General features: G+C 38.8%; 110 protein-coding genes and 1 tRNA gene (1 of these 111 running past the window's edge). 74 read left to right on the top strand and 37 right to left on the bottom strand.

Annotated features, from left to right (window positions below):
* From sufD to DEU42_RS13115, 5 genes are all read right to left on the bottom strand, one after another.
* A protein-coding gene (sufD, locus tag DEU42_RS13135; RefSeq protein ID WP_114758767.1) for a Fe-S cluster assembly protein SufD crosses the window boundary here: on the bottom strand, nt 1–845 show its 5' portion. It extends 472 nt beyond the left edge of the window; the window shows 845 of its 1,317 coding nt (coding positions 1–845); it begins with the start codon at nt 843–845; the stop codon falls past the left edge of the window.
* A gap of 1 nt (nt 846) precedes the next feature.
* The gene (gene sufC, locus DEU42_RS13130) at nt 847–1,593 is read right to left on the bottom strand and encodes a Fe-S cluster assembly ATPase SufC (RefSeq protein ID WP_114758766.1); all 747 of its coding nucleotides are present in this window, start codon (nt 1,591–1,593) and stop codon (nt 847–849) included.
* Between the two features lie 142 nt (nt 1,594–1,735).
* Nucleotides 1,736–3,184, bottom strand: a complete 1,449-nt coding sequence (gene sufB / locus DEU42_RS13125) for a Fe-S cluster assembly protein SufB (RefSeq protein ID WP_114758765.1) — start codon at nt 3,182–3,184, stop codon at nt 1,736–1,738.
* Between the two features lie 48 nt (nt 3,185–3,232).
* Nucleotides 3,233–3,457, bottom strand: coding sequence for a four helix bundle protein (locus DEU42_RS17645; protein ID WP_233506681.1), 225 nt, complete (start codon nt 3,455–3,457; stop codon nt 3,233–3,235).
* A 180-nt stretch (nt 3,458–3,637) separates the two neighbouring features.
* Nucleotides 3,638–3,967 carry a HesB/IscA family protein gene (locus DEU42_RS13115; RefSeq protein WP_114758764.1) on the bottom strand — a complete coding sequence of 110 codons (330 nt, stop codon included), beginning with the start codon at nt 3,965–3,967 and terminating at the stop codon, nt 3,638–3,640.
* A 160-nt stretch (nt 3,968–4,127) separates the two neighbouring features.
* Here DEU42_RS13115 and DEU42_RS13110 point away from each other — a divergent pair, with 160 nt between their 5' ends.
* The 3 genes from DEU42_RS13110 to DEU42_RS13100 all read left to right on the top strand — a co-directional run bounded on the left by DEU42_RS13110 (nt 4,128) and on the right by DEU42_RS13100 (nt 8,861).
* Nucleotides 4,128–4,985, top strand: coding sequence for an MBL fold metallo-hydrolase (locus DEU42_RS13110; protein ID WP_114758763.1), 858 nt, complete (start codon nt 4,128–4,130; stop codon nt 4,983–4,985).
* Between the two features lie 303 nt (nt 4,986–5,288).
* A complete protein-coding gene (locus DEU42_RS13105) occupies nt 5,289–6,899 on the top strand; it encodes a S8 family peptidase (RefSeq protein WP_114758762.1) in 1,611 nt (536 codons plus the stop codon).
* Nucleotides 6,900–6,962: 63 nt separating this feature from the next.
* Nucleotides 6,963–8,861 carry a M1 family metallopeptidase gene (locus DEU42_RS13100; RefSeq protein WP_114758761.1) on the top strand — a complete coding sequence of 633 codons (1,899 nt, stop codon included), beginning with the start codon at nt 6,963–6,965 and terminating at the stop codon, nt 8,859–8,861.
* Between the two features lie 134 nt (nt 8,862–8,995).
* Here DEU42_RS13100 and DEU42_RS13095 read toward each other — a convergent pair whose 3' ends face one another.
* The 4 genes from DEU42_RS13095 to DEU42_RS13080 form a co-directional block, all read right to left on the bottom strand.
* Nucleotides 8,996–9,442 carry a GNAT family N-acetyltransferase gene (locus tag DEU42_RS13095; RefSeq protein ID WP_114758760.1) on the bottom strand — a complete coding sequence of 149 codons (447 nt, stop codon included), beginning with the start codon at nt 9,440–9,442 and terminating at the stop codon, nt 8,996–8,998.
* Entirely contained in the window at nt 9,439–10,422 is a 984-nt protein-coding gene (locus DEU42_RS13090; protein ID WP_233506678.1) for a DUF4837 family protein, read from the bottom strand. Before DEU42_RS13090 ends, DEU42_RS13095 begins: the two co-directional genes overlap by 4 nt.
* A gap of 23 nt (nt 10,423–10,445) precedes the next feature.
* Complete coding sequence (locus tag DEU42_RS13085; RefSeq protein ID WP_114758758.1) at nt 10,446–12,224, bottom strand: lytic transglycosylase domain-containing protein; 1,779 nt, start codon at nt 12,222–12,224, stop codon at nt 10,446–10,448.
* Between the two features lie 98 nt (nt 12,225–12,322).
* Nucleotides 12,323–13,510: a phosphoglycerate kinase gene (locus DEU42_RS13080; RefSeq protein WP_114758757.1), complete on the bottom strand. Its 1,188-nt coding sequence runs from the start codon at nt 13,508–13,510 to the stop codon at nt 12,323–12,325.
* Nucleotides 13,511–13,892: 382 nt separating this feature from the next.
* On the opposite strand from DEU42_RS13080, the gene DEU42_RS13075 reads away from it, so the two are divergent.
* Genes DEU42_RS13075 through DEU42_RS13060 form a run of 4 tightly spaced genes read left to right on the top strand, consistent with a single transcriptional unit; the run spans nt 13,893 to nt 16,640 of the window.
* Nucleotides 13,893–14,462 carry a peptidylprolyl isomerase gene (locus tag DEU42_RS13075; RefSeq protein WP_114758756.1) on the top strand — a complete coding sequence of 190 codons (570 nt, stop codon included), beginning with the start codon at nt 13,893–13,895 and terminating at the stop codon, nt 14,460–14,462.
* A gap of 14 nt (nt 14,463–14,476) precedes the next feature.
* Nucleotides 14,477–15,049, top strand: a complete 573-nt coding sequence (locus DEU42_RS13070; protein ID WP_114758755.1) for a hypothetical protein — start codon at nt 14,477–14,479, stop codon at nt 15,047–15,049.
* Nucleotides 15,050–15,103: 54 nt separating this feature from the next.
* The gene (locus DEU42_RS13065; RefSeq protein ID WP_114758754.1) at nt 15,104–16,252 is read left to right on the top strand and encodes an ATP-binding protein; all 1,149 of its coding nucleotides are present in this window, start codon (nt 15,104–15,106) and stop codon (nt 16,250–16,252) included.
* Between the two features lie 4 nt (nt 16,253–16,256).
* Nucleotides 16,257–16,640, top strand: coding sequence for a DoxX family membrane protein (locus DEU42_RS13060; protein ID WP_114758753.1), 384 nt, complete (start codon nt 16,257–16,259; stop codon nt 16,638–16,640).
* A 96-nt stretch (nt 16,641–16,736) separates the two neighbouring features.
* Here the strand turns inward: DEU42_RS13060 and DEU42_RS13055 are convergent, their stop codons facing one another.
* The 7 genes from DEU42_RS13055 to DEU42_RS13025 all read right to left on the bottom strand — a co-directional run bounded on the left by DEU42_RS13055 (nt 16,737) and on the right by DEU42_RS13025 (nt 27,086).
* A complete protein-coding gene (locus DEU42_RS13055) occupies nt 16,737–19,019 on the bottom strand; it encodes a helix-turn-helix domain-containing protein (protein ID WP_114758752.1) in 2,283 nt (760 codons plus the stop codon).
* Between the two features lie 106 nt (nt 19,020–19,125).
* On the bottom strand, nt 19,126–19,713 hold the full coding sequence (locus tag DEU42_RS13050; RefSeq protein WP_114758751.1) for an OmpH family outer membrane protein: 588 nt from the start codon (nt 19,711–19,713) through the stop codon (nt 19,126–19,128).
* A gap of 238 nt (nt 19,714–19,951) precedes the next feature.
* Entirely contained in the window at nt 19,952–20,806 is an 855-nt protein-coding gene (locus DEU42_RS13045; RefSeq protein ID WP_114758750.1) for a class I SAM-dependent methyltransferase, read from the bottom strand.
* Complete coding sequence (locus tag DEU42_RS13040; protein WP_114758749.1) at nt 20,806–21,288, bottom strand: hypothetical protein; 483 nt, start codon at nt 21,286–21,288, stop codon at nt 20,806–20,808. Before DEU42_RS13040 ends, DEU42_RS13045 begins: the two co-directional genes overlap by 1 nt.
* Before the next feature lie 41 nt (nt 21,289–21,329).
* Nucleotides 21,330–23,201, bottom strand: coding sequence for a tRNA uridine-5-carboxymethylaminomethyl(34) synthesis enzyme MnmG (mnmG, locus tag DEU42_RS13035; protein WP_114758748.1), 1,872 nt, complete (start codon nt 23,199–23,201; stop codon nt 21,330–21,332).
* A 146-nt stretch (nt 23,202–23,347) separates the two neighbouring features.
* Entirely contained in the window at nt 23,348–23,767 is a 420-nt protein-coding gene (gene ybeY, locus DEU42_RS13030) for an rRNA maturation RNase YbeY (protein ID WP_114758747.1), read from the bottom strand.
* Nucleotides 23,760–27,086 carry a DUF4175 family protein gene (locus DEU42_RS13025; RefSeq protein ID WP_114758746.1) on the bottom strand — a complete coding sequence of 1,109 codons (3,327 nt, stop codon included), beginning with the start codon at nt 27,084–27,086 and terminating at the stop codon, nt 23,760–23,762. Before DEU42_RS13025 ends, ybeY begins: the two co-directional genes overlap by 8 nt.
* A gap of 191 nt (nt 27,087–27,277) precedes the next feature.
* On the opposite strand from DEU42_RS13025, the gene gltX reads away from it, so the two are divergent.
* Together gltX and DEU42_RS13015 are read left to right on the top strand one after the other, a co-directional pair.
* Nucleotides 27,278–28,786, top strand: a complete 1,509-nt coding sequence (gene gltX / locus DEU42_RS13020; RefSeq protein ID WP_114758745.1) for a glutamate--tRNA ligase — start codon at nt 27,278–27,280, stop codon at nt 28,784–28,786.
* 79 nt (nt 28,787–28,865) lie between these two features.
* Nucleotides 28,866–29,858 (top strand): SPFH domain-containing protein, encoded by a 993-nt coding sequence (locus tag DEU42_RS13015; protein WP_114758744.1) that lies wholly within the window; start codon nt 28,866–28,868, stop codon nt 29,856–29,858.
* 36 nt (nt 29,859–29,894) lie between these two features.
* Here DEU42_RS13015 and DEU42_RS13010 read toward each other — a convergent pair whose 3' ends face one another.
* From DEU42_RS13010 to DEU42_RS12995, 4 genes are all read right to left on the bottom strand, one after another.
* Nucleotides 29,895–30,131 (bottom strand): DUF6327 family protein, encoded by a 237-nt coding sequence (locus DEU42_RS13010; protein ID WP_114758743.1) that lies wholly within the window; start codon nt 30,129–30,131, stop codon nt 29,895–29,897.
* A gap of 2 nt (nt 30,132–30,133) precedes the next feature.
* Complete coding sequence (locus DEU42_RS13005; RefSeq protein WP_114758742.1) at nt 30,134–30,490, bottom strand: competence protein; 357 nt, start codon at nt 30,488–30,490, stop codon at nt 30,134–30,136.
* An 8-nt stretch (nt 30,491–30,498) separates the two neighbouring features.
* On the bottom strand, nt 30,499–30,828 hold the full coding sequence (locus DEU42_RS13000) for a YtxH domain-containing protein (RefSeq protein WP_114758741.1): 330 nt from the start codon (nt 30,826–30,828) through the stop codon (nt 30,499–30,501).
* A 702-nt stretch (nt 30,829–31,530) separates the two neighbouring features.
* On the bottom strand, nt 31,531–33,216 hold the full coding sequence (locus DEU42_RS12995; protein ID WP_114758740.1) for a glutamine--tRNA ligase/YqeY domain fusion protein: 1,686 nt from the start codon (nt 33,214–33,216) through the stop codon (nt 31,531–31,533).
* A gap of 143 nt (nt 33,217–33,359) precedes the next feature.
* Here DEU42_RS12995 and folB point away from each other — a divergent pair, with 143 nt between their 5' ends.
* Nucleotides 33,360–33,719, top strand: a complete 360-nt coding sequence (folB, locus tag DEU42_RS12990; protein ID WP_114758739.1) for a dihydroneopterin aldolase — start codon at nt 33,360–33,362, stop codon at nt 33,717–33,719.
* 20 nt (nt 33,720–33,739) lie between these two features.
* Here the strand turns inward: folB and DEU42_RS12985 are convergent, their stop codons facing one another.
* Nucleotides 33,740–35,692, bottom strand: coding sequence for an LTA synthase family protein (locus tag DEU42_RS12985; RefSeq protein WP_114758738.1), 1,953 nt, complete (start codon nt 35,690–35,692; stop codon nt 33,740–33,742).
* Nucleotides 35,693–35,849: 157 nt separating this feature from the next.
* On the opposite strand from DEU42_RS12985, the gene DEU42_RS12980 reads away from it, so the two are divergent.
* Nucleotides 35,850–35,920, top strand: a tRNA-Cys gene (locus DEU42_RS12980).
* Between the two features lie 53 nt (nt 35,921–35,973).
* Here DEU42_RS12980 and DEU42_RS12975 read toward each other — a convergent pair.
* The 4 genes from DEU42_RS12975 to rnr form a co-directional block, all read right to left on the bottom strand.
* Entirely contained in the window at nt 35,974–36,657 is a 684-nt protein-coding gene (locus tag DEU42_RS12975) for a LysE family translocator (protein ID WP_114758737.1), read from the bottom strand.
* A gap of 127 nt (nt 36,658–36,784) precedes the next feature.
* Entirely contained in the window at nt 36,785–37,426 is a 642-nt protein-coding gene (locus tag DEU42_RS12970; RefSeq protein ID WP_114758736.1) for a GIN domain-containing protein, read from the bottom strand.
* 135 nt (nt 37,427–37,561) lie between these two features.
* Complete coding sequence (locus DEU42_RS12965; RefSeq protein ID WP_114758788.1) at nt 37,562–38,233, bottom strand: head GIN domain-containing protein; 672 nt, start codon at nt 38,231–38,233, stop codon at nt 37,562–37,564.
* 53 nt (nt 38,234–38,286) lie between these two features.
* Nucleotides 38,287–40,473 (bottom strand): ribonuclease R, encoded by a 2,187-nt coding sequence (gene rnr, locus DEU42_RS12960; protein WP_114758735.1) that lies wholly within the window; start codon nt 40,471–40,473, stop codon nt 38,287–38,289.
* A gap of 116 nt (nt 40,474–40,589) precedes the next feature.
* On the opposite strand from rnr, the gene DEU42_RS12955 reads away from it, so the two are divergent.
* The 3 genes from DEU42_RS12955 (at nt 40,590) to DEU42_RS12945 (ending at nt 42,899) form a co-directional block, all read left to right on the top strand.
* Nucleotides 40,590–40,829, top strand: a complete 240-nt coding sequence (locus DEU42_RS12955; protein WP_114758734.1) for a DUF2007 domain-containing protein — start codon at nt 40,590–40,592, stop codon at nt 40,827–40,829.
* A gap of 717 nt (nt 40,830–41,546) precedes the next feature.
* Nucleotides 41,547–41,978 carry a ribose 5-phosphate isomerase B gene (gene rpiB / locus DEU42_RS12950; RefSeq protein ID WP_114758733.1) on the top strand — a complete coding sequence of 144 codons (432 nt, stop codon included), beginning with the start codon at nt 41,547–41,549 and terminating at the stop codon, nt 41,976–41,978.
* Nucleotides 41,979–41,993: 15 nt separating this feature from the next.
* Nucleotides 41,994–42,899 (top strand): cation diffusion facilitator family transporter, encoded by a 906-nt coding sequence (locus tag DEU42_RS12945; RefSeq protein ID WP_114758732.1) that lies wholly within the window; start codon nt 41,994–41,996, stop codon nt 42,897–42,899.
* A 173-nt stretch (nt 42,900–43,072) separates the two neighbouring features.
* Here the strand turns inward: DEU42_RS12945 and DEU42_RS12940 are convergent, their stop codons facing one another.
* Together DEU42_RS12940 and DEU42_RS12935 are read right to left on the bottom strand one after the other, a co-directional pair.
* The gene (locus DEU42_RS12940; protein WP_114758731.1) at nt 43,073–43,468 is read right to left on the bottom strand and encodes a hypothetical protein; all 396 of its coding nucleotides are present in this window, start codon (nt 43,466–43,468) and stop codon (nt 43,073–43,075) included.
* 4 nt (nt 43,469–43,472) lie between these two features.
* On the bottom strand, nt 43,473–44,237 hold the full coding sequence (locus DEU42_RS12935) for a TIR domain-containing protein (protein ID WP_114758730.1): 765 nt from the start codon (nt 44,235–44,237) through the stop codon (nt 43,473–43,475).
* A gap of 164 nt (nt 44,238–44,401) precedes the next feature.
* Here DEU42_RS12935 and DEU42_RS12930 point away from each other — a divergent pair, with 164 nt between their 5' ends.
* Nucleotides 44,402–46,525: a Tex family protein gene (locus tag DEU42_RS12930; protein ID WP_114758729.1), complete on the top strand. Its 2,124-nt coding sequence runs from the start codon at nt 44,402–44,404 to the stop codon at nt 46,523–46,525.
* 228 nt (nt 46,526–46,753) lie between these two features.
* On the top strand, nt 46,754–47,149 hold the full coding sequence (locus DEU42_RS12925) for a DUF5684 domain-containing protein (RefSeq protein ID WP_114758728.1): 396 nt from the start codon (nt 46,754–46,756) through the stop codon (nt 47,147–47,149).
* 75 nt (nt 47,150–47,224) lie between these two features.
* On the opposite strand, the gene DEU42_RS12920 is transcribed toward DEU42_RS12925, so the two are convergent.
* Nucleotides 47,225–47,419 (bottom strand): twin-arginine translocase TatA/TatE family subunit, encoded by a 195-nt coding sequence (locus DEU42_RS12920; protein ID WP_114758727.1) that lies wholly within the window; start codon nt 47,417–47,419, stop codon nt 47,225–47,227.
* A 194-nt stretch (nt 47,420–47,613) separates the two neighbouring features.
* Here DEU42_RS12920 and DEU42_RS12915 point away from each other — a divergent pair, with 194 nt between their 5' ends.
* The 16 genes from DEU42_RS12915 (at nt 47,614) to purD (ending at nt 65,539) form a co-directional block, all read left to right on the top strand.
* Nucleotides 47,614–48,483 (top strand): M23 family metallopeptidase, encoded by an 870-nt coding sequence (locus DEU42_RS12915; RefSeq protein WP_114758726.1) that lies wholly within the window; start codon nt 47,614–47,616, stop codon nt 48,481–48,483.
* Nucleotides 48,483–48,833 carry an SdpI family protein gene (locus DEU42_RS12910; protein WP_114758725.1) on the top strand — a complete coding sequence of 117 codons (351 nt, stop codon included), beginning with the start codon at nt 48,483–48,485 and terminating at the stop codon, nt 48,831–48,833. The genes DEU42_RS12915 and DEU42_RS12910 overlap by 1 nt, the downstream gene beginning before the upstream one ends.
* 3 nt (nt 48,834–48,836) lie before the next feature.
* Nucleotides 48,837–49,187 (top strand): SdpI family protein, encoded by a 351-nt coding sequence (locus tag DEU42_RS12905; RefSeq protein WP_114758724.1) that lies wholly within the window; start codon nt 48,837–48,839, stop codon nt 49,185–49,187.
* A gap of 12 nt (nt 49,188–49,199) precedes the next feature.
* Nucleotides 49,200–50,681 (top strand): GH3 auxin-responsive promoter family protein, encoded by a 1,482-nt coding sequence (locus DEU42_RS12900; RefSeq protein WP_114758723.1) that lies wholly within the window; start codon nt 49,200–49,202, stop codon nt 50,679–50,681.
* Between the two features lie 103 nt (nt 50,682–50,784).
* Nucleotides 50,785–52,491 (top strand): DUF6909 family protein, encoded by a 1,707-nt coding sequence (locus tag DEU42_RS12895; protein WP_114758722.1) that lies wholly within the window; start codon nt 50,785–50,787, stop codon nt 52,489–52,491.
* Nucleotides 52,475–53,479 carry a hypothetical protein gene (locus tag DEU42_RS12890; RefSeq protein WP_114758721.1) on the top strand — a complete coding sequence of 335 codons (1,005 nt, stop codon included), beginning with the start codon at nt 52,475–52,477 and terminating at the stop codon, nt 53,477–53,479. Before DEU42_RS12895 ends, DEU42_RS12890 begins: the two co-directional genes overlap by 17 nt.
* A 24-nt stretch (nt 53,480–53,503) precedes the next feature.
* Nucleotides 53,504–54,769: an oligosaccharide flippase family protein gene (locus DEU42_RS12885; protein ID WP_114758720.1), complete on the top strand. Its 1,266-nt coding sequence runs from the start codon at nt 53,504–53,506 to the stop codon at nt 54,767–54,769.
* On the top strand, nt 54,766–55,755 hold the full coding sequence (locus DEU42_RS12880) for a glycosyltransferase family 2 protein (RefSeq protein ID WP_114758719.1): 990 nt from the start codon (nt 54,766–54,768) through the stop codon (nt 55,753–55,755). The genes DEU42_RS12885 and DEU42_RS12880 overlap by 4 nt, the downstream gene beginning before the upstream one ends.
* The gene (locus DEU42_RS12875; RefSeq protein ID WP_114758718.1) at nt 55,755–57,056 is read left to right on the top strand and encodes a hypothetical protein; all 1,302 of its coding nucleotides are present in this window, start codon (nt 55,755–55,757) and stop codon (nt 57,054–57,056) included. Before DEU42_RS12880 ends, DEU42_RS12875 begins: the two co-directional genes overlap by 1 nt.
* Nucleotides 57,046–58,215 (top strand): glycosyltransferase, encoded by a 1,170-nt coding sequence (locus tag DEU42_RS12870; RefSeq protein ID WP_114758717.1) that lies wholly within the window; start codon nt 57,046–57,048, stop codon nt 58,213–58,215. Before DEU42_RS12875 ends, DEU42_RS12870 begins: the two co-directional genes overlap by 11 nt.
* Nucleotides 58,193–59,437 carry an O-antigen ligase family protein gene (locus DEU42_RS12865; protein WP_114758716.1) on the top strand — a complete coding sequence of 415 codons (1,245 nt, stop codon included), beginning with the start codon at nt 58,193–58,195 and terminating at the stop codon, nt 59,435–59,437. Before DEU42_RS12870 ends, DEU42_RS12865 begins: the two co-directional genes overlap by 23 nt.
* A complete protein-coding gene (locus DEU42_RS12860; RefSeq protein WP_114758715.1) occupies nt 59,434–60,546 on the top strand; it encodes a glycosyltransferase in 1,113 nt (370 codons plus the stop codon). Before DEU42_RS12865 ends, DEU42_RS12860 begins: the two co-directional genes overlap by 4 nt.
* Nucleotides 60,547–60,567: 21 nt before the next feature.
* Nucleotides 60,568–61,896, top strand: coding sequence for a hypothetical protein (locus DEU42_RS12855; protein ID WP_114758714.1), 1,329 nt, complete (start codon nt 60,568–60,570; stop codon nt 61,894–61,896).
* A complete protein-coding gene (locus DEU42_RS12850; RefSeq protein ID WP_114758713.1) occupies nt 61,893–62,876 on the top strand; it encodes a UDP-glucuronic acid decarboxylase family protein in 984 nt (327 codons plus the stop codon). Before DEU42_RS12855 ends, DEU42_RS12850 begins: the two co-directional genes overlap by 4 nt.
* Nucleotides 62,877–62,878: 2 nt before the next feature.
* A complete protein-coding gene (locus DEU42_RS12845) occupies nt 62,879–64,243 on the top strand; it encodes an undecaprenyl-phosphate glucose phosphotransferase (RefSeq protein ID WP_114758712.1) in 1,365 nt (454 codons plus the stop codon).
* Between the two features lie 24 nt (nt 64,244–64,267).
* A complete protein-coding gene (purD, locus tag DEU42_RS12840; RefSeq protein ID WP_114758711.1) occupies nt 64,268–65,539 on the top strand; it encodes a phosphoribosylamine--glycine ligase in 1,272 nt (423 codons plus the stop codon).
* Here purD and DEU42_RS12835 read toward each other — a convergent pair.
* On the bottom strand, nt 65,534–65,764 hold the full coding sequence (locus DEU42_RS12835) for a DUF6341 family protein (RefSeq protein ID WP_114758710.1): 231 nt from the start codon (nt 65,762–65,764) through the stop codon (nt 65,534–65,536). The genes purD and DEU42_RS12835 overlap by 6 nt on opposite strands.
* 48 nt (nt 65,765–65,812) lie before the next feature.
* On the opposite strand from DEU42_RS12835, the gene DEU42_RS12830 reads away from it, so the two are divergent.
* From DEU42_RS12830 to DEU42_RS12810, 5 genes are all read left to right on the top strand, one after another.
* Complete coding sequence (locus tag DEU42_RS12830; RefSeq protein ID WP_114758709.1) at nt 65,813–66,742, top strand: DUF6427 family protein; 930 nt, start codon at nt 65,813–65,815, stop codon at nt 66,740–66,742.
* Between the two features lie 113 nt (nt 66,743–66,855).
* Entirely contained in the window at nt 66,856–67,320 is a 465-nt protein-coding gene (locus DEU42_RS12825) for a hypothetical protein (protein ID WP_147278120.1), read from the top strand.
* Nucleotides 67,321–67,423: 103 nt separating this feature from the next.
* Entirely contained in the window at nt 67,424–68,029 is a 606-nt protein-coding gene (locus DEU42_RS12820) for a DUF4254 domain-containing protein (protein ID WP_114758707.1), read from the top strand.
* Between the two features lie 10 nt (nt 68,030–68,039).
* Nucleotides 68,040–69,080 carry a glycosyltransferase family 9 protein gene (locus DEU42_RS12815; RefSeq protein ID WP_114758706.1) on the top strand — a complete coding sequence of 347 codons (1,041 nt, stop codon included), beginning with the start codon at nt 68,040–68,042 and terminating at the stop codon, nt 69,078–69,080.
* 95 nt (nt 69,081–69,175) lie between these two features.
* A complete protein-coding gene (locus tag DEU42_RS12810) occupies nt 69,176–71,911 on the top strand; it encodes a fibronectin type III domain-containing protein (RefSeq protein ID WP_114758705.1) in 2,736 nt (911 codons plus the stop codon).
* Between the two features lie 65 nt (nt 71,912–71,976).
* Here the strand turns inward: DEU42_RS12810 and DEU42_RS12805 are convergent, their stop codons facing one another.
* Nucleotides 71,977–73,029, bottom strand: a complete 1,053-nt coding sequence (locus DEU42_RS12805) for a ferredoxin--NADP reductase (protein WP_114758704.1) — start codon at nt 73,027–73,029, stop codon at nt 71,977–71,979.
* A gap of 130 nt (nt 73,030–73,159) precedes the next feature.
* Between DEU42_RS12805 and DEU42_RS12800 the strand changes: the two genes are divergently transcribed.
* The 25 genes from DEU42_RS12800 to DEU42_RS12680 all read left to right on the top strand — a co-directional run bounded on the left by DEU42_RS12800 (nt 73,160) and on the right by DEU42_RS12680 (nt 95,365).
* Nucleotides 73,160–73,507 (top strand): PadR family transcriptional regulator, encoded by a 348-nt coding sequence (locus DEU42_RS12800; RefSeq protein ID WP_169520736.1) that lies wholly within the window; start codon nt 73,160–73,162, stop codon nt 73,505–73,507.
* Nucleotides 73,508–73,509: 2 nt separating this feature from the next.
* Nucleotides 73,510–74,118 carry a hypothetical protein gene (locus DEU42_RS12795; RefSeq protein WP_114758702.1) on the top strand — a complete coding sequence of 203 codons (609 nt, stop codon included), beginning with the start codon at nt 73,510–73,512 and terminating at the stop codon, nt 74,116–74,118.
* On the top strand, nt 74,111–74,740 hold the full coding sequence (locus DEU42_RS12790) for a hypothetical protein (RefSeq protein ID WP_147278119.1): 630 nt from the start codon (nt 74,111–74,113) through the stop codon (nt 74,738–74,740). The genes DEU42_RS12795 and DEU42_RS12790 overlap by 8 nt, the downstream gene beginning before the upstream one ends.
* Before the next feature lie 2 nt (nt 74,741–74,742).
* Nucleotides 74,743–75,357: a hypothetical protein gene (locus DEU42_RS12785; protein WP_114758700.1), complete on the top strand. Its 615-nt coding sequence runs from the start codon at nt 74,743–74,745 to the stop codon at nt 75,355–75,357.
* A gap of 36 nt (nt 75,358–75,393) precedes the next feature.
* The gene (locus tag DEU42_RS12780) at nt 75,394–76,005 is read left to right on the top strand and encodes a hypothetical protein (protein ID WP_114758699.1); all 612 of its coding nucleotides are present in this window, start codon (nt 75,394–75,396) and stop codon (nt 76,003–76,005) included.
* Nucleotides 76,006–76,042: 37 nt separating this feature from the next.
* A complete protein-coding gene (locus DEU42_RS12775) occupies nt 76,043–76,660 on the top strand; it encodes a hypothetical protein (RefSeq protein ID WP_147278118.1) in 618 nt (205 codons plus the stop codon).
* Nucleotides 76,653–77,342 (top strand): hypothetical protein, encoded by a 690-nt coding sequence (locus DEU42_RS12770; RefSeq protein WP_114758697.1) that lies wholly within the window; start codon nt 76,653–76,655, stop codon nt 77,340–77,342. Before DEU42_RS12775 ends, DEU42_RS12770 begins: the two co-directional genes overlap by 8 nt.
* 70 nt (nt 77,343–77,412) lie before the next feature.
* Nucleotides 77,413–78,885: a DUF5687 family protein gene (locus DEU42_RS12765; protein WP_114758696.1), complete on the top strand. Its 1,473-nt coding sequence runs from the start codon at nt 77,413–77,415 to the stop codon at nt 78,883–78,885.
* A gap of 26 nt (nt 78,886–78,911) precedes the next feature.
* On the top strand, nt 78,912–79,607 hold the full coding sequence (locus DEU42_RS12760; RefSeq protein WP_114758695.1) for an ABC transporter ATP-binding protein: 696 nt from the start codon (nt 78,912–78,914) through the stop codon (nt 79,605–79,607).
* 137 nt (nt 79,608–79,744) lie between these two features.
* Nucleotides 79,745–82,573 carry a tetratricopeptide repeat protein gene (locus DEU42_RS12755; RefSeq protein WP_158537881.1) on the top strand — a complete coding sequence of 943 codons (2,829 nt, stop codon included), beginning with the start codon at nt 79,745–79,747 and terminating at the stop codon, nt 82,571–82,573.
* 3 nt (nt 82,574–82,576) lie between these two features.
* The gene (locus DEU42_RS12750; RefSeq protein ID WP_114758694.1) at nt 82,577–82,972 is read left to right on the top strand and encodes a polymer-forming cytoskeletal protein; all 396 of its coding nucleotides are present in this window, start codon (nt 82,577–82,579) and stop codon (nt 82,970–82,972) included.
* Nucleotides 82,953–83,171 (top strand): AtpZ/AtpI family protein, encoded by a 219-nt coding sequence (locus DEU42_RS12745; protein ID WP_114758693.1) that lies wholly within the window; start codon nt 82,953–82,955, stop codon nt 83,169–83,171. Before DEU42_RS12750 ends, DEU42_RS12745 begins: the two co-directional genes overlap by 20 nt.
* Entirely contained in the window at nt 83,172–83,564 is a 393-nt protein-coding gene (locus tag DEU42_RS12740) for a hypothetical protein (RefSeq protein ID WP_114758692.1), read from the top strand.
* A gap of 120 nt (nt 83,565–83,684) precedes the next feature.
* On the top strand, nt 83,685–84,887 hold the full coding sequence (atpB, locus tag DEU42_RS12735) for a F0F1 ATP synthase subunit A (protein ID WP_114758691.1): 1,203 nt from the start codon (nt 83,685–83,687) through the stop codon (nt 84,885–84,887).
* Nucleotides 84,888–84,934: 47 nt separating this feature from the next.
* A complete protein-coding gene (gene atpE, locus DEU42_RS12730; RefSeq protein WP_114758690.1) occupies nt 84,935–85,129 on the top strand; it encodes an ATP synthase F0 subunit C in 195 nt (64 codons plus the stop codon).
* A 93-nt stretch (nt 85,130–85,222) separates the two neighbouring features.
* A complete protein-coding gene (locus tag DEU42_RS12725) occupies nt 85,223–85,723 on the top strand; it encodes a F0F1 ATP synthase subunit B (RefSeq protein WP_114758689.1) in 501 nt (166 codons plus the stop codon).
* A gap of 7 nt (nt 85,724–85,730) precedes the next feature.
* On the top strand, nt 85,731–86,264 hold the full coding sequence (gene atpH, locus DEU42_RS12720) for an ATP synthase F1 subunit delta (RefSeq protein ID WP_114758688.1): 534 nt from the start codon (nt 85,731–85,733) through the stop codon (nt 86,262–86,264).
* A 39-nt stretch (nt 86,265–86,303) separates the two neighbouring features.
* Nucleotides 86,304–87,878 carry a F0F1 ATP synthase subunit alpha gene (atpA, locus tag DEU42_RS12715; protein WP_114758687.1) on the top strand — a complete coding sequence of 525 codons (1,575 nt, stop codon included), beginning with the start codon at nt 86,304–86,306 and terminating at the stop codon, nt 87,876–87,878.
* A gap of 80 nt (nt 87,879–87,958) precedes the next feature.
* On the top strand, nt 87,959–88,825 hold the full coding sequence (gene atpG / locus DEU42_RS12710; RefSeq protein WP_114758686.1) for an ATP synthase F1 subunit gamma: 867 nt from the start codon (nt 87,959–87,961) through the stop codon (nt 88,823–88,825).
* A gap of 172 nt (nt 88,826–88,997) precedes the next feature.
* Nucleotides 88,998–90,467, top strand: coding sequence for an oligosaccharide flippase family protein (locus DEU42_RS12705; RefSeq protein WP_114758685.1), 1,470 nt, complete (start codon nt 88,998–89,000; stop codon nt 90,465–90,467).
* A gap of 17 nt (nt 90,468–90,484) precedes the next feature.
* On the top strand, nt 90,485–90,919 hold the full coding sequence (dut, locus tag DEU42_RS12700) for a dUTP diphosphatase (RefSeq protein WP_114758684.1): 435 nt from the start codon (nt 90,485–90,487) through the stop codon (nt 90,917–90,919).
* Between the two features lie 27 nt (nt 90,920–90,946).
* Nucleotides 90,947–91,957, top strand: a complete 1,011-nt coding sequence (locus DEU42_RS12695) for a sugar phosphate nucleotidyltransferase (RefSeq protein WP_114758683.1) — start codon at nt 90,947–90,949, stop codon at nt 91,955–91,957.
* A gap of 5 nt (nt 91,958–91,962) precedes the next feature.
* Nucleotides 91,963–93,327, top strand: coding sequence for a tetratricopeptide repeat protein (locus tag DEU42_RS12690; protein WP_114758682.1), 1,365 nt, complete (start codon nt 91,963–91,965; stop codon nt 93,325–93,327).
* Nucleotides 93,327–94,103 carry a DUF4292 domain-containing protein gene (locus DEU42_RS12685; RefSeq protein ID WP_114758681.1) on the top strand — a complete coding sequence of 259 codons (777 nt, stop codon included), beginning with the start codon at nt 93,327–93,329 and terminating at the stop codon, nt 94,101–94,103. The genes DEU42_RS12690 and DEU42_RS12685 overlap by 1 nt, the downstream gene beginning before the upstream one ends.
* A gap of 14 nt (nt 94,104–94,117) precedes the next feature.
* Nucleotides 94,118–95,365, top strand: coding sequence for a murein hydrolase activator EnvC family protein (locus tag DEU42_RS12680; protein ID WP_114758680.1), 1,248 nt, complete (start codon nt 94,118–94,120; stop codon nt 95,363–95,365).
* 32 nt (nt 95,366–95,397) lie between these two features.
* Here DEU42_RS12680 and DEU42_RS12675 read toward each other — a convergent pair whose 3' ends face one another.
* Both DEU42_RS12675 and DEU42_RS12670 read right to left on the bottom strand, forming a co-directional pair.
* Nucleotides 95,398–95,907, bottom strand: a complete 510-nt coding sequence (locus tag DEU42_RS12675; protein WP_114758679.1) for an acyl-CoA thioesterase — start codon at nt 95,905–95,907, stop codon at nt 95,398–95,400.
* Between the two features lie 70 nt (nt 95,908–95,977).
* Nucleotides 95,978–96,922, bottom strand: a complete 945-nt coding sequence (locus DEU42_RS12670) for an SPOR domain-containing protein (protein WP_114758678.1) — start codon at nt 96,920–96,922, stop codon at nt 95,978–95,980.
* A gap of 99 nt (nt 96,923–97,021) precedes the next feature.
* On the opposite strand from DEU42_RS12670, the gene dprA reads away from it, so the two are divergent.
* Nucleotides 97,022–98,125, top strand: a complete 1,104-nt coding sequence (gene dprA, locus DEU42_RS12665) for a DNA-processing protein DprA (protein ID WP_114758677.1) — start codon at nt 97,022–97,024, stop codon at nt 98,123–98,125.
* Between the two features lie 200 nt (nt 98,126–98,325).
* On the opposite strand, the gene trpS is transcribed toward dprA, so the two are convergent.
* Nucleotides 98,326–99,297, bottom strand: coding sequence for a tryptophan--tRNA ligase (gene trpS / locus DEU42_RS12655; protein ID WP_114758676.1), 972 nt, complete (start codon nt 99,295–99,297; stop codon nt 98,326–98,328).
* A 77-nt stretch (nt 99,298–99,374) separates the two neighbouring features.
* Between trpS and DEU42_RS12650 the strand changes: the two genes are divergently transcribed.
* Complete coding sequence (locus DEU42_RS12650; protein ID WP_114758675.1) at nt 99,375–100,127, top strand: lysophospholipid acyltransferase family protein; 753 nt, start codon at nt 99,375–99,377, stop codon at nt 100,125–100,127.
* Nucleotides 100,128–100,203: 76 nt separating this feature from the next.
* Here the strand turns inward: DEU42_RS12650 and DEU42_RS12645 are convergent, their stop codons facing one another.
* The 4 genes from DEU42_RS12645 to recA all read right to left on the bottom strand — a co-directional run bounded on the left by DEU42_RS12645 (nt 100,204) and on the right by recA (nt 104,276).
* Nucleotides 100,204–102,177, bottom strand: coding sequence for an outer membrane beta-barrel protein (locus DEU42_RS12645; RefSeq protein WP_114758674.1), 1,974 nt, complete (start codon nt 102,175–102,177; stop codon nt 100,204–100,206).
* Nucleotides 102,174–102,716 (bottom strand): RNA polymerase sigma factor, encoded by a 543-nt coding sequence (locus DEU42_RS12640; protein WP_114758673.1) that lies wholly within the window; start codon nt 102,714–102,716, stop codon nt 102,174–102,176. Before DEU42_RS12640 ends, DEU42_RS12645 begins: the two co-directional genes overlap by 4 nt.
* Before the next feature lie 18 nt (nt 102,717–102,734).
* Nucleotides 102,735–103,166, bottom strand: coding sequence for a membrane lipoprotein lipid attachment site-containing protein (locus tag DEU42_RS12635; protein ID WP_147278117.1), 432 nt, complete (start codon nt 103,164–103,166; stop codon nt 102,735–102,737).
* Between the two features lie 105 nt (nt 103,167–103,271).
* A complete protein-coding gene (gene recA / locus DEU42_RS12630; protein ID WP_114758671.1) occupies nt 103,272–104,276 on the bottom strand; it encodes a recombinase RecA in 1,005 nt (334 codons plus the stop codon).
* 149 nt (nt 104,277–104,425) lie between these two features.
* On the opposite strand from recA, the gene DEU42_RS12625 reads away from it, so the two are divergent.
* From DEU42_RS12625 to DEU42_RS12575, 10 genes are all read left to right on the top strand, one after another.
* Nucleotides 104,426–105,988 (top strand): hypothetical protein, encoded by a 1,563-nt coding sequence (locus DEU42_RS12625; protein ID WP_114758670.1) that lies wholly within the window; start codon nt 104,426–104,428, stop codon nt 105,986–105,988.
* Nucleotides 105,989–106,069: 81 nt separating this feature from the next.
* Nucleotides 106,070–106,306 (top strand): hypothetical protein, encoded by a 237-nt coding sequence (locus tag DEU42_RS12620; protein WP_233506675.1) that lies wholly within the window; start codon nt 106,070–106,072, stop codon nt 106,304–106,306.
* Nucleotides 106,297–106,605, top strand: coding sequence for a type II toxin-antitoxin system RelE/ParE family toxin (locus tag DEU42_RS12615; RefSeq protein ID WP_114758668.1), 309 nt, complete (start codon nt 106,297–106,299; stop codon nt 106,603–106,605). Before DEU42_RS12620 ends, DEU42_RS12615 begins: the two co-directional genes overlap by 10 nt.
* Nucleotides 106,606–106,701: 96 nt before the next feature.
* Nucleotides 106,702–108,054 carry a rhodanese-related sulfurtransferase gene (locus DEU42_RS12610; protein ID WP_114758667.1) on the top strand — a complete coding sequence of 451 codons (1,353 nt, stop codon included), beginning with the start codon at nt 106,702–106,704 and terminating at the stop codon, nt 108,052–108,054.
* 451 nt (nt 108,055–108,505) lie between these two features.
* Nucleotides 108,506–110,044 (top strand): stage 0 sporulation family protein, encoded by a 1,539-nt coding sequence (locus tag DEU42_RS12600; protein ID WP_114758665.1) that lies wholly within the window; start codon nt 108,506–108,508, stop codon nt 110,042–110,044.
* Entirely contained in the window at nt 110,004–110,516 is a 513-nt protein-coding gene (locus DEU42_RS12595) for a gliding motility lipoprotein GldH (protein WP_114758664.1), read from the top strand. The genes DEU42_RS12600 and DEU42_RS12595 overlap by 41 nt, the downstream gene beginning before the upstream one ends.
* Before the next feature lie 8 nt (nt 110,517–110,524).
* On the top strand, nt 110,525–112,861 hold the full coding sequence (locus tag DEU42_RS12590; protein WP_114758663.1) for a penicillin-binding protein 1A: 2,337 nt from the start codon (nt 110,525–110,527) through the stop codon (nt 112,859–112,861).
* A 69-nt stretch (nt 112,862–112,930) separates the two neighbouring features.
* Nucleotides 112,931–113,632, top strand: coding sequence for a CoA transferase subunit A (locus DEU42_RS12585; RefSeq protein ID WP_114758662.1), 702 nt, complete (start codon nt 112,931–112,933; stop codon nt 113,630–113,632).
* A gap of 1 nt (nt 113,633) precedes the next feature.
* Nucleotides 113,634–114,293 carry a 3-oxoacid CoA-transferase subunit B gene (locus DEU42_RS12580; protein WP_114758661.1) on the top strand — a complete coding sequence of 220 codons (660 nt, stop codon included), beginning with the start codon at nt 113,634–113,636 and terminating at the stop codon, nt 114,291–114,293.
* 11 nt (nt 114,294–114,304) lie between these two features.
* Nucleotides 114,305–115,093: a hypothetical protein gene (locus DEU42_RS12575; protein ID WP_114758660.1), complete on the top strand. Its 789-nt coding sequence runs from the start codon at nt 114,305–114,307 to the stop codon at nt 115,091–115,093.
* Nucleotides 115,094–115,343: the final 250 nt, after the last annotated feature.

Raw genomic sequence — 115,343 nt, 5'->3', positions numbered from 1 at the left:
AGCGTACTTTCGACGCGCTCACCCTGATGGTAAAAATTCAGGTTATTACGGGTAATATTACCTCCAAAAGAGAAAGTGTGTACCGATGCATTACTGTTTGCTTTTTGAGCGATATAAGTGTTATCCACTAAATTAGCGCTTTGCAGGTCGTTCTGAATCTTGTAATAATCAACAACTGCTCTTTCCTGTACAAATATCTCGGTTACAGCATTTGTAAGCACCGGATTCCCGTTAAGGCTCTGGTGTCTTTCAATAATTTGTACCTGAGCATTCTCACCCACAATTACAAGGTTACGTGGCTGAACCATAAGCGCAGCCTCATTTCCTGTAGAGAAACACATGATCTCGATAGGCTTATCTACAATCTTTCCTTTAGGAATGTTGATGTAAGCGCCTTCGCTTGCAAATGCTGTATTTAACGAAGTAAGGCTGTCTTCAGTATTTGCGATCTTGTTGAAGTAAGTATCAACAATCTCTTTATATTTTGGTTTGGTAAGTGCCGATGACATAAGGCAGATATCAACCCCTTCATGCGTCGTAGACGACAGGAACGAACTGAAAACACCATCAATAAGCACCACTTTGTAAGTGTCGATTTCGTGGATGAAATACTTCTTCACATCAGCATATTCTACTACGTTTTCCTTTTTAGGGAAAACGCTGAAATCGTTCTTTAGCACCGCATTAAGCGATGTATATTTCCATGCTTCCTCCTTTTTGGTAGGAAAGCCTTTGGTTTCAAAATTCTTTATGGCTTCAGTACGTACTTCGTGTAAATCGGAATCCACATCAACACGCTCCTCAAAAGCCATGAAAGAAGATAATAGCTTTTCTTTCAAATCCATCTTAGTTCTCCGATTTAATCCAGTCGTAACCTTTTTCTTCAAGTTCAAGGGCAAGTTCTTTACCTCCCGATTTCACGATCTTACCGTTGTAAAGTACATGTACAAAATCAGGAACAATATAGTCAAGAAGCCTTTGGTAGTGCGTGATTACGATAACCGCGTTGTCTTCGCTGCGAAGCTTGTTCACACCGTTTGCAACAATACGAAGTGCATCGATATCAAGACCGGAATCTGTTTCGTCAAGAATAGCAACTTTTGGTTCAAGCATTGCCATCTGGAAGATTTCGTTACGTTTCTTCTCACCGCCTGAAAATCCTTCGTTAAGCGAACGGGAAAGGAATTTACGGTCTATCTCCAGCATTTCGCTTTTCTCACGGATAAGCTTAAGCATTTCGTTAGCAGGCATTTCATCCTGTCCTTTTGCTTTACGGCTCTCGTTGATAGCAGTTTTCATGAAGTTAGTAACCGATACTCCCGGAATTTCTACAGGGTACTGGAACGAAAGGAAAACACCTTTGTGCGCTCTTTCTTCAGGAGCCAGTTCGCCAATGTCTTCACCTTCAAGGATGATCTCACCATCAGTTACTTCATAATCCTCTTTACCGGCAATTACTGATGAAAGCGTACTCTTTCCTGATCCGTTAGGACCCATGATAGCGTGTACTTCACCAGCTTTTACTTCAAGGTTAATCCCTTTCAGGATTTCTTTATCTTCAACACGAGCGTGTAAATTCTTAATACTTAACATTACTATTTGTTTCGGGTTCAGGGTTTTGGGTTCTGGGTTCTACTCAAACCCAATTCCTCATTCCCTTATTTATTATTGTTTGTATATTCTAAATTCTTATTGTCGGGCGCAGTTCAACACTAAACTCAAAACCCGAAACTCTTTATCCCACTGATCCTTCTAACGAAATCTCAAGTAGTTTTTGCGCTTCAACGGCAAATTCCATCGGCAGTTTGTTCAGTACATCTTTACTGAAACCGTTTACGATAAGCGCAATCGCTTTCTCAGTAGGGATACCCCTCTGGTTACAGTAGAATACCTGATCTTCACCAATTTTACTGGTAGTAGCCTCATGTTCTATCTTAGCCGTAGTATTTTTAGACTCGATGTACGGGAAAGTATGCGCACCACAGTTGTTACCCATCAATAATGAGTCACACTGCGAGAAGTTACGTGCGTTTTCTGCCCTCGACCCTATCTGTACAAGACCACGGTAGCTGTTTTGCGATTTACCTGCCGATATACCTTTAGAAATGATCGTACTCTTAGTGTTTTTACCAAGGTGAATCATTTTTGTTCCTGTATCTGCCTGCTGAAAGTTATTAGTTACCGCAATAGAATAAAACTCTCCAATAGAGTTATCTCCTTTAAGCACACAGCTTGGATATTTCCATGTCACAGCAGAACCTGTTTCTACCTGTGTCCATGAAATTTTAGCGTTCTTTTCGCAAAGACCACGTTTTGTTACAAAGTTGAATACACCACCTTTACCCTCTTTATTACCAGGGAACCAGTTTTGTACTGTGCTGTATTTAATTTCTGCATCATCCATTGCAATAAGTTCCACGACTGCAGCATGCAGCTGGTTCTCATCACGCGATGGTGCAGTACAACCTTCAAGGTAACTCACATAACTGCCTTCATCGGCAATTACAAGCGTACGTTCAAACTGTCCTGTACCCGCCTGGTTAATACGGAAATAGGTTGAAAGCTCCATTGGGCAACGTACTCCCTTAGGGATATAACAGAAAGAACCATCAGAGAATACCGCCGAGTTAAGCGCTGCATAAAAGTTATCTTTTTGCGGCACTACCGAACCTATGTATTTCTTAACCAACTCCGGGTGTTCTTTTATAGCCTCAGAAATCGGGCAGAATATGATGCCTTTTTCAGCAAGTGTTTTCTTGAATGTTGTAGCCACTGATACCGAGTCTACCACAATATCCATTGCTATGTTATTCATTTTTTTCTGCTCATCAAGAGATATTCCAAGCTTTTTGTACATCGCCAATAGCTCTGGATCTACATCGTCAAGCGTTTTATTAGGATCAACCGTTTTTGGCGCAGAATAGTATGATATTGCCTGAAAATCAGGCTTCTCATAATGTACGTTAGCCCATTCCGGCTCAATCATTTCCTGCCAGGCACGAAAAGCCTCAAGCCTCCACTCCGTCATCCATTCAGGCTCTTCTTTCTTTTTAGAAAGTGCCCTTACGACGTCTTCGTTAAGCCCAATAGGAAATGTTTCAGATTCAATGTCAGTATAAAAACCGTACTCGTATTCTTTGTTCTCAAGTTCGATCTTTAATTCCTCTTCAGTGTACTTACTCATTATTAGTTTATTAAAAGATTTAAAATTTAATAATTTAAAGATTGCTCCTTAAACCCTCGATTTTAAATACTCTATAAATTTTGATAGATTCTTAGAAATTTCAATACTTAATTCAATTGCCTTTTTAGTCTCTTCTTCATTACAAAACTCGAGCTCCTTACACAAAATCAACATACTTCTCACTTCAGCACAGCTCCCTTTGGAATGCCTCAAAAACCTAATGAATTGCTTGTTGTTATTATATTCAGAGCCTTCGGCAATATTATTACTTATAGAAACTACCGCTCTTTTAATCTGATCCTTAAAGCCATATTCCTTTTCAAAACTCTGTGTATCCTAATCTGAAAATTTCTTTTGCAAGAACTATCGATTTCTGATATACTTCAAATTCCGTAAAGGTTTTTGTCACGCCTTTTAAATCTTTAAATTTTTAATTCTTCAATCTTTAAATTATTAAAGAGAGAAACTTTCCCCGCATCCGCAGGTTCTTTGCGCATTTGGATTGTTGAATACAAAACCTTTACCGTTAAGCCCGCCTGAATATTCCAGGATTGTACCTGCTAAATACAGGAAGCTTTTTTTATCTACGGCAATTTTTATATCGTTATCTTCAAATACTTTGTCATTTTCGCCCAGTTCCTTGTCAAATTTAAGATCATAAGACAAACCTGAACATCCGCCGCTTTTCACACCTACCCTTACATAGTCGGTAGCAGCATCAAAACCATCATCCTCCATAAGAGAAATTACCCTCTTTCTTGCTGTGTCAGATACTTTTATCATGATTTATAAACGTATAATTAGTCTAAATTTAGTGCAAAGATACCACATTTTTAGATAATGCAATAATAGCGCTGATTTTTATAACAATAGTGCTATAACGAAAGCTTATGGCTAATCTTTGCAGCAAAATTGTTAATTTGGCACCACTAAATTTACTCTGATGAAATTATACCCTATAGAAAGCGGTAACTTTAAGCTTGATGGCGGTGCCATGTTTGGAGTGGTTCCTAAAACCATCTGGAACAAAACTAATCCTGCCGACAATAATAACCTGATTGATCTTGCCGCGCGCTGCCTGCTTGTTGAAGATGGTAACCGCCTGATATTGATTGATACAGGAATGGGCAACAAGCAAAGCGAAAAGTTCTTTGGTTTTTACTCGATGTGGGGAGACCATAGCCTTGATAAGTCATTGGCAAAACATGGCTTTAGTCGTGATGATGTTACCGATGTATTTATGACACATCTTCATTTTGACCATTGTGGCGGAAGCGTTCAGTGGAACAAAGACAAAACCGGATATGAGCCGGCGTTTAAAAATGCACATTTCTGGACTAATGAGAACCACTGGGAATGGGCTACAAAACCAAATGCGAGAGAAAAGGCATCTTTTCTTAGCGAAAACATATTGCCAATGCAGGAAAGCGGTCAGCTAAAATTCATACAAAGGCCGGAAGCCGGTTTTCTGGAACAAAGCGAACTTGGCTTTGGGATACTGTTTGCAGACGGCCATACCGAAAAGCAAATGATACCTCATATCAATCACAATGGCAAAACCATTGTTTTCATGGCCGATTTACTTCCAACTGTAGGGCATATTCCGCTTCCTTATGTTATGGGTTATGATACACGCCCTCTTTTGACGATTGACGAAAAAGCAACATTTTTAAATGAGGCTGCCGATAAAGGGTATTACCTTTTCCTTGAACACGATGCACATAACCAGATTATTACTGTTGAGCATACCGAAAAAGGTGTACGCCTGAAAGAACTTCATTCTTTTGAAGACATCCTCTAATTATCAGAATAATTCGAGGAATAAATAATAATTTAATTTTTTAATAATTTTCTGTAACGTTTTCGGTTTTTGCGAGTCTATTAATGACCCGCGGGAGCTATTGAAACAGATTGAGTTAGTAGACAATCCGCCAAATACTATACTGCGGGTTCCTTTTTTTACCATCAGTCCTTCCGGTTGTAAAATCCTACATCTTCATTTCAGAATACGTTTATACATCTTAATTTAATGTTAAGTGTTACGATTTGTGTAACAAAACGCGTTTAAATTAGACCTATCTTAAAATATTGTAATTTAGAAAATATGAAATTCAAAGCAATTTACCTTTCGGCAGCACTGGCACTGGCCCTTGCAAGCTGTGGTACAGCAAAAATAACGGCTGAGCCAATTACCATTACGGCGCCGATAACCGCTAAAAAAGCACCGCTGACAGAAACTCAGGAAAAAAGATGGAGCGACCTTGACCTTGTTAAAGACACGATTCCGGGAATGAGTGTAGACAGAGCGTATGAGCTTCTTAAAGGTAGAAAAAGCAAAAAAGTAATTGTTGGTGTAGTAGATTCCGGTGTAGATGTTAAACACCCGGACCTTGCACCGGTAATCTGGAATAACCCAAAAGAGATTGCTAATAACGGTAAAGATGACGACAACAACGGTTATATTGACGACGTAAACGGCTGGAACTTTTTAGGTGATGCAGAAAACGAAAACCTTGAGTTTGTTCGTATCATGAAAAAAGGTGACGATGGTTCGGCCCTTTACAAAAGAGCTAAAGCTGAGTATGATAAAGAAAGTAAAGAAGCTAAAACTGAACTTCAAAAAATTGATTATATCATCAATGCTAATAACAAGATCAAAGCTGAGCTGAAAAAAGACACTTATACCGCTCAGGATCTTCAAAACCTGAAATCGTCTGATCCGCTTATTAACGAGCTAAAACCTCAGTTAAGTTACATTCTTACACAGGTTCCCATGAGCGAACTGGAAAAAGAGCTTAAAGAAGCTAAAGACCATTTTGAAGATCAGCTTGAATACAACCTGAATCCTAAATTTGACGGACGTAAGATTGTTGGTGACAATCCTAACGACATCAACGATAAAAAATATGGTAACAACAACGTTATTGGTCCTGTTGCCGATGGCGCTAAACACGGTACTCACGTAGCGGGTATTATCGCTCAGACAAGAGGTAACAACCTTGGTGGTGACGGAGTTGCAAGCAATGTGGTTGAAATTATGGCTGTAAGAGCTGTGCCAAATGGTGATGAGTACGATAAAGACGTTGCCCTTGCTATACGTTATGCTGTTGACAACGGTGCTAAAGTAATTAACGGAAGCTTTGGTAAATACTTCTCTACACACAGCGACTGGGTTTATGATGCTATTAAATATGCTGCAGACAAAGACGTTCTTATCGTTTGTGCTGCCGGTAATGAAGGTATGGACCTGAACAAAGATGGAAAAACAGCCGAGCGTTATCCTAACGACTCAAAAGTGGGTGGTCCTGAAATTGCTGATAACTTCCTGACTATTGGTGCTATCAGCTACAACTATGGCCCTGAACTATTGGCAGATTTTTCTAACTATGGTAAACAAGAAGTAGATATTTTTAGCCCGGGTGTTAGAATTTATGCTACAACGCCAAACAATAACTATGAATTCCTTCAGGGTACTTCTATGGCTTCGCCTAATGCAGCAGGTGTAGCGGCACTAATCCGTGCTTACTATCCTAAGCTTACTGCTCCTCAGATTAAGAAAATCATCATGGATTCTGGTATTCCTGTGGGCATAAAAGTAAACCTTGGCGGTGACCCAAGAGATACAAGATCGTTTAGCGAACTGTCAAGAACCGGAAAAATAATAAATGCTTATAACGCTATTATCCTTGCGGATAAGGTTTCGAGAGGCAAATAATCATTTTTAAATTTTATAAAGATGGAAGGGCCCAATCCCTTCCATTTTTTTTATTTTTAACCCATGAAAAAATTCGCACTACTGGCATTACTATGGGCTTCCGCCCTTTTTGCCCAAAACAATCCTAATCCGGGGTACTGGCAACAGCACGTAGATTACAAAATGGATGTGTCTATGGATGTAAAAACGTATCGCTATACCGGTAAGCAACAATTGGTTTATACCAATAACTCGAAAGATACGCTTAACCGCGTGTTTTACCACCTTTACAACAATGCTTTTCAGCCGGGAAGTGAGATGGATGCACGACTTCAGGCTATCTCCGATCCGGACAAAAGGATGGTAAAAACTTTTAAAACACCCGAAAAAACAACTTACGAAAGCCGAATCAGCCAGCTTAAGCCGGACGAAATTGGTTATCTTAAAATAAACAACCTGAAACAGGATGGTGTTGCTGCCAATAATGTAGTGAAAGGAACTGTTCTTGAAGTTACGTTGCCAAAAGCTATCCTTCCGGGGCAATCAACAACATTTACACTTGATTTTGAAGGGCAGGTACCTGTGCAGATTCGCCGTAGCGGAAGAAACAGCGCCGAAGGTGTAGCCCTTTCCATGACACAATGGTATCCTAAAATGGCCGAGTACGATTTTGAAGGCTGGCATGCTAATCCATACATTGCCCGTGAATTCCATGGCGTATGGGGTAATTTTGACGTGAACATTACCATCGATAAAGATTATACTATTGGTGGTACAGGGTACCTTCAAAACAAAAATGAAATAGGCAAAGGCTATCAGGATTCAGGCGTAGAGGTAAAATATCCTAAAAAAGCCAAAACCCTTACTTGGCATTTTGTAGCGCCAAACGTGCATGACTTTGCATGGGCCGCTGACCCGAATTTTGCTCATGACATGATTATGGGCGAAAACAATACAGAACTTCACTTCTTCTACAAAAACACACCTGAAAACCAGGACGGATGGAAAAGGCTTCAGCCTAAAACAGCCGAGATACTTGCCTACTACAACAAGATTGTAGGTAAATATCCATACAAGCAATACTCTGTAATTCAGGGTGGCGATGGTGGTATGGAATATGCCATGTGTACCCTTATTACAGGTCGTAACTATGAAGGGCTTGTAGGAGTAACTGCTCACGAATTTGGTCACTCTTGGTTTCAGCATATACTGGCATCTAACGAAAGCAAACACGGATGGATGGATGAAGGTTTTACTACTTACATCGAAGATCTGGCAATGCATACACTAATGCCTCCAAAAGATAAAAAAGAAGAACAGGCAAATCCTTTTGCAAGTTCCTACAGCAACTATTTTTACATGGTAAAAACAGGTAAAGAGCAGCCTTTAAGCACACAGGCAGACCGCTTTGACCTAAACATGCTATACAGCATAGCATCATACAGTAAGGGTTCAATATTCCTCTCGCAACTGGGTTACCTGATTGGTGAAGAGAAACTGGCCGAAACACTAAAGCGTTACTATGCCGATTATAAGTTTACTCACCCTACACCAAACGATATTACACGTACTGCAGAAAAAGTGAGTGGCGCCGAACTTGGATGGTATCTTACAGACTGGACACTTACTACAAACACTATTGATTACAGCCTGAAAGTAGGCGAAGATGGCAACAACACCAAAGTTACGCTGGAGCGTATTGGCCGTATGCCAATGTCTATCGATATTATTGCCGTATATGAAGATGGTACACAGGAAACATTCTATATTCCGTTAAGGATGATGTATTATACCAAAGACAATCCGTACCCGAATCTGAAAAGAACCGTATTACCGGAATGGGACTGGGCACATAAAACCTATAATTTCAATATCAGTAAGCCTAAAAAAGCAATTAAGGTTCTTATGATAGATCCTGCAGATCTTATGGCTGATGTAAACAGGGATAACAATGTTTATACCGGTGAAGCTGTTAAACAGTAGGCAGTGTTCAGTATTCAGTTCGCAATAGCTGAAGCCATTATAAAAGTAAAAAAGCAGAACTATATAGTTCTGCTTTTTTTATTTCTAACTTTATGAATTCACTTTACTGAACACTGAACACTGAACACTGAACACTATAAACGATGCATCCTGATATGCGGTATGTCATCTTCCAAATATTGTTCACCATCCTGTACAAAGCCGTGGCCCTCATAGAATTTTTTGAGGTATAGTTGCGCCGATATGGTTATGGCTGGTGTATTGTAATGTTCCTGAATTACGGCAATTGAAGCAATCATAAGGTCATGACCCCATTTACGGTCGCGGAACTTTGGGTTTACTACTACCCTTCCTATCGAAGCATTATCAAAATAATCGCCCGGTGAAAAAATACGGCTATATGCCGCGATTTCACCTTCTAAAAGGCCAAGTACATGTAATGCCTTCTCATCTTTACCATCTATATCCTGATAAACGCAGTTTTGTTCCACTACAAACACTTCAGAGCGCACTTGCAGAACTTTGTATAGCTCAGAAAGAGAAAGCTCGTTAAATCGCTTTATTTTGAATTCCGGCTTCATGTAAATTTTACAGACTTAATAATTGATTCGAGTTCTACAATCAAATCACGTTTAGGAGATGAAGGGCTATAAATAAAACCCTCGATAACCAGATAACAGTTGTGCTTATTATCCCTAATGACATAATTCAGGAAAGGACCGTTCATAAAGTCGTTTTTCATTTCCCAGTTACCTCGGGTTTCAAAAGCACTCTTATCGTTAAAGCTCGTCATAAAAAAATAGGGTGAGTAAGCTTCTTCAGTTACCATATAAGTACCGGCTTCCTTGCCATGTATATATCGGCTTCCAACAGAATCACGCATTTTTATAATATCAGTCGCGATGGTCTTATTGCGTTCAATAACTTCAAATGGTACTTTGTAAAGCAGAATGTTGGTGTTACCACTCGTAATTTCTTTCTTCAGCCATATAAAATCCTTATTTTTTACAGCATAACGATAGGTAGAAGGAACTTTAATATCAATATTATACTGGTTCAGGATTATCTTTTGATCCAAAAGCCCGTTCTTGATATTACGTTGTTGGTTTTCGGCAATTTCGGTCTGCCTGATGGTACGTATTATTTCATCTGAATGCATATCGATAAGTTCGAGTATTTCGTCTATCGATTTGCCTTTGATTGTAAATACGTTTTGCGGAGCACAGTAATTATTGCGGACAAAACTGAACCCTTTTTTGGCATCATTGTCCTTGTCGATCATGATAATGTTACGGCCCTTTTTTAAAGAGCCGTCAAACGATTTATCATGCAATTGATTTAGTGTAAAAAGCGGTTCCTCCTGGGTAAGCCCGTCTACCGGAGCGGCAAGTCTTTTACGCAGGCTGTCGCCCACTTCACCGTTCCAGAGCACATCGCTTATCACAATCGATATTTCATTGATATTGCCTTTTGAGGCATCGGCATCGTCATGCTTATCCTTTTTGCAGGCAATACAGCAAAGAACAAAAACCAAAACAAGGGTTTGTTTAAGCCTTATCATCAAAATACGATTTTCAAAAGAAATTAGTTCACCTGGCCTTCGCCAACTTTAAGTTTCATGCCGGGCTGTATGCTTTCACCTTTTATCTTATTCCAGCTTTTAAGGTTCTCAACCGTTACACCAGGGTGTTTTCTTGCAATACTGAACAACGAATCACCTTTTTGTACAATATAATCACGTTGCTGCTCGTAGTTATATTCTTTTGCTTTTTTTGCAGATGCCGGTGTAGTAGCGGCAACGGCCGTTTTTGGTTCAGAAACAACTGCTTCTGTAGTTTCCTCTTCAGTATCCTGTGTTTCAGTATTAGAAGCCACAGCCGTTTTTGCATTGGCAACAGCAGCATTAGCTTTATTATTTACAGAATCTTTAGTGTTCTTCGCGGCAATAGCCTCTTCTTTTACAGGTGTAGTAACCATTATTGTTTTCTGTATCTTTAACGTTTGACCTGCCTGAATGTTATTGCCTTTTATTTTATTCCATTTTCTTAAGTCAGTGATGCTAACATCATATTTGGATGCGATTTCACCAAGGTTATCACCCCTTTTCACTCTGTAAGTTTTAGTACTGATAGTCTTTTCTTTTTTGAAAGACCCGTTAGAAGCTAATGCTTTAGATGAAGTACTGTCTTTTCTAACCGAAGCAATTGCTGTTTCCGGTTTGTCTAAGAAATATGGTTTTTCTCTTTTATTATCTTCATAATCAATGTAAGCATAGATTCCTTTTTCGTTAGATGCAAACAACGCTATCTTATCTTTAGGAAGCCTCAGGTAATGAGCTTTTTCAGTTGTAAAAGGAATAACATCCAGTTTGTAAATAGGGTTTAGCAACTGCAGTTGAGAAACCGGAACATCCAGCAACTGGGCAATTTGTTTGAAAGACATCTGACGTTTTACCATCACAGTATCAGTCTCAAAATAAGTGAGAGGTGCTTTTTTAGCTTTAATTCCGTGTTCTTTAGCATGCTCATAAATGTACATCGTAGCTAAGAAAGTAGGTACATACGCCTGAGTTTCTTTAGGAAGGTTCTTACGTATATTCCAGTAATTGCTATATGACCCTGAACGACGTATAGCTTTGGTTACGTTACCCGGACCGGCATTGTATGACGCTAGTACCAAGTCCCAGTCTCCAAAAATGTTGTAAAGGCTTGAAAGGTATTGACAAGCAGCTTCAGTAGCTTTAAGAGGATCGCTTCTTTCGTCTACATAGCTGTTAACTTCAAGGTTGTATTGTTTACCTGTAGGATACATAAACTGCCAAAGTCCTGTAGCGCCTACATGGGATTTAGCGCGTGGATTAAGTGCCGACTCAATAACAGCAAGATATTTAATTTCGATAGGCACATTGTATTTAGCAAGGTACTCTTCGAACATTGGGAAATAATATTCAGAAATAGCCATTAGTCTTTCGTATGACCTTGGCCTGTTTTTAAGATACGATTTAATGATGTTCTCAAGGCCTTTGCTATATTCAATATTAAATGGAGATTTAGCATCCATTTTAGCAAGCCTTTCTTTAAGAACCTCACTGGAAAGATTGAAATCTACATCAATGTCAGGGTTAACCCTTAACAGGTCTTCCTGCATGTTGTTAAACAGCTCCTGGTTCGTAAGTTCCTGTATCCAAAGGCTGTCAACACAAGCCATTTCGCTATGGCGGATGAAAGTAGATTTAATAGAATCTAAGAACGAAATTTTAGCAATTGGGGCAACCGGTGTAATGTCAGCCTGAGCACTCTCCTGGGCAAATGCCGCAAACGAGAAAAGTGCAAAGACCAGTGACAATGTTTTCTTTTTACTCATCTAATTTACTTTTTTTAATCAGTTAAATTACAATGCATTACAAAGTAACAAAGTATGATAACTTTAATTTTGGATTTCTATTATAAACTTTAACACTACTACCCTTGTATCGCTGCGATACCAGGAAGTGTGCGTCCTTCAAGCATTTCAAGCATGGCACCTCCTCCGGTAGACACATAACTCATTTTTGGCTCCAGGCCAAACTGCTTAACGGCTGCTACAGAGTCACCTCCTCCTACAAGAGAGAAAGCGCCGTTTTTAGTAGCTTCTGCAATAAAATTACCAAGCTCTATAGTGCCCTTGGCAAAGTTTTCCATCTCAAATACGCCCAGCGGACCATTCCACAGAATGGTTTTGGACTCAAGGATAACTTTCTTAAAGTTTTCCAACGATTTTGGCCCTGCGTCAAGCCCCTGCCAACCGTCAGGAATCGCAGTTACATCAACAACCTGTGTTTGGGCATCGTTCTTGAAGCCATCAGCAGCAATAACATCTACCGGCAGGTGAATCTGTACGTTCTTCTCTTTGGCTTTTGCCAAAATATCAAGGGCAAGTTGTTGCTTGTCGTCCTCACATATTGAGTCGCCAATTTTTCCGCCCTGAGCCTTGATAAATGTGAAGGTCATGCCTCCTCCAATTATCAGGTGGTCTACCTTGTCAAGTATATTTTCAATAACCGTGATCTTAGACGAAACTTTAGATCCGCCCAATACTGCCGTTACCGGCTTTTCACTGTTTCTTAATACTTTGTCAAGGCTTTCGATCTCCTTAGCAAGAAGCTCGCCAAAAACTTTATTTTCAGGAAAATAATTTGCAATTATTGTTGTAGAAGCGTGAGCACGGTGAGCCGTACCAAAAGCATCATTCACATAAACATCTCCTAAGCCTGCAAGTTTTTTTGCAAAGCCTTCATCACCAGCTTCTTCTTCTTTGTAAAAACGAAGGTTTTCCAAAAGCAGCACTTCTCCGGGTTTTAAATCCTTTGCAGCCTGCTCTACTTCAGCACCTATACTGTCGTTTACAAATTTTACTTTAACACCCAATATTTCAGATGTCTTATCTACAATATGTTTCAGCGAATATTTCTCTTCAACACCTTTCGGCCTGCCTAAGTGCGACATAAGGATAACACTGCCACCGTCTTTAAGAATCTTATCAATTGTTGGCTTAGCAGCTTCAATACGGGTAGTGTCAGTTACTTTAAAGTTCTCATCCAGAGGTACATTAAAATCTACACGGATTACGGCTTTTTTATTCGCAAAATTGATATCGGCAAGAGTTTTCATTAATGGGCTTTTAGTTTTTATTAGATATTGTAGAAAGGCAAATATATGCCTTTCTGTTAATAAATAGCCAATAAGTTGTTCAAAAAGATTTTTAAACTTATTTTATAGTATTGAATTCCAGTGATTTACACAGGTGTTAAAATTGAATTTATTACATGAAATGGAAGTTTTATGTAATGAAAATTCGAATTAATCTTTCACGAAAACGTATTCGTGTGCATTTCGTAACAGGATTTATCTTATATTAGATTTCATTAAATGCTTGATATGAAAAAAATAGGCCTATAGTTGCCGAAAGAAATGCATCCATTACTATTAAATTACCGGAATAAACTAATAATGTAATTTCACCCTTTTTGTTTAACATAAATACCCCCTAATTATGAAAACAATTGCATTACTTCTGGTTCCCGTTTTCTGGCTTACAGCTAAAGCTCAGGAAATACCAACGCCCACGCAGGCGAAAGACTATATTGAAAGCCACATAAATCCTACAATTGACATCAGCGAACTGGATAAAAAATTCGATTTGCTGAAAAACCATAAACCCGGAGATGTCGTGGTAGATGGTAAGAATATTTATAAATTTATTGAAACAACATCGGCCACTGCATATAACGCTGGCTATATTTATCTGGACGGTAAAAAATTAGCTCAGGAGGAAATAAGCAGGCTAACCAATGAAATATTTGCCGAATATAACAGCGGTACTTCCTTTGCCGACCTGATAAAAAAATATTCGATGGATAAGAATCCCAATGCTGCCGAGATGAAATTTACGGACGGGCAAATGGTGGGTACTTTTGAAAAAGCGGTTAAAGAACATACTGCCGGTGAAGTATTTACCGTTATTACAGCCGAAAAGGGATGGTACCACATCGTTAAAAAAAATGCCGAGAACCAAACCATAAAAGCTATTCGTGTAGAATATGCCGCTTATAAAAGTTCCTAACCAATACTAACAACATGAAATATTATCTCTTGCTTCTTTCTGTGTTTGTTTCATCCGTTGGAATTGCCCAAAAACAACCACCTACCGAACAGGAAGCAAGAGACTATTTTGACAAAAACAAAGAAATTACATCTTCATTTACTTATTACGAAGATGACGGGGAGATCTTTAAAATGTATTCTCTAAAAAAACCGGGGGATATAATTATAAACGGTCATGATTTACACAAAGTTATTGGTTCCAGCCATGAGGTGATATATAACTGCTCCATGATTTTTTTTGACAACCGCAAACAACCCGAAGCCGAAATAGAATCCGCACAAAAAACAATACTGGCAAATTATGAATCTGGTTTTACTTTTCAGGAACTTGCCGAACGGTACTCCGACCCTGTTCATTTTACGAATGAAGCCGAAATAAATACAGAAGATATGCCCGATTGTCCTCTCAAATCAGGACTGGAACAACATAAACCCAAAGAAATGTTTTTGGTAAAAGCTTCTGAATACATCAGTTACCTGATAATTTTAAACGATTTCCCGGCAAAACGAAATGGCGTGAAAGTACAGCACGCCGTTTATGAATAAAAAGCTGTAATTTCTTAACTCAGCGACTTAGCAAGTTTATGTTATATTTGCCCCATGCTTTTCTCAGAAATTTTAGGACAGGAACATATTAAAAGCCACCTTACTACGAGTGCTTCATCATCGCGTATTCCACACGCGCAACTTTTCATAGGACCCGAAGGTTCAGGTACTTTACCTATGGCTATTGCCTATGCGCAATATATTTTGTGTGCTAACTCCGGCGGCGAGAACACCAATGGCAATGAAGCCTGTAATCTGAAATTCCGTAATCTGTCGCACCCCGATCTGCATTTTGTTTTTCCGGTGTCAACAAACAGCGATGTGAAAAGCCACCCTGTGAGTGCCAATTTTTTAAAGGCCTGGCGTGAGTTCGTAGAGGAAACTCCCTACGGCAGTCTTTTCGACTGGTATAAAAAGATTGATATAGCGAATAAACAGGGACAGATTGGTGTTGACGAAGCTACCGAGATCGTAAAATCTCTTTCGCTAAAAGCCTATGAAGGCGGCTATAAGGTGATGATCATCTGGATGGCCGACAAAATGAATACGGCCACAGCCAACAAACTGCTTAAACTGCTGGAAGAGCCACCCGAAAAAACGGTTTTCCTTCTCATTGCCGAAAGCCAGGACGATATATTGCAAACCATACTGTCACGCTGCCAGGTGCTTAACTTTGGCCCGCTCGGAGAAAAAGCCATTGTAGAGGCGCTTGTTTCACGTGAAAATATCGAACAGCGTGCTGCCTTAAAAATTGCCCATCAGGCGCAGGGCAACTATAACAAAGCGTTACACCTGCTGAATAAAACCGATGACGACAATCCGTTTGAAGAATGGTTTGTTATGTGGGTGCGTGCCGCTTTCCGTGCTAAGGGTAATGCCGCTGCCATTCAGGATCTTATTGCCTGGAGCGAGGCTATTGCAGGTATTGGCCGTGAGGCTCAAAAACAATTCCTGAATTTCTGCATCGATATGTTCCGTCAGGCATTATTGCTGAATTATAATGCTAAGGAACTTGTTTTCATGGAACCGACCGTAGATAAATTCAAGCTTGAAAATTTTGCGCCTTTTGTAAACGGCAACAACATAAACGACATATTCAAAGAGCTTAGCGACGCACTGTATCACATTGAGCGTAACGGGAATGCTAAAATTATTTTAACCGACTTATCCATAAAACTTACACGATTAATCCATAAAAAATAACATTATGTACACACACATCGCAACCATTATCACCTTGATTTTTTTGGGTATAACTTTCATACAATCAGGCTATGATAAAGTAGCTGACTGGAAAGGAAACGTTGAATGGCTTAAAGGCCACTTTGCACAAACACCAATCAAAAACATGGTACCGCAATCATTGTTCCTTATCCTTGTGCTTGAAGTTTTTGCAGGAGCCTTTTCGGTTATCGGTGCTATCCAGATGATCATGAACGGGGAAACCGAATTCGCTTTCTGGGGAAGCCTTGTTTCATGCGTAACATTGTTGTTCCTTCTTTTAGGCCAGCGTATGGCTAAAGAATATGACGGTGCCAGAACGATTGTTATTTATTTTATCCCTGCAGTTCTTGTTCTTACATGGTTATAATCACAGATTATTCGATTGTTGGATTTTTAGACTGTTAGACAATTCGATTTTAGAAATCATACTTCATAAAAAAGCGAACCGTTTGGTTCGCTTTTTTTATTCCCTAAGGCTGGCTTTGTAAAGCTTTAATTCGCTCCACGAGAACTCATCGCCAAACTTTTCCTTAAGAGTTCCCAGACCTTCACCTTCAAATCCTTTAAAAGCTTCGCTCAGGGCGATTATTTTATCTTTCGAGAGCATTTCCTCTACTTTTACTTTTCCGCCCTGTATTAGGCCTGCAAAATGGCTTAAAACCGTTGTTTCGGTTAATTTCCTGACGCGCGCTATATCTTCAACTGACATTTTTTGCAGCCAAAGCTCATGCGTTTCTTCCAGCGTAGTTTTTTTAGGCTCTGTAGATTTCTTCTTTTTCGGGGCATAACGTTCTGTTACGTAATCGTCTTCCGGTTCTTCAAGCAGCGAAGCATTATGCTGTTTCATTGTTCCACGAATAACATCCAGTTTTTTCGTTTTGTATGAAAGTATTTCCGGCGATACCAGATTCTCACGACTGATTGGCTGTCCATCATTTACGACCTCCATCAGTAGTTTCGATTTCATCAGCCGTATTACCGCTGCAGTCTGGTTTTCTTCAAGTTCTGCCAGTTCTTCATAAAATCCTTTAGCCTTGCGAATGCGTTTTACTTCTTCCATTTTTTCAAAAAGACCGGTCGCAATGGCATCCATCACCGGGAAAAAATAGTTTACTGCCGCCGTTACGCGCTCACCCACAAACTTCATGTCAATTTGCGGCTGACTGAAAAGCCTGTTGAGCTGCATCCTGAATTTTTGTGCAGCATCCAGCAAACCGTGGATATTATTATCCTGACGATTTGCCCATTCACGATATCCGGCTTTAAGCGATTTAGGCCCTTCACTCAGGTAACTCATCTTGTGGCGTTGCCATTCAGTAGCCAGATCGCTCCATTCAAAACTGTTTATCAGGAAGTTGGCAATAAACCGTTCCGTTTCCTGTTTAAGGGAATTTTCAAGTTCACCCTCTTCTGCCCTGCCCGCTGCGTAATCTATTACATCGGCATCGCTCGAGATACCGTTCATTCTTATCGGAGAAAGCAAAATAAGCCCTTCTAACGAACGCAAACGCGAAAGAGCCACATAGGCCTGTCCGGGCATAAAAACCTGCGAGACATCGAGCACGGCTTTGTCAAAAGTAAGTCCCTGACTCTTGTGAACTGTGATTGCCCAAGCTAATTTTAGCGGATAGTGCACAAACGTGCCCAAAACATCTTCTTTAATCTCTTTTGTAACCTCGTCAACATAATAGCGAACGTTTTGCCATTCGTACTTTGTAGCCTCAATGGTTTCATCTTCTTCCGGAAAATGCACGAGTATCTCTTCATCTGATAATGATTTGATTACGCCTATTTTCCCGTTGAAATATTTCTTTTCCGGAGACAGGTCGTTCTTAATGAACATTACCTGTGCCCCTACTTTAAGTTTCAGTTCCTGCTCCACCGGATAAATTTTATCTGGAAAATCACCCACAATTTCAGCATCAAAAATAAACTGTTTCTCATCCAACTCTTCCAGCGATGTCGCGTTCATCGCATCAGCCTTTGCATTGTGTGTGGTAAGGGTTATGTAACCCAAGTGTTTTGTAGAATCAAAATCAGGCTGTACAAATGTATTCAGTACTTTGAGGTCATTAGCCGTTATTACATTGTTCCTCAGATTATTAAGTACATCAATAAAGGTACTATCGGTTTGCCTGTAGATTTTGTCAAGCTCGATATACAACGGCGGATCCTGCTGAACTACATGCGAATGGAAAAAGAATTTGCCTCTGTAATAATTCCTCAATACTTCCCACTCCTCATTTTTTACTACCGGAGGCAGCTGTAAAAGATCGCCAATGTATAATACCTGAACACCTCCAAACGGAAGATTTTTCTTACGAACAGAACGAAGCATAAAGTCCATTGCATCCAAAAGATCTGCACGGAGCATACTCACTTCATCAATAACCAATAGCTCAAGATTATTGATAACCGACTGTTTATCAGCACGCATACGGAAATGACGGCGAAGGGTATCCTTGTTTTCAAACCGCGCAGTATCAGAAACTTGCGGTGGCTGATTCATGTCCGGAATAAATCCTGCGAAAGGCAACTGAAACATTGAATGTATCGTAACACCTCCTGCATTCAGCGCCGCAATGCCTGTAGGCGCCACAACCACTACATTTTTATGTGTGGTACGAATGATTTCCCTAAGCAGCGTTGTCTTACCCGTACCCGCTTTCCCGGTAAGAAAAACAGACCTATTTGTCTGATTTATAAAGCGTAAGGCATATGATGCAGCTGTTGAGATGTTTTCCATGAGGCGTGTAAATTGAAGCGCGAAAATTACGCATTTTTAAGCAGAATTAATTCCAAAAAAAATGCCCCCGGAATTTCGGAGGCATTTTTATATCGTTTAGAAAAGATTATTTTTTCTCTTCTTTCTTTTCTTCAGTTTTCGGAGCTTCTTCTTTTTTAGCACCGCCTTTAAATTTGTCGTTCAGCTCTTTAGTGATTTTATCCGTGATATCGAAACCTTCTTTAGCATACATAATGCTTACAACATCACCTGTACCGTAGATATAATCATAACCGTTTTTCTTACCATAATCAGCCACAAATTTCTTGATTTTGCTGATTAAACTGTCATTTTTAGGTCCAAATTCATCCTGAAGCTGCTTAAGCATCGCTTCCTGAGAAATTTGAAGTTCCTGGCCTCTTTTCTGAAGCTCTTGTTGCTTTAATTGAGCCCATTGCATTCCTTTAGCTCTTGCTTCTTCTGCAAAACTAGCACGATCAAGGTCAAACTGATGCGCCTTAGACTGTAGTTCCTGAGCCATCACTTCTCTTTTGGTATTGCTTTGCGACTCCAGCTCTTTAAATTCTTCAAGATCCTGAACAATTTTGTTGGTATCTACATAAGCCGTTTTTAAACCTGTACTTGCCGTACCTGCATCTTTGTTACATGAAATTACCGCAAGGGCAAAACCGAATATCAAAAGTGATTTTTTCATTTTATGATTTAAGTGTTATTTTAAAAATTTTCGTAAAAGTAATAATTAGTTGCCAAGTTCCAAAAAAAGAGGATTTTTAGCATTTTTTTAATGTATAAGAAGAATTTATAGATTTAAACGGAGCCTATAAGAATCTTCAATCAAAACCGGCTTTAAATAAAGCCTTCTCCCGAACGTTTGAAAATTGCTAACCCAAAGCCATATTAAGCCTGTAAATCGTCAAATCTGACGCTTTATTTTAATTTTTAATCGTTTTTAGAACGTAAATATGCGAAGAATACTCAAAATTTTGTTTCGCTTTCAAATTTGAGCGTAATCCGATCCAAAAACCTTTGACAAAACTCATTTTTCCGGTTTTGTATTTTTCCGACAAAAGGCTCACATAAAAACTGTCAAATTTCATCGGTAAAATTTTTACCAGTTCCATCCCCTGTTTTCTAAAAAGTAATTTAATAGATTTTTTTGAAAAATGCCAGAGGTGTCTCGGCACATCATAAGCAGCCCAAAATTGTCCGTAATATTTCGCATCAAACGAATTAAAATTTGGAACGGCAATTATCAAAACACCGTCAGGTTTAAGAATTCTCTTTAACTCTGAAATTTGTGCTTCAACATCGGGCACGTGTTCTAACACATGCCACATGGTAACTGCATCAACTGAATGATCCGGAATATCAGCAAGTACATTAGCAAACTTTACTCCTTTAGCCTCGGCAATGGCCTTTGCTTTACTACTGGGTTCTAAACCGGTTACATCCCATCCGTTTTTAGAACCTACAACCAAAAAATCTCCGGTCCCTGCTCCAATATCAAGTAATTTTCCTTTTTTTGGCTGAAATTGTTCCAATAAACTGATTTTATCGCGTAAAGCTTTCTGTTTTACGGTGTGGTAAAGTTTTTCGAACAAGGTACGCTTTCCATCCGTATGCGAGATATAATCATCACTTTCATAATAGCTCCCTAATTTTTCAGGAGCGGGTTGCGGGTATGTTTTGAGCAATTGGTATTCCTCATCCAGTAAAAGCTCAAATTTTTCTCCTGAAACAGAATAATCCTGAACGGTAATGTAAACGTTGTGTTTTGAAAAATCCATTAATAATTGTAGTATTGGTATTTTAACTCTCTCAGGTAATTTATAACAATCTTTTGGTAAAGCGAATTATCTGCAAGGCAATCCTGATTATTCTTGTCAATAACCGACATTCCTAAAAAATTAGTACTGGAACCAATTCGGTTAGGCTCAGTTTCGATATTACTCACCATAAATTGTGTCAGATCGTAATATTTAACCAATTCGTCGTCTGTATACAAAAACACTTTAAATCGTGTCCCTTCGATATCTACATTATACGAAATGTCTTCAGTATAGCCTAAACCATATTTTATCACCAAAAATTCCCGAAAAGGCATTTTTTTCTGATCATTTTCAAAAAAGAAGCAAGTAAGCCCCTTTTCTTGACCTAAAATTTGCTTTCCATTTTCTAAAAGCAAATAATCACCTACTTCTACGGTATGTCTTGGTGTAATACATCCAGTTGCAAGGGCAAAAACCAAAAACAAGAAAAACCCTTTCATTAAAAAGGGTTTTTTATATCGTTCCACGTGAAACATTCTCATTATCGTCCCATATGTATTAAAAGCACCGAAATATCACTCGGAGACACACCGCTAATGCGAGATGCCTGCGAAATAGTAACGGGCCTGATTTTTTTCATTTTTTCTTTCGCTTCATACGAAAGTGATTTGATCTTGTCGTAATCAAAATTATCGGGTATTCTTAAATCTTCAAGTCGGTTAAGCTTATCAGCATTATTTTTTTCTTTTTCGATATACCCGGAATATTTAACCTGAATTTCGGCTTGTTCAACAACTTCCCTGTCCAGATTATTCTCTTTGATGTATTCCTGAACTTTTTCAAACTTTAGAATATCTTCAAGCTCTAGTTGCGGACGCGAGAAGACCTTAAACATCTTATCCGGCTGCACCATCGGAGAAGAACCTTTTGCTTCAAGGATAGGATTTGCTTCTCCAACAGAGACACTGGTCTCTTTAAAGAAATTCACAAACGCTTCCGACTCGTCACGTTTCTTCTCCATTCTTCGCAAACGGTCTTCTTTAGCTAAGCCTATTTCATACGACAAAGGCGTAAGCCTGAAATCAGCATTATCCTGACGAAGTAACGTTCTGTATTCCGCACGCGATGTAAACATACGGTATGGTTCTTCCGTTCCCTTAGTGATAAGGTCATCAACAAGCACCCCAATATAAGCTTCATTACGCTTTAATATAAAAGGATCTTTTTCCTGCACTTTAAGCGCAGCATTAATACCGGCCATCAATCCCTGGGCAGCTGCCTCTTCATAGCCTGTAGTTCCGTTAATCTGTCCTGCAAAAAACAATCCTTCAACCAGCTTTGTTTCCAACGTATGTTTTAACTGTGTTGGCGGGAAATAATCATATTCGATAGCATATCCCGGACGGAAGAATTTGACATTCTCAAAACCGGCAACAGAACGCAAAGCTTTAAACTGAACATCCTCCGGAAGCGAAGTTGAAAATCCGTTTACATACACTTCAACAGTATCCCATCCCTCAGGCTCAACAAAAAGCTGGTGACGATCTTTATCCGCGAAACGGTTAATTTTATCTTCAATAGAAGGGCAATATCTTGGCCCCAAACTTTGAATACGTCCATTGAACATTGGCGAACGGTCAAAACCTTCACGAAGTAAATCATGAACAAGTTCTGAGGTGTACGTCATATGGCAAGAACGCTGATGTACCAGTGGCCTGGTTACATCAGAATAAGAAAACTTATCAGGATTTTCATCTCCGGGTTGTTCTATCATTTTTGAATAATCCAGTGAGCGACCATCCACACGTGGTGGCGTTCCTGTCTTCATTCTACCAGAGTCAAAACCGGCACGAACTAAATCCTCCGTAATACCGTAAGCAGCACTCTCACCTGCCCTACCTCCACCAAACTGTTTCTCCCCAATATGAATCAATCCGTTCAGGAAAGTTCCGTTTGTCAGCACAACCGTTTTAGCTTTGATTTCGATCCCAAGTGATGTTCTGATTCCTTTTATCTTCCCATCTTCAATTACTACACCGGAAACCATTTCCTGATAAAAATCAAGATTCGGAGTACGCTCCAGCATCAGTCTCCATTCTTCAGCAAAGCGCATTCTGTCGCTTTGCACACGCGGACTCCACATTGCAGGACCCTTTGATTTGTTCAGCATCCTGAACTGAATTGCCGTCTTATCAGAGACAATTCCTGAATACCCCCCAAGGGCATCAATCTCACGCACAATCTGTCCTTTGGCAATTCCACCCATGGCAGGATTGCACGACATCTGCGCTATGTTTTGCAGACTCATTGTTACAAGGAGAGTTTTGCTACCCATGTTTGCAGCAGCAGCAGCGGCTTCAGAACCGGCGTGCCCTGCGCCCACAACAATTACATCATATACTTCGTTAAACATTTTATTCTCCTTTGTTCCACGTGGAACGCTAAAAATTGCTGAAAAAAAATTTCGCCAAGCAGTACGTTCCACGTGGAACGTTCAAAACTTTCGGCTTTAAAGTCGAAACGTTCCACGTGGAACGTAACGAAAAATTAATGTTTAATCTACTGTTCCACGTGGAACAGCTTCATTTTCTCATCTTCCTTAGAGCGCATAACCTTAGAATCTTGATCCGATTTATCTTTGTAACCACAATAATGAAGAACACCATGAGCCATAACCCTACGCAATTCATCATCAAAAGAAACATTAAAATCAGCGGCATTATCCTTAACACGTTCTACAGAAATAAATATATCCCCGCTTATAAGATTACCCATTGTATAGTCAAAACTGATAATATCAGTAAGCGTATCGTGATCCAAGAACTCTATGTTTTTTTGTAAAAGGTATTCATCATCACAGAATATGTAATTGATTTCACCTTCAGTTTTATCTTCTGATTCTATAACCTCAGAAATCCACTCTTCATATCTGGCTTCGTCCTGAAGCTCAAAATCGGTCTCGTAATTAAAACTAATCATCTTTTCTAAAATAGGTTTGAACCTTTTGATTAAAATTTGGGCGCAAAGGTAAGCTTTGTCTGTTTAATATCTCTACACTATTCAGATAATCTTTTAGAGCAGCCGGAATAGCAGTAGCATTATTGTTATATTCTTTTTTATTGGTTTGCGACTGACGTTTGTTCTCTTCGCCCTGTTGCTGAACAGCCTTATCAAGTTTTAAAAGCTCATGTTTTAAACGTTGCATTCTTTCAGCAGCATCACCTTTAAAGCCTTTGCTCAACAATTGTTTTTCTATCTCTTTCATTTCACGAAGCGCATTCTGACCGTTACCTCCCATGCCTTGTTTGTCTAAAGCTTTTTGCAACGACTCACGCAACTGCTGTTGTTCTTTATATATCTCTAAAAGCTTCTCTGCATCGCCTTCCTGATCGCCATTTTTACCTTCACCCTGACCCTGGCCTTGTCCTTTTTTCTGACCTCCGGGTTGAGGCTGCCCGTCTTTTCCTTCACCCTTTTTGCCGTCTTTACCCTCCTTGCCATCTTTCATTTTCTTGGATAGGCCTTCCTGTTTCTGGATAATATCAGGAAGTTGCATATCGCCTTTACCCGATTTACCCGGTTTGGATTTACCCATGCCTGAGCCCTGCATTTCCATCTGCATATTGTTAAGTGCATCACTTAAAAAATCTGCTAATTTGTTGGCAGAAGTTACAGCATATTGCTGGCTAGATACACCACGCGGAACCATATTATCGGCAAGATCAGCAATAGCTTTGTCAATGTAATAATGAACATTCCCTACCTCTGCAGTAATCTTTTCGGTAATCTTAGGATTGCGTAATGACATAGCAAAGATACTATCGTCAACATGTCTGAACTGTTGCTTAAGATCCTGTTGTTTCTTCAGGTTTTTGCTGAACGAAGACGAATGCGTAGTACTGCCTTTAAACTTACCCATAACATCCTCCTGAGAGAATGAATAAGCTAATAGATTATCGAGAATCTGACGAAGCATTTTTACATCTTCTTCCAGTTGTTCCTGCTCTCCACCTGCCATCATCTGCATCATCTGACCACCCATTTGTTTCATCTTTTGAGCAGCGGATTTTTGTTTTGGTTTTGCTTTTTGCTTACTGTCCTTCTGATCTTTTTTCAATTCATCAGATGCCTTCTGCATATCCTCTTCAACATTCTTTTCCTCATTTTTATCAGTAGGTATATCCATAGGTTTTTTTAGTTCTTCGTTTTGTTTTTCAAGTTCACGAAGTTCCTCCTGAATCTGGTCGAATTCTTTTTGAATTTCTTCCTGTTTATCCGCAGAATTCTTATCGCTGTCTGCAAGTTTTTCCTGTTTATCACCAAGCTCTTTTAACTTATCAGCAAGTTGTTCGGCTTTCTTTTCTACATAAAAACGCTTGGTAAGTTCTACCAATTGCTCAAGATTTTTAGTCTGATCTTTGCTGTTTTTCTTAAGTTGATCTACCTTGTCAAACAGTTCTTCTTTTTGTAATTTATTGGTAAGTTCCTTTAACTGTTCTAAAAGTTTCTGATTTTTTTCTGCTTCTTTTTCATTCTTTTCAAGACGTTTCATCAGTTCTTCTTTAAACTCATCCTTTTTGTCCGGATTGAATTTTTCTAAATTCTGCTCAAGCTTTTTAGAAAATTCTTTCATCATTTCATCCTGCTGTTGCTGGCGGTTGATGAAATCCTGAATCTTCTTCTGGTCTTTGAAATCCATGTTGTCTTTCTCCTTACCCATCTTCTGAAGCTTGTCGAGTTCGCTCAATTGTTTGTCCTGATTTTTGATTGATTTTTCAAGACTGTTGATGTTGCTGTTTTGTTCCTGAAGAGCTTCCTCACGTTTCTCTTCCTGCGTAAGTTCTTTGTGAGAGAAAACAGAAGACTTCGCCGACTTGTAATTATTGACAGCGTCATTATCAAAAACCTCAAAGTAGTATTCATAACGCACACCTTCTTTAAGCGTAAGTCCGTTAGGGAATGTATATACAAAACGATCGTAAACATCCTTCTTAACAGGTAGTGTTCCACGTTTGGCAGCATCAGGATTATCCTGTGGGTAATAAACAATCTGAAGTTTTGTCAAACCATAATCATCAGATACCTGACCTAAAACCACTTCTCTGTCCAGCTTTAAACTGTCCGGTGCAGCACCAACAGTGATGGTTGGATACTGATCTTTGATGGTTGTAATCTGATATTGCAGTTTTTCGTGGTTTTTTACCTTATTATTTGAAGTAAGTATCTGATATTCTGTATTATGCATTATAATTTTAGATAATGCAAAGGTGTTTTCACTATTTACAAAGGCAGAAGACTGTCCCTGGCTTTTCCATTCGATATTGTTAGTAGCCAAAGCCTGTACTTTCCATGTAACTTTAGTTCCTTCCGGAACTACAGCATTACCGGTTCCCTGAACAGTTTCAGACTTTTTACCAAGATAAGATGGGAAGTTAAGTACCATTTCAAAATTAGCAATGGTAGGAACTGCTACAACATTCAGCTCATAAGGCTGTGAAATAACATCATTGGCTTTAAGTTCAAATTCAATATTTTTTGAAGGCCTCTCAAAACGATATTGAAATACTCCCGGCTTAACATTTTCAAGATAATAACTTTCTTCGCCAATAGAAATCATGGCGTTTTCTGGAACAACATTTCCCCGAGTTTTTACCTGTAGCAAAAAGTCAGTATCCTGTTGCGCAGTCAGTGCATTATTAACAATCACAAATTCAAAAGGAGCCGGAGGTGCAAAATGTTTTCCGTAATGCATTACCCTGTCAAAACTTTGAGTAATAACTTTTGAGTTTCCACTGATCATGAAAAATAAAATCAGTAACAACGGAATTGCAGCATACGGAATGTACTTTACATTCTTTCTGAAATTGATTGCATTTCCAAAAGGAACCGGCTGCAGGTTATTTGCTTTTTGCTCAATAGATGCAATCAGCAATTCTGATTGTTCCTGTTGAGAAGACAACTGAAGGAAATTGGTAAGCTTGTCATTTATTTCAGAAAAATGTTTCCCAATGATATCTGATGCCTGAGTATAATCAATACCCTTTTGTAATTTGAAAAGTTTAAAAGTTGGAAAAAGGATAAACCTGAACAACAGGAAAATCTCTACCACTACAAACATCCAGAACAAAACAGTACGTCCACCCTGTGGCAACCATAAAAAATATTCTACCAGCAGCGTGAAAATAAAATACAGCAGCCCCAGCCCTACAAAAAGTATTGTTCCACGTAAAAGTTCGTTGGTATAATACTTCCTGATGAAGGCTTCCAGCTTGGAATAAATAACATTTTTTGCTTCCAAAATACAGTCGATTGTTAATAACTGATAAAAATACAAATTCCGCGGAACTATTAAACGTAAAAAATCCAATAATATGACGGGTTATCAGCATTAGTACGGCGGTTATTGTTAATAACTTCAAATTCGATGTTCAAATTAGCTATTACGGAAATTTGATAATTGTATCTTTGCACCACTAAATTTAAGTAACAATGTCTAAGCAAGTTCGCGTGCGTTTTGCACCAAGCCCAACAGGACCTTTACACATTGGAGGTGTAAGGACAGCCCTTTTTAATTATTTATTTGCCAAAAAACATGGTGGTGTTTTCTACCTTAGGATAGAAGATACTGACCAAAACCGTTATGTTGAAGGTGCAGAAGAATACATTATCGAAGCGCTAAACTGGTGCGGCATTCCTTTTGACGAAGGTGTTGGGAAAGAAGGAAAATTTGGCCCATACCGCCAAAGCGAAAGAAAAGAAATATACAAACAATATGCTCTGAACCTTATTGAAAATGGTTGGGCATACTATGCTTTTGATACTCCTGAAGCACTTGATGCCCTTAGAGCAACGGCTGAAGCTGAAGGAAAAACATTCATCTACAATCACGCCATTCGTGAAACAATGGAGACTTCTCTAAAGCTTAGTGCCGAAGAAACGCAGCAAAGAATAGAGAATGGAGAACATTATGTTATCCGTTTTAAGACTCCGGTTAATGAGACATTACACCTGAAAGACATCATTCGTGGTGATATTAAGTTTGAAACTAATCTGCTTGACGACAAAGTATTGTTTAAGAGCGATGGTATGCCTACCTATCACCTGGCTAATATTGTTGACGACCACCTAATGGAAACAAGCCACGTTATCCGTGGTGAAGAGTGGTTACCTTCCCTACCCCTTCATGAACTTTTATACAGGGCATTTGGTTGGGAAGCTCCACAGTTTGCTCACCTTCCGCTTATCCTTAAACCGGTTGGCAATGGTAAACTTTCTAAAAGGGATGGTGATAAATTAGGTTTCCCGGTATTCCCGTTAGAATGGAAAAATACTGATGGAACAGTTTCATCAGGTTACAGGGAGAAAGGTTTCCTTCCGGAAGCGGTTATCAACTTCCTTGCTTTATTGGGATGGAATTCCGGTACCGACCAGGAATTGTTTACACTTGATGAGCTTGTACAACTATTCGATTTGGAGAGAGTACATAAGGCAGGTGCTAAATTTGACCCGGAGAAAAATAAATGGTTCAACCACCAGTATTTTACACGACAGCCAAATGATGTAGTGGCACAACAGTTCAATCATACACTTGTTGAAAGAGGCATAAACAAGCCTATTGATTATGTAACCGATGCTGTAGCACTTGTAAAAGAACGCGCATCTTTTGCATCTGAACTTTGGGATCTTGCAGACTTTTTCTTTGTAGCACCAACAGCTTATGACGAGAAAGCAGCTAAGAACTGGAAACCGGAAACAGCAGAAGTTATGGGCAAATTAATTGGCGTGTTAGAAAACATTACTGATTTCTCATCGCAAAATGTAGAAAGCATTGTAAAAGCCTGGATGGAAGAAAATGAGATAGGAATGGGCAAAGTGATGCAACCGCTACGTTTGAGCCTTGTAGGGGCTGTAAAAGGGCCACATTTGTTTGATATCATTGCTCTGATAGGTAAAGCTGAAACAATCAGCAGGATACAAAAAGCAATAGCAACTCTATAGTAACCAAACCTTCCCTAACCGGAAGGTTTTTTATTTTAGAGAAAATCGTAACTTACCAGCAATCAACAAAACCTTTATTATGGGAAATATTTTTATCTATGTATTACTGTTCTTTGCAGTACTAATTTTTTTATCCTCTTTCTTTACCGTTAAGCAGCAAACTGCGGTAATTGTGGAACGTTTTGGTAAATTCCTGAGCATTCGTCATGCAGGTCTGCAACTTAAAATTCCAATCATCGATAAGATAGCAGGAAGAATAAATCTTAAGATACAGCAGCTTGATGTTATCATTGAAACCAAAACCAAAGAGAACGTGTTCGTGAAAATGAAAGTTTCGGTTCAGTTTGTGGTGATACAGGAAAAGGTATATGAAGCTTTTTATAAACTGCAATACCCACACGATCAGATTACTTCATATGTGTTTGATGTGGTTCGTGCCGAGGTACCAAAACTGAAACTGGATGATGTTTTTGAACGTAAGGACGATATTGCAATTGCTGTAAAACGTGAACTTAATGAGGCTATGGCCACTTATGGATATGACATTATCAATACGCTAATCACGGACATCGATCCTGATATCCAGGTAAAAAATGCCATGAACCGTATCAATGCTGCCGACAGGGAAAAATCGGCTGCTGAATATGAGGCAGAAGCACAAAGAATCAGGATTGTAGCAAAAGCAAAAGCTGAGGCAGAAAGCAAAAGATTACAGGGTCAGGGTATTGCCGATCAGCGTCGTGAAATTGCAAGAGGACTTGTAGAAAGCGTAAATGTACTAAATGAAGTAGGCATCAATTCACAGGAAGCATCAGCCTTAATTGTTGTTACACAGCACTATGATACACTTCAGGCTATTGGTTCTGATACTAATTCAAACCTGATATTATTACCAAACTCACCTCAGGCCGGCAGCGATATGCTGAATAATATGGTAGCTTCATTTAGTGCATCTAACCAGGTAGGTGAATCTATTAAACAAGGTAACCTGAAAAAAGCAACTAAAAAGAAAAATGAAGATGATCATCATACTCATGAAAGCCATGAACATGAAAATCCTGAAACAGAATAAAAACAAAAAATCCCGCCATTGAGCGGGATTTCTTTTTTAAAATATCTTTTTAAAGAGCCAGCTTAATGCTACACTCTTAATTGGTCCTGAAAATTTACCTAAAACCCCCAGTATCTTCTTAGGGGTCTTCCCTATCATGTTCATGGGTTTAAGGCTTTCCTGAGTATCATCAAGGCTTCTTTTAAATTTAGCATACGCTAAATCTTTTTCTACTTTAAATATCTCAAGATCTTTGTTTATTTCGTCAAAATTGCGGTATATCTTAGTATTCATGCCTAGTCGTATTTCTTAAAAAATATCTTTGAAAAAGTTGATAACATAGGTCCTTCAACAATCTTATCCTGAACCTTATATACAACTATAGCCGTTACAAGATAGATAAGCCCCACAATAAGGAAACCATAAGCAAAATTATCAAGCCAATAGCCTATACCCAATGCTGCAGCAATTGAAAAAAATACAGTAACTATAATCAGCATAACTCCCAAAAGAAAAACCTTAAGGATAGCCGATGTTGATTTCATGAGTATCTTAAACCCCCAAAGCTTGTAATATTTCAGATTTGCATCTAAAAGATTTTTTACTTCGTGTTTAAGCTCTTCAGCGTTTTCTTTTATTTCTTCAAATGCCATACAGTGAATTATTTAGAAGCTGTAGCCTTAGCGTCTTTTTTAAGTTCTTCAAGTTTTTTCTCCAACATAGCAATCACATCTTCAGTTTTGTGTTCTACGTCGGCAACCAAATGATCTATAGTACCTTCAAGATCGTGTTTAGCAGCACCAAACTTACTTTTTACAGTTTCAGTAAGGTCACTAAGCTTATTGGCAAGCTCATCTTTTTTAGCTAAAGCACCATCTTTTATTTTTTTTCTTGTTTTCGATCCTTCATCCGGAGCAAATAAAATTCCTAATGCTGCTCCTACTGCTGCACCTGCAAGTACAGCTACAATTGTTCCTGTTTTACCAGCCATGATATAATTTTTTTTGATTAATAATTATAAAGATACCCGTTTTAACATTTGAGGGGTGTTAATAGGGCGTTAATTGAAAGCCAAACAATGTAAAATCAAAATAAAGCCATTTAATAAGATTTCTCTTCTATAAATATACAAATACCTTATACAAAATTATAATTGAGTAGCGATAATTTATAGAGGTCACTTTTTTAATAATTCATCTATTAAAAATATAATATAAATAGAAACTATCAATAATAGAAATAATAAAGTAGTTTTTAAAATTAAAATAACTTAAATCTATAAAAGATATAATCAATTAAAAAATTAAATACTATAGATAGATTTAATAATAGTAAAATACAATCAATTAATATAAATGAATCATATATTACTATAAAAAATAAAATTTATATAAAAACATAAATTGATAGTTTATACAAATGATATATAAAATCTTTTAAAATAAAATTATAAATAGTAGCAGACTATAATTTATCAATAAAAAAGGTAAAAATTAAAATAAAGCGTTTTAATAAACGTTTGCGTATACACATATCCAAATACATTACCGTTTTTTAAAAATGGATTATATCAAATTATATAAAGTCACTTTTTTAAGTATTTATCTATATAAATTATAAATTCAATCAATTTTATAAATAATAAAAAAGCCCCTCAAAATTCAGGAGCTTCTATAAGTAAAATTTATTTTTACTATTCTTTGCTTTCTAATTTGGCCCAGGTATCACGAAGACCAACAGTTTTATTGAAAACTATCTTTTCAGCATTCGTATCCGGATCAACACAGAAATAACCTAACCTCTGGAACTGGTAACGTTCCCCTGCTTCTGCACTTTTCAGGCTTGGCTCAAGGTAACCTTTAATAACTTCCAGTGAGTTCGGGTTAATATATTCTTTAAAATCTACATCTTTATCAGCATCCGGAGCTTCGTGTGTAAACAAACGGTCGTAGATTCTAACTTCCGCTTCTACAGCATGTTGAATAGAAACCCAGTGAATAGTACCTTTAATTTTTCGTAAGCTGGCTTCAGTTCCGCTACCGCTACGGCTGTCTGTATCATAGGTACAGTGAATCTCTGTAATGTTACCGTCAGCATCTTTTACAACGCTCTCACCCTTAATGATATAGGCATTTTTTAAACGTACTTCTTTACCAAGAGTCAGACGGAAATATTTACTGTTAGCATTTTCCATAAAGTCTTCTCTTTCAATGTAAAGCTCTCTTGAGAAAGGAACTTCCCTAAATCCAGCAGACTCATCTTCAGGATTGTTTTCAGCTTCTAACCACTCCTCTTTTCCTTCAGGATAGTTAGTAATTACAAGCTTAACAGGATCAAGTACAGCCATTACACGAGGAGCGATCTTGTTAAGATCTTCTCTTACGCAAAACTCTAATAATGAAACATCTATAAGGTTTGTACGTTTCGCAATACCAATAGTGTCAGCAAAATTACGAATAGAAGCAGGCGTATATCCTCTTCTTCTCATTCCTGAAATTGTCGACATCCTTGGGTCGTCCCAACCGTTTACATGACCTTCCTGTACAAGTTGCAAAAGTTTTCTTTTACTCACTACAGTATGGCTCAGGTTACGTCTTGCAAACTCACGTTGTTTTGGTCTTACTTTACCTTCAGTATATATTTGGTCAAGGAACCAATCGTATAATTCCCTGTGCATCAGGAACTCAAGTGTACAAAGTGAATGCGAAATTTCTTCTACATAATCACTTTCTCCATGAGCCCAGTCATACATTGGATAAATCTTCCAGGCATCACCTGTACGGTGGTGGTGCTTGTGTAATATACGGTACATAATAGGATCACGCATAAGCATATTGCTTGATGTCATGTCTATTTTTGCCCTTAAAACGTGAGTTCCTTCAGGGAATTCACCGTTTTTCATTCTTTCAAAAAGGTCAAGGTTCTCCTCTACCGAACGGTTTCTGAAAGGACTTTCAGTACCCGGTTGTGATGGAGTTCCTTTTTGTTTAGCCATGTCTTCACTGCTCTGGCTGTCTATATAAGCTTTTCCGTTCTTAATGAACTGAACTGCCCAGTCATACAGCTCCTGAAAGTAATCTGAAGCATAACGTTCTTCAGCCCATTGGTAACCTAACCACTCTACATCTTTCTTGATGGCATCTACATATTCCTGCTCTTCTTTTGCAGGGTTAGTGTCATCAAAACGCAGGTTTACAGGCGCATTATACCTTAGTCCAAGCCCAAAATTAAGGCATATAGAACTGGCATGGCCTACGTGCAGGTAACCGTTAGGTTCTGGTGGGAAACGGAAACGTAATTTGTCTTTAGCAAATCCGTTTGCCATATCCTCTTCAATAATCTGCTCAATAAAATTAAGTGATCTTTCTTCAGTCGACATAGCTTTAAATAATAAGAATGCAAATGTAGTCAATTAGTGGCAAAGTTACAGAGTCACAAAGTGGCAAAGTTTTTTAAAAGATACACATTATAAGACTTTGTAACTCTCCAACTTTGTAACTTTGCAACTGCAAAAACAAAACTATGGATACCATAAAACTTAAAAACATACGTACATTCTCATATCATGGCTGCCTTGTTGAAGAAAGCAAAATAGGCTCTGATTACTCGGTAGACCTTGAAATAAAAGCTGATCTTGAAAAGTCAATGCAGAGTGATGAACTCGCAGATACTGTTGATTATGTACATCTTAATAAGATAGTTACCGAAGAAATGGCAATACGCTCCAAACTGTTAGAACACGTTGCTAAACGTATTGTTGACAGGGTTTTTAAAGAAATACCAATGGTTATGAAAGTGATTGTCGGAGTATCAAAAATCAATCCTCCAATAGGTGGCGATGTACAGGCCGTAACTATTGAAATTGAAGAAAACAGGAAATAAAAGACATAAAAAAAACCGGGTTAATTCCCGGTTTTTTTATTCTTCTTAGTAGTATACTTCCGTTGTGAGTAAAGATCTGATGCGGCAGTAACATGACCTAATGCATCTTTTGCAAGTTCTTTATCCAGAGGTACAGCTTCGAGCACTGTATCATTCTTTATCTTAAACTGTAATGGTTCTTTTTTAGGCTGCATGATAACAACCTGATCCCCTACCCTAAAGGCATTAATATCATGGAATTGCATGATAGACCTTCCTACAACATCATCCTTAAGTTTCTTAAGATTACGTCCTGGCATAGGAGTTTCAACGTTCATTCCTATCATATCCAGGATAGTTGGAGCAAGATCAATCTGACTGCAAAGCTTATCATATTTTGAACCTTTTGCCACACCAGGAGCTATGATAAGTGCCGGAATATGAAACTTATGAATTGGTACCAAATGTTTACCGTAAGTTCTGGTATTGTGATCGGCAACAACAATAAATAATGTGTTTTTAAAATAGTCCTCTTTTTTAGCCATTTCAAAGAATTTACCAATAGCAAAATCGGCATATTTCATAGCATTGTTTACTGTATTCTTTTGTTTATCATACAGTTCAATTCTTCCGTCAGGGAACTCAAAAGGCTCATGGTTAGAGGTAGAGAACATTAATGAAAAGAATGGTTTTCCTTTCTGACTTTTAAAGTATTCGTTGGCTTTTACTACAAGATCTTCATCACTGTAACCCCATGTACCTTTAAGCGCATATTTTTTTCCATCTTTATCAAAATCTTCTTCATCAACGATGTTTTCAAAACCATTACCGTTAAAAAAAGATGCCATATTATCAAAGTTAGCCATACCTCCATAGATAAAACTTGTATCATAACCTTTAGATTTAAACAAGTCGGCAAGCGTAAAAAATCCTGATTGTGAATTGCTTAATTTTACAACACTTTCAGATGGTGAAGGAAGGAATCCTGTAACAACTGCCTCAATTCCCCTAACGCTTCGGGTACCTGTACAATAAAGGTTTGTAAACAATAAACCTTCTTTAGTAAGCGCATCAAAATTAGGGGTTAATGGTTTTCCACCAAGGCTTCCTACATACTCTGCACCAAGGCTTTCCTGAAGGAAAATAACAACATTCATCGGTTGCGGATTTAACGAATCCGGTGTTTGGGTATGAAGCAATGGCAATTCTGCATCTGTAAAATCAGAAGCTTCAGCAGTCATGTATTTCTTAACTCTCGAATAAGCTTCATTCGCTTCCATCTTACCATACATTTTAGCAGGGTTATCTTCATTCTTTAACGAATAAGCAGCAAAAGCTACTGTATAAAGCGAGTTCAATCCCATACAATTGGTAAGCTGATCAAAAGAGAAAACTGCATTACTTGCGTTTATAGGTCTTTTTGAAGTTAAACTACCCCTAGCACCAAAAAACAATAAAAAAGCTACAGGAACGAATAAAATCAGTTTCATTTTGTATGGTGCATCCGGTGTACTAAACAATGTTTTTCTTTTTTTAATCAAAAGGAAAATAAAACCACCCATCACAACAAAGGTAAGAGCAATAGATCCAAGGTAACTTTTAAGTAAAGTACCCATTACTTCTTTAGGATAGATAAGATAATCCAGGAAAAGTCTGTTAGGCCTTGTGTCATACTGTTTGATAAAATCAGAACTTGATAGTTCCATTATCAATAACAAACACAGGAAAAATATATAGTATATATTTAAAAATCTGTTGATATAATAAAGATGCTTTGATGGAATGAACGTAATGAGCACTATTGGTAAAAACGATAAATAACATAAAAGTATCAGGTCAAAACGCAAGCCTATCGGAAAAATATACCAGTAATCCGGAGTATCATCTATCCTTTCTTTAAATATAAAAAAGAGGATAATCCTGCTTAATGTTGTAATAGCCAATCCAATAAGCATAAAATTAGCAATAGATTTCAGGTAATGAAGCTTCTTCATAAAATGATGTTAAAATTTTTTTACGAAATTATTAACTAATTATGAATCAAAGCAGAATTAAGTAAAATTTAAGCAATTAATAAGTTATATAAAAAATGGTGTAATTTTTCTTGCGTTAGAGCAAAATATATGTAAATTTGCCAACCATATAACGAATGGCATCTTGGCCGAGCGGCTAGGCTCAGGTCTGCAAAACCTGCTACAGCGGTTCGAATCCGCTAGATGCCTCAACAAAAAAGCTTCAGTTTTCACTGAAGCTTTTTTTATTTTTTATCCTTTTCTTATTGATTTTCTTTGTGTTCTATCTTCTCTATGGTTTGTTGCATCTCATTCGGAAATGCTCCCTGTACAACCAGTGCCAGTCCAAACACTACGAGAATAATACTTATAGATTGTTTTATCTTTTTAATATTCCTAACTGTAAGCCTGCTTCTTAACTGTTTTGCCAATGATATTTTTCCCAGGTCGATAACAAGATAAGTAGCAATTACAGAAAGAAAAAATACAAACATTCTTGAAGGGACAAGATCAAGCTTTGGACCCCATGAAATAATAATTGCCAACCAGAATCCGAGAACGCCAATATTGATGAAATTCAGTAAAAACCCTTTTATATAAAGGCTCATGTAGTTTTTCTTGATAATTTCCTTTTCATCTTCACCCAGTAGTTCTTCCTGTGAAGTCTTGCTTACTTTAAAAAAAGAAATAATACCATAGGTAAGCATTACAATGCCTCCAAAAATAAATAATGCCGGCTCGTCCTTTATTTTTTCAAGTAATTTATAACTGCTGAAATAAGCAATGAGTATAAAAACAATATCGGAAGTAATAGCACCAAGATCAAAAGCAAGGGCCGCTTTAAATCCTTTTAAAACACTGGTTTCCAGTAATACAAAAAATACCGCACCCGGCATTATGCTTAAAACGAAACCAACGGGAATAGCGCTTAAGATATCCTGTAACATGTATATAGATTAGGTCTTGCAAGTTACTATTTTAATTTTTAAAGAAACATAAGCTTTACCATCCAAAAAATAAAAATCCCCAACAGAAAGCCTTCTGTTGGGGAAATTATAACTTTTATGCTACTGATTATTTCACAACAACAATTTGTGCATCGCTACTTTTAACTTCATTTACTTTCTTAGGATTTCCATAAATGGTTAGTGATCCGTCGGAAGCAACTGTAGCATCAACAGTACCTTTAGCAGTTATGCTTGCCTGTGCATCTGAAGCTAAAACAATTTCTACATTATTAGCCTTAAGTTCTTTTACATCATATTGCGCATCAGAAGCTACAGCTGCCACCATAACATCAGCCTTACCTTCTATTTTTACCTGAGAATCAGCAGCAGCGGCAACATTTAGATTCTTTACATTAAGTACAAGTTTTACTTTACTATCGGCAGCTGCAGCAAGGTTAAACTCTTTCGTGCTAATCTCATCATTGCCTATTAGTTCAGTATCAGGACCGGCAGAAATATTCTCAATGGCAGCAGTATAATATACTACAACCGAACCATCTCCATTAATGGCAAGTGCTCCTTTTTCGTTCTGAATCTGAAGCTCTTCTTCACCATTTTTAATAACGGCTTTGTTTTCAGATGATTTTATTAATGTAACATCAACATCGCCTGAAATTACAAGTGATTTGAATTCTTTAAGATTTTCAGTTTTTTGTGCAGTAACCAGATTTATTGCTGCAATAGCTGCAAGTGTAAAAAGTGTTTTCATGGGTTTTATTTTTAATTGATTGATTATAACCTTTTATACAAAGACAGCCTTATTTTTAGATTGTTACAGTTTAAATAAAAAAAATAACCCTTAAAAGAATTCTTTTCAGCGTTACTGTATTTTTTAGCAATCTGCTTAAGCTTTTTTAATATTTCCTCCTCCAAATGTATTTTCATTAATTTGCTGAGGGTTGCCATATACTCTGATATCGCCTCCTATCCGTGTTTTGGCATCAACGAGTTCGCTGGCATAAACATCTGCCTCACCACCGGCATTGATACTTACAGTTGTTTGCTCTGTAACAAGCTCTTTACCTTTAAAGATACCTCCAGAAGTAATAACAAGATCGTGGGTTTTAGCAGTTCCGTTAATGTTTAATATACCTCCTGAACTGGCTTTAGAATTTAATTTCTTTACCTCAAGATTAAGTTTAATCTCTGCGCCTTCTTTAGCATTAAGTATAAAAGCTGTAGCCTTAAAAACATCCTGAGACGCTACTCGAGCACCTTCACTTGCTTCTACCTGATCAATATTTCCTTTGTAGTACAATGTAACGCTTACATCATCTCCTTTAAGGAATTTAGTGGTTTTCATCCTGATCTTAAGCTCATTGTTTTTGTTTACAACCTCTACGTCATCTTTACCCTGCCCTTTAATAACTATTTTGTTTTCAGTTCCTTTAACCATTAAAACATCAATTTGGTCAAAGGCTCTTACAGTAGTAAAATCACCAAGGTTTTTTGATACATCCTGTGCTGATACCATTTGGAACAGCATGATTGCAGCTAATGCAAACACTTTCTTCATTTTCATTTTATTTATTGGTTCTTCTTCTTAAGACTTTACAATAGCCATATTTGTTACACTTGTGCCTTCTTTCCTAAAAACTGGAAATCAAGCTGTTTTTTAACAAGATCAGCATTCTTAACTTTTACATATACCTCGTCACCCAGCTGCAGTATGTTATGGCTAACCTCGCCAACTAACGCATATTGCTTTTCGTCGAAAGTATAGTAATCATCTTTTATTTCACGGATGCGGCACATGCCTTCACATTTGTTAGAAACAATTTCCACATATATTCCCCACTCTGTAACACCGGAGATGACACCTAAGAACTCTTCATCCTTATGGTCGAGCATATACTTCACCTGCATGTATTTAATGCTGTCACGCTCTGCATTTGCAGCCAGGTTCTCCATATTGGATGAATGTACACACTGTTCTTCTAGCGGATCTTCTTCCGCCGATTTTCCACCATCCAGGTAATACTGAAGCAAACGATGTGCCATAACATCAGGATATCTTCGGATAGGCGATGTAAAATGCGAGTAATAATCAAATGCAAGTCCGTAATGGCCTATATTATGCGTAGAATATTTTGCCTTGCTCATCGACCTGATAGCCAGTGTATCTACAAGGTTTTGCTCTTTTTTTCCCTGTACTTCTTCTAACAGGTTGTTAAGCGATTTAGATACCGAAGCCTTGCTTTTAAAATTGATGCTGTAACCAAATTTAGCGATTACCGTTTGCAGGTTAATCAGCTTATCTTCATCCGGTTCATCGTGAATACGATATACAAAAGTTTTGTTTTGCTTACCAATAAATTCAGCTACTTTTCTGTTAGCCAGTAGCATGAATTCTTCAATAAGATGATTGGCATCTTTAGCTACTTTAAAATAAACACCGGTAGGTTCTGCATTTTCATTCAGGTGGAATTTCACTTCTACCTTATCAAATGAAATTGCACCATTAGCCATTCTTTTTCTTCTCAATATCTTGGCAAGCTCATCCATTTTAAGGGTAGCCTGCTGTATTTCAGGGCTAATGGTATACTCCTCCCCTGTTAGTGATATTTCTGCAGGAATGGTATTTCCTTTGGTTTCAATAATATGCTGTGCTTCCTCATAAGCAAAACGCTGATCGGAATAAATAACAGTACGTCCAAACCATTGGTTAACAACATCTCCTTTATCTGTTAGTTCAAAAATCGCAGAAAAGGTATATTTCTCTTCATGCGGACGTAACGAACAGGCAAAGTTTGACAATACTTCAGGAAGCATAGGTACTACCCGGTCTACCAGATATACCGAAGTAGCTCTTTGGTAGGCTTCATCGTCCAGTATGGTTCCGGGCTGTAAGTAATGCGATACATCGGCGATATGGATACCTATCTCATAATTGCCATTATCCAGTTTTTCAAACGATAAGGCATCATCAAAATCTTTTGCATCACGAGGGTCAATGGTAAAGGTCAGTATATTACGCATATCTCTTCTCTTGGCAATCTCTTCCGGATGGATTTCAGTATCTATTTTTTGTGCATAAGCCTCAACATCAATAGGGAAATCATAAGGCAATCCGTATTCTGCAAGAATAGCGTGGATTTCTGTATTATGTTCTCCCGGTCTACCCAGTACTCTTGTTACTTCACCAAAAGGGCTATCAGCTTTAGCCGGCCAGTCGTCAAGTTTTACAAGTACAACATCTCCGTTCTGGGCATTGCCTTCTTTACCTTTAGGGATAAAGATATCGGTATACATCTTAGGGTTTGCAGTAGATACAAAAGAGAAATTCTTTTGTATATCAATAACACCAACAAACTCTGTTTTGGCTCTTTCTAATATTTCAACAACCTCACCTTCAGGTTTTCTTCCTCTCCTCCTGTTGTATATATATACCTTAACCTTGTCTTTATCAAGGGCTTTGTTAAGGTTATTAGTAGGGATAAAAACATCTTCTTCCAGCTCCGGAGAAATAAAATAGGCAGTCTTTCTGCTGGTCATATCAATAGTACCTTCAATGTAATCAGCTTTACTGATAACCCTGTACTTACCTCTTTCTATTTCTTCTATCTTTTCCTGTGAAGCTAAAATCTTTAGTTCCTTAATAATCTCATTCCTGCTCTTGGTATCGTTCAGCTCTAATACTGCCGATATTTGCTTATAGTTGAATGATTTATTAGGGTCTTTGGCGAGTATCTTATAGATTTTCCTCGAAAAATCTTTCTCTTTCTTTGGGGACGGTCGTCCGTTCTTCTTACTCATATATCATAAAATAATGCTGAAAATTACAAATAACTGACAGAATTATAAGGCTTTTAATGAAATAATAACTTTTAACTCTTTAAATTTATATACAAATACTACCCAAACTATCTTATATGAAAGACTTTATAACTGCTGCAGTATTTAACTATCCTCACGAAATAGCCATCTTAAAACACCTGCTTAAGGAAGAAGAGATACAACATTACTTCGAAAACGAAACTATTGCCGATCTCATGCCGATGTACTCGTACGCCAACGGTGGCATTAAACTCAAAGTTCATCCTGACGATCTCAACATTGTAAAAGAGATCATCAGCAAACTGGATACAGGAACAAATTTAAAAATCGTCTGAATCCACAAAAAGGTTTTCAACAGTTATTAAATAAAAGAAAAAAAGAAGATTTTAAAATTTTAAATTTTTGATTGTTATTATTGCTTGTTGATATGTGGAATAACTTTTTTGGGTGAAGTGAACTTTTGGAGTTATACAATTTTATACAAAGCTATCAACAACGTTAAGAGAATGTAAATTTTTAAAAATCAGCACTAATACGATTTTTTGGTATAGGTTATTAACAATGGTTAATACTAAATTTTAAGGGTGTTTTATTAATAAGTTTCACTGTTAATAGCTGTTAATAACTCCTGTTAATGTTTTGATAACATTACAGAAAAAAGTAAAAAATAAATTTGGTCATTTCGTTTCGATTTTTGATTAGTAAAAATTTCTTTCACTTCTAAAAAATCTTCTCTTTTTTCATTTTTAGTTATCAACAAATACTGTTAAAATTCAACATCCTTTAAACACAGTACTTTACGAAAATTATCAACATTATTGCATTTTAACATTTTAATCGATATATTATCTGTGCGAAGAAATGCTAAATATTTGATTTTTAAGGAGAAAAAGAAATATACCCTCAAAAAAAATTTCGCGGTGCTAACGCACCCTTATTTATTCACAACGCCGGGCAAAAATAGGCGCTAATCTTATAAAAACGTTATTTTCAGCAAATCTGAGCTGTACACCGCAATTATTTATAATTTTGCAGTCTAAACTAATATGTACATGAAAATATCTATCGGCAACGACCATGCAGGGCCTGATTATAAACTAGCTATTGTAAAACACCTTGAAAGTAAAGGTATAGAAGTGATAAACCACGGAACAGACACTTTTGACAGTGTTGACTATCCTGACTTTGTTCACCCGGTAGCGAATGACGTAGAGAACGGTGTGGTAGATTTTGGTATCATCATCTGCGGAAGCGGAAACGGTGTGGCTATGTCTGTTAACAAACATCAAAAAATAAGAGCAGCACTTTGCTGGATAAAAGAGATCGCGGTACTGGCACGTCAGCATAACGATGCTAACATCATCAGCCTTCCGGCGCGCTACACGTCGATACAGCAGTGCATAGAAATGGTTGACGCTTTCCTTAACACGGCTTTTGAAGGCGGGCGCCACCAGAACCGAGTTAACAAAATAGCTTGTAAATAGTATACATTAAGAAATATGAGCGGCCATTCCCATCCACATAAACACAAAGTAGAGGGGAAGAACCTGCTCTTCTCTATATTTCTTAACATTCTCATAACAACAGCACAGGTTGTCGGCGGGATTATCTCCGGCAGCCTTGCGCTTTTGTCAGACGCATTGCATAACTTCAGCGATGTGCTTTCTTTGGTCATTAGCTATGTAGCGCACAAACTTTCGCACAGGCAGGCCACCCTCAAACAAACTTTCGGACTCAAAAGGGCAGAGCTTATTGCCGCCTTTGTCAACGCACTTACGCTTATAGTAGTTGCTATCATATTAATATATGAAGCCACATTGCGTTTCTTTAATCCCGTAACCATTGCGCCATCGTTAGTAATATGGATGTCGCTGCTAGGCATAGTTGCCAATGGTCTTAGTGTACTCTTATTGAAAAAAGATGCCGACCATAACCTGAATATGAAATCGGCTTACCTGCACCTGCTTACCGATATGCTGGCTTCGGTAGCCGTACTGGTAGGAGGGATACTCATGAAGTATTTCCATATCTACTGGGTAGATAATATAATGACGCTTGTTATTGCGGTATACCTGGTTGTTGTAGGTTTCGACCTGTTGAAGAAAGCTACCTTTATGCTGATGCTTTTCACCCCCGAAGAAATCGACATTGAGGAAATTATCGATGAGGTCCATAAAATTTCGGGCTGCGCCCATTTGCATCATATCCACGTCTGGCACCTGAACGATGACGAGCTGCACCTTGAAGCCCACCTGGATTGCAGCGAAGATATTACGCTATCGCAGTTCAATACGCTATCACACCAGATAGAGCTGGTATTGTACAATAAATTCGGCATCAACCACGTAAACATCCAGCCGGAATACAAAAAAGAGGATCCTAAAGATTTTATAGTACAGGATTAAGTTTTAGTTGGCAGTTATAAGTTAACGGTTTACAGTTGCCTGTCATTGCGAGGAGGTACGACGTGGCAATCTTTTTTTGTCATTCTGAGCGCAGTGCAACGGAGTCGAAGAATCTCTTTTAAACACTAACTTCTTTTTATCGGCACGGATTGCAATTCGTGCTATCGGCTCGACTATTCTTCATTGTTATGATAATCATCATAATCAATTTCCTCAGCATATTCCATCAATGAGTATTTTGTATCAAATTTTGAATGTAAAACTATATGTAACCTTTTGAATAAAAGGTCCAATATATCTTTTTTATCTTCATCAGGAATTGATATTGACATATCGACAATATGTTCTTTACCTTTTTGGGCGGTTTTAATATTATCGATACAATATAGGCTAATATGAAAATCTTCTGTACCATAAATTGATATTCCTACTACCTTAAATCGTTCCTCATTAATTTTGAAATATTTACCGAAACTATCTAAATAGTCTCCATATTTAGTACCCAGATTGTCTGAAATATCTGCTGCCGCAGTGCCTACAAAATCATTATATTGAACGTCTGCTTTCATAATACTAATTATTAAATTCTCTTTTCAATGTTGCTAAAACATCGCCAAATGTTTCCTTAATATTTCCCTTTGAAAATCGTAATTGTTGAATACCATATAGATTTGAAAACTCTTCAGTGCCTGACTCTAGTAAAACAATTGCTTTACTAAAACCTAATCGTCCTTGAAATAATCCAATCTCATGAATCACATTTGGTCTTGCCTTTAATTTGCCATCTGTACCTACATCTTCTCCAGTCATAACTAATATTGCAAATGAACTTTTTGAAGCCATGTCATCTAAAATATCTCTTATAGTATGACCCGCTCTTGCACCTGTTTCATAAGCTTCAATTTTATAATCGTGCTTATCAGTGAGATGATCTTTTAAGTCTCGCCATTGAGAACTTCCTCCATGACCGATAAAAATAACAGGTGCTTTTGTAATACTAACTGGTACAATAGAGGATGCATGATTATCTTCAAAAATCTCAAAAATTTCTTCTATTTCTCCACGACTTTTTGCTACGACACTAACAGTGGTATCAATATCTTTAGTATAATTTATAGTAATTGTTATATTAGAATCTGATTTTCTGATTGTTGAAGAATCGTGTGGTTTACGATAGTCAGAAAAAAATTCTCTTATATCATCAAATTCCCATGACTCTTCATTCCTTCGTAATCTATAAGAATTTTTACCACCAGGGAACTTTACCTTATCTTCTATAATAGGCTTTATTACATCTGCAGAAAAATATACATTTTTGTATTTTTTTGATTTTTCCATTTATAATTTTAGTTAACTATAAAGATGAGTTTTTTAAATTATGATAATAACTCAAATAAAAATATAAAAATTTATCTTACAAAAAACACATTGACAAATTTTATTATATATAAATACACCTCAAAAAATATTTCTCCATATTTGTATCCCTATTATAATTCCAAATGACAAACCTAGAATACATTGCCGGACAGGTAACTGCCCCAAAAAAAGGCATTGAAGCCACGCTGAAACTATTAGCCGAAGATTGTACGATTCCGTTTATTGCCCGTTACCGTAAGGATGCCACTGGCAACCTTGATGAGGTGGTTATCGAGCAGATCGCGAAGCTTAACCAGAACTTCGAGGCTATCGTAAAGCGTAAGGAAGCCATCATTAAAAGCATCACCGAGCAAAACGCCCTTACGGGCGAGTTATCGGCTAAAATAAACGGCAGTTTCGACCTTACCGAGCTGGAAGATCTTTACCTGCCGTACAAAAAGAAAAAGAAAACCCGTGCCGATGTAGCCCGTGAAAACGGACTGGAGCCTCTGGCTAAAATCATTATGGCGCAAAACAGTGATGATATCGACTTTATTGCGTCAAAATACCTGAACGATAAGGTGGCCAATGAAGACGACGCGCTTCAGGGTGCCCGTGACATCATTGCCGAGTGGATCAACGAAAATGTATACATCCGTAAAACGCTGCGCCGAATTTTTGGCCGCAAAGCGGCCATTACTACCAAGATAACCAAGGCCGGCAAGGAAGACGAAAAAGCCAAGAAATTCGAGCAGTATTTCGACTGGTCCGAAAACCTGACAAAAGCACCATCGCACCGACTATTAGCAATGCTTCGTGCCGAGAACGAAGGTTTTATCAAATTCAAAGTAGAGATAGAAAATGACGAAGCTCTGGATCTGATGGAGCAGTCGGTCATAAAAAATAACCGCGATACAGCGGGCCAGCTACAGCTGGCTATAGAAGACAGTTACAAGCGACTGCTGGCTCCGGCAATCAGCAATGAAGTGTTGCAGGAAGCCAAAGCCAAGGCCGATGCAGTTGCTATACAGGTTTTCGCAGGAAACTTAGGGCAGCTGTTGCTTGCGCCGCCATTAGGGGAGAAACGCATTCTTGCCATCGACCCTGGCTTCCGTACCGGTTGCAAAGTGGTATGCCTTGACGAAAAAGGTGACTTATTGTACAACGAAACGATCTTTCCGCATGCGCCACAAAACGAAACGGCGATTGCCATGAAGAAGATCCGTTCTATGGTCAACGCCTATAAGATTGACGCTATTTCCATCGGAAACGGAACAGCATCTCGCGAAACGGAACATTTCATTAAAAAGATAGCTTTTGACAAGCCGGTGCAGGTATTCGTGGTAAGCGAGGCAGGAGCATCGGTATATTCGGCATCCAAAATTGCCAGGGATGAGTTCCCAAGCTACGACGTAACCGTTAGGGGAGCCGTGTCTATAGGGCGCCGATTGAGCGACCCATTAGCCGAACTGGTAAAAATCGAACCTAAAGCCATAGGTGTAGGGCAGTACCAGCACGATGTAGACCAAAGCGCCCTTAAAGGCGAACTGGACACCGTAGTGATGCGTTGCGTGAACTCGGTAGGGGTAAACATCAATACGGCGAGTAAATCTCTCCTGGGCTATGTTTCGGGCATTGGCGAGAAGCTGGCAGAGAACATAGTAACCTACCGAAGCGAAAATGGTCCGTTTGAAGACCGTAAGCAACTAAAAAAAGTGCCAAGGTTAGGAGAGAAGGCCTATCAGCAGGCAGCGGCATTCGTAAGGATCCCGAACGCACAGAATCCGTTGGATAATTCTGCCGTACACCCGGAGGCCTATTCAATAGTAGAGAAAATGGCCAAGGACATGAAGCTTAAAACCGCCGATCTGGTATCGAACAAAGAAGCCATCGGCAAAATAAATATTGATAGTTATGTAACTCCTGAAATCGGGAAGCTTACGCTTCAGGATATTTTAAAAGAGCTCGAAAAACCGGGCCTTGACCCGCGCAAAGCCGCTAAGGTATTTGAGTTCGACCCGAACATCCGTACCATTGGCGACCTGCGTATCGGTATGGTATTGCCGGGCATCGTGAATAACATTACCAATTTTGGCTGTTTTGTTGATCTTGGTATCAAAGAAAGCGGATTGGTTCACATCTCCCAGCTTAAAGAAGGTTTTGTGAGCGATGTAAATGAGGTAGTAAAAATGCACCAGCACGTAACCGTAAAAGTGGTTGAGGTTGATGAAGCGAGAAAACGTGTGGCGCTGACGATGATATTGTAATTATTTTTAAGATTAATTCCCTACGGGAATAACACCGTCGTGAAATTCATTGCTACCAACATATAATCCCTGCGGCAAATATATTAGTAAAGGAAAAATCACTCGATTAACATTTTTTGTTCTTTTGCCATAAGCTAATATGTTAAAAAATAACATAACCCATCGGCTAATTGTAAGAAAAAAGAAATATATTAGCAACTTAACCAAAACAAAACCAAATTATTAGTTATGGAAAAAATTGGAATTTTTGAGATGCTGGGGGTATTTTTGATACCTGTTCTTATTGTTAGCCTTTTGGTATTAATAAGCTACTGGAAGCTTTATGAAAAAGCAGGTAAACCGGGATGGGCTGTATTGATCCCAATTTACAGTACGCTGGTATTGCTTGAAATTATCAGGAAACCTTGGTGGTGGCTATTATTGATGATGATACCGGGTTTAAACATTATCTGGGCTATCTGGGCATTGAACCTTTTTGTAAAAAGCTTCGGAAAGAGTGAAGGTTTTACCATTGGATGCCTGTTTTTGCCGTATGTATTTTTCCCCATCCTTGCCTTTAGCAAAGACACAAAATACATTTACGATACAAACGAATTTAATTCCATCGGAACAAGCGAGGTATAAAGCTTGTTCGATTTTATAAAACAAAAAACCCCGATAAGATTCTTATCGGGGTTTTGTATACTATATCTATATAAATTATAGTTTGTTTTCGTCTTGCGAAGCTTGTTTTTTAGGCGCAGAGGTTTCTTCAGCACCATCTTTAGCTGCGTTTTTAAATTCTTTAATACCGGTTCCTAAACCTTTCATAAGTTCAGGAATTTTTTTACCGCCAAAAAGAAGTAAAATTACTGCAATTACTAATATCCATTCAGTTAAACCAAATTTACCCATGACAACAAGTATTAAATTATAGTGCAAAGTTAATTATAAAATGACTCACAACAACTATTTACGACAAATATTTGACTTTGGTTTGCGTTAAATAAAATAAATACGTTAAACCGATGTTTGTTTATCGTAATGTTTAGTGCATATAAATAATAAAATAGGGCAGTATTACTATATTTGTGAATTAAAGCGTAAGTATGAATGCAAAGAGGCTTAAAAGGCAGATAATCAAAAAAAAACTGTTCACCAAGAACCGTCTGGTGATATTGAACGAAGATACTTTTGAGGAACTTTTTTCTTTTAAGCTTAACCTTATGAACGTATTTGTGGCGGTAACATCCATAAGTATTGTTATGATTGCGCTTACTACTTACATTATTGCTTTTACTCCGCTTCGCGAATATATTCCGGGTTATGCCTCGACCAAACTAAAACGCCAGGCCACCGAAAATGCTATTAAGAGCGATTCGCTGCAAAAGGTTATTGAAGAGAACAAGATGTACCTGGCTTCCATAAAAAAAGTACTTACCGGCGACCTGGACCATACTAAACTGAGCCGCGATTCTATTCAGCCGGCGGAACAAAAAGACCTTAGCAATGTTGATCCGGGACCATCTGAAGCCGATAAAAAACTTCGTGAGCAGGTAGCGCTTGAAGATAAGTATAACCTTTTTGAGCAGGCAAAACCAAGGGTAAGCATGGTACTTTTCCCTCCGGTAAAAGGTCATATTACCGACCCATACAGTTCAAAGAACAAACATTTTGCAGTTGATATAGCAGTGGCTAAAGATACCCCTATTAAAGCGGTAGCTTCCGGAACGGTTATACTTGCCGACTGGACACCAACAAACGGTAACGTGATTATAATCCGCCATAACGACGGTATCATTTCGGTATATAAACACGCAGCACTGCTAACCAAAGAGCAGGGCGATATTGTAAAACCGGGTGAGGTAATTGCCATGGCAGGATCTACAGGTAGCCAGAGTACAGGGGTGCACCTGCATTTTGAGCTTTGGAAAGACGGTTACCCTATTAACCCATCACAATTTATAGATTTTGAATAATGGAAGATTTTATTGCTAACATATTTCAGATTTCTCTTGTATGCGGCGTTTGTTTTTTGATTGCTGCTGCCCTGATGTATATATTTCCGCCTAAGAAGATAAACTGGCTTTATGGCTACCGTACTGTAGCTTCGATGAAGTCGAACGAGCGATGGGAGTTTGCCCAAAAGTATTCGACAATTCAGATGTTCAAGGCTTCGGTTTTCATGATACTGTTCTCGTTTACGGGATTCCTGTTTCCTGATTCGGTACCGGGACGTTTGTTTGGATCTTTCATTATTGCCATTGGAGCCGTTTGCTATATGTTTATTACTACCGAAAGGGAATTGAAGAGAAGATTTAAAGACTAAGAGATGAAAGAGTTTTTAAGCCAGATATTTACGGTAGCCTTTAGCTGTGGGATCGTGTTTATGGTAGCCTCAGTTATAGGATATTTTTATCCGCCCAAAAAGCTTAATGCATGGTTAGGTTACCGCACTCCGGCCTCATTATTATCGCAGGAGCGTTGGGATTTTGCTCAAAAATTCTCAGCATTGGTAAGGATTAGAACGGCTCCCATACTGATATTGCTTTCACTTACAGGTTATTTTTTACCCGAAGGGAAATACGTGCGTATGTTTGGTTCGCTGTTTCTGATAATTATCTGGGTAAGATATATGACAGTGGTAACGGAAAAAGAATTGAAAAAACGATTCGCTAAATAAAATTTTCAAAGGATGTCCTTAAAATCGATAGGAGCAAAAATATTCGCCAGCATAATTCATAACCGTAACCAAAAATGGATTACCAATCCTGTGACCACACAGCAAAAGGTTTTTGAATCGCTTTTGGCTACAGCCAAAGAAACGCAGTTTGGTAAAGACCATAATTTTGGGAAAATAAGCTCGTACACCGATTTTGCCAAAAATGTTCCGGTTCGTGACTATGAAGCACTGAAAGACTACATAGAAAAAGTGGTGCACGGTGAAGAGGATATTCTTTGGCCGGGTAAGCCGCTGTATTTTGCCAAGACATCGGGCACTACATCGGGGGCGAAATATATTCCGCTTACCAGGGAATCGATGCCGTTTCATATCCAGGCAGCGCGTAATGCTATTTTGGCTTACATCTATGAAACAGGGAAAGCTGATTTTGTAGATGGTAAAATGATTTTTCTTCAGGGCAGCCCTGAACTCGACGAAAAGCACGGTATAAAATTCGGACGTCTTAGCGGCATTGTTGCCCATTTTGTTCCGGCCTATCTGCAAAAGAACCGTATGCCAAGCTGGGAAACCAATACTATTGATGACTGGGAAACTAAAGTGGATGCTATAGTAGCAGAAACCTATAATGAAGATATGGCTGTAATATCGGGCATACCGTCGTGGGTACAGATGTATTTTGAAAAACTGCAGCAGAAAGAAGGAAAAAAGGTAGGTGACATCTTTAAAAACTTCAACCTGTTTATATATGGCGGTGTCAACTACGAACCCTATCGTGCCAAATTTGAAAATCTTATCGGCCGAAAGGTAGACAGTATAGAGCTTTTTCCGGCATCTGAAGGTTTCTTTGCCTATCAGGACAGCCAGACCGAAAAAGGGATGCTGCTGCTATTGAATTCGGGCATATTCTATGAATTTATAAAAGCAGATGAGTTCTTTACTGAAACTCCGCGTCGTTATACTATTGGCGAAGTTGAATTGGGCATAAACTACGTGCTCATCATTTCAACGAATGCCGGGCTATGGGGCTATAACATAGGCGACACTATTGCGTTTACATCTTTAAGCCCTTACCGCGTAATTGTTACGGGAAGGATAAAACACTATATATCTGCTTTTGGTGAGCACGTAATAGGTAAAGAGGTAGAAACTGCTCTTAAGTTGGCCATGGAAGGGACGATGGTAAGCGTTAATGAATTTACCGTAGCACCACAGATAAACCCCGAAAATGGATTGCCATACCACGAATGGTTTATTGAATTTGAAAACGAACCCCATGATATGGATGCTTTTGCACTGAAGATAGACGGGGCCATGCGAAAGCAAAATGTATATTATGACGATTTGATAGTGGGCAACGTTCTGCGCACGGTGGTTATTACTAAGGTGCAGAAGAACGGTTTTCAGGAATATATGAAGTCAATTGGTAAGCTGGGCGGGCAAAACAAGCTGCCACGACTGGCGAATGACCGTAAGATCGCTGATTTTTTTAAATAGGCAAAAGCAACGCTTTGCTACTATTTACATCCTAAAGACGAGGTAACGTATTAAATATCCAACCAAAAAATAAATCCTACATTTGCCGTAGGGACTAAACGTTATGCAAGGCATTAAAAACATATCACGGTCAAGGGCACAGGAATCTTCTGCTGCCATAGAGAAACTGTACATAACAATGAGGCATCTGTTTAACAGAGGCTTTTATAAACCTATGGGAGTATCGGGCGATACGCTTCGTGAAGCATTGCTTTCACTTCGTCCTGAAATCTACGGGTCTATTGCTGAAGAAAAAGCCGAACTGAACGGGCTTCTTTATGTAATAGAACGTTTGCCGATAGGTATTGAAGAATGCCGTTTTGTAAACCTTACTTCTGACGAAGGTTATTCTAAATCGCATTTTAAGGCAATAGTTCCGCCAAAGCGTAAACGTAACTGCTACCGTATAGACGATGAGCAGATGAATGTAGAGATTACCCGTGGACGATCAGACATTTACGATATACTTACGCATCTTACCTTTATTTATATTGAATCGTATAAAATAAAGGATCGTGTAATTATTGACGATAACACCGAAATTGCACGCGACTGGGTAAAACTTGAGCAGGTAATTCAGGCGAATGCCAAATTAAACCTGGTTGAAAGAGAACAGGCTATATCGCACGTATCGAATATACTGGGACGCACCTTTGCAGAGATTACCGATATATATGATGCTTTTGGAACAGCAGCTCAACCGGACAGATTTCTGCACGTAATATACTGGCTGGGAAGGCTTGCAATTGAAGAAGCGCAGGGCGGACCTAAAAGAACCATAACCTTTAGCCCTATACTAAGGGAGAGGCTGGGACACCATATTCATGGCGAAATTTGGGCAGACAATATTAAAATGGTACTTAAGCAAAACGGATTGCTCGAAAGGCCGATTCATATTATCAGCGCCAACATGCACAGTGTAATGAATTCAGTTTATGCACCTTTTGTGCTTAAAACTAAATTTAAGGATAAAACTGATTTCTCGGGGTTTGAGGAGTTAAGTAAAGCCAATAACGGCGCGCTAAGAGATAAGGTTGAAGAAGAGGCTCTGAAGAACGGAATGATTGCCATGCCGGATACATCGGGAACCAACATAGATGTACAGATTTTTGACGCTGCGAAAATAGATTTTGCAAAGACGGCATTCCATAATATAAAAATCGCCGATAAACCACCGGTAATTATAGTAATGGATTATGCTTTTGGTGAGCAGGCTTATGAAACCATAGATGAGTTGCTGAAACCATTTAAGGAGGGCAAGCTAAGATCTTTCTTAAATGTAGAGTCGGTATCCATAATGGGTAAGGCAGGTATTCTTGAAGGCGGAAAGGGTGATATCATGATACCATCGGCACACATAAACGAAGGTACAGGAGACAATTATCCTTTTGACAATGAACTTACCCCTGAAATGTTCGCAGGACAGGGTATACCTGTATATAGCGGGCCTATGGTTACGGTATTGGGAACATCTCTTCAGAACAAAGACCTGTTGAGGTTTTTTAACGAATCTACTTGGGGAGTTATAGGACTGGAAATGGAAGGATCACATTACCAGAAGGCAGTCCAGTCGGCATCAAAAATAAGGAAGAGCATTAACCCTGATGTAAAGGTAAGATATGCCTACTATGCATCTGATAATCCTCTTGAGACAGGAAGCACGCTCGCATCTGGCGGGCTGGGGACTACCGGGGTTAAGCCTACTTACATGATTACAATAAAAATTTTAGAACAAATATTTAATAACAAACCAAATGACAAAACAAACTGAAACTACTAACCACGAGATAGACATTGATGCAGTTTCGAAGAAAGTAAAAGGCTTTATTTCAGGTATTAACGATTCGTTTTTTGACGGGATACTTTTTATAAAGCGATATTTTATAGTTGTTATAGCACTCATCCTCGTAGGGGGAGGATATGGTTTTTATACAGATAAAAACTCGAACCTGTACCAACATAGTATTATTGTTACACCAAATTTTGGAAGTGTAGATTATTTGTATGAACAGGTAAAAGGTTTAAACGGGAAAGTAATTCAGGGCGATAAAAAATTTCTTAATGAAATAGGTATTTCTGAAGGGCAGTATGTTGCTAAGATAGAAGTTGAGCCTATAGTTGATATTTATAACTTTATAAATGAAGAAAATGGATTAAATATCATCAGTACAGAAAACGTTAAATATTTTACATTCAGGCAAATATCTGACAAAAGGGATATGACTGAAGTTCTTGAAGAGCAGGCTACGGCTAAAAATTATAAAAATCATGTTATAACCATTACTACCTCACAACAAGCTGATAAGAAAACTTTTGTTCAGCCGGTATTAGATTATCTAAATTCCAGTTCTTATTTTAAAGAGGTTCAAACAGAAGCTGTAAAAAATCTTGATATTAAAATAGCCGAAAACGACAGTATGGTTAAACAGTCTAATGAGATTTTAAGCCACATGAGTCAAAACAACGGTCACGGAAGCAATACTGTTTTACTTAACGAAAAAACCGGTCTTAACGATATCCTTGTTATAAAAGATCAGCTTATAAGACAGCAGGCAGCTAATAAGGTTAAAAGAATAGACTATAGCAGTATCATAAAAGAATCTGCATCAATGCTGAATGTTAAAAAAATAAGCATTCTAAGTGGTAAAATGAAGTTTATTTATCCATTAGTGCTATTAGGATTATTTTTTGCAATAATGTCGTTTAGAAAATATTATACTAAGCAGATGAATAAACGTAATGATATTGTGCAGGACTAAGTTTATAAAGTATTTTAAAGCCGCATGCTTAATAAAACAGGACAATTTAAAGACTATATAGTTTATGGATCGGGCCAGGTATTAAACCTGGTCGCTCCATTTATAATTGCCCCCTATGTAATTGCCGTATCGGGCATGGAAAACTGGGGCAGAATAGGTATAGCTCTGTCTGTTTTTACGCTTTTGGGCATTTTTATAGATTTTGGTTCTCAGCTTATAGGGGTTAAGGAATTAAGCATTAATAAAGGCAATACAGCTAAAATAAAAGCGCAGCTGGATGAGGTATACACATTTAGAGCTATTGCTTTTATTGTAATTACAGTGTTGCTTTTAGGAGTACTATTGGTTTTAGATCTCGATTATAGGCTTTACCTGTGTGGTGTGGCTATGCTTTTTTCGCAATTTCTTAATCCGTTATGGATATATCAGGCTTTTGAGGAGTTTACGGTAATAAACCGTATTATAATACTTTCTAAAGCCATCTATTTAATTACAGTATATGTTTTTGTAAAAGATACGGATACGTACCAGTATATGCTTTTGTGTTATGGCGGAGCCAATGCTGCTATTTATGGTTTCTTTTTAGCTAAGCTTTATGCTAAATACCACCTTTCGCTGTTTAATGTTCCGATAAGCAGACTAGTGGATAATTTTAGGAAAGAATTTCCTATTGTTGTCTCTAACTTTTCAATATCGGTATATACTTACGGGCCGATACTTATTGTTGGGGAGTTAAGTGGCGAATATCTTGCCGGGATTTACCATGTCGGAGATATGTTGCTAAAGATAATCAGAAGTTACCTGTCAGTTTTTTTCAATGTAAGCTTCCCTAAGTTTTGTAGTGCTTTTAATGCCGATAAAGAAAAGGGACTTAATTTTTTAAAGACCATAAATAAGTACCATTTGGGCTTACTGGCCTTTGGGCTTTTTATGGCTTATGTTATAGTGCTGCTTTTATTAGAAAGAGTGAGTATTAGCAATGAGCTGCATGAAGGAATAGTATATGGGGTGAAGTTTTTGGGAATAGGTTTTATCATAGCACTTAATATACCTTTTTATCAGCTGCTTATATATTATAATAAACAAAAGTCTGTATCGGTAATATCGGTATTGGGTGCAATTGTAATGTTCATGTCGTGCTATTTATTAACACTTGCTTTCAATATAGATGGGAGTATAACTTCTTTATATATAGTTGAGGTATTTATTACCGTATCAATAATCATAGTGTGTTATAAAAAAGTATTTTCCGGAGGGTTAAGATTACAAAATTTAGAGGGCAATAAATGAAGAAGGTTTATATAGTACTATTAAATTATAAAGGGATTAAAGATACTCTTGAGTGTCTGGAAAGCCTTTTAAAGCTGGACCATCCCAATTTTCAGATATTTGTTGTGGATAATACAGAAGCTCAGCACGATCAGGATTTGTTTGCAGACTGGGCTCAGGGTAAACCTGTTCAAATTGATACTGCTTTTGAAAATTTGGTTTATCCGTTGGCTGTAAAGCCTGTAGATCATATCATCACTTCTCAACATGAGTTCTTAGTCGGAGGTTTTAACCAGAAGATTGTTTTTGTAAAATCGGACAGGAACGGAGGTTTTTCAGCCGGAAACAATATAGCCTTACGCCATATTTTAAAGTTTGGAGATCAAGATTCATTTATATGGCTGCTGAATAATGACACAGTAGCTGAAAAAGACTCACTTTCGGAACTTGCAGCCTTTGCTGGGATGGAGGAGAATAAAAACACAGGAATAATAGGTTGCCGATTAGTATATTATTATACACCTGATAAAATACAGGCGGTGGGCGGAAGATTTAACGAAACATTTTTTATTTCGGAACACGAAGGTGAAGGGCAGCCTGTAACTACTGCTAAAAGTAATTTTAGAAAAATAGATTATGTAATTGGAGCCTCAATGTTTGTGCCTTATACATTTTTACATGAGGTGGGACTGCTTAGTGAAGACTACTTTTTGTATTATGAAGAGCTGGACTGGACCTACAGGGCAAGAAAAAAAGGATGGAGTATAGACTGGTGTCCCGAAGCGATTGTATATCATAAGGAAGGTGCTTCTATAGGATCGTCATACAGAGAAAAAAAGAGTCTTTTTTCGGAAGAACAGCTTTTTAAAAGCAGGAGGATATTTATAAAAAAATTCTATACTCTTTCGGGAAAATTTTACTTGTCAGGTTTACTCCTGGTGGCAAACAGGATTCGTAAAGGTAATTTTGAGGCAGCTGCTGCTGTTGCCAAAACAATGTATAAATAATGAAATTAAAGATTGTATTAATTTTTATAGTGCTTTTGGCCAGTATTTACCAGGATTGTCCTTTGGTAAATGTTTTTGGTGAGCTGGCAAGAACACCTATTGTGTTTATGAGTATCCCTATGGGGCTCTACTTAATGCTTAGTGGTAAATTTTATATCTCTAAATACAACAGCTACCTGATTTTATATTTGCTTTATCTTGTCATTATAAGTGTTTTTTATTTAGCTTTTGTAATTATCTATACCGGGGATGTAAATTTTTTAGGTGAAAACCTTATTGTAAAGGCCATAAAAATGGCAGTATATCCGGGCGTTATAATAGTTTACTATCAGTTTATATATACATGGTTAGACAGGGGAGAAGATAAATTTACAATCTTGTTGTATGCACTTATTGGTGTCGAAATTTTTATAACATTGTTTCTAATTGTAGAATCAGTAAGTTTGGATTCAGGGTATTTTTTAACAGCTATTCATGCCAGTAAAGACGGTTATTGGAGGATAAGACTGTTAACCTATGAAGAAAGCTGGATAGGGTCTATAATTACTATTCTGATATTTTTACCTGTATTTTTAGTGGGTTACTTAAATAAACCCAAAAGGCTAAAAAACTTTGTGTACTGCCTGTCGGCATTTTTATTTGTTTACTACACCTTAAAAAGCCAGTCTAAAGGTTATCTTTTGCTTGTATTAGTTTCTATCATGCCATTAGTAATCAAAAAACTATATGACAATAAAGAAACAAGAAAACTGCTTTATGCTGCTATTCCGGTTATTTTAATTATTAGTGTAGGAGTTTATTTTTCGTTATCACAAATTGTTGCTAAACACTGGTATACCAGCGGCAGCTTTGGTACCCGGTTTGGTTCGTATGCGGCTTCATTAAGTACGTTTGTATGTAATCCGCTGGGTGTAGGACTTGGTTCATTTATATATTATTTCGCCGAAGCGATTAATGATATTTTAAGGTCTGAAATGTTCTCGGGACTTGTATTGTCTGAAATTATGGGTTACAGAAGAACAACTCAGGCACTTTCTACCAAAACTTATTTTTTTGATCATCTTATTATGGGAGGAATAGGTTTCCTGGTCTTTTTTTATTATTTTTTCATCAAACGATATTTTTTCTTTTCAAACATAAAAAGGACAGACGTACTTTTTATAATTATACCCTTAGTGTTTGTAACCCTTGGAGGCGTAGTTTACTTTACTTATGATATTAAATATGAAGTGTGGTTTCTTATGGCCTTTACTGATGTACTGCAGAAAAAACTGATGACAACGCAAAACGATGAAGCATAACAGGATATTAGTTGTAGTAGGATACTTCCCTTACCCGTGTCATTTTGGAGGAGCCATTGATGTATACGGGCGCATAGAAGCATTAAACAAACTGGGTTATATTGTAGATATGGTATGCAGTTGCAAGGCAATGCCCCTTGACGAAGATTTTACTGCAATGCAATTGATTACAGAGAATATTTATATTACCGAAAGAAATAATAGGGTTACAGATTTAATCTTTTCTCAGCCGTTACAAGCTCAATCAAGAAAAAGTCTTAAAAAAGTTAAGCTCGAGAAAGTATATGATTTTGTAATACTGGAATCAGAAAGTACAGCTCCTATTTTGGAGAACGAAACTCTGAAAGTCTCTAAAATTGCTTTGCGGGTACATAATGATGAATCAAAATACTTTTTTCAGTTAGGCAATAGCAGTAGCAATATATTTAAGAAGCTGTACTATTACCTTGATGCCCTAAAGTTCAGGAGGTTTTCTAAAAGGGTTTTTGATAAGGCAGACAGGCTCTGGTTTATATCTAAAGATGAATATAATGTCTTTGCTGAGCAGGAACAGTGGGCACAAAAATCGTTTCATCTGCCATCCGCATCGGTGCAATTGCCGGCTCAGCAAAAGCTTGGCGGCAGGAATGTACTTTTTATAGGCTCTTTGTTTATGCCTAATAATATAAATGCCATAAAGTGGTATCTTGATAATGTACATTCTAAACTGATTAACGATTTTCCGGATTACAGCTTTGTTGTTGTTGGAAGTACCGGAGATGTAAAAGAAGAAGATGTTTTAAGCATGCTTTCGGGATATAGCAATGTTGAGGTTCACTTTAATGTGCCGGATTTGGCTCCTTTTTATGCCGAAGCAGCTCTTTTTGTTAATCCAATGCAGTTTGGTACCGGAGTAAAGTTAAAGTCGCTTAACGCTATTAATAATGGACTTCCTTTGGTGTCCACTCATGTAGGAAGTGAAGGTGTTGGGCTTATTGATAAAGAAATGTTTTTAAAAGCCGACAGCCCTCATGACTTTTATGCTGCAATAGTCCGGATATTTTCAGCCAAACCGGAAGCGAATGCAGCGATGGTAAAAAAAGCTCAGGACTTTTTAAATAACAACGATTACTTAACGCTACTTAAAAAGGAAACAGATGATCTTATTAAACAGGCTTAAAACTTACGAATATATTACCGCACTTGTGGCCTCTTTTCCCTTAATGGGACTTAAGGGAGGCGTATATGTTGTAATATTGTGGAGCGTTTATTCGTTGTATATAGCAATTTCAATGAAATCGTATAAGCTCACTAATAATGACATTAAAAATGTAGCTGTGCTTTCTGTGCTTTATCTCGCGTATATAGTAAGTTACTTTTTTGCGGATGATAAGCGTGAAGTAGGGAAATTGCTAGAACGCGCCCTGCCTTTTTTATTGTTCCCATTGTTTATGATTATGAATAAACAATTTATTACCAAACAAGCACTAATACTGTCATTAAAAGTTTTTGTTGCAAGTTGTATTTTACTGAGCCTTTATGTATGGGGTGTGATATTTTATAAAGGAATTGATAATGTTTTTAGCGAAGACAATTATTACAATCCTGTAATAAGAAATATTTTTAATGATGTTTCCGGAATTCATTTACCCTATTTAGGAATGCTCTTTGTTTTTGCGTCATTAATCCTGTTATACAATATGCTGGTTAACCGCAAGGCAAACGGTTATTTAAAGCGGTTATTACAGTTAGTAGGTATTGTGTTTCTTCTTTTTTCGGTAGCAACATTTATGGCAAGAATGGCCTTGTTCATATTCTTTATTGTAGCTGTATTCTTCTGTCTGAAACAGATGAAAACTTTAAAACAGCTTGCCATTGCAGGAATAGTAGGATTAATTATAATTGGTTCGGTACTAATGCTGCCCTCATCTCAGCGTCGCATAAAAGAAGGTCTTGCTACCGAGTATGTACTTCCGCATGCCGGGCAGCCTTCAGAACAGGTAAATTTCAGATTTGGAGTATACCATTGTGTACAACAAGTACTTAAAGAACATTGGCTTACAGGGGTAGGAGTAGATAATGTACAGAAAAAACTTAATGAGTGTTATTCGGTTTATACTTACAGGGCTTCTGATGATTATATTAATATAAACTACAACTCCCACAATCAGTATTTCGACATAATGTTGAAATATGGTATTTTTGGGCTCATTATATTTTTAATCTCTTTGTTTTGGGGAGTAAAGAATAAATACATTGTTTATCAGGGTTTTATAATTGTTATCTTTATAGCTCTGTTAACAGAAAATATATTCAGCAGGCAGGTAGGAGTTCTGTTTTTTACGTTTTTTAATACATTATTCTTTGTAACCAAAGAACAAAAAACTTTAAATAAGATTTGAAAAAGGCAATAGTAATAGACTGGCTGGATAAGTATGGCGGTGCAGAGAGAGTAATAGGAGCTTTTGAAAAGGTTTTTTCATTTGATATTACCTATACACTGGCTAATATTATGCCCGAAACTGAATTAGATAAAATTTACACGCACAGAAAACCTGTAATCGTTGAAACACCTCTCAAAAGGTTTGGTTCTAAGTTCAGGGCTCTGTTTTTTACGTTTCCTTATTTTATAAGGACATTAAAGGTTAGTAAAGATGTAGAGTTAATTATATCATCGTCTCATGCTGTCGCTAAAGGAATAAAAAAGACAAGTCCGGGACAGTTGCACATAAGTTATTTTCAGGCCCGAAATTGCAATTATATTTGGGGCGAGTATAAGTTGTATTTTGGTTTTTTCGGACATATAATTTACCCCTTGATTTCTCTTTTGAGAAAAATAGACAGGAAGCAGGCGCAAGAGCCTGACTTTATTATATGCAATTCGTTTTTTGTAAAGAATTGGGTAAAAGAAAAATATAAAAGAGATGCCAGTGTTATTTATCCACCAGTAGATCTTTCCTGTTTTTCGCTACAACCAGATAAAGAAGATTATTATGTAGCAGTAGGAAGACTGGCAGATATTAAACGGTTTGATATTGCCATTGAGGCTTTTAAAGCTATGGGTAAAAAGCTCATAATTATAGGCGATGGCGACCAGGCAAAAAAATTAAAAGCGATAGCCGGCAGTAATCCTAATATTGTTTTTACAGGATTTCTGGATTCTTTAGAAGTAAATGATTATATAAGCAAGGCAAGAGGTTTTATACAAACCGGTATTGAAGGGTTTGGTATTTCGCCTATAGAAGCACAGGCTTGCGGTACCCCCGTGATAGCTTTTGGATACGGAGGAGTGCTGGAAACTGTAAAAAAGAATGAAACAGGTGTTTTTTTTGATGAGCAAACAGTACATTCATTAACGGATGCAGTAGGCCGTTTTGAACAACTTCATTTTGATTATGCCAAAATAAGGAGCCATTCGCTACAGTTTTCTAAAGAACGATTTGAAAAAGAAATAAAAGAATATGTAGAGCGTAAGTGGGACGAACATATAAATACTTTGCATAAGCTTTAATAAAATAAATTAGAATAAAGGATGACCGATAATTATAAATCTACCAATGTTTTTTTGCTTAGAAGAATTGGGCTTGCGCCCAGTAAAAGGCTATTGACATTTTTAATATCGGCTATTTTTATTACCCTCCCTTTTGGTTATGCTTACAATAGCGTAGCCATAGTGCTTTTTGTGGGTTATTCGTTTTTATCATATAAAAAACAAAATATATCGGTAAGTTATGTCTTACTGGCACCAATAGCCTTATACATGCTCATGGTCGCCTCAATAGCTTGGTCTATAGATGTACCATTGACCGTAAAAGCCTTAAGTAAAGAAGCTGCATTGTTCTTTATACCGATAGCTTTCTTTTTTAACCGGAAGGTAATAAGCATAAGCAGACGCGGAATATTAAAAGGATTTAGCATTGTAATGTGCTTTTTTGCCTTTTTTTACTTTTTAAGAGCGATGTACAGGTACTTTGAGGGAGGGAACATAGGCGTGTTTTTTTATAATGAACTGTCTACTCCCATAGTTTCGGCAGTATATCTCTCGGCAATTTTTGCAATAGCTTATTATTATTTTTTGTCGGTAAAGAACAAGCGTTTTTTTGATTACCTGGGCCTTGTGATAATGATGGTAATGATAGGTCTGCTGATGGCTAAAGTAACTATAGCGGTTAGCGTGTTACTTACTGCAGTTTATATATCTTTTTTTGCAAGCGTACCTAAAAAAACAAGAATAGCAGGAGCAGCGATTTTTGTAGTATTGGGGATGTCGCTAGTGTATATAAGCCGAACAACAACATTGTTTCCGGCAGAGTATACAACAAATATCCCCGAAATGGAAAAACTTGCTGAAGAGAAGATAAAACTCAATAAAGTTACTCCTCACGAAGCATGGAGCAAACAGGCTTTTAGTGAAAACGATTACTTTAATGGCACGGCTTTCAGGATATATCAGGCAAGAATATTTGGAGAACTAGTGCAGGAAGAAGGCAAAATTGTTACTGGTTATGGCCTTAATGCATCGATAAAAAAAATAGAGGAAAAATCTAAAGAGCATAATGTTTTTGAAGGAGGAGTACTTAACCAAAGGTATGCAAGGCAAAATTATCATAATCAGTATATTGAGGCATTCTCAGATTTAGGCATTCTGGGCTTATTATTGGTTTTGGTAATGGTACTCATAAATCTTAAAAAATCGCTTAGCGATAAAGATTTTGTACATATGGCTTTTGCATTTCTAATGATAGCCTTATTTTTGACCGAATCTTTTTTATGGAGACAGAGGGGTGTGGTTTTATTCATATTGCTGTACTGTCTGTTTAATATAAAATTGCCTGAAAAATCAGGAAAAATAACATTATGAAAAGAATACTCATAACCGGAGCCGCCGGATTTTTAGGCTCGCACCTTTGCGACAGGTTTATTAAAGAAGGATACAATGTTATAGGGATGGATAACCTGATTACGGGCGATCTTAAAAATATTGAGCATCTTTTTAAGCTTGAAAATTTTGAGTTTTATCACCATGATGTTACAAAATTTGTAAACATTCCTGGAGAACTTGATTATATACTTCATTTTGCATCGCCTGCAAGTCCTATAGATTATTTAAAAATCCCTATCCAGACATTAAAGGTTGGTTCGCTGGGCACGCATAATCTTCTGGGGTTAGCCCGTGTAAAAAGAGCACGCATACTTATCGCTTCGACCTCTGAAGTGTATGGCGATCCGTTAGTGCATCCGCAAAATGAGGACTACTACGGAAACGTAAATGCAATAGGGCCTCGTGGAGTATATGATGAGGCAAAACGTTTTCAGGAGTCTATAACCATGGCTTACCATACATTCCATGGTGTAGAGACCAGAATTGTAAGGATATTTAATACCTATGGGCCAAGAATGCGACTTAATGACGGGCGTGTAATTCCGGCATTTATAGGGCAGGCATTAAGAGGAGAAGACCTTACCATCTTCGGTGACGGAATGCAAACCCGTTCTTTTTGTTATGTAGACGATCAGGTAGAAGGAATTTTCAGGTTGCTACACTCTGATTATGTCTATCCGGTAAACATTGGTAACCCGGATGAGATTACAATTAAAGATTTTGCCGAAGAAATAATAAAACTTACCGGAACTACTCAAAAAGTGGTATATAAACCACTTCCGGTAAACGATCCGTTACAGCGTCAGCCAGACATAACAAGAGCTAAAGAGCTTTTAGGCTGGGAGCCAAAAGTAGGCCGTGCTGAGGGCATGAAAATTACTTACGACTATTTTAAGGCATTGCCTAAAGAAGAGCTTCTTAAAGAAGAGCATAAGAATTTTTCAGACTATATCCGATAGAAATGAGTTTATCCGGAAGAGGCAGATATTCTAAATATTTAAGACCTATTAGTATAGGTTTTGATTTGCTAACGGTGCTATTGCTGCCGTTTTGGTTTTTTTGTACCCTAAATGTAAATTTTCTGCATTTTGCCGCCTATGCAACAGTATCCTGGTGTACTGTGGCCTATTTCTCGGGGTTTTATGAAACGTACAGATATACGGCTGCTACAAAAATATTATCGAGGCTGATAAGGCAATCGGTGCTATTCCTCCTTACGGTTATAGCCTTTTTTCCTTTTGCAAAATATGCCATTTTTGAAAGCAGGCAAATACTTCTTTATGGCATTAGCGTCTTTTTAATCGTAACAATTTTTAAATTTGCACTGTATTTATACCTAAAGCGATACAGGCTTAGCGGAAGTAATATCCGAAAAACTGTGATTATTGGTTATACACCTGAGTCGATAAGATTAAAAGACTTTTTTGAAGGTAATCCGGATTACGGATATAGGTTTATGGGCTTTTTTTCCGACAGGAAGCATGAGAATATGCCTATTGAAGGAAAGGTGTCTGGTATAGAGGAATATATCCTTGAGAATAATATTGACGACATTTACTGCTCGTTAAACGAGATAGGAAACGTCAGGCTAAGAGAATTGGTAGCTTTTTGTGACACTAACAACATAGTTATTAAGTTTATACCCGATACAAAGCAAATTTTTTCGCGAAACCTCGTTATTGATTATTATGAGTCATTTCCGGTGCTTTCACTGCGTAAAACACCATTGCATGAGCCGGTTGCAATAGTTGTAAAAAGGGTATTTGATATAGTGTTTTCGTTTCTGGTTACTATTTTAGTACTGTCGTGGCTAACGCCGATAATGGCAATACTGATAAAGCTGGAATCGAAAGGGCCGGTATTTTACAGGCAGATAAGGGCGGGTATAAACGAACAGGAGTTTTCATGCTTTAAGTTCAGGTCTATGCGCATAAACGACCAGATGGATAAACTGGCTGTAAAAAATGATCCGAGGGTTACTAAAGTGGGTAAGTTCATCCGCAAGACAAGTATCGACGAGCTGCCTCAGTTCTTAAACGTGCTTTTAGGCGATATGTCGGTAGTGGGGCCAAGGCCTCATATTTACTCCATAAACCACAGGTATAGCGAGAGAATAAAAAAATATGGTGCAAGACATACGGTTAAGCCCGGTATTACAGGTCTTGCCCAGGTTAAGGGTTTCCGTGGTGAGATAAACGGTGACGAAGACATGATAAACCGTATCAGATACGACGTTTTTTATATAGAAAACTGGTCGATACTGCTAGATATAAAGATAATTTTACAAACCGTGGTAGGCATGTTTGGCGATGAAAAAGCCTATTAATGCTTACCTGAAATACAAAGCGAAATGAAAATTTTATTATTAGGATCCGGAGGAAGAGAGCATGCACTGGCATGGAAAATGCTGCAAAGCCCGCTTTGCGAAAAACTATTTGTTGCACCGGGAAATGCCGGAACAGCAGGTATTGCAGTTAATGTAGATATGAATCCGCTGGATTTTGAATCGATAAAAAGCTTCGTGCTTCAGGAAGAAGTAAAAATGGTTGTTGTAGGTCCGGAAGACCCATTAGTAAAAGGGATTTACGACTTCTTTAAAAAAGATGCTGCCCTTAGTCATATTCCGGTTATAGGTCCTTCTAAAGTAGGTGCGCAACTGGAAGGCAGTAAAGAATTTGCAAAACAGTTCCTTGTAAAAAATAACATTCCAACGGCTGCTTACGACAGTTTTACTAAAGAAACGGTAGAGAAAGGCTGCGATTTTCTTGCTACGCTTCAGCCACCATACGTTCTAAAAGCTGATGGTCTTGCTGCAGGTAAAGGAGTTCTTATTATTAACGACCTTGCTGAGGCACAGCAGGAACTTAGAAACATGCTTGTAGGCGAAAAATTTGGTCAGGCGAGTACGAAGGTAGTTATTGAGGAGTTTCTTGATGGAATTGAGCTTAGCTGCTTTGTACTTACCGATGGTAAAAACTACAAGCTACTGCCTACCGCTAAAGATTACAAGCGTATTGGCGAAGGCGATACAGGCCTAAATACAGGTGGTATGGGTGCGATTTCTCCGGTGCCGTTTGCCGATGCTGAATTCATGGAAAAAATCGAGACACGTGTTGTTAAGCCAACTATTGAAGGACTTAAGAGTGCTAACATCGACTATAAAGGTTTCGTGTTTATCGGGCTTATAAAAGTGGGTAACGATCCGTTCGTGATTGAGTACAATGTGAGAATGGGTGACCCTGAAACGGAGGTTGTAATTCCAAGACTGAAATCTGACCTTGTTGAGATATTCAATGCGGTAGCAGCTCAGGAACTTGACAAAGTGAACCTTGAGATCGACGAAAGATCGGCTACGACTATTATGGTAGTATCAGGAGGTTATCCTGAAGATTACGGTAAAGGAATGGTAATATCGGGTCTTGAAAATGTAGAGGGCTCAATCGCGTTCCATGCAGGGACAAAACTGGATAACGGAAATGTAGTAACCAGCGGAGGCCGTGTAATAGCTGTAACTTCATATGGAAGTGACTTTAAAGAGGCCATAAAAAAATCTTACCAAAACATAGATAAACTAAGTTTTGATAAGATGTATTTTAGAAAAGATATCGGCTTTGACTTATGATAAGAAAGAGTGAGCCGTAGTATCCTGATCGTCCTCGTTGTTTTGCTTGAATATAGTAAGCTGTTTTAACCAGTAAGCTGTAGCAACACAACAGATGATGATAAAAATCCAGGTTACAATGTTTGCCAGCCACCAGTTTTCTAGCTCAAGGCTGCGGAAAAAGTTTAAGGGTAAGAAAAGGATATCTGTAAACAGGTAGCCTATCGCTTCGAAAAATGCTTTCATTTTTAAACAAGTATTATATTTACTGTCACAAAAGTATAAAATATTCACATGCTAGCAAGTGTTTTTAATAAATCCAGGCCTGTAAATTACGTTTTAATAGGCGTGGTTCTTATTTTAAGTTACTTTTCGTACTTATTAAAAGACCTGTCCTGGACAGAAAACTACCTGCTTGTAGCCCAAAAGGTGGGGCTTTTGCTACTTTTGGCAGGAGCCCTGTTCCTTACTAATTTTATTACAAGGCGCAATAACCTGAGCAAGGCGAATACCTATGCCATGTTCCTTTTTATGGTGTTTTTAATACTGTTTCCCACCACTTTGGTAAACATAAACATCATAATTGCCAACTTTTTTATTCTGCTGGCACTGCGAAGGCTGGTTTCGCTCCAGTCACTTATAACCCCAAAAGAAAAGATATTCGATGCCTCATTCTGGATATTCGCGGCAGCGATATTTCACTTTTGGTGTATAGCCTATATCGTGCTGGTATTTATATCGATTATTTTTCACGTATCACGCGATTACCGTAACTGGCTGATACCTTTTATTGCCTTTTTTGCTGTTTTTGTGATATATACCATGATTATCCTGATGATGGGCTACGATTTTGTTACGACAATATCAGATAATATAGATGTTAGCTTCGACTTTACTTATTTTGAGAATATCTATCAGAATATTGCGTTGGCAATCTACTCTTCTATTGCGTTGTTGTTTGCATTTCCGTACATCTTCTCGATAACCAATAAGCCGCTTAACCTACAGTCGTCGCACAAAAAGATTATTTATTCCTTCCTTATCGGGGTAGGTATCTATGTGCTTTCGGCACACAAGAACAACAGTTTTCTGGTGTTTACCTTTGCACCGCTAGCCATAATGGGCGCCAACTATTTTGAAGCACAGGAAAACAAATGGGTGAGAGAAGTGGCAATGGGGCTTATCGTGCTTATTGCGGTATTCCTGTTTGCTTCGCAGTTATAGGTTTAAAGGCTTGCCACGAATTAAACTATTTTTCCCTAATTTCAATGTAAATTAGTTTGTCTGTACGTGCCAGGTTTGTGCCTAATCATTAATTAATGACTACTGAAAATGAAATGACAGAACATGAAGGATATATAAAAATGGTTGTTGGCAAGACACTAACTAATTTGTTTTTCACAAAGCAAGACGGACCTCATGATTACATGCCGGGCATTTCACCTGCTTATTACTTCGCTACAATTTTGGAATTAGATAACGATAAAAAGTTTCAATTTGGCAATGACTTTATTATTGACTGGAAGGATCAAGAACCGACCATAACGTTGACAAACGAAAATTGGGCATTACCAAAGACACTTGTGTTCCAGGGACAAAAGATAGTTAACCTCACAAAAGACGAGCATGAGCAATTGACATTTCACTTAGAGAATGGTACAACAATAGCTCATACAATAGACTACGGTAACCAGTTGTTTATTAAAAATGAAAAGGTTTTAGACAAAGAAATAACTGTATCTGACAGCACTTTTCTAAAAGCGGTGCAGGCATGGTGGCAGAAACTTTTCTGCTCCGAATAGATTCCTCGATAATCCCATTATCTAATAATTAGCAATTACATCGTGTTAGCAGGTTACAACTATTCCCCGTATATTTGCACTACACAAAATAAACAATACTACTATGTTTTCTAAAATCGCTTTCCCAATATTTGAGCAGAGCATTAACGACTATCATAAATTTGACAGCGTAGATCAGCCTGTTAACAATCCGTATGCTAAGGACCAGATAGAGCATCTGCTTTATGCGAAAAACTGGGTAGACACAGTGCAGTGGCATTATGAAGACATTATCCGTAACCCGGAAATCGATCCGGTTGAGGCACTTGTGCTTAAAAGAAAAATCGATGCGTCTAACCAGGTGCGTACTGACATGGTGGAGTACATAGACAGCTACTTTTTACAGAAATACAGCGATGTAACGCCAAAGGCTGATGCAAAGATAAACTCTGAGAGTCCGGCATGGGCAATTGATAGATTGTCAATTTTGGCGCTTAAGATATACCACATGCACGAAGAAGCTACACGTGCCGAGGCTACACCGGAGCACCGTGCAAAATGCCAGGAAAAACTTGACGTGCTACTTGAGCAGAAGAAAGATCTTACTACAGCTATTGATGACCTTATTACCGACATTGAGAACGGTGATAAATACATGAAGGTGTACAAGCAGATGAAAATGTACAACGACGAGGAACTAAACCCTGTATTGTACCAAAACAAGAAATAATACCTGATTGATGTCAGGAACAAAACATATACTGGTAATAAGGCTTTCGGCAATGGGAGACGTCGCCATGACGGTTCCGCTGCTGAGAGCCTTAGTTGCTCAGTACCCTAACGTAAAGGTTACCGTACTGACAAGGGCATTTTTTACTCCTTTTTTTGACGGAATCCCTAACGTTAGTGTTTATCCTGCCGATGTTGTGGGTAAACACAAAGGCTTTTTCGGACTCCTGAAACTCTTCCGTGAACTGAAAAAACTAAACATTGATGCGGTTGCCGACCTGCATAATGTACTCCGTTCGAAGATCGTTACAAAACTCTTTTCCCTGAGCGGAAAACCCATTGCAACGACCGATAAGGCCCGCGAGGAGAAAAAAGCGCTTACAAGGGCTGAAAATAAGGTTTTCAGGCAGCTTACCCCAATAGTAGAACGTCATCTGGATACGTTTAAAAAGTTAGGCTTTACGATAGATTTATCGAATCCTGTATTTCCTGATAAACAACCGCTTGCGGCGCAAGTATCGGCGATTTCCGGAGAAAAATCGGGGAAATGGATAGGCGTCGCGCCTTTTGCGCAGCATCAGGGCAAAGTATATCCGCAGGATTTAATGCAGGAAGTGATTGACAAGCTTGCTGAAGATTCAAATTATACTCTTTTCCTTTTTGGTGGAGGTGCAGCCGAAACCGCACAGCTTGAGGCATTCGCCAAAGGCCGAAAAAACATAATCGTTACTGCCGGAAAACTAAAACTCTCTCAGGAACTCAACTTGATAAACCATCTCGACCTTATGCTGAGTATGGATAGCGGTAATGCCCACATGGCAGCAATGTTGGGCGTAAAGGTCATTACCCTTTGGGGAGCTACGCACCCTTATGCCGGTTTTGCGCCTTTCAATCAGCCACAGGACTACACCCTTACTTCCGACAGGAACCAATACCCGTTACTGCCAACATCTATTTACGGTAATAAAGTTGTAGAAGGCTACAAAGATGTTATGCGAACGATTACTCCCCAGGTAGTTATCGATAAGGTAACAAACGTAGTCCATTCATAATACTGAGTAAACTTCCGGTATTTGTATCATAATGGTTTAGTAAACTTGTTAACTATTGGTGAATGTAATTTTGATGCCAAAATTTACACCAATTAATGAAGAAACTTTATGCTTTCCTGCTCGCTGTTACGGGGATAACAGTACAGGCACAAACACTGCATCCTTATTTGCAGGCACCAACACCAACATCTATCTATGTAAACTGGAAAACCGAAAGCAATCCGGAATCGATAGTAGAATACGGTAGCACACCACAACAACTTGGTAATTCTGTTACGGGTACTAACCAGATCTTTACAGACACCGGTTATCCGCAAAATTATTATTACCACACGGTAAAACTTACAGGCCTTACTGCCAATACAAAGTATTATTACAGGATTAAGACCGGTAACGATGTAAGCGAAGTAAAATCGTTTAAAACCATGCCGCTTCCGGGACAGGCAGCAACGGCAGACGGACATTTGCGTTTCCTTGTTTTAGGGGACAACCAAATGCGAAATGTACCGCGTTTCGATACGCTTGTAGCACAGGCAAAAAGAAAAATTGCTCAGAAATGGGGTATTAATGCCGACCCTGCCGACAATATAGCACTTACTGTTATGGTGGGTGATCAGGTAGATGTTGGGACTCTAGACCATTATGAAAATGTACATTTTAAAAAGAATAAGGAACTTTCGGGCTATCTGCCGATACAAACACTGGTAGGTAACCATGAAACCTATGGCACGCTGGCGATGCAGGCCTACTATGATCATTATATCCTTGATGAGATGTCTTATCAGGGTATAACATCGGGTACAGAGAATTACTATGCCAATCAGGTAGGTAATACGTTGTTTATCGCTATGGATACCGAACACACGGGCATACAGCAGTTAAGCTGGCTGACGCAGATTGTTGAAGCGGCGGATAATGATCCAACGGTAAAATGGATTATTTCTTTAGGACACAGGCCATATCAGGCAGAGCAATATGTAGGAGACATCTCTCCATGGATCCGTAATGCTGCAATGCCGGTATTAGTGACATCTGACAAGCACATACTGCATATTGGCGCACACCATCACCTGTATCACAGAGGCCAATTGAAAAATACACCTACCTACCAAATTATTTCGGGAGGTGTTGCATGGGATCAGTATTGGGGCATGGCGGCAGAACAGGATTTTGATGATGTTCAAAAGACCATTTCGAACTGGATGTACCAGATTATTGATATAGATGTAATCAATGATACTTTTGATGTGGAGTCCTATTCTATAGGAAGTGTGTACAATTGGAAAGATAACGAGCTTATGGATGAGTTTCATCATTACAAAGGCCTTGCAGCACCAACAACACCAACAATTACCAATGCATTTAATGGGAATGATGTAGAGCTTCCGTTAGAAATATCAGGCTCGGCATATCAAACTACATCAGGACAATTGTTGAATTCTACAGAGTTCATGATTGGAAAAACTGCTGATTTTGAAATTGTAGAAAAGGATGTGTACAGGGATTATGAAAACCTGTATGGTTCGCTTAACGGACAGGTAGATGTATCTAAAGATCAGAATGAAGGAGTTGATATTACGAAATTGACACTGGGACAAAATGAAATTCCTAACGGGCAGTATTTTGTAAAAGTGCGCCACAGGGATCGTAACCTGAGCTGGTCGGCATGGAGCGAGGCTAAAACTTTTAATATCATTAACAGTACATTTGCCAATACACAAATACAACTGGATACAATTGCCTATCTGCCTAATACACCAATTACTGTATCTTATACTGACGGGCCGGGTAACCAAAATGACTGGCTGGCGCTTTATAAAAAAGGGCAGACACCTGGTTCATCTTCGCCCTCTCAGCTTTGGGCATATGTAAACGGACAAACAAGCGGTACATATACTTTTGCAGGATTGACTCAGCCGGGAATGTATTTTGCAACGTTCCTTGAAAATGATGGATATACAGAACTTGCTGAAAGAAAAGAATTTTATGTTGGTCCATTACTGGAACTGTCTGCAGATAGTCAGGTGTATGCCTCGGGCAGTCCTGTTACGATCAGCTATGTTGACGGGCCTCAGCTAACTAATGACTGGATTGGAATATATAGGGTTGGCCAGACACCTGGCGGACCGGCATCTACACAATGGACCTATGTAAGTGATGCATCCGGCAGCCATACTTTTAATAACCTGGCGGATGGCTACTATTTTGCAGAGTATTTCCTTCAGGATGGTTACGGAAGCATAGGTAATAGGGTTTACTTTCAGGTAGGTGAGCAGATTACCCAAATAGGCATCAATAAAACTATTTACAACCTTAATGAAAACATTATTGCGACATGGACTGATGCGCCGGGTATTGTAAAAGACTGGCTGGGTATTTATCATGAAGGTGATGATCCTAATGTAGACGAACTGGTTAGTTTTACTTATTTTGAAGGTATTACAGAGGGGTCTACAGTTATAAAAGAGGATAAGCTTCCAACTACGGCAGGAGATTATTTTATCGTTATGTTTACTAATGACTCTTACAACGAAGTATCAAACAGGATTTCGTTTAAGGTAGAAGATATATTAGGGAATGAAGAATTCTCATCGCAAAATGGTGTAATGGTATATCCTAACCCGGTTAAGGAAGGTGAGAACACTTATATAAAATCGAAATATCCTATTGACCAGATTGATATGTTTGATATGACAGGTAACTTGTTCTATACCTCAAAAAATATTAACGATTACAACTTCTCAATTATAAATCAGAGTTTGCCGACAGGAATGTATATTCTGAAAATACATTCCAATAAGGTATATACTGTGAAAGTGATTATTGAATAATACTAAGAAGTATATGAATGTAAAAGCCCCGGTTAACGGGGCTTTTCTATTTTTAGGAATAACGATTAAACGTCGTCAAAGTCGATATAAATCTCGCCCGATGTTGGGTGTGCCTGACAGGTAAGGATAAGGCCTTCGGCAATTTCGCCATCGGTAAGTATGGCGTTCTTTTTCATTTGTGCAGAACCATTGGTTACACGTGCCATACAGCTGCTGCAAATACCACCCTGACAAGAGTAAGGCGCATCTACACCCTGCTTAAGGGCTGCATCAAGAATGGTCATTTGCTGCGACATCATGAAAGTTACCTCTTCATCGTCTACAAGGACCGTAATTTTAGTCTGACCGTCAAGGTTTTCCTCGATTTTCTTCTCTGCAATTGGTGTAGAGAACAATTCGAATTTAATGTTCTTTTCAGGAACATTGTTTTCCCTAAGTACATCATTTACGGTAAGTATCATTTGCTCAGGTCCGCACAGGTAGAATTTCTCGAATTCTTTTTCCTTGTGCTTGTTCTTGATTACAAAGTTTACCGCTGCACGCTCTATACGTCCGAAAAGTGCCTCGTCAGCTTTCGCCTGACTATATACGAAATGTACAAAGAAACGACCTACGTATTCCTGCTGAAGGTCGTGCAGAAACTGGTGGAAGATGGTATCTTCAGGAGTTTTGTTACCATATACAAGTACAAAAGTACTTGATGGTTCTCCTTGTAACACTGACTGGATAATAGCCATAACCGGTGTGATTCCGCTACCTGCTGCAAAAGCGGCATAGTTACGCTGACGCTCAGCTTTAGGTTCAAAGGTAAATTTACCTTCAGGAGTACCTACTTCCATAGTGTCGCCCGGAGCAAGCTTTTCATTGGCAAAAACAGAGAAGCCTCCATTTTTTACAGCCTTAATGGCTACACGAAGTTCGTTGCTGCCCGGTGCCGAGCATATAGAATAGGCTTTACGGATGTCCTGTCCTTCAAAGGTTGTTTTTATATTTATGTATTGTCCTGCGATAAAATTATAGTCTTCGCGCAGGTGCTCAGGAATTTCGAAAGCGATAGAAACCGCCTGTGGCGTTTCCCTCCTTACATCCTTTATTTTAAGCGAATGAAATGTTGACATGTTTGTTTATTTGATGCAAAAATAAGCATTCCGAGCAGCTAAATAAAATTCCGCCAATTAAAATAATACCTAAAACTATTATGCATAAGAAAATTATGTATACATTTGTAATACCAAATCAAACACAGTGATGAAGAACTCACAACTCTATAAAGGGAGCCTCAATACCATAATAATGAAGCTTTTGGAAGAAAACGGCAGAATGTATGGTTATGAGATTACCCAAAAGGTAAAGCTTATTACGGCAGGTGAACTGAATATTACCGAAGGGGCGCTGTACCCGGCATTGCATAAGCTGGAAGCTGACGGTTTTTTAGATGTAGAGGTAGAAAAGGTAGATAACCGTCTTCGTAAATATTATAAACTGACCGAAAACGGACAGAAAGAGACTGTGAACCGCCTTGCCGAACTGGAGGAGTTCATCCGTAATATGCAGAACCTTGTAAACCCGGCCCCTAAACCCGATTTACAGTTTTAGTTATGAAACTTACTAAAGAGCAAATAGGGAAGATTGAAGAATATCTGGTTAAGGACAGGATATTTTATGATGACATCCGTATGGAGATGACCGATCATATTGCTGCTACCCTTGAAGAAAAACTAAAGGAAGGCGGTGATTTTGAATTGGCATTAAAAGAATATATGAACTCGCACCTGAAAGTAAAACTGTTAACAGCAGTTCGTGAGCAGGAAGTGCTGAGGGATAAACAAAACAGGAATACCATTTTTAGGCAGCTATTGAGTAAAAGAGGGATGGTCTTTTTTGTTGGGGTATGCGTATTGATACAACTTTCAACATTTGAGGTGTGGGCTTTTAGGTTTTTTGAAGCGGTAATGATGATAAGTGTGTTGATTTATATGGTATCTGAACCTTGGATGCCCAGTAAATACATTTTTGTAAAGCGGTTGTTTAATGTGTCAATGTTTTATTATATGTTGCCGGTTTTGTTTGTTTTAAAAATAAACAAATTGCTGGGCGAAGCACAATGGGTGTATTGTATTAATGGAGTGCTGTTAAGCCTGATTTTTACGCTGGCTTACCTTGCTCTGCGAATGAATAATGAAATTAAAACCAACCGCTATGCCTAAACTTACAACGGATCAAATTGTTGCCATAGATAAGGCCTTGTGGGATATAGAAATACGTTTTCTGGATATTCGTATTGAGATGATTGATCATGCAGCAACATCACTTGAAGGAATGAAAGGTGATTTTGACGCTAATCTTGAAAGATATATTGCTATTAATAAAGGCGGGCTGAAAAAGAGTTACCGTCGTTTTAGCAGGAACGCGAGTTTAAATGGGGTTAAGCTGTTGTTCAGTAATATGTTTACATTCCGTTTCATAATTATACTGGCAGCAGTGTATACGATCTTGTTTGGCGATTATAAATATGAAGGTTATGAGGAAGTGTCGACAAGACTTCTAATACCGTTTGTTTTGGCTATGCCTGCTTTTTGGGTGTATATAGGATATAAAAATTTTACGCAACAAAAGAAACTCTTTTCTACTGCCGAAAGGCTCTTTTATTCGCTTAGCGGCGTTGGTTACCTGTTATGTGTTCCTGTTTATCTTCAGGTGGAGAAATTAGAATTGAGCAGTGAACTAAAATTACTGTATAGCGCATTTGTAATCAGCTTCGTGCTACTGTTGGCGTATACATATAGATCACTAACGAAAATGTATAGTTCAAGATACCAGGTTGCTTAACGATGGCTAGACTTACTACAGAACAAATACAGTGCATTGATGATCTGCTAAGGATGCTGCAGGTTGAGTTTCTTGATATCCGTTACGAAATGGTTGACCATATTGCCTCAGAACTTGAAGCGATGGAAGGCGATTTTAAAGAAAACCTGAAGGTATATTTTGTAATGAACAAGCTTAGTATTTTGCAGCAAAACGAAATAGCCAAAAAGGCTGCTAAAAAAAAGGCACTGAAGCTGTACTTTAAAACAATGGCAGAGCCTATGGTTATTGCTGTTGCAGTGGTAATGTTTACAATAGTATATTATTTTGCACAATACTACATGGAGAGGTTCAGTCTTAGTTTATACGGTAACTATGTTTTAATGGTGCTTATAGTTCCGTTTGCTATTGTAAGCTGGAAAAACAAAAAGGTATCGCTATTGCGTTCTATGGTAAAAATCTATAGTTCTTTATATATAGGAAACCAGATTGTAATGATAGTCATATTGTTTATAGAAAACGACGCAGTCATAATGCTGCCTCAAAGAATAAGTATTTCGTTTATGGCGGCCCTTATGCTTGTGGTTATGGTTAGCCTTTACCGCTGCCGTAAACACTATGTGGGCAAATACATTTAAAACCAACCAACCAATTATATTTTTAAGACAAAGAAGATGAAGAGGCTTAGTAAATTCCAAATACAATTTATAGACGACCGCCTGTATAACCTTGGCGTAAAGTACATAGACATCCGTTATGAGATGGTAGACCACATCGCTTCGGAACTTGAAACGATGGAAGGCGATTTTGGCGAAAACTGGACGGAGTATTTCATATCGCACCGTAATGATATCTTAAAACAGAACAGGAGAGCTAAATGGACAGCCGTTTTAAGAGCCATAAAGCTGTATTTTAGAACTATGGCTATGCCGCTGGTTTTGCTATCGGCATTGCTTATTGGGACAGCGGCATATTACGCTAGCTTTTTTGTTGAAAATGAAGATGTAAATATGTACGGGCTTTATATTATAATGGCGATGGCTATACCAGCCATGTGGTTTGGAAGAAAGAATAAAGAACTATCGGTAATGCGCCCACTAATTTTAATCTATAGCATTATTTTTAATCTACACCAGATAAGCCAGATAATTAGTTACAGTATAGATGACAGAGCATTGAGGATTATTCCGAGAAGAATAGCTTTTGCAATTTTACCGGCCCTATTACTTGTGCTTATGGTCAGCCTTTACCGCTGCCGCAAGCAGTATGTGGGCAAATACATTTAAAAACCAACCCACCAATTATATTTTTAAGACAAAGAAGATGAAGAGGCTTACAAACGAACAAATTGAAAAGATACATGCAGCGCTTAAAAAAACAGGCGTACTGTATGTAGACATTCTACATGAAATGACCGACCATATTGCCAGTGAACTGGAAGATAAGGACGGTGATTTTGACAGGAATTTGAGACTGTACATAGGCAGGCATAAAAAAGAACTGAGCAGGCTTAACAGAAAGCGCATTTTTGTTTCCTGGGGGGAATCGTACAAAGGACTGTTTAAGAACATGTTTTCATTAAAATTTATAGCCTTTTTTGGTCTTTTGTTGATTGCTTTAACAGGACTTACCCGCGTTATGGACAGAGAAGGATTTGTAACACTGATGCTTTTTGTTTTCATTTTTGCCAATGGAGCGATTTCATTTCCTCAGGTGTATAGGATGCTAAAAAAGAAAGACCAGTATTCTGTGGGCGAGGGGATATCAATACTAAATGTGTTCGTGTTTTTCCCCGGACTTTTTGCTATACGTTACATGAATGATATAGCGTCTGACATGGTTGTAGTGCTTTATTTTACAATATTACTTGCATTATGCGCGGTAATGGCCATAACGATCCGTCGTTTTAAATTAAGATATATAGTGAGGTACAATGGATAAGATTAAAAAAATAACACAGGAGCAAAACGATCAGTTGTTTGCATTTACCATTAAGCATTTTGTAGAATATTACGATTTACAGAATGAGCTTACTGATCACCTTGCCAATGCTATTGAAGAACGCTGGAAAACAGAACCTAACCTAAGCTTTGACGATGCCCTGAAACAAGAGTTTAAAAAATTTGGCATCTTTGGGTTTATGGGTGTCGTAGAAAGCAGACAGGCAGCCCTGAATAAAAAGTACAAAAAACTGATGTGGGGGTATATGAAGGAGTTTATCAAAATTCCACAAATTTTGATTACCATAGCCTTATTTTATGCAGTATATAAGCTAATTGAATTTCAGGTAGTTTCATATCATATAATGCTTATGGTGATTTTGCTGACGGGTATTGGCACAATAATGACAAGAATGGTGAAGCATCGAAGAAAGGTAAAACGTACCGGAAAAAAATGGCTGTTCGAGGAAATTATTGTCAAATCCGGAGGAATGGCAAGTGTGGTATATCTTCCGTTTAATTTTTCTTCATTAGTAGATTCAGAAGCACCGGGTCCTGTTCGAATAGGTATAATGGCTGCAATAGTAGTGCTTTTCCTGCTGATGCATTTTGTTGTGCTTTTTGTAATACCCCGTCGTGCTGAAGAACACCTGCTAAAAACCTATCCGGAATACAACATGTAAGATTAATTCGTGAAATGTAACGTTTTATATTATTTACGTACCAATTACTAAAATCAACAACCAAAATACAATGTTCAAAAAATTCCTTTGGCTCGAATGGAAATCGTTTACACGGTCATCTGCTTTTGCCACTAACGTAGCTTTAAAAGTGCTTATGATACTCGTAGCACTTTATTTTTCTGCCATGTTCCTTCTTTTAGGAGTAGGCTCTTTTTACATTATCAGAGAAAGTACGAGTGTAGATCCACTTATCATAATAAGTCAGTTTGCGATTTATTATCTGGTGTTCGACTTGCTTTTCCGTTATTTTATGCAAAAAATGCCTGTTATTAATATCAGGCCATTGCTTACACTGCCTATAAAAAGAGGTACGATTGTAAACTTTGCATTGGGAAAAACGGCAGTGTCTTTCTTTAATATCATGCATGCTTTCTTTTTTGTGCCATTCTCTATAGTATTGCTTATAGAAGGCTATGACCCTTTAGGAGTAGTGCTGTGGCATATAAGCATGATGGCACTTATATACAGTAACAATTTTATAAATATTCTTGCTGACGATAAGGACGCTATATTCTATACGGTAGCAACAATTATTGTAGGCCTTGGTGCTACGCAGTACTATGGAGTGTTCGATATCACGCCCTATACACAGGTATTCTTCCATGGATTGTATGCTACATACTATCTATGGGTTATTCCTGTAGCCTTAGTGGCAGGTATATATTATGGCTGTTATAAGCTGTTCTCTAAAGAATTGTACCTGGATACCGGACTTAAAGGTAAACATGAGGTTGCCCAAACTCAGGATTTTAAATGGCTGAATCAGTTTGGAACCATGGGTACCTTTCTTAAAAATGACATTAAGCTGATACTAAGGAACAAGCGTTCTAAAACAACCTTACTGATGAGCGGACTGTTTATATTTTACGGTTTGCTGTTTTTTACCAATGCGATAGAGATATATCAGGGACCTTTCTGGTCAATGTTTGCCGGAATATTTGTTACGGGTGGTTTCATGATGACATTTGGCCAGTTTGTGCCAAGCTGGGACAGTGCCTACTATCCGCTAATGATGAGCCAAAACATTCAATACCGCGAATATATCGCATCTAAATGGTGGCTTATGGTTATAGGTACGACTGCTAGTGCATTAATAGCTTCTTTTTACCTGTACTTTGGTTTGGATACTTACCTTATGTTGCTTGCCGGAGCGGTATATAATATAGGAGTGAATTCGCACCTTGTACTTTTAGGCGGGGCATTCATAAAAACTCCTATCGATCTAACTACAAGCAAACAGGCCTTTGGTGATAAAAAAGCCTTTAACCTTAAAACGTTCCTTATTTCGTTGCCAAAAATGCTGGTGCCTATGGCGCTTTACGGCATTGGATTTTACATATTCAGCCCAACGGCAGGAGCACTATTTGTAGCTGTAGCAGGGGTGCTGGGTTTCGCTTTCAGGAACAAGGCTTTTGCCCAGATAGAAAAAATCTACAAAAGGGAGAAGTACGATACGCTTGCGGCTTATAAACAAAAGAACTAATCATCCAATCAACATTATAATATATCATGATACAAATCAATAACCTTAAGAAAGTATACAACGGGGTAACCGTACTTAATATAGATCATTTAGAAATTAAAAAAGGAGAGAGCTTTGGCCTTGTAGGAAACAATGGAGCGGGGAAAACTACGCTTTTTAGCCTTTTACTTGATCTTATAGAACCTACTACCGGCGCGGTAAAGCTGAACAACGTTCAGGTAAATGAAAGCGAGGCATGGAAACCGTTTACGGCGGCATTTGTTGACGAGAGCTTTTTAATAGGCTACCTTACGCCCGAGGAGTATTTTTATTTTATTGGCGAGTTGCGCGGACAGAACAGAGCGAGTGTAGATGAATTGCTAATAAAACATAAAGATTTTTTTAACGGAGAGATACTTAATAAAAAGAAATACCTACGTGATCTTTCTAAGGGTAACCAAAAGAAGGTAGGTATCATCGCAACGCTTATAGGTAATCCGGAAATTATTATTCTCGATGAACCTTTTGCCAACCTTGACCCTACTACACAGTTTAGGCTTAAAAAAATTATCAAAGATCTGGCCGACGATAAAGATGTAACAATACTGGTGTCGAGCCATGATTTGGCACATACTACCGAGGTTAGTGACCGAATTGTAGCCATGCACAAAGGGCAGGTGGTAAAAGATATTTATACATCTGAAGAAACACTAAAAGAACTCGAAGAATTTTTTGCAGTGTAAACCAATACAATCCTCCTTAGCAAAGGGGGATTTTTTTTGTCAAAAAAGAAGATATGTTACAAAAAGAAGCGTATTTTTACCCTCTTTTATACTAAAGAAGGATTTTAAAAGTTAAGGATAAAAAAACAGCTTTTACATTGAAAACCAGTACTTCAAAATATTTCATTCTTTTTGGTGCAGTAGGTTTAGCAATTGCGTGCTCTACTAAAAAAGATTCCTTTGTTAACCGAAACTATCATGCGGTTACTACCGAGTATAATGTGCTATACAACGGTAACCTTGCTCTCGATGCCGGTCTTAAAGATCTGTCTACAACCTATGAGGATAACTTTTGGGATGTATTGCCTATTGAGAGAACTCAGCCCGTTGTGTCGGTAAATCCTCCTTCTCAGGGTAGTTCAACTACGGTAGGATCGGGTCCTGGCGGGGCAAATGCCTCTGGGAAAGATGCTAAATCTGCGAAAGATCTTGTAGGTGGTATTAAAAGCGGGGCTGATAAAATGGTTGCGGCGCAGAATTTTGATTTAGGAGGTAAAAAAAACAGTGCGGCGCTTTCTAAAGGGGGTGCAGCTGGAGCTTCGGGAGGCGTTCAAGGGGCAGGTCAGCAAACGCCAAATTTTAAACGTGCTGAAGAAAAAGCTACTAAAGCTATACAGAAACACTCCATGAATATTGGCGGAAGTGAAAAAAATCCGCAAATGGATGAGGCTTACCTGTTGCTTGGAAAATCAAGGTATTATGAAAACCGCTATCTTCCGGCATTGGAAGCATTCAATTACATATTACTAAAATATCCTTCCAGTGACAAGATAGACGATGCCAAAATATGGAGGGAAAAAACAAATATCCGTTTGGATAACGAAGCGATAGCCATTCGCAATCTTAAAGAGCTGATAAAGCAAAAAAGAGATAAAATGGATGAGCAAACGTATGCCGACGCGAATGCAATGCTTGCTCAGGGATATCTTAGCCTTCAGGAAAATGACAGTGCGGTAACAGTACTAAAAGAGGCTGCGGCATTTACAGAGAAAAATGAAGAAAAAGCCAGATACCATTTTATATTAGGTCAGCTACAAAGCAAACTGAAACGTCCGGACAGTGCCTATACCGAGTATCAGAGGGTAATAGACATGAAAAGGAAATCGCCAAGGCGATATGTAATTCAGGCTCATGCCATGCAGGCGGGTCAGTTTGACTACAAGAATGGTGATACGCTTGTCTTTATGGAAAAATACCGTAAGTTGCTTGAAGACAGAGAAAACAGGCCATATCTGGATATCATAAACCACCAGGTAGGTATTTTTTATGATAAGCAAAATGATGAGGTTCGTGCAAAAGAATACTATAACAAATCGTTACGTCAAAACTCGAGAGACCGTTACCTTACTGCATCTAACTATAGAAATATTGCTGAGATAAACTTTAAGGAAGCTCAATATGCTACTGCCGGCATGTATTATGACAGTACCATGGTTTTTCTTGATAACCGTAGCAGAGAATACCGAAGCATTAAAAAGAAAAGGGATAACCTTGCCGATGTTATAAAATATGAAGCCATTGCTAAAAACAATGACAGTATCCTTTCTGTAGTGGCTATGGATGAAGCAGGGAGAAAAGCATACTACGAAGATTATATATCTAAGCTGAAAGCAAAAGAAGAAGCCGAAAAGAAAAAGCTTGAAAAAGAAGCTATCAAGCAGGAAAATCTTGCTTCGGGTGGAGGGAATTTCTCATCTGCAGGAATCGCAGGAATGTCCAGCCGTGGATTTGCCGGGCAGACCGGACAAGCCGGAGCTTCGGCTACAGGAGGTAAGTTTTATTTTAATACAGCTTCTACGGTTGCTTACGGTAAACAGGAATTTAAAAGGAAATGGGGTAACAGAGCATATTCTGAAAACTGGCGATGGTCTTCGGAGCAGACCAACAAAGCTGCTGCCAATGCCATTGATGGCGACTCGATTTTTGCCGGTGTAGAAGGCAAGCTTCCAAAAGACGGGAAAGACAAAGCTGTTGAGCCACGATTCAGAACTGATTTTTATATTTCGCAGCTGCCTACAGATAAAAAACTGCTGGACAGCCTTGCAACCGAGCGTAACTTTGCTTACTACCAGTTAGGTTCTATATATAAGGATAAGTTTAAGGAATACCGCCTTGCCGCCGATAAGCTGGAAAGACTGCTACAAAACGATCCGGAAGAGCGACTTGTATTGCCTTCTAAATACAACCTGTACAAAATTTACCAGATAATAGATCCTGCCAAAGCTGAGGCTTACAAGCAGCAGATACTCTCGCAATATCCTGACAGTCGTTATGCCGAGATTATCAGGAATCCTACATCGGACGCTGCTAAAAATCTAACACCGGATGCGGCCTACGACCAGTTGTTTAAAAAATACAATGAAGGCCAGGTAAGAGAGGTTTTTGCTCAGATAGATGAATCTATTGATACTTATACAGGAGAAGAGATTGTGTCGAAATTTGAATTACTGAAAGCACAGGTTTCGGCAAGGCTAATGGGTATTGAAGAATATAAAAAGGGTCTTAATTTTGTTGCGCTGAACTATCCTAATAGTGAAGAGGGTAAGAAAGCAGAACTGCTGCTTAAGACGGATATACCTAACCTTGAAAAGCTTGCATTTGGTGAGCCTACGGCAAGCTGGAAAATAATTTACAAATTTGATTTTGCCGATGAGGCAAAAATAAAACCGCTTAAGGATAAAATTGAGAAGTTTATTAAGGAAGGACTTAACAATAACATCAAACTTACAAGCGACGTATATACTATTAAGGAGAATATGCTGGTAGTGCATGGTTTTAGTAGCAAGCTTGCTGCCGAAGAAGCAGTATCGGTACTTAAGGATTATAAAAAATATAAAGTGGCGGAAGTTCTGGAAGTAATATCTACTGAAGATTATAAAGTAGTACAAATCAAGAAAGACTTTACCGAATTTTTAGCGATAGAATAAATAATGTTTGACAAACCGCAAAAGTCGTACACTGACCTGTTGGGCAAAACCAACAGAATAGTAGAAGGAACTATAATAAAAGGAGATATTATTTCGCAAGCCGACTTTAGGCTTGATGGCGAACTTACCGGCAATTTTACCACTAAAGGAAAAATTGTAATAGGGCCTGCCGGAAGCGTAACGGGCGACATTAAATGTAAAAGTGCCGACATTGAAGGTAAATTCAACGGAAAGATTGAAGTTGCCGAAATGCTTAACGTAAAATCAAAAGCACATATAAAAGGAGAGGTTATTACCGGAAAATTATCGGTGGAGCCCGGTGCGGAGTTTAGCGCTTCGTGTATAATGCGCACTCCTGTAAAACAAACCCCAAAAACCGATGGACAACAACCAGGATAATAAAAACCGTAAATGGCTGGCCCTTGTAAATATTCCTTTTCAGATGGGGCTTATTATCTTTTTGTTTGGATGGTTCGGAAGCTGGCTCGACCAGACATATGGAAATACCCAAGATACCAACCGAATGATATTTGTACTTATAGGAGTAGCTATAGCCATGTATAATGTAGTTCGACAGGTAAATCAACTTAATAAATAAATGAACAAGCAAACTCTTAGCGTTTTTTTTCAGGTAGCGGTTATAGCCGCTATACTTTTAGTATTTAATTTCCTGTTGTACTATATGCCGGATTTAAAAGGCAAAACTGCCGATTTTGTATATCCGCTTCCGGTAATGTATGGGTTCTTTTTCCTGATGACTGCAGCCGTTTTAGCAGTACTGATGAAGATAAACAGGAAGAATCAGGAACAAACAGGGTATGCGTTTTTATTTTTAACCACTGCTAAAATTGCGCTGAGCTACGTTATAGTAAGACCAATACTTAATAAGGCAGGTGAAAATCCTACAGAAAAAGTTAATTTTTTTGTGATTTTTATTTTGTTTTTAGCAATAGAGGCTTATTATACAGCACGTTTGTTGAACAATAAGTAAAAAATAGGTATCGAAGGCTAAATTATCTTAAAAAAAATCATTTAGGGGTCTTTGGTATATTAATTAAAAACGTACCTTTGCGCAAAATTTCAGGACTCTAAAAATAAGATAATTAACAAGATGGTGATTTCCGGACTAAAATTAAAGACTTCAGTTGTAGCTTTTTTTGCTGCAGTGCCTTTTTTAGCTTTTGCAAATTCATCTCAGGATACCGTTGCCGGTCATGCTGAGCCGCAAAGCGCTGTTGCACACGAGTCTCACGAGGCAGGACATGGTCATGAAGCGGCCAGCCCTAAAGAAAAAATCAATGCACACATAGTACATCACCTTCAGGATTCTCACGAATTCATTTTCTTCTCTAACGAAGAAACAGGTGAACATTATGGTTTTCCTCTTCCGGTTATCCTTGTGGATAATGGTCTTAAAGTTTTCTCGTCTTCAAAATTTGAACACGGTGAAAAAGTTGCTGAAGTAGATGGTAATCACTACAAACTTTTCCACGGTAAAATTTATAAAACCGATGCAGCCGGAGATCTTAAATTAGATGCTCACGGACATCCAACAGTAGAGAAAGCTGTAGACTTCTCTATTACTAAAAACGTATTCTCGCTTTTACTTACATCGATACTTATATTTATATTGTTTGCCGGTCTTGCTAAAACATACAAGAATGGTGCTAACAATTTGCCTAAAGGTTTTGGTCGTGTGCTTGAGCCACTAGTAATATATGTAAGAGATGAGATTGCAAGGCCAAACATAGGTGAAGCAAAGTATAAAAAATTCATGCCCTACCTTTTAACGGTTTTCTTCCTTATCTGGATACTTAACCTTATAGGTTTAACACCACTGGGTATTAACGTAACTGGAAACATTGCAATTACACTTTGTCTTGCATTGTTCACGTTCTTTATCACTCAGTTTAGTGCCAACAAAGAATACTGGGGGCATATCTTCTGGATGCCTGGTGTACACCCAATCATGAAGGTTATTCTTGCTCCAATCGAAGTGTTGGGTATTTTTACAAAGCCATTCTCTCTAATGATACGTCTATTTGCAAACATCACTGCTGGTCACACGGTAGTTATGGGTCTAATTGCGATAGTGTTCCTTTTAAAGGATAAACTTACAGTAGGAGGAAGTGTTGGAGTGTCTATGGGACTAACACTGTTTATCATGATAATCGAGTTGTTGGTAGCATTCCTTCAGGCGTTCATTTTTACCATGCTTTCGTCACTATTTATTGGTATGGCGGTTCAGGAGCATCATCATGAAGACCACGGTCATCATGAAGAAGAGGTGAATGATGAAATTCCTGTAATATAATTTAGTAAAACAGTAAACAAGTAAATTAATTTAATTATTTATATATCATGACAATTCCAAATCTTATTGGTGCCGGTCTTATTGTAATAGGAGCTGGTGTAGGTCTAGGTAAAATTGGTGGTTCTGCAATGGACGCTATTGCTCGTCAGCCTGAAGCTGCGGGTAAAATCCAAACTGCAATGATCATCATTGGAGCTCTTCTTGAAGGTCTTGCTTTCGGTGCTCTAATCCTAGGTGCTTAATTTTTAAATCCGGTATCAGGCAACGGTTGGTTGCCTGATCCGGATTAAATAATGTAATTAAAAAGCTTAAATAATTAAAATATACAATTTATAATGGAAAAGTTAATCAATGATTTTTCGTACGGTTTGTTCTTCTGGATGACTATTATCCTTGTTATTCTTGTTATTCTATTAGCAAAGTTTGCATGGAAACCAATCGTAGAAGCGCTTAATGCAAGAGAAGAAGGTATTGCTAATGCGCTTGCTTCGGCAGAGGCTGCTCGTAAAGAAATGCAAAACCTGCAGGCTGATAACCAAAGAATACTTCAGGAAGCAAGAGCTGAGAGAGATGCAATGATTAAAGATGCAAGAGATATCAGAGAAAAAATGATTGCTGATGCTAAAGCTGAAGCTCAGACTCAGGGAGAAAAAATGATCGAGCAGGCTAAAGCTGCTATTGAGAGCGAGAAAAACGCTGCAATGGCTGAGCTTAAAAGTCAGGTTTCAGGATTCTCTCTTGATATCGCTGAAAAAATCCTTAAAAACGAATTGTCTGACAAGGCTTCTCAAACTTCACTTGTTGAGAGAATGCTTGACGACGTAAAATTAAACTAATCGCTGTATGACAGGTTCAAGAGCTGCAATACGATATGCAAAGGCAATCCTGGATATGGCACAGGTTTCAGGAGCTGCTGGCAATGTAAATGAAGACATGGCCCTTATAGCATCTACCATAAAAGACAACGCGGAATTGAGTACTTTTGTAAACAGTCCGGTTGTTAAGGCAGAAGTTAAAGAGGCGGCCCTTAAAGAAATTTTTGCGGGAACGCAAACGATAACTCAGGGTCTTTTTCACCTGCTTCATGAAAACAAAAGGTTTGAGATACTTCCGCTTATCGCAGAAGAATACAAAAACCAGTTTGATATTCTAAATGGTATAGAGGTAGCAACAGTTACTACTGCAATACCATTAACAGAAGAACTTGAAGCTAAGGTAATGGCTAAGATCAAAGAGTTTTCAAGCAAAAAAGTTAGCATTAAGAATGTAGTAGACCCTGCTATTATTGGTGGGTTTATCATCAGGATAGGCGACAGGCAGTTTAATGCTTCTGTGGCTAACAGGCTGACAACATTAAGAAGAGAGTTAAGTAATTAGTATTTTATCGCACTAAACGTGTTTAAATTATAAAGTAACATGGCAGAAATTAAAGCTGCTGAAATTTCAGCAATATTAAAGAAACAATTGTCCGGTTTTGAATCGGGTGCTACATTAGAAGAAGTGGGAACAGTTCTTAATGTAGGAGATGGTATTGCCCGTATTCACGGACTATCTAACGCACAGTATGGTGAGTTAGTTCAGTTTGAGAATGGGTTAGAGGCTATGGTCCTGAATCTTGAAGAAGACAATGTGGGCGTAGTATTGTTTGGTACATCTCAGGGTATCGTAGAGGGATCTACAGTAAAAAGAACACAGCGTATCGCTTCACTTAAAGTAGGTGAGCAAATGGTAGGCCGTGTAGTAGACACTCTTGGTTTTCCAATTGATGGTAAAGGCCCTATCGGTGGCGACCTTTATGAGATGCCTCTTGAGCGTAAAGCTCCGGGAGTTATCTTCCGTCAGCCGGTAACTGAGCCACTACAAACGGGTGTAAAAGCTGTTGATGCCATGATTCCTGTAGGACGTGGTCAGCGTGAGCTTGTAATTGGTGACCGTCAGACTGGTAAAACTACTGTATGTATCGATACCATCCTTAACCAGAAAGAATTTTATGATGCTGGGCAACCGGTATTCTGTATATATGTTGCTGTTGGGCAAAAAGCTTCTACAGTAGCAGGTATCGCAAAAACACTAGAAGAAAAAGGCGCAATGGCTTATACAGTTATCGTTGCTGCTAATGCTTCTGACCCTGCTGCAATGCAGGTTTACGCTCCGTTTGCAGGTGCTGCAATTGGTGAGTACTTCCGTGATACTGGCCGTCCGGCTCTTATCATTTATGATGATCTTTCTAAACAGGCAGTTGCTTACCGTGAGGTATCACTTCTACTTAGAAGACCACCGGGACGTGAGGCTTACCCAGGAGACGTATTCTACCTACACTCAAGACTTCTTGAGCGTGCTGCGAAAGTTATCGCTGATGACGATATCGCTAAAAACATGAATGACCTTCCTGAATCACTTAAGCCAATCGTTAAAGGTGGTGGATCGCTTACTGCACTTCCTATCATCGAAACTCAGGCGGGTGACGTATCAGCATATATCCCAACTAACGTAATCTCGATTACTGACGGTCAGATATTCCTTGAGTCAGATCTATTCAACTCAGGTGTACGTCCGGCTATCAACGTGGGTATCTCTGTATCGCGTGTAGGTGGTAACGCTCAGATAAAATCAATGAAAAAAGTATCTGGTACACTTAAGCTTGACCAGGCACAGTTCCGTGAGCTTGAGGCTTTCGCGAAATTTGGTTCTGACCTTGATGCTGCTACACTAAACGTAATTGAAAAAGGTAGAAGAAACGTTGAGATCCTTAAACAGGCTGTTAACGACCCTTATACTGTAGAAGATCAGGTAGCTATTATTTATGCAGGTTCTAAAAACCTACTTAAAAATGTACCTGTGAGCAAAGTAAAAGAGTTCGAAAAAGACTATATCGAATACCTTAACGCTAAACACAGACCAACTCTTGATGGTCTTAAAGCGGGTAAATTTACAGATGAGATCACTGACGTTCTTGAGAAAGCAGCAGCAGAGATTTCAGCAAAATATTAATTAGATATTAGATTTTAGTATTGAGATATGAGACAGGTTTCTCAGTTCTCACATCTCAATACTCAATACTATAATAGAAAATGGCAAACTTAAAGGAAATACGTAACAGGATTGCTTCCGTTTCATCGACAATGCAAATTACGAGTGCGATGAAAATGGTTTCTGCAGCCAAGCTTAAAAAAGCACAGGATGCTATTACGGCTATGAGGCCTTATTCTGAAAAGCTTACTGAGCTATTGCAAAATCTTAGTGCTACCCTTGATAGCGATAATGGCGGAGTATTTGCCGAGCAACGCCCGGTAAATAAAGTGCTTATTGTTGCTATTACTTCAAACAGAGGTTTATGTGGTGCTTTTAATGCCAACGTGATAAAACAGATAAAAAACCTTCAGGTTGCTTATGCAGGCAAAACGGTTGATGTTTTAGCTATTGGTAAAAAAGGTAACGACGTACTTAAGAAAACCTGCAATGTTGTTGGAAACAAAAGCGAGCTTTTTGATACCCTTACATTTGAAAATGTAGCTGAGGCAGCTCAGTTGTTAATGGATAAGTTTGCAGCAGGTGAGTACGACAAGATCGAACTGGTTTATAACCACTTTAAGAATGCTGCTACTCAGATTGTGCTTACAGAGCAGTTCCTTCCGTTAGAGCCGGCAGCTAAAGATGAAAAAGCAGCTAACAATGCTACTGATTACATTTTTGAACCATCTAAAGAAGAGATCGTACTTAGCCTTGTGCCACTTTCATTAAAAACGCAGTTGTACAAAGCCGTTCGTGACTCTTTTGCTTCTGAGCACGGAGCGCGTATGACAGCTATGCACAAAGCTACCGATAATGCTACTGCATTAAGGAACCAGCTTAAGCTTACTTACAACAAAGCCCGTCAGGCTGCCATTACTAATGAGATCCTTGAGATCGTGGGTGGTGCTGAGGCATTGAACAGCTAAGAAACAAAACAAGCATATTTTTGAAAAGGCTTCCGGTTTTCGGGAGCCTTTTTGATTTAAAGCCATTGTATTATGAATATTTTAGGATTTGTACAATTATTCTTTTGTGCCGTAGTTTTTATAATGCTGTAAATTATAATTACTTTTGTTCTAACATAAAACAAACCACTCTTTGAGTTTATATAAAAACCTTTTTAAGCAAACGGCCATATATGGAATAGCGACGGTTGTACCCCGGATATTCAGCTTTTTGCTCACTCCGCTTTATACAAAGCTCCTCCCGGAAAAGGAGTATGGAGAGCAGGCGTTGATTTTTGCAGGAATGGCATTTTTAAATGTTATTCTGGCTTATGGTATGGAGACTGCTTTTTTCAGGTTTTACAGTTCAGAGCCTAAAAAAAATGTAGTCAGTACTTCTACGATTTCACTTTTCTGGTCGTCTATTGCATTTTTGGTAGTTGCATTATTAGGGCGAAAATTTCTTGCTGATGCCGGAGATCTTGACGTTGAATATGTAACCTATACTATATGGATACTGGTGCTTGACGCTTTGGTAATCGTGCCGTTCTCTAAGCTCAGAGCCGAAGGAAGGCCTTTGCTATACGCAGCAATCAAGATTGGAAATGTTGCCGTGAACCTGTTATTCAATGTATTCTTTCTGGTTTATTTAAAAGATATTGCAGCGGCTTATCCGGATAGTTTTTGGTCAACAATTTATCAGGAAGATTTTCAGGTAGGCTACATATTTGTGTCGAACCTTATTGCCAGCTTGCTTACCCTTGTTATACTGTTGCCGCACTATATTAAAACCGAATGGCATTTTGATGTTTCGCTATGGCGAAAGATGATGCGCTACAGCATGCCTGTTATGATCGCCGGATTAGCTTTTGTTATTAACGAGACCTTCGACAGGTTTTTCCTTAAAGCATTTCTTCCGTTGTCTGAAGACAACATTAAAATTCAGATTGGTATTTATTCAGCCTGTTATAAGCTTGCGGTATTTATGACGTTGTTTACAACGGCATTCCGTTTAGGAATTGAACCATTTTTCTTTAGTCATGCAAATCACGAAAATGCCCGCAATACCTATGCAACCATTACCAAGTATTTTGTAATATTCGGTTCGGTTATCCTGTTGGGTGTTGTGGTATTTGCCGACGTTTTAAAAATGCTGATGCTTCAGGATAAATCGTATTGGGAAGGTATGGATGTAGTTCCGCTAATTATCCTTGCTAACTTTTTCCTTGGTATCTACTCTAACCTTTCCGTTTGGTACAAACTATCAGATAAAACAAAAGTGGGAGCTAATATTTCCATTGCGGGTGCTATAGTGACCATAGTACTCAATTACCTGTTGATTCCTTATATGGGCTATATGGGTTCGGCAATTGCAACCATATCGGCATACGGAACCATGATGGGGCTTTCGTTTTACTTTGGCAATAAATATTACCCAATTCCGTATGACATGAAAAAGATATGCCTGTATCTTGGTTTATCAATAACGCTTTCGGCACTATCATTTTATGTAGATATATTAAGAGAGACGTATATCTTTGGAATACTATCGATAATAGCATTGCTCGCTATAATTTATAAAGGGGAGAAAGAAACCCTGCAACGCATTTTAAAAAGAAAATAACAGATTACAATTATATAATGACAATTAACATCATCAATAAATCGGCACATGCATTGCCAAACTACGAAACTATTGCTTCGGCAGGAATGGACCTTAGGGCTAATATAGATGAGCCTATTATATTACAACCATTAGGCAGGGCTATTGTAAAAACAGGATTATTCATTGAACTTCCTATTGGTTACGAAGCACAGGTGCGCCCAAGAAGCGGACTGGCTGCCAAAAAAGGTGTAACGGTTTTAAACAGTCCGGGAACTATTGATGCCGATTACAGAGGTGAGATTGGTGTAATTTTAGTAAATTTATCGAATGAGCCGTTTACAATAGAAAATGGCGAAAGAATTGCCCAGCTGATTATTGCCAGACATGAGCGTGCCGAGTGGAATGAGGTAGAAGTATTAACAGAAACTTCGCGTGGAGAAGGCGGCTTTGGCAGTACCGGAGTAAAATAAAAAAACCAACAAGCATAACAATCTGAAATGAAAATCATAGTTCCTATGGCAGGCCGTGGTTCACGCCTTCGCCCACATACACTTACAGTTCCAAAACCATTAATACCAATTGCAGGCAAACCTATCGTTCACAGGCTTGTTGAAGATATTGCAGGAGTGCTTAACCAGAAGATTGAAGAGATCGCGTTTATCGTGAGTCGTGATTTTGGTACTCAGGTAGAAACCGACCTTGTGGCTATTGCCGAAAAACTGGGTGCTAAAGGTTCTATTTACTATCAGGAGAAACCATTGGGTACTGCCCATGCTATTATGAGTGCTAAAGAATCTATAAGCGGACCTGTGGTTGTGGCTTATGCGGATACACTTTTCAGAGCCGATTTTACGTTAGATACTACAGCCGACAGTGTTATCTGGGTAAAGCAGGTTGAAGACCCGAGTGCTTTTGGCGTGGTTCAGCTTAATGAGAAGAACGAGATCGTTGATTTTGTTGAGAAACCGAAAGACTTTGTTTCTGATCTTGCTATTATTGGTATTTACTATTTCAAGAGCGGTGAAACACTTCGTGCCGAGCTTCAGTACCTGTTAGACAACAATGTTACTAAAGGTGGCGAGTACCAGCTTACCGATGCTCTTGAGAACATGAAAGAGAAAGGCATGAAATTTGTGCCGGGTAAAGTAGATGAGTGGATGGACTGCGGTAACAAGAACGTAACGGTAGAGACTAACTCGCGTATGCTGGGCTTCCTTCATGCCGATGGGGAGAACCTGGTATCGGCTACGGTAAAGATGGAGAACAGTACTATAATCCCCCCTTGTTTTATTGGAGAAAATGTAGTCCTTAAAAATTCTACTATCGGGCCATACGTTTCGTTGGGCGACAACTCTCATGTAGAGAACACCATTATAAAAAACAGCCTTGTGCAAACGCACGCCACAATTAATAATGCCGTGCTGGATAACGGGATGATAGGTAATCATGCGGCTTTTAACGGTAAATTTACCAGCATTAGCATTGGTGACTATTCAGTTATAGAATAAGAGATATGAAATTTAAAATCCTTTTTTGCGGAGCATTGCTTTCGGGTTCATTACTGATACCCGGCATGCTGCATGCCCAGGAGCCAAAGGAACCCGATCAGGTAGCATTGGCTAATGATGAGTTTGAAAACAACTTTTTTGAGGCGCTTAAGCAAAAAGGAATTGAAAATTATGATAAAGCGATCAAATCGCTTGAAAAGTGCCTTGCTAAAGATCCTCAGAATGCTGTGGTACTTCATGAACTGGGTAAAAATTATCTTTCGCTAAAAAATTATCCTGAAGCCGAAAAAGCATTTCTTAAGGCTCGCGACCTTGACCCAAACAATCGTTGGTACTGGCAAAGCCTTTATGATGTGTACTATGAAACGAAAGATTTTAATAAATCGATTCCGGTAGTGCAAAAACTTACAGAGTGGCGCAAGCAGTACTATCAGGAAGACCTGGTGTCATTATACATGTATACCCAACAGTTTGATAAAGCGCTCGATCTTATTAATGAGATGGAACAAACGGTAGGGATGTCGGAGAAACGAGAGATGTACAAGCTACAGATTCTTAGTGACAGTAAATACAGGAAACCGCAAAAGGAAACTCTTGAGGAAGCGATAAAGAAAAACCCTAAAGAGGAATCGAATTATCTTGAACTGATTTATCTGTATTCTGAAAGCAATCAGGAGCAAAAGGCTCAGGAAGTTGCAAAAAAACTGGAGAAGGAAATCCCGGGATCGGACTGGGCACAGGTAAGTCTTTTTAAGTTCAACCTTAATAACAACGATGGTAAAAAAGCTGCCGAATCGATGTTCAGGGTATTGGATAGCAAAAAGATTGACCGCAAGATAAAACACAGGGTACTGAATGAGTTCCTTATTTATGCTTCGAACAATCCGCAATACACAGGCGACTTTGATAAGGCGATTGGATATTTTGAAGATGACAAACAGGTTAATGTGCCTAAAGAGATAGGGAAGTTCTTTTTCAGTAAAAACAGATATCCTGAGGCGATAAAATATTTTGAGCGCGGACTTACCCAAAAACCTGATGATATCGAAACGGTTGAGTTATTACTATACACTTATACCGAAGCAGCGCAGTATGACAGGCTGCTGAAAAAATCGGAAGAATATATTGAGCTGTATCCTACCCAGGCCCGACTGTATTATTTTGCAGGACTTGCTTCAAATCAGCAAAAACAATATACCAAGGCTAAAGATTATCTGGAAACAGGAATTGATTTCGTGGTTGAAGATCCCGAACTGGAATTGAAGATTACCAAACAGCTTGTAGACACCTACACAGCATTGGGTGATAATAAAAAGAAAAATGAAATGGCTCAGCGTCAGGCTAAGCTTGAAAAATCGAAAAGCAATTAATGAAAAAATTACTTGTCATAACCCTTGCGGTACTATCGCTTAAGTCATGTAAAACAGCGCAAAAAGCTTTAATTTCTGAGGATAAGGCTGCTGAGCAAAAAGCGGTTAAAGAAATTGTAGATGGACACTATAGTAACGCTAAGGATTTTAAGACGCTGCTTATAAAAGCATCAGGGCACTATAAAAAAGGGAACACTTCTTTTAATGCAAATGCCGAAATACGTGTTAAGAAAGATGAAATCATTCTGGTAAGCGTGCGCGTACTTGGCATTACAGTGGCTAAGGCTATTATTACACCAACAAGGGTAAGCTATTATGCAAAGACTACCGGTGAATATTTTGACGGAAACTATGCTGCGCTTAGCAAATGGCTGGGCAACGATCTTGATTATACCAAGGTACAGAATATCCTTTTAGGGAATGCTTTGTATGATCTTAACAAAGGAAAGTATATCGGCTCACTTGAAGATGGTATGCACAAGCTGCAATCTGCAGACAGATCGGCAATATCTAAATTATTCCTTTTTGAAGGAGGTAAATTTTTACTGAAAAAAGAAACATTTAAAACTTCAGGAAATATTTCGCAAAGCCTGGATATCCAGTATGCTTCTTATAAGGAATATCCAAAAGCGGTACTGCCGGCGGTAATTAACATAGAAGGTGAGCAGCAGGAGAGAATAAATGTAGACATTGAATATAATACTGTAACCTTCGACGAAAACCTTACATTCCCGTATGAGGTACCCGAAGGAATGGAACAGATTTTTATAGACTAAACCCAAAACCAGACATGACCAGATTTTTCTTTATTATTTTTTTCTTAGGCTTTACCTTTCTTGGCTATGGCCAGGCAGATCAGCGTAAAAAACTGGAGCAGCGCAAAGCACAGATTCTAAAAGAAATGAAGGAGCTGCAAAATCTTGAGTCACAAAGCAAGACTAAAGAAAAATCAGTATTGGGGAAAATAGAAGAAAACAGTACTAAGATCAAGCTGAGTGAAAGGCTTATCAGTACAACTTCTAAGCAAACCCGCCTGCTTACCGATGATATTTATACAAACCAGCTTAGCATCAATCAGCTTAAGCGTGAACTAAAAGTGCTTAAGGAAGATTATGCCAATATGGTGGTAAAAGCATATAAGAGCAGATCGGAACAAAGTCGTATCATGTTTATTCTTTCTTCTGAGAATTTTCTACAGGCTTATAAACGCATGCAGTATATGAAGCAGTATGCAAGTTTCAGGAAAGTACAGGGCGAGGAGATCCGTTCCAAAATGGCAGAACTTGAATTAAGAGTAGAAGCATTGTCAAGTCAAAAGAAAGAAAAAGAAGTGTTGCTTGCCGAAAGCGAAAAACAGAAGAAAGATCTTGAGCAGGATAAGCAGGAGCAGGAAAAGTTAGTGAAAGCTATCCGTAAGGATAAGAAAAAATATGCTTCGGAGATTAAGAAAAAGCAACAGGAAGCAAAAGAGATTGACAGAAAAATAGAGAAGGCCATAAAAGATGCGATCGCTGCTGCCAACAGAAAGGCTGCTGCAAAAGCAAAAAGTGCAGCCGAAAAGAAAGAGATTACAGAAGCTGCTAAAAAAGAGCCTAACAAAATTGTAATGACTAAAGAAGAGAAACTTCTTGCTAACAGTTTTGTGGCTAATAAAGGTAAACTGCCATGGCCTGTGCGTGAAGGATATCTTTCTGCGCGATTCGGCAGACATGAAAGCCCTTATGATAAGGATGTAATTGTTGACAATAATTATATTGAGATAACAACCAATCCGGGTAGTGCTGTTAGGGCAATTTACAATGGGGAGGTTACTGCGGTGCAAATTGTAGCCGGTACCAAAGCAGTTACCATAAGGCATGGTGATTACATGACTATTTATTTTAACCTTGGGGCAGTAAGTGTAAATGTGGGCGACAAAGTAACGACATCTCAAAATATAGGACAGGTATATACCTATCCTTCAGGGAAAACAGTAATGAGATTCTATGTGTCGCAAAATGCTAAATTCCAGAATCCAGAATCGTGGATTACAAGATAAAAAAATCCCTCGCTTAGCGAGGGATTTTTGTTTTATAGGAACAATGCTTTTAATTCGGTAGCTTCATGCGGGTTCATTTTGCCTGCCAGTACAAGGCTTAGCTGTTTTCTTCTCAGCGCAGCGTCATAGCGTGATTTTTCAATTTCGGTTTGCGGTTCAATAGTGGGTACTTCAACCGGTCTTCCCGTTTCATCCACGGCAACAAATGTGTAGATAGCTTCATTGGCTTTTGCTCTGATACCGCTTTCACGGTCTTCGATCCATACATCAATAAATACCTCCATAGAAGTTTTGAAGGTACGGGATATTTTTGCCTCAACGGTAACAACACTTCCTAAAGGAATAGCACGGTTAAAAGCAACGTGGTTTACAGATGCCGTAACAACAATACGACGTGAATGCCTTCTGGCGGCAATGCTCGCGGCACGATCCATGCGGGCCAGCAATTCTCCACCAAAAAGGTTGTTAAGCGGATTGGTCTCACCCGGTAAAACCAGGTCGGTCATAATGCAAATAGAGTCTGAAGGATATTTTGCCTGCATGCGTTTTTTTTTGCAAAGATAGTACAGATGCAGATGCAAAAAAAATCTCCCCGTTTGGGGAGACTCGATTTTATAATTCTTTTACCAAAAGCCAGGCGTCGCTGTTTTCGGTTTGTTTAATCTTATTCATTTTTGCCTGTGCTTCAGCATAGGTTTTAAAACTTCCGTAACCTACCTGAAAAAGGCCGAATTTGTTTTTACCTAGTTTTCTGGCGTTGTAACCTTTAGATACAAGTTCTCCTACTGCTTTTTCAGCATTTTCCTCGCTCTTAAAAGCTCCTGCTACAACATGGTAAGGATAGGTAGATGCGCTTTCTTCTTTAACCGGAAGGCTTACTGCCGGCATAGGCGCCTCTATAAAAAAAGTAGCCTGTTGTATTTTTTCGTTTACGCGATCCTGTACCGATTGCTCTACAAGTAATGTTTGTTGTGCAATCTCATGGTCGCGGTATACTTTAAATCCTGCTCCGCTTGCACTTGTCATTACAACAAATATAGCGGCATATTTAAGATATGAGTAGTTTTTCTTTCTTTCCGGAGTAAATACCACCGGAGCCATTTCTTCCACTTTTTCGGCAACAGCTTTAAGCTCTTCTCTTTTTATGGCAGGAGAAATTACATTGGTAAGTCCAAACGCTTCAGCAAGGTAATTTACCGGAGTATCAGGCGTGAAAACAATATTGCCTTCTATGTTATGAGCAATAGTCCCAAGGTTCTTAAGAATAAGGGTTTCCCAGTTTTGCAGCCTTTTATTCCAGCTTTCAACGGTCTGGGTAATATTGGCTACAGCCTGATCGTAAGAAATTTTTTCCTGTAATGCGATATGATTGGCTAAAAGCCCATCATTATTTTTTAAATTCGCATTGAATGAAATTAGTTTTTTAGGAGGATAGAAGGTATAGGTGTCATTGTTAAGCTGCGCTGGCTGTGTTTCCGTAAGAAATGCGCCAAAGCCGGGAACGCTAACGCACTGGTAGCGATACAATAAAGCCGATATGTGTTTTTCTATCATCATAACAACAAAATTAACAATTCAACGCAAGTTGCAAAATTTTATTCACAATTTTTATTAACAACGCCAGAGAATCCGATAAACGCCATATAAAACCGATTAATGACTGATTTTGAATTACTTAATATCCTTGCGCTACTGCGCGTAGAAGGTGTGGGCGACATTGTCGCCAAAAGGCTTATTAACCATTTAGGTTCTGCCGAAGCTGTTTTCAAAGCAAAAAAATCACAAATAACCGCCATAGAGGGGATAGGAGATGTTGTATATAACAGCCTGAAAAAAGCTGATACTTTTAAGCTGGCCGAAGCCGAAATGAAATTTATTGCAGATAATGGCATTACTCCTTTATATTATCAGGACAAAACCTACCCTGACAGACTTAAACACTGTATAGACGGACCCGTTGTTTTGTTCTCCTCTGGGAATATTGATCTCGAAAACCGGAAAACAATAAGTATAGTAGGTACCCGCCAGATGACCTCTTATGGTTCCGACTTTTGCCGTAAGCTCATCGAAGATCTTGCTCCTTTAAATCCTATTATTATTAGCGGATTTGCTTATGGGGTAGATATTCATGCTCATGTTGTTGCCATGGAACTCGGCTTACAAACAATAGGTGTTGTGGCTCATGGACTAAATCAGGTATATCCTAAAGTGCATAAAAAATATGTTTCTAAAATGGAGGAGAACGGCGGTTTTATGACCGAGTTCTGGAGCACGTCAAATCCGGATAAAGAAAATTTTGTAAAACGTAACCGCATTGTGGCAGGGCTTAGCGAAGCAACCATTATCATTGAAAGTGCTGATAAAGGCGGTTCACTGATAACGGCTAATATTGCCAACGATTATAATCGGGATGTGTTTGCTGTTCCGGGGCGTGTTACCGATAAATACAGCATGGGCTGTAATAATTTAATAAAGAGTCAGCGTGCCAATGTGCTTACCTGTGCTGCCGATCTTGTTTATATGCTTAACTGGCAACTGGAAGAAGAAAAAAAGAAGCCGGTGCAAAAACAGCTTTTTGTTGTGCTAGAAAATGATGAACAAAAAGTATATGATTTTTTACAAAAGCATGGGAAGGAACTGATGGATGTTATCGCACTTGAATGCGAAATGCCCATCTTTAAAATATCGTCGTTACTCCTTAATATGGAACTGAAAGGCGTGATCCGTCCGTTACCAGGGAAATTGTTTGAAGCGATATAGTGATTCAGTGTTCAGTGTTCAGTGTTCAGTGTTCAGTGTTCAGTGTTCAGTGTTCAGTGTTCAGTGTTCAGTGTTCAGTGTTCAGTGTTCAGTGTTCAGTGTTCTAAAAAAGAGCCACAAATTACACTAATTCCACCAATTCGTGATAATTTGTGTAATTCGTGGCAACTGTAAACCGACCACTGTATACTGTCAACTAACTATTCGTATCCCAGTTTTACTCTTACTCTTGATAGTACTCCGTTGGCAATGGTCGCTGCCTTTTCGGCACCGGCTTTTAGCAGGGCATCTACTTCGTCAAGGTTATTGATGTAATAGGCATATTTTTCTCGGATAGGAGCAAACTTGTCAACGATAAGTTCAAACAATGCCTGTTTCGCATGGCCATAACCATAATTACCTCCAAGGTAGTTGGCTCTCATTGCCTCGATTTGTTCCGGGGTCCCTAATAATTTGTAAAGCGCAAATACATTACAGGTATCCGGGTTTTTAGGTTCTTCCAACGGAGTACTGTCTGTTTGTATTGCCATTACCTGTTTGCGCAGCGGTTTGTCTTCAACAAAAATATTGATGAAGTTGTTGCGCGACTTACTCATTTTTTCGCCATCGATACCCGGAATAATTTTGGTGTCATCGCTGGTAACCGCTTCAGGTAATACAAAGGTTTCGCCCATCTGGTGGTTAAAGCGTGAGGCTACATCGCGGGTAATCTCAAGGTGCTGCAGCTGATCTTTACCTACAGGTACAAACTGAGCATCATATAATAATATATCGGCAGCCATAAGCATAGGGTAGGTAAACAATCCTGCGTTTACATCCTCCAGCCTGTCGGCCTTATCTTTAAAAGAGTGGGCAAGCGTTAGTCGCTGAAACGGAAAGAAACAGCTAAGGTACCATGAAAGCTCTGCCGTTTGAGGCACATCGCTCTGACGGTAAAAAGTAACCTTGTTAAGGTCAAGGCCACAGGCAAGCCATGTAGCCGCTACGCTATAGGTATTAGCGCGCAGGGTTTCGCCGTCTTTGATCTGCGTAATAGAATGCAAATCGGCTATAAATAAAAATGAATCGTTCTCTGGTTTATTGGCCATTTCCACGGCCGGTAGTATAGCCCCCAGCAGGTTACCCAGGTGAGGGGTTCCGGTGCTTTGCACCCCGGTTAATATTCTTGCCATTCTACAAAAAATTGAATTTACACAAAGGTAAACGATTTGGGCAGAAAATAAGGATTGAATCCTTACATTTGGAATATATGAAAATAGTACGATATTTTTTGTGGACGCTGTGGCGAATTTGGTTCTATATCCTTATGGGAGTGCCAATTATAGTTTTGTCTCCGTTACTTATCATAACGATATCATCCGAAAAAACCTATCCGCAGTTTTTTGTGCTTGCACGGATATGGGCAAAAATCATCCTGTTCGGGATGGGACTTCCGTATAAGATAGAACGTGATGAGCAGATACAAAAAGGTAAAAGTTATATGCTTGTGGCCAATCATACATCTATGACGGATATAATGCTGATGCTTGTCATTTCGAAAAATCCGTTTGTATTTGTCGGCAAAAAAGAACTGGTCAAGATTCCAATCTTCGGATTCTTTTATAAGCGTACCTGCATACTGGTAGACCGTAACAGTTCGAAGAGCCGTTTCGAAGTTTTTAAGCGGGCACAAAAAAGGCTCGATCAGGGATTAAGTATTTGCATTTTCCCAGAGGGAGGGGTTCCGGATGATGAATCTATACTGCTTGATGAATTTAAGGATGGGGCTTTCAGACTTGCCATTGAACACCAGATTCCTATTGTGCCGATGAGTTTTTATGATAACAAAAAACGTTTTTCGTTTAGCTTTTTTAGTGGAAAACCGGGATTGCTAAGGGCTAAAGTGCATCACTTTGTGCCAACCGACGGATTGTCCATGGAAGACAAAACCGACCTGAAAAACCTGAAAGATAAAGTATGGCAGATACTTTATAATGATTTGGTGGAGAAAGCAAAAAAATAAAAGCACCTCTGTGACTGCAGAAGTGCTTTTACTAATAGAACTACCTAATAAAATTTCCGAACCTAACCAACAAGGTTTAGAAACTAAAACTTACACCCGAGTAAAGCCCAACGAAATAAGGTTTAAAGTTACCTGCATTTCTGCTGTAAGCATTCACCTGGTATTTGAATGTAGGTTCAAAACTGGCTTGGAACGAATCCCAGAATTTGTATTTGAACCCAACACCTAAATTAGTACTGAAGTGTAGGTTGTTAAGGTTTTGTGCCTTACCTACCTCGGTGCTCATACCGGTAGATGATACCACGCTCACATTATTCTCATTAAGGAATAGTGAACTTACGCCACCTATCAGGTCTACACCAAATTTATTATTTACCAATGCATAGCTCATTTCCAAAGGAATCTCTATGTATCCTGTTTTCTGAATCATCGAACCTTCAACAAGCTGTGTGCTTTGCCCATCTATAAGGAATACATCCGGAGCTGCAGCGTCGGCAGGCTGAATGACAAAACCTGTTGCTTTAGCAGTTCCGATATTTGAAGTTCCGCCGTTTAGCGATGCATAATAGGCAATATCGTTTGTTGAATAGTTCAGGTTAACGCTGTTGATACCCGAACGTATGCTTATCCTGTCGGTTACGGCATAGTTAATGCCAAGACCGTAGCTAAGGTCGTTATCGTAGCTTTTGCTGTTTCCGGCTAATTGTTCATTGATTGGCGATCCTGCCGATAGTGAGTTGTAGAATACCGGAGCAACCTGTGGCCTTATGTTCCAGCGGTCTTTATTCTTTTTGTTTTCGGCAAGTTCCTTGTCTTTTTCTTCACCTTTCAGTTTTTCCTCAAGCAGTTTCTCCAGTTCATTTTGTGGAACCACTTTATTAGTGTCAACTACAGTTTGTGCTACTTCACCACCTACCGGAATATTCTTGTCGATGATTACGTTGCCTTTAGCAGCAGGGTCGTTTGTGCCGCTTGTAGTATTTGTGCCCGAAGCATTTTCTATAGTAGTTGCGCCGTTGGCAGTAGCAACGCCATTGGCAGACGCTATACCGTTAGCAGCATTTTGTTTTTGCAGATTACTGTTGGCAGCAGGATTGGTACTGTCTGTACCGGCAATACCTTCAGAAGCAACCGGCATAGTGTTAGCGTTGCCATTTTGTTTCTGGATTGTATTTCCATTATTAGGTGTACTGCCTGCATTTTTGCCTGATGATTTTGCATCGGTTGCTGCGATACCTTCAGTTGATGTAGATGTCGCATTGCCATTTTGTCTTTGCGCAGTATTCACAGCATTAGTAATACCGGAATTGCTGCCTGTGTTTGATCCCGCTGTTTTACCGTTTGTGGTAGCAATACCTTCGTTAGCAGGTGAATTAGTTACTATGCCGTTATTGTCAGCAGTATTGATACCGTTTCTGCTGCTTTTATTGTTTCCGTTTTGTATACCGGCAACTGCATTGTTATTTTGCATTTGACCATTACGGTTGTTTTTATTAGCCGTTGACTTGTTGGCAGCATTCCTGTCATAAGCAACAGCATTATTGTTGTTTTTGCCAAAGCCGGTAGCTGATGAATTTGCTCTTTGGTTGCGGCTGTTTGTTTGTGTAGCCGAATTTTGTTCGTTATTCGGTGCGGCTTCTTCGCTAACCGCAACAGCTGTATTGTTGTTGGTAATTGTATTGTTTTGAGAAGCTGTTCCTGTTTCTGTTCCCGTAGCCGATGGGCCGGCCTGTGTAGGAGCAGTAGCATCCGGAGATGATGGCATAACAGTGTTTGCCGGAGTAGCGTTTTGATCTTCAACTACTACAGCCGGAGCATTTGTGGCAGGGTTTTCCGCATCGTTAAAGAACAATGTGGCAAGTAGTCCGCCCAGCAGCAATAGTGCTGCCACACCCGATAGCCTTAGCCATAAAGGGGTGACCTTACCTTTTGTCTTTTTTTCTTCCTGGAGTTCCTCCCGTATGTTTTCCCATACAAATTCAGGGGGAGCCACTTCAAAGTCCTTGAACTTTTCCTGGAATAACCTGTCTATATTGTGTTTCTCATTCATTTTGCAGTCGGTATGCTATTGCCCTGCAGGGCTTCAATTTTTTCTTTTAATATCATTCTTGCACGGGCAAGGTTCGATTTAGAGGTGCCGTCGGTAATGCCCAGCATCTCAGCAATTTCTTTGTGCGAATAACCGTCAATTACATACAGGTTAAAAACCATCCTGTAACGGTCCGGCAGTTCCTGGATGATACCTACAAGGTAGTCCATAGATATGCCTTCGCTATCCACTTCAACATCGGCTACATCGGGTATGTTCTCGCTAACCAGTTCGAAGATGCCTTCAGAGCGGTATCGCTGCAGTACATTGTTTATCATCACCCTTTTTGCCCAGCCTTCAAAGGAACCTTTGAACTGGAACTGGCCAATTTTCTGGAAGATCAGCAGGAAACCATCCTGTAGGTTGTCTTCGGCATCCGCACGATTGCGCGAATACTTAAGACAAGCCGCAAACAACTTAGGAGCAAGAAGCTTGTATAGCTGTTCCTGCGCCCGGATGCTGTTTTGCTGGCAATCCTTTATGAGCTGATCTAAACCCAAATTATATGTTAGTTTAAGTTATTTTTTAACCGGTATCACGATCTGTTCGTATGTTTTGTTGCCTTCTACATCATAACCTGTAAAGAATTTAAAGGTGTAGATATCGTTAGCGAGGGCATAGCTTTCGTCACACGAAAAAGTAAAGCTTTGCTCGTCCTGGTTTTCTTTTTCATAATTCCTGCATTCGCCTTCAAGGCGCACCATTGTCTGTATGGCAATAACCACGGCATTGCCGTCTTTTTCAGAAACAAAATGGTCAAACAGGTAACAGCCGTTAGGTTTTGTAAAGCCAACCCTTACCTCATAGGTATGACCGGGCTCTACCCATTGTGGGAATATAACCCAGTCGGCAGGCAGGAATTCAACATTATATTGTGGCGCTTCATCAGGCTCCATGTTACATGATGAAAGGATAAATAATGCTGTAAATAATAGTAAAATCTTTTTCATAAATCAATCAGCGTAAAAAACCGGTTTATAGATAGATACAAAAAACGTAAAAGGTTGCGTAATAGCAATAAAAAAACCCGAAAAAATCGGGTTTTAATTATAAATTTAAGATGCCTGTTCTTTTATCATCTCTTTTATTTTCAGTTCAAGCTCTTCAGCGAGTTCCGGATTGTCTTTTATCAGGGCTTTTACAGCGTCGCGTCCCTGGCCTAATTTGGTGTCGCCATAGCTAAACCATGAGCCCGATTTCTTGATGATTTCGAACTCTACCGCAAGGTCAAGTATCTCACCTGTTTTAGAAACGCCTTCGCCATACATAATGTCGAATTCAGCCGTTTTGAAAGGAGGTGCCACTTTGTTCTTAACGATCTTCACTTTCGTGCGGTTACCTAATACGTTCTCACCGTCTTTGATCTGTGCTGCACGGCGGATGTCTATCCTTACCGAAGCGTAGAACTTAAGTGCGTTACCACCCGTAGTGGTTTCAGGGTTACCAAACATCACACCGATCTTCTCACGAAGCTGGTTGATGAAGAATACCGTACAGTTAGTTTTGCTGATGGTAGCCGTAAGCTTTCTAAGTGCCTGAGACATCAAACGTGCGTGAAGACCCATTTTAGAATCTCCCATCTCGCCTTCGATCTCACTCTTAGGTGTAAGTGCCGCAACCGAGTCGATTACCACGATATCAATAGCACCCGAACGGATAAGGTTCTCGGCAATCTCTAATGCCTGCTCACCATTGTCCGGCTGTGATATGATAAGGTTTTCGATGTCAACGCCAAGTTTCTCTGCATACACACGGTCGAACGCGTGCTCGGCATCAATAAAGGCAGCGATACCCCCTGCTTTTTGTGCTTCAGAAATAGCGTGAAGCGTAAGTGTGGTTTTACCTGACGATTCAGGTCCGTATATTTCTATTATCCTTCCGCGAGGGTAACCGTTAACGCCAAGGGCAAGGTCTACACCCAACGATCCTGAAGGGATTGCTTCAACTTCTTCAACAGCCTGGTCGCCCAGTTTCATCACCGTTCCTTTACCGTAAGCCTTGTCCAGTTTATCTAATGTAAGCTGTAACGCCTTCAGTTTTGCTTCTTTATCTCCGCTCATTTTTTGTATATGATTTTGGGTAAAAATAATGCTTTTTTTTGGTGTGGCAATGTGAGGATGAGGGTTGTGGATAAGTTTATTTTTTAACACAAAACCTATTGGAATAATTTTTTTCTTACATTTATATTTTTAAAATAGTTTAGTGCTAGATGATAAAAGATTTAAAAATTATTCAAGCAGTTTCAAGTATTTCTCAACGTGCAGAAAGGCAAAGAGATATTAATAAGATTGTTGATTCATATGTTGAAGTAGGTATTTTACCACAATTAATAAATAATAATAACCAAATTCTATACGGAAGAAGAGGTACTGGTAAAACACATATTTTAAGGATTTTAGAAGACTTTTTAAATAAGCAACCTAATAAAACTACATGTTATATTGATTGTAGATTTCTAGGTAGTTCTCCACAATTTACTGATAGTTCGATGTCTATTGACTATAGGTGCTCATCTCTTTTTACTGATATACTAAATGAAATATTCGATTCGATTCTAAATCATATTGCATATCATCCTAATAAAAATTCTGATTTAGCATTAGAATCATTAAATTCATTATCAATTGCTTCTGTTGGTGAAATTCAAAAATCAAAAAAAGTTATTAATAGGGAAAAAGGAGTAGGCGAAGATGAGTCTGGAACTATTGCAAAAATCTCTCCAAGCACTATTTCTTTTGATTTATCTGACAGGTCAAAGGTTAGTAAGGAAAAAGAAAAAACTACGGAATTTCAAACTGAAGAATTTGAAAAGATTATATTCCCGGATTTACATCACTATTTACAAAGGGTATTAAAAGAAGCGGAAACGGATTTAGTATTAATTATAGACGAATGGTCTGCAATTCCTCTAGATATTCAACCTTATTTAGCGGAATTTTTTAAAAAGTCTTTTATACCTGTGCCAGAGGTTGTAGTAAAAATAGGCGCATTAGAATATCGTTCTAATTTCACAATTCCACGAGAGAAACACAATTACATTGGATTTGAATTAGGGAGTGATATCAGTACAAATCTAGATATTGATGAATATTTTGTTTATGATAGAAACCCAGCAGAAATTACAAAGACCTTTGCGGAAATTTTGTTTAAACACATTAAATCTGAGCTTCCAAATAATTATTTGTCAGAAAATTTTTCCGTCAATACTGTCAATCAGTTGATTCAAACATTATTTACTGGCGCACCCGCCTTTGATGAACTTGTCAGGGCTTCAGAAGGTGTAATTAGAGATTTTATAAATATTTTCACACTTGCTTTTTTTGATGCACAGCGTAAGAATTCGATAAACATTGATAAAAAAATTGTAATCGAATCAAGTAGACAATGGTTTGAAAATGATAAAGCTAAGAATCTTGATGACCATCTTCATGAGAAAATTAGATTGATAATTCATGAAGTAATCGGAAAGAAAAAGGCTAGGTCGTTTTTAGTATCTAGAGAACTCGAACAAAATCCAATTATTCAAAAACTTTTTGATGCTCGGGTAATACATATAGTTAAAAAAGGTTATTCTGATAAAGATAATCCTGGGGTTAGGTATAATATATATTCATTGGATTATGGAACATATGTTGATCTTATAAATACTAGTAAACAACCTCAATTACAATTCGAAATATTTGAAGGGGAAAATGAAGAGGAATTTATTGTTCCATTTGATGATAAACGAAGTATTAGAAGAATAATTCTAACTAAGGAAATTTTAGATTAATCTAGAGTGTTCGAATTTGCTAATTTTCCAAAAAATTTCTACCTCGAAAATTTTCCCTAACTTTGGAATATAAAATGCTGAATGAATATGACTGCAATTGAAAATATAAAAAACGGCTTGATTGACAGAATACTGGCAACCAAAAATGAAAAATTGCTTCAGGCAATAAGCACAATTTTTGAATCTGCTAAAGAGGAAGAAATTGTCGGATTGTCATCTGAACAATTGGAGATGCTGGCAATGAGTGAAGACGACATTGCGAACGGTAGGCTAATATCCGAAGACGATATAGATAAATTAGACTCCGGATGGCGTTAAAAGTATTTTGGACTGAAACCGCACTTCGTCAACGAAACTTAATTTTTGAATATTGGAATGAAAGAAACGGAAGTGTTTCTTACTCATTAAAATTATTTGGAAAAATTAAAGAGCGTACAGATATCCTGAAAATAAGCCCTGAAATTGGAAAAAGGACTGAACATAAAAATATGCGTGCTGTCTCCTTGGGGCACTATAGCATATTTTATCAATTTGATACTTCAAAAATTGTAATCACTGCTTTTTGGGATAATCGTCAGGAGCCTAAAAAGTTATTGAAATCCCTTAAAAGGGGATAATTCTTGCCCATTTCCCAAAAATTTCTACCTTTGCACCCGGTTCCGCCATTGTGAACCAACAACATACTGAAAATATCTCACTTAAAATTGTATAGCATGCAACTGTTCAACACTTTAAGCGCAGAGGAAAGAACCGCCCTGATCGAGGAAAGCGGTAAACAGCGCCTTACGCTGTCTTTCTATGCCTACGCACACATTTCTGATCCAAAACAATTTCGCGATTCACTTTTCTTAGCCTGGAACCCACTGGAGGTTTTAGGAAGGATTTACGTTGCCAAAGAGGGTATCAACGCCCAGCTCTCGCTTCCGGCGGATCATTTCTACGAATTCAAAGATCACCTTGATACTATCCCGTTCCTGAAAGACATTCGCCTTAACGTGGCGGTGGAGCAGGACGACCTTTCTTTCCTTAAACTTACCATCAAAGTTCGTGATAAAGTCGTTGCCGATGGACTTAACGATGATACTTTTGATGTAACCAATATTGGAGTGCACCTGAAAGCGCAGGAGTTCAATGATATGTTAGAACACCCTGACACTATCGTGGTCGATATGCGTAACCACTACGAGAGCGAGATCGGTCACTTCCGTGGTGCCATCACTCCGGATGTGGACACGTTCCGTGAGTCACTACCAATCATCGAAGAGCAACTTTCAGAATATAAAGAGGGCAAAAACCTGCTGATGTACTGTACAGGAGGTATCCGTTGCGAAAAGGCATCGGCGTTCTTCAAACATAAAGGTTTCCAGAATGTGTACCAGCTTGAGGGTGGTATCATTGAATATACACGTCAGGTAAAGGCTGAAGGATTAGAAAGTAAATTCATAGGTAAGAACTTCGTGTTCGACGCACGTCTTGGTGAGCGTATTACCGACGATATCGTTTCGCAGTGCCACCAGTGCGGTAAGCCATGCGACAACCACACCAACTGTGCTAACGAGGCGTGTCACCTGCTGTTCATCCAGTGTGATGAGTGTAAGGATGCTTCACAAAACTGTTGTTCGGAAGCGTGCCAGGATGTGGTTAACCTGCCTGTTGAAGAGCAGAAAGCATTGCGCCGTGGCATCATGAACGGAAACATGATCTTCAAAAAAGGTAAAGCCGACCGCCTTACCTTCAAGAAAACCGGAACGGAAGTTTCTGATGTTGCCTTAGGTACTGCAGCCAAAACTAAAACCGTTCGCCCACGAATCAGAAAAACACTGGTGGGTAAAGGCGAACACTATTTCCCGAAAGCGGAAGTAGCACAGTTCATTATGGAAAGCGAACTGGCTGTTGGTGATACGGTAATTATCTCAGGTCCTACTACAGGCGAGCAGCAACTGGTTATTGAAAAAATGCGCGTTAACGGTCAGGATGGGACTACCGCTGCAAAAGGCGATAAAGTAACCTTCAGCGTTCCGTTCAGGATACGTCTTTCAGATAAATTATTTAAAGTTATAGGATAACACCTAAATTTATATAATTAAGAAAACCTGCATGAGAGTGCAGGTTTTTTTGTGGCCTCACCCTTGTTTTCCTCACCCCCAGCCCCTCTCCAATCGAGAGGGGAGCGAAGCAGATTCTTAGTAGGGTCGAGTGAAGCTTCATCCTCTCCCTTGGAGAGGGATGGGGTGAGGATATGTATGAGTAGGTTTCCCTCCTTCGGAGGGGAAACCTGAATGCGCGTCTCACTCATGCGAAGGAAAGAATCCGCGTCTACCCGCTCAATCCGTGTCATCCGCGTTCAATATTTCATAATAAAGACAGGTAAGATGTTATTAAACAGTTTACAGTCAGTAAGCTTCGCTCCAATCAAAACCCTTAACAACATTCCCGTAAAAAAATACTATCTTTACCCGCAAAAACATTTTACGAACAAGTAGCGGCCGGGCCGCGATCTATATATAAACACGAACTATGGCATGTACAAACTGTTCTACGGGATCCAAGGATGGACAACCCAGAGGATGTAAGAATAACGGGACCTGCGGGACGGACAGTTGCAATAAACTAACGGTCTTCGACTGGTTATCAAATATGAGCCTCCCGGGAGGCGAAGCGCCTTTTGACTGCGTTGAGGTGCGCTTTAAGAACGGGCGAAAAGAGTTTTACCGAAATACTGAAAAACTTACCCTGAGCATGGGCGACATTGTTGCTACTGAGGCTTCTCCGGGTCACGATATAGGCATTGTTACCCTTACCGGTGAACTGGTAAAGGTACAGATGAAGAAAAAGAATGTAAAGGACAATGCTGATATAGCGAAAATTTACAGGAAAGCTTCACAAAAGGATATTGATATATGGAGTGAGGCACGTGATAAGGAAGAACCGATGAAGGTAGTGGCAAGGGAAATAGCGATTCGACTTAACCTTGAGATGAAGATATCGGATATCGAATTCCAGGGTGATGGGTCGAAAGCGACGTTCTATTACACGGCAAACGACCGTGTCGATTTCCGACAGCTTATTAAAGATTTTGCACGCGAATTTAGCACCCGTATCGAGATGAAACAGGTAGGTTTCCGTCAGGAGGCTTCACGTCTTGGAGGTATCGGGTCATGTGGGCGTGAGCTTTGCTGCTCTACATGGTTAACGGACTTTAGGAGTGTAAACACTTCTGCGGCGCGTTACCAACAGTTATCGCTGAATCCACAAAAACTTGCCGGACAATGCGGTAAGCTTAAATGTTGTCTTAACTATGAACTGGACACCTATCTGGATGCGCTGAAAGGCCTGCCAGATATGGATACCAAAGTATTTACCGAAAAAGGTGATGCTGTTTGCCAGAAGGTAGACATCTTTAAAGGGCTGATGTGGTTTGCTTACACTAATAATATGGCTCACTGGCATGTGCTTAAAGCCGATCAGGTAAAAGAGATTGTAGAACTTAACAAACTGAAACAGCGTGTAAGCTCACTAGAAGATTATGCTGTGGAAGAAGTAGCTCCGGAAGTAGAAAAAACATTCCAGAATGCTATGGGTCAGGACAGCCTTACGCGTTTTGACGCACCTAAGAAAAGAAAAAGACCAGGCAAAGACAAGAAACGCGAGAATACTCCGGTAGATAAAAAGCAACAGGACAGGCCGGCTGGCGATAGGCCGTCTAACAAAATAGTTCCTGCAAACAAAGAGGCCAGGGATAACCGACCTGAACGTACGGAAAGAACGAATAATGATAAGCCTGCAGGTGAAAGAAAGCCTAACGAAAACAGGAACAACAATAACAGGCCTAAAGGCGAAAGAAGACCTAACGAGAACAGGAACAACAACGCTGAAAGACCGGAGAAACCAAGAACGGAAAGACCTCAGGCTGAAAGGCCACAAGGTGAAAATCCAAATGCCGAAAGACCTGAAGGCGAAAGAAAACCTAATAACAGGAATAAGAACCGAAACCATAAAAACCGAAATAAGAAAAATGGTAACGACAAGAATACCGGTGGCAGCCCTACGGAATAGCCTTGCTGTATTTGGCATGCTTTTTTTGGTAATCTCCTGCGACAAGACCCGTGTGTTTGACGAATACAAGGAGCTTGATGGCAAGTGGAAAAAAGATAATAAAGTGTCTTTTAGCTTTGACCAAAAGGATACGGTGTCAAAATATAATATGTTTATTAACGTTAGAAATAACAATGATTATCCGTACAGTAACCTGTTCCTGATTGTTCAGCTTCAGGAGCCGGGCAGCAAGCTTGTAAAGGTAGATACCTTAGAGTATCCTATGGCAAACCCCGACGGGAGCCTTATGGGGCAGGGGTTTACCGATATTAAGGAGAGCAAGCTTTGGTATAAGGAAAATGTAAGATTCCCTAAGGCAGGTAAGTATACCGTTACCATTCAGCAGGCGGTGAGAAAGGGTGGTGAAGTGCCGGGCGTTAATGAACTTGACGGGGTAACTGATGTAGGTTTTAGAATTGAGTCAACAGAATAATATTGAAGATGGCGATAAAGAAGACAACAAAAAAATCAAATACAAATTCCGGAGATCATCCGGCTGAATATTTTGTAAAAAAGTTCTGGAAGATTTTCGGGATAGGCTTTGCGTCGATATTCCTTTTCTTCCTTTTGGCTTCGTGGGGAGTATTCGGAAGAATGCCCGACTTTGAGCAATTGGAGAATCCGGATTCTAACGTAGCGACGGAAATTATTTCGGAAGACGGTCAGACCATAGGTAAATTTTACCTGGAGAACCGTACGCCGGTTAAGTATGCCGATCTTCCTAAATCACTGGTAGATGCATTGATTGCTACCGAGGATGAGCGTTTCTTTGAACACTCAGGTATTGATACCAGAGGTACATTAAGAGCTATGGTTACACTTGGAGGCAGTGGTGGTGCGAGTACAATAACGCAACAGTTGGCCAAGAACCTTTTCCATGGAGAAGGCTCAAGATTTTTCCTTTTCAGGATTGTACAGAAAGCAAAAGAATGGATTATCGCAACCAAGCTTGAAAGGCAGTATACAAAAGAAGAGATCATCGCTATGTACTTTAATACTGTTGATTTTGTAAACAACGCGGTGGGTATACGTTCGGCATCAAAAATATACTTTGGTAAAGAGCCTAAAAACCTTAAGGTTGAAGAAGCAGCCGTGCTTGTAGGTATGCTTAAGAACCCTTCGTTGTACAACCCAATGAAGGAAAAAAGGAAAGAAAAAGTACTAGCTCGCAGGAACACGGTATTAAGCCAGATGGTAAAATACGGAAAACTGGATGAGTCAACTAAGGAGAAACTCGCAGCCCAGCCTATAGTAACCGATTATAATCCCGAAAGCCATAACGAAGGTGTGGCTACCTATTTTAGGGAGTACCTTAGGGACTACATGAAAAAATGGGTTAAGGATAATCCTAAAGATGACGGATCGGAATATGATATTTACCGTGATGGTCTTAAAATATATACAACTATCGATTCTAAAATGCAACAGTATGCCGAAGAGGCAGTACAGGAGCACTTGGCAAATCTTCAGGAGGAATTTTTTATCCAGCAGAAAAAGAATACAAATGCACCTTTCGTAAACATATCTAAGGCTGAAACCGATAAGATATTAGACAGGGCAATGCGCAACTCGGAGCGCTGGAGGATAATGACGGATGAAGGCAAGGATGAAGATGAAATCATAGCTTCGTTTAAGGTAAAAACCGACATGAGAGTGTTTACATGGAAAGGAGAAAGAGATACTGTAATGACGCCAATAGATTCTATCCGTTATTACAAACACTTCCTTCAAACGGGTGTAATGTCTATGAACCCAATCGACGGACACGTAAAAGCATGGGTGGGTGGAATTAATTATAAACACTTCCAATACGACCACGTACAGCAGGGTGCAAGACAGGTAGGTTCTACCTTCAAGCCTTTCGTATATGCAGCAGCGATAGAGCAGCTACATTTATCGCCGTGTGATACCGTGGTAGATGCGCCATTCAGTATGCCTAAAGGTAAATATGGTATTGATGCCGACTGGAATCCGCAAAACTCTAACGGACAGTTTATGGGGCCGATTACTTTGAAGAAGGCACTTGCAAACTCGGTAAATACAATTTCAGCTAAACTGATAGACAGGGTTGGTCCTAAAGCAGTGGTAGATCTTACCCATAAGCTTGGTGTGGAAAGCAAGATACCTGAGCAGCCATCTATTGCTCTTGGAGCAGTTGATATTACAGTTAGTGATATGGTGGCGGCATATAGTACATTCGCTAATCAGGGGGTATATGTAAAACCTATCGTAATCAGTAAGATTGAAGATAAAAATGGCGTATTGTTATTCCAGAGTAAAATGGAAACAAAAGACGTTATGAGTAAAGATATTGCCTATGCTATCATTAAGCTGCTTGAAGGTGTTACCGAGAGTGGATCGGGAGCAAGGCTGAAATGGGGAGGTGCCGGTGGTTCGGGCTATAATCGTATGACAGGTTATCCTTATAAAATCGTAAATCCTGTTGCCGGTAAAACGGGAACAACCCAAAATCAGTCTGACGGATGGTTCATCGGTATGGTGCCTAACCTGGCAACCGGTGTATGGGTAGGTAACGAAGATCGTTCGGCTCACTTTAAAGGACTTATTTATGGTCAGGGTGCTACCATGGCGCTACCGATATTCGGTTTATTCATGAAGAAATGTTATGCCGACGACACTATTGAGTATAAGATTTCAGAACGACCATTCGAACGACCGGCTAACCTGTCTATCAAAGTAGATTGTGCCAAACCAGTCGTCAAGGATACTACTGCATCAGATACCCTGAATGTAGATATGACAGGATTTGATTTTTAAATTATACAAAACGTCTTCGAAAGAAGGCGTTTTTTTATATATTTATACGCGAAAACTAAATTCTATTGTATGATTAATAAAAAAGTGCAAAACGTTGGGGAAGCGCTGCACGATATAAAAGACGGCGTAACGATAATGCTTGGCGGTTTTGGCCTTTGCGGTATTCCGGAGAATAGCATTAACGAACTGGTTAAAAAAGGAACAACCAATCTTACCTGTATTTCTAACAATGCCGGAGTTGACGATTTTGGCCTTGGACTGCTGCTGCAAAAGAAACAAATCAAAAAAATGATATCGTCATACGTAGGTGAAAATGCCGAGTTTGAAAGGCAGATGCTTAGTGGCGAACTTGAAGTAGAGCTTACACCACAGGGTACACTTGCCGAAAAATGCCGTGCTGCACAGGCAGGAATCCCGGCATTCTTTACACCTGCGGGTTATGGTACTGAAGTGGCTGAAGGTAAAGAGGCACGTGAATTCAACGGTAAAATGCATATTATGGAAGAGGCTTTTAAAGCTGAGTTTTCTATTGTAAAAGCATGGAAAGGTGACGAAGCGGGTAACCTTATCTTTAAAGGTACTGCAAGAAACTTTAACTCATGTATGGCGGGTGCTGCTAAAATTACTATCGCTGAGGTAGAAGAGCTCGTTCCGGCTGGAGAGCTTGACCCGAACCAGATCCATATCCCGGGGATATTCGTTCAACGAATATTTCAAGGGGAACGATACGAGAAACGCATTGAACAACGAACAGTAAGACAAAGAAGTTAATATGGCACTAGGAAAGGAACAAATCGCGAAGAGAATTGCGAAAGAAGTAAAAGACGGTTACTTTGTTAACCTTGGTATTGGTATACCAACCCTTGTTGCCAATTACGTTAGGCATGATATATCGGTAGAATTCCAGAGTGAGAATGGAGTATTGGGTATGGGTCCGTTTCCGTTTGAAGGTGAGGAAGATGCTGATATCATCAATGCAGGAAAACAAACTATAACAACATTACCGGGTGCATCATTCTTTGATTCGGCATTAAGCTTCGGAATGATACGTGCACAGAAGGTAGACCTTACCATTCTTGGTGCTATGGAAGTAGCAGAGAACGGAGATATTGCCAACTGGAAAATTCCGGGCAAGATGGTAAAAGGTATGGGTGGCGCAATGGATCTTGTAGCTTCGGCTGAGAACATCATCGTTGCCATGATGCACGTAAACAAAGCAGGTGAATCGAAATTGCTTAAGCGTTGTTCGCTACCGCTAACGGGTGTTGGCTGCGTGAAGAAAGTAGTTACGGAGCTTGCGGTTCTTGAGATCGTACCGGAAGGCTTTAAATTGTTAGAGCGTGCTCCGGGTGTAACGGTTGAAGATATTATAAAAGCAACGGAAGGTAATCTTATCATTGAGGGCGATATCCCTGAAATGGTGATAGATTAAAAATAGAAGTAATGATTAAATTAAAATACTTCAGTATTTTATATTTACTGTGTGCATCAGTATCTGCGCAAAGCATTTATACTGCTTTGCATCATGATAGCCCTTATGATTTAAGAAAAGGAATAAGTGTTAGCGAGATAACTGAAAATAGTATTATTTATGATGCTTCAGGAGCTAAAGTGACCAAAAAAGAAGTAACTCTTTTTAACAATCAAAATAGGGTTACATCAGAAGTAAGGTATGATGACAGTGGGAAAATGACTGACCGTTTAACCTTTATGTATGATTCTACAGGGGTAAAAAGGCTTGCGCGAAAATTTGAACACCTGATAAATGCAAAAGGTTTTGCAAGTGAGACTGCTTTTTATGAATATGACAATAACGGTTTTTTTATTGGGGTAATAGATAAGAACCAGCAGGGAAAAGTAGTAAGTACTACCAAGATTATCAATAATGAAAAAGGATACCCAATAGAATTGAAAGTAACTACTGATCGTACCGCTGATTTTGGTAAAGAAGTTGCAGAATATGACTTTCAAAGTAATAGTGTCATGATTACTTCTATTGGGCCTCGTGGAAATGTGATATCAACTCACAAAGTCAAAATAGACGATTCAATATATGATAAAGACGAGGTCGTAAATGAAAATGGTGATCTGGAAAAATCAGACGAATATTATTATAAATATGTGTATGATAAAAACCTAAACTGGACAAAACAGACACGATATAAAATAGTAAATGGTAAGCAGGTAAAAGATGCAGAATTTACAAGGAATATAAAATATTCTAAGAATTAATCTCGATTATTATATAGCAAAGCCCTTTCGTTAGAGAGGGCTTTTTTTTGAGGTACTGTAGCTAAATCCGCGGGAATTCGCCAAAATCCGCTTCATCCGCGTTCTATTAATTGAGATTTACTTCATCCTCGGGTCTTCACTTCGCTGCACTCCGGTCCTTTAGATTTGTTTTTAGATAAATCTTAAATTTATGAATGAGAAGGAAGCAAAAGTAAACTATGCTGCGGTCTGGGTTTTTATGCCCATATTT

Source organism: Flavobacterium sp. AG291 (assembly GCF_003350375.1).
GTDB lineage: Bacteria > Bacteroidota > Bacteroidia > Flavobacteriales > Flavobacteriaceae > Flavobacterium > Flavobacterium suzhouense.
Note: the sequence above shows the minus strand (reverse complement) of the source record. Positions and strands in the feature narration are given on the sequence as shown.

Bases quoted from the DNA above. Each gene is read 5' to 3' on its own strand.
- sufC (WP_114758766.1), bottom strand. From the start codon at position 1,593: ATGTTAAGTATTAAGAATTTACACGCTCGTGTTGAAGATAAAGAAATC.
- sufB (WP_114758765.1), bottom strand. From the start codon at position 3,184: ATGAGTAAGTACACTGAAGAGGAATTAAAGATCGAACTTGAGAACAAA.
- DEU42_RS13115 (WP_114758764.1), bottom strand. From the start codon at position 3,967: ATGATAAAAGTATCTGACACAGCAAGAAAGAGGGTAATTTCTCTTATG.
- DEU42_RS13110 (WP_114758763.1), top strand. From the start codon at position 4,128: ATGAAATTATACCCTATAGAAAGCGGTAACTTTAAGCTTGATGGCGGT.
- DEU42_RS13105 (WP_114758762.1), top strand. From the start codon at position 5,289: ATGAAATTCAAAGCAATTTACCTTTCGGCAGCACTGGCACTGGCCCTT.
- DEU42_RS13100 (WP_114758761.1), top strand. From the start codon at position 6,963: ATGAAAAAATTCGCACTACTGGCATTACTATGGGCTTCCGCCCTTTTT.
- DEU42_RS13095 (WP_114758760.1), bottom strand. From the start codon at position 9,442: ATGAAGCCGGAATTCAAAATAAAGCGATTTAACGAGCTTTCTCTTTCT.
- DEU42_RS13090 (WP_233506678.1), bottom strand. From the start codon at position 10,422: ATGATAAGGCTTAAACAAACCCTTGTTTTGGTTTTTGTTCTTTGCTGT.
- DEU42_RS13085 (WP_114758758.1), bottom strand. From the start codon at position 12,224: ATGAGTAAAAAGAAAACATTGTCACTGGTCTTTGCACTTTTCTCGTTT.
- DEU42_RS13080 (WP_114758757.1), bottom strand. From the start codon at position 13,510: ATGAAAACTCTTGCCGATATCAATTTTGCGAATAAAAAAGCCGTAATC.
- DEU42_RS13075 (WP_114758756.1), top strand. From the start codon at position 13,893: ATGAAAACAATTGCATTACTTCTGGTTCCCGTTTTCTGGCTTACAGCT.
- DEU42_RS13070 (WP_114758755.1), top strand. From the start codon at position 14,477: ATGAAATATTATCTCTTGCTTCTTTCTGTGTTTGTTTCATCCGTTGGA.
- DEU42_RS13065 (WP_114758754.1), top strand. From the start codon at position 15,104: ATGCTTTTCTCAGAAATTTTAGGACAGGAACATATTAAAAGCCACCTT.
- DEU42_RS13060 (WP_114758753.1), top strand. From the start codon at position 16,257: ATGTACACACACATCGCAACCATTATCACCTTGATTTTTTTGGGTATA.
- DEU42_RS13055 (WP_114758752.1), bottom strand. From the start codon at position 19,019: ATGGAAAACATCTCAACAGCTGCATCATATGCCTTACGCTTTATAAAT.
- DEU42_RS13050 (WP_114758751.1), bottom strand. From the start codon at position 19,713: ATGAAAAAATCACTTTTGATATTCGGTTTTGCCCTTGCGGTAATTTCA.
- DEU42_RS13045 (WP_114758750.1), bottom strand. From the start codon at position 20,806: ATGGATTTTTCAAAACACAACGTTTACATTACCGTTCAGGATTATTCT.
- DEU42_RS13040 (WP_114758749.1), bottom strand. From the start codon at position 21,288: ATGAAAGGGTTTTTCTTGTTTTTGGTTTTTGCCCTTGCAACTGGATGT.
- mnmG (WP_114758748.1), bottom strand. From the start codon at position 23,201: ATGTTTAACGAAGTATATGATGTAATTGTTGTGGGCGCAGGGCACGCC.
- ybeY (WP_114758747.1), bottom strand. From the start codon at position 23,767: ATGATTAGTTTTAATTACGAGACCGATTTTGAGCTTCAGGACGAAGCC.
- gltX (WP_114758745.1), top strand. From the start codon at position 27,278: ATGTCTAAGCAAGTTCGCGTGCGTTTTGCACCAAGCCCAACAGGACCT.
- DEU42_RS13015 (WP_114758744.1), top strand. From the start codon at position 28,866: ATGGGAAATATTTTTATCTATGTATTACTGTTCTTTGCAGTACTAATT.
- DEU42_RS13010 (WP_114758743.1), bottom strand. From the start codon at position 30,131: ATGAATACTAAGATATACCGCAATTTTGACGAAATAAACAAAGATCTT.
- DEU42_RS13005 (WP_114758742.1), bottom strand. From the start codon at position 30,490: ATGGCATTTGAAGAAATAAAAGAAAACGCTGAAGAGCTTAAACACGAA.
- DEU42_RS13000 (WP_114758741.1), bottom strand. From the start codon at position 30,828: ATGGCTGGTAAAACAGGAACAATTGTAGCTGTACTTGCAGGTGCAGCA.
- DEU42_RS12995 (WP_114758740.1), bottom strand. From the start codon at position 33,216: ATGTCGACTGAAGAAAGATCACTTAATTTTATTGAGCAGATTATTGAA.
- folB (WP_114758739.1), top strand. From the start codon at position 33,360: ATGGATACCATAAAACTTAAAAACATACGTACATTCTCATATCATGGC.
- DEU42_RS12985 (WP_114758738.1), bottom strand. From the start codon at position 35,692: ATGAAGAAGCTTCATTACCTGAAATCTATTGCTAATTTTATGCTTATT.
- DEU42_RS12975 (WP_114758737.1), bottom strand. From the start codon at position 36,657: ATGTTACAGGATATCTTAAGCGCTATTCCCGTTGGTTTCGTTTTAAGC.
- DEU42_RS12970 (WP_114758736.1), bottom strand. From the start codon at position 37,426: ATGAAAACACTTTTTACACTTGCAGCTATTGCAGCAATAAATCTGGTT.
- DEU42_RS12965 (WP_114758788.1), bottom strand. From the start codon at position 38,233: ATGAAGAAAGTGTTTGCATTAGCTGCAATCATGCTGTTCCAAATGGTA.
- rnr (WP_114758735.1), bottom strand. From the start codon at position 40,473: ATGAGTAAGAAGAACGGACGACCGTCCCCAAAGAAAGAGAAAGATTTT.
- DEU42_RS12955 (WP_114758734.1), top strand. From the start codon at position 40,590: ATGAAAGACTTTATAACTGCTGCAGTATTTAACTATCCTCACGAAATA.
- rpiB (WP_114758733.1), top strand. From the start codon at position 41,547: ATGAAAATATCTATCGGCAACGACCATGCAGGGCCTGATTATAAACTA.
- DEU42_RS12945 (WP_114758732.1), top strand. From the start codon at position 41,994: ATGAGCGGCCATTCCCATCCACATAAACACAAAGTAGAGGGGAAGAAC.
- DEU42_RS12940 (WP_114758731.1), bottom strand. From the start codon at position 43,468: ATGAAAGCAGACGTTCAATATAATGATTTTGTAGGCACTGCGGCAGCA.
- DEU42_RS12935 (WP_114758730.1), bottom strand. From the start codon at position 44,237: ATGGAAAAATCAAAAAAATACAAAAATGTATATTTTTCTGCAGATGTA.
- DEU42_RS12930 (WP_114758729.1), top strand. From the start codon at position 44,402: ATGACAAACCTAGAATACATTGCCGGACAGGTAACTGCCCCAAAAAAA.
- DEU42_RS12925 (WP_114758728.1), top strand. From the start codon at position 46,754: ATGGAAAAAATTGGAATTTTTGAGATGCTGGGGGTATTTTTGATACCT.
- DEU42_RS12920 (WP_114758727.1), bottom strand. From the start codon at position 47,419: ATGGGTAAATTTGGTTTAACTGAATGGATATTAGTAATTGCAGTAATT.
- DEU42_RS12915 (WP_114758726.1), top strand. From the start codon at position 47,614: ATGAATGCAAAGAGGCTTAAAAGGCAGATAATCAAAAAAAAACTGTTC.
- DEU42_RS12910 (WP_114758725.1), top strand. From the start codon at position 48,483: ATGGAAGATTTTATTGCTAACATATTTCAGATTTCTCTTGTATGCGGC.
- DEU42_RS12905 (WP_114758724.1), top strand. From the start codon at position 48,837: ATGAAAGAGTTTTTAAGCCAGATATTTACGGTAGCCTTTAGCTGTGGG.
- DEU42_RS12900 (WP_114758723.1), top strand. From the start codon at position 49,200: ATGTCCTTAAAATCGATAGGAGCAAAAATATTCGCCAGCATAATTCAT.
- DEU42_RS12895 (WP_114758722.1), top strand. From the start codon at position 50,785: ATGCAAGGCATTAAAAACATATCACGGTCAAGGGCACAGGAATCTTCT.
- DEU42_RS12890 (WP_114758721.1), top strand. From the start codon at position 52,475: ATGACAAAACAAACTGAAACTACTAACCACGAGATAGACATTGATGCA.
- DEU42_RS12885 (WP_114758720.1), top strand. From the start codon at position 53,504: ATGCTTAATAAAACAGGACAATTTAAAGACTATATAGTTTATGGATCG.
- DEU42_RS12880 (WP_114758719.1), top strand. From the start codon at position 54,766: ATGAAGAAGGTTTATATAGTACTATTAAATTATAAAGGGATTAAAGAT.
- DEU42_RS12875 (WP_114758718.1), top strand. From the start codon at position 55,755: ATGAAATTAAAGATTGTATTAATTTTTATAGTGCTTTTGGCCAGTATT.
- DEU42_RS12870 (WP_114758717.1), top strand. From the start codon at position 57,046: ATGAAGCATAACAGGATATTAGTTGTAGTAGGATACTTCCCTTACCCG.
- DEU42_RS12865 (WP_114758716.1), top strand. From the start codon at position 58,193: ATGATCTTATTAAACAGGCTTAAAACTTACGAATATATTACCGCACTT.
- DEU42_RS12855 (WP_114758714.1), top strand. From the start codon at position 60,568: ATGACCGATAATTATAAATCTACCAATGTTTTTTTGCTTAGAAGAATT.
- DEU42_RS12850 (WP_114758713.1), top strand. From the start codon at position 61,893: ATGAAAAGAATACTCATAACCGGAGCCGCCGGATTTTTAGGCTCGCAC.
- DEU42_RS12845 (WP_114758712.1), top strand. From the start codon at position 62,879: ATGAGTTTATCCGGAAGAGGCAGATATTCTAAATATTTAAGACCTATT.
- purD (WP_114758711.1), top strand. From the start codon at position 64,268: ATGAAAATTTTATTATTAGGATCCGGAGGAAGAGAGCATGCACTGGCA.
- DEU42_RS12835 (WP_114758710.1), bottom strand. From the start codon at position 65,764: ATGAAAGCATTTTTCGAAGCGATAGGCTACCTGTTTACAGATATCCTT.
- DEU42_RS12830 (WP_114758709.1), top strand. From the start codon at position 65,813: ATGCTAGCAAGTGTTTTTAATAAATCCAGGCCTGTAAATTACGTTTTA.
- DEU42_RS12825 (WP_147278120.1), top strand. From the start codon at position 66,856: ATGACAGAACATGAAGGATATATAAAAATGGTTGTTGGCAAGACACTA.
- DEU42_RS12820 (WP_114758707.1), top strand. From the start codon at position 67,424: ATGTTTTCTAAAATCGCTTTCCCAATATTTGAGCAGAGCATTAACGAC.
- DEU42_RS12815 (WP_114758706.1), top strand. From the start codon at position 68,040: ATGTCAGGAACAAAACATATACTGGTAATAAGGCTTTCGGCAATGGGA.
- DEU42_RS12810 (WP_114758705.1), top strand. From the start codon at position 69,176: ATGAAGAAACTTTATGCTTTCCTGCTCGCTGTTACGGGGATAACAGTA.
- DEU42_RS12805 (WP_114758704.1), bottom strand. From the start codon at position 73,029: ATGTCAACATTTCATTCGCTTAAAATAAAGGATGTAAGGAGGGAAACG.
- DEU42_RS12800 (WP_169520736.1), top strand. From the start codon at position 73,160: ATGAAGAACTCACAACTCTATAAAGGGAGCCTCAATACCATAATAATG.
- DEU42_RS12795 (WP_114758702.1), top strand. From the start codon at position 73,510: ATGAAACTTACTAAAGAGCAAATAGGGAAGATTGAAGAATATCTGGTT.
- DEU42_RS12790 (WP_147278119.1), top strand. From the start codon at position 74,111: ATGCCTAAACTTACAACGGATCAAATTGTTGCCATAGATAAGGCCTTG.
- DEU42_RS12785 (WP_114758700.1), top strand. From the start codon at position 74,743: ATGGCTAGACTTACTACAGAACAAATACAGTGCATTGATGATCTGCTA.
- DEU42_RS12780 (WP_114758699.1), top strand. From the start codon at position 75,394: ATGAAGAGGCTTAGTAAATTCCAAATACAATTTATAGACGACCGCCTG.
- DEU42_RS12775 (WP_147278118.1), top strand. From the start codon at position 76,043: ATGAAGAGGCTTACAAACGAACAAATTGAAAAGATACATGCAGCGCTT.
- DEU42_RS12770 (WP_114758697.1), top strand. From the start codon at position 76,653: ATGGATAAGATTAAAAAAATAACACAGGAGCAAAACGATCAGTTGTTT.
- DEU42_RS12765 (WP_114758696.1), top strand. From the start codon at position 77,413: ATGTTCAAAAAATTCCTTTGGCTCGAATGGAAATCGTTTACACGGTCA.
- DEU42_RS12760 (WP_114758695.1), top strand. From the start codon at position 78,912: ATGATACAAATCAATAACCTTAAGAAAGTATACAACGGGGTAACCGTA.
- DEU42_RS12750 (WP_114758694.1), top strand. From the start codon at position 82,577: ATGTTTGACAAACCGCAAAAGTCGTACACTGACCTGTTGGGCAAAACC.
- DEU42_RS12745 (WP_114758693.1), top strand. From the start codon at position 82,953: ATGGACAACAACCAGGATAATAAAAACCGTAAATGGCTGGCCCTTGTA.
- DEU42_RS12740 (WP_114758692.1), top strand. From the start codon at position 83,172: ATGAACAAGCAAACTCTTAGCGTTTTTTTTCAGGTAGCGGTTATAGCC.
- atpB (WP_114758691.1), top strand. From the start codon at position 83,685: ATGGTGATTTCCGGACTAAAATTAAAGACTTCAGTTGTAGCTTTTTTT.
- atpE (WP_114758690.1), top strand. From the start codon at position 84,935: ATGACAATTCCAAATCTTATTGGTGCCGGTCTTATTGTAATAGGAGCT.
- DEU42_RS12725 (WP_114758689.1), top strand. From the start codon at position 85,223: ATGGAAAAGTTAATCAATGATTTTTCGTACGGTTTGTTCTTCTGGATG.
- atpH (WP_114758688.1), top strand. From the start codon at position 85,731: ATGACAGGTTCAAGAGCTGCAATACGATATGCAAAGGCAATCCTGGAT.
- atpA (WP_114758687.1), top strand. From the start codon at position 86,304: ATGGCAGAAATTAAAGCTGCTGAAATTTCAGCAATATTAAAGAAACAA.
- atpG (WP_114758686.1), top strand. From the start codon at position 87,959: ATGGCAAACTTAAAGGAAATACGTAACAGGATTGCTTCCGTTTCATCG.
- dut (WP_114758684.1), top strand. From the start codon at position 90,485: ATGACAATTAACATCATCAATAAATCGGCACATGCATTGCCAAACTAC.
- DEU42_RS12695 (WP_114758683.1), top strand. From the start codon at position 90,947: ATGAAAATCATAGTTCCTATGGCAGGCCGTGGTTCACGCCTTCGCCCA.
- DEU42_RS12690 (WP_114758682.1), top strand. From the start codon at position 91,963: ATGAAATTTAAAATCCTTTTTTGCGGAGCATTGCTTTCGGGTTCATTA.
- DEU42_RS12685 (WP_114758681.1), top strand. From the start codon at position 93,327: ATGAAAAAATTACTTGTCATAACCCTTGCGGTACTATCGCTTAAGTCA.
- DEU42_RS12680 (WP_114758680.1), top strand. From the start codon at position 94,118: ATGACCAGATTTTTCTTTATTATTTTTTTCTTAGGCTTTACCTTTCTT.
- DEU42_RS12675 (WP_114758679.1), bottom strand. From the start codon at position 95,907: ATGCAGGCAAAATATCCTTCAGACTCTATTTGCATTATGACCGACCTG.
- DEU42_RS12670 (WP_114758678.1), bottom strand. From the start codon at position 96,922: ATGATGATAGAAAAACACATATCGGCTTTATTGTATCGCTACCAGTGC.
- dprA (WP_114758677.1), top strand. From the start codon at position 97,022: ATGACTGATTTTGAATTACTTAATATCCTTGCGCTACTGCGCGTAGAA.
- trpS (WP_114758676.1), bottom strand. From the start codon at position 99,297: ATGGCAAGAATATTAACCGGGGTGCAAAGCACCGGAACCCCTCACCTG.
- DEU42_RS12650 (WP_114758675.1), top strand. From the start codon at position 99,375: ATGAAAATAGTACGATATTTTTTGTGGACGCTGTGGCGAATTTGGTTC.
- DEU42_RS12645 (WP_114758674.1), bottom strand. From the start codon at position 102,177: ATGAATGAGAAACACAATATAGACAGGTTATTCCAGGAAAAGTTCAAG.
- DEU42_RS12635 (WP_147278117.1), bottom strand. From the start codon at position 103,166: ATGAAAAAGATTTTACTATTATTTACAGCATTATTTATCCTTTCATCA.
- recA (WP_114758671.1), bottom strand. From the start codon at position 104,276: ATGAGCGGAGATAAAGAAGCAAAACTGAAGGCGTTACAGCTTACATTA.
- DEU42_RS12625 (WP_114758670.1), top strand. From the start codon at position 104,426: ATGATAAAAGATTTAAAAATTATTCAAGCAGTTTCAAGTATTTCTCAA.
- DEU42_RS12620 (WP_233506675.1), top strand. From the start codon at position 106,070: ATGAATATGACTGCAATTGAAAATATAAAAAACGGCTTGATTGACAGA.
- DEU42_RS12615 (WP_114758668.1), top strand. From the start codon at position 106,297: ATGGCGTTAAAAGTATTTTGGACTGAAACCGCACTTCGTCAACGAAAC.
- DEU42_RS12610 (WP_114758667.1), top strand. From the start codon at position 106,702: ATGCAACTGTTCAACACTTTAAGCGCAGAGGAAAGAACCGCCCTGATC.
- DEU42_RS12600 (WP_114758665.1), top strand. From the start codon at position 108,506: ATGGCATGTACAAACTGTTCTACGGGATCCAAGGATGGACAACCCAGA.
- DEU42_RS12595 (WP_114758664.1), top strand. From the start codon at position 110,004: ATGGTAACGACAAGAATACCGGTGGCAGCCCTACGGAATAGCCTTGCT.
- DEU42_RS12590 (WP_114758663.1), top strand. From the start codon at position 110,525: ATGGCGATAAAGAAGACAACAAAAAAATCAAATACAAATTCCGGAGAT.
- DEU42_RS12585 (WP_114758662.1), top strand. From the start codon at position 112,931: ATGATTAATAAAAAAGTGCAAAACGTTGGGGAAGCGCTGCACGATATA.
- DEU42_RS12580 (WP_114758661.1), top strand. From the start codon at position 113,634: ATGGCACTAGGAAAGGAACAAATCGCGAAGAGAATTGCGAAAGAAGTA.
- DEU42_RS12575 (WP_114758660.1), top strand. From the start codon at position 114,305: ATGATTAAATTAAAATACTTCAGTATTTTATATTTACTGTGTGCATCA.